108 protein-coding genes and 1 pseudogene (2 of these 109 cut by a window edge) are annotated in these 115343 nt (G+C 66.6%); 49 read left to right on the top strand and 60 right to left on the bottom strand.

Annotated features, from left to right (window positions below; translation table 11 throughout):
* Positions 1–633 carry the 3' portion of an NAD-binding protein gene (locus F7O44_RS02605; RefSeq protein WP_162449288.1) on the top strand. 30 nt of this gene lie to the left of the window's left edge, so 633 of the gene's 663 nt are visible here — the last part of the coding sequence; its start codon lies beyond the left edge, outside the window; it ends in the stop codon at positions 631–633.
* A 50-nt stretch (positions 634–683) separates the two neighbouring features.
* Here the strand turns inward: F7O44_RS02605 and F7O44_RS02600 are convergent, their stop codons facing one another.
* The 3 genes from F7O44_RS02600 to dut are packed head-to-tail and all read right to left on the bottom strand — an operon-like array spanning position 684 to position 2767.
* Positions 684–1517 (bottom strand): DUF3159 domain-containing protein, encoded by an 834-nt coding sequence (locus F7O44_RS02600; RefSeq protein ID WP_162448609.1) that lies wholly within the window; start codon positions 1515–1517, stop codon positions 684–686.
* A complete protein-coding gene (locus F7O44_RS02595) occupies positions 1514–2263 on the bottom strand; it encodes a DUF3710 domain-containing protein (protein ID WP_162448608.1) in 750 nt (249 codons plus the stop codon). Before F7O44_RS02595 ends, F7O44_RS02600 begins: the two co-directional genes overlap by 4 nt.
* 48 nt (positions 2264–2311) lie before the next feature.
* Positions 2312–2767, bottom strand: coding sequence for a dUTP diphosphatase (gene dut / locus F7O44_RS29960; RefSeq protein ID WP_343073800.1), 456 nt, complete (start codon positions 2765–2767; stop codon positions 2312–2314).
* A 54-nt stretch (positions 2768–2821) separates the two neighbouring features.
* On the opposite strand from dut, the gene F7O44_RS29955 reads away from it, so the two are divergent.
* Positions 2822–3319 carry a DUF3093 domain-containing protein gene (locus tag F7O44_RS29955; protein ID WP_162448606.1) on the top strand — a complete coding sequence of 166 codons (498 nt, stop codon included), beginning with the start codon at positions 2822–2824 and terminating at the stop codon, positions 3317–3319.
* Here F7O44_RS29955 and F7O44_RS02580 read toward each other — a convergent pair.
* Both F7O44_RS02580 and F7O44_RS02575 read right to left on the bottom strand, forming a co-directional pair.
* Positions 3316–3615: a DUF4193 domain-containing protein gene (locus F7O44_RS02580; protein WP_162448605.1), complete on the bottom strand. Its 300-nt coding sequence runs from the start codon at positions 3613–3615 to the stop codon at positions 3316–3318. The two genes, F7O44_RS29955 and F7O44_RS02580, sit on opposite strands and share 4 nt — an antisense overlap.
* A 512-nt stretch (positions 3616–4127) precedes the next feature.
* Positions 4128–5024 carry an NAD-dependent epimerase/dehydratase family protein gene (locus tag F7O44_RS02575; protein ID WP_162448604.1) on the bottom strand — a complete coding sequence of 299 codons (897 nt, stop codon included), beginning with the start codon at positions 5022–5024 and terminating at the stop codon, positions 4128–4130.
* Between the two features lie 224 nt (positions 5025–5248).
* Between F7O44_RS02575 and metG the strand changes: the two genes are divergently transcribed.
* The 4 genes from metG (at position 5249) to F7O44_RS02555 (ending at position 11199) form a co-directional block, all read left to right on the top strand.
* Entirely contained in the window at positions 5249–6787 is a 1539-nt protein-coding gene (gene metG, locus F7O44_RS02570) for a methionine--tRNA ligase (protein WP_162448603.1), read from the top strand.
* Positions 6788–6879: 92 nt separating this feature from the next.
* Entirely contained in the window at positions 6880–8313 is a 1434-nt protein-coding gene (locus tag F7O44_RS02565; protein ID WP_162448602.1) for an HAD-IG family 5'-nucleotidase, read from the top strand.
* Between the two features lie 643 nt (positions 8314–8956).
* Positions 8957–10312 carry a serine hydrolase gene (locus tag F7O44_RS02560; protein ID WP_162448601.1) on the top strand — a complete coding sequence of 452 codons (1356 nt, stop codon included), beginning with the start codon at positions 8957–8959 and terminating at the stop codon, positions 10310–10312.
* 323 nt (positions 10313–10635) lie between these two features.
* The gene (locus F7O44_RS02555) at positions 10636–11199 is read left to right on the top strand and encodes a superoxide dismutase family protein (protein ID WP_222850973.1); all 564 of its coding nucleotides are present in this window, start codon (positions 10636–10638) and stop codon (positions 11197–11199) included.
* A 26-nt stretch (positions 11200–11225) separates the two neighbouring features.
* On the opposite strand, the gene F7O44_RS02550 is transcribed toward F7O44_RS02555, so the two are convergent.
* Together F7O44_RS02550 and murQ are read right to left on the bottom strand one after the other, a co-directional pair.
* A complete protein-coding gene (locus tag F7O44_RS02550) occupies positions 11226–12524 on the bottom strand; it encodes an anhydro-N-acetylmuramic acid kinase (protein WP_222850972.1) in 1299 nt (432 codons plus the stop codon).
* A 2-nt stretch (positions 12525–12526) separates the two neighbouring features.
* Positions 12527–13426: an N-acetylmuramic acid 6-phosphate etherase gene (gene murQ, locus F7O44_RS02545; RefSeq protein WP_162448600.1), complete on the bottom strand. Its 900-nt coding sequence runs from the start codon at positions 13424–13426 to the stop codon at positions 12527–12529.
* Between the two features lie 109 nt (positions 13427–13535).
* Between murQ and F7O44_RS02540 the strand changes: the two genes are divergently transcribed.
* On the top strand, positions 13536–14642 hold the full coding sequence (locus F7O44_RS02540; protein ID WP_162448599.1) for a serine hydrolase domain-containing protein: 1107 nt from the start codon (positions 13536–13538) through the stop codon (positions 14640–14642).
* Positions 14639–15553: a MurR/RpiR family transcriptional regulator gene (locus tag F7O44_RS02535; protein ID WP_162448598.1), complete on the top strand. Its 915-nt coding sequence runs from the start codon at positions 14639–14641 to the stop codon at positions 15551–15553. The genes F7O44_RS02540 and F7O44_RS02535 overlap by 4 nt, the downstream gene beginning before the upstream one ends.
* 156 nt (positions 15554–15709) lie before the next feature.
* Here F7O44_RS02535 and F7O44_RS02530 read toward each other — a convergent pair whose 3' ends face one another.
* From F7O44_RS02530 to F7O44_RS02520, 3 genes are all read right to left on the bottom strand, one after another.
* Positions 15710–16639: an LLM class flavin-dependent oxidoreductase gene (locus tag F7O44_RS02530; RefSeq protein ID WP_162448597.1), complete on the bottom strand. Its 930-nt coding sequence runs from the start codon at positions 16637–16639 to the stop codon at positions 15710–15712.
* Between the two features lie 62 nt (positions 16640–16701).
* Positions 16702–17589 (bottom strand): NAD(P)-dependent oxidoreductase, encoded by an 888-nt coding sequence (locus tag F7O44_RS02525; RefSeq protein ID WP_162448596.1) that lies wholly within the window; start codon positions 17587–17589, stop codon positions 16702–16704.
* A 24-nt stretch (positions 17590–17613) separates the two neighbouring features.
* Positions 17614–18489, bottom strand: a complete 876-nt coding sequence (locus F7O44_RS02520) for an NAD(P)-dependent oxidoreductase (RefSeq protein WP_162448595.1) — start codon at positions 18487–18489, stop codon at positions 17614–17616.
* 143 nt (positions 18490–18632) lie between these two features.
* Between F7O44_RS02520 and F7O44_RS02515 the strand changes: the two genes are divergently transcribed.
* The 6 genes from F7O44_RS02515 to F7O44_RS02490 all read left to right on the top strand — a co-directional run bounded on the left by F7O44_RS02515 (position 18633) and on the right by F7O44_RS02490 (position 28139).
* Positions 18633–21941, top strand: a complete 3309-nt coding sequence (locus F7O44_RS02515; RefSeq protein WP_162448594.1) for an AfsR/SARP family transcriptional regulator — start codon at positions 18633–18635, stop codon at positions 21939–21941.
* Positions 21942–22019: 78 nt separating this feature from the next.
* A complete protein-coding gene (locus F7O44_RS02510; RefSeq protein WP_162448593.1) occupies positions 22020–23186 on the top strand; it encodes an ROK family protein in 1167 nt (388 codons plus the stop codon).
* Between the two features lie 171 nt (positions 23187–23357).
* The gene (locus F7O44_RS02505; RefSeq protein WP_162448592.1) at positions 23358–24680 is read left to right on the top strand and encodes an extracellular solute-binding protein; all 1323 of its coding nucleotides are present in this window, start codon (positions 23358–23360) and stop codon (positions 24678–24680) included.
* Positions 24681–24733: 53 nt separating this feature from the next.
* Complete coding sequence (locus F7O44_RS31535; RefSeq protein ID WP_162448591.1) at positions 24734–25705, top strand: ABC transporter permease subunit; 972 nt, start codon at positions 24734–24736, stop codon at positions 25703–25705.
* Complete coding sequence (locus F7O44_RS02495) at positions 25705–26613, top strand: carbohydrate ABC transporter permease (protein WP_174255867.1); 909 nt, start codon at positions 25705–25707, stop codon at positions 26611–26613. The genes F7O44_RS31535 and F7O44_RS02495 overlap by 1 nt, the downstream gene beginning before the upstream one ends.
* A gap of 44 nt (positions 26614–26657) precedes the next feature.
* Positions 26658–28139, top strand: a complete 1482-nt coding sequence (locus F7O44_RS02490; RefSeq protein WP_162448590.1) for a glycoside hydrolase family 3 protein — start codon at positions 26658–26660, stop codon at positions 28137–28139.
* Here F7O44_RS02490 and F7O44_RS02485 read toward each other — a convergent pair.
* Positions 28123–28806, bottom strand: coding sequence for a hypothetical protein (locus F7O44_RS02485; RefSeq protein ID WP_162448589.1), 684 nt, complete (start codon positions 28804–28806; stop codon positions 28123–28125). The two genes, F7O44_RS02490 and F7O44_RS02485, sit on opposite strands and share 17 nt — an antisense overlap.
* 687 nt (positions 28807–29493) lie before the next feature.
* A complete protein-coding gene (locus tag F7O44_RS02480) occupies positions 29494–30471 on the bottom strand; it encodes a helix-turn-helix transcriptional regulator (protein WP_162448588.1) in 978 nt (325 codons plus the stop codon).
* Between the two features lie 96 nt (positions 30472–30567).
* Between F7O44_RS02480 and F7O44_RS02475 the strand changes: the two genes are divergently transcribed.
* The 4 genes from F7O44_RS02475 to F7O44_RS02460 all read left to right on the top strand — a co-directional run bounded on the left by F7O44_RS02475 (position 30568) and on the right by F7O44_RS02460 (position 35395).
* A complete protein-coding gene (locus tag F7O44_RS02475; protein WP_162448587.1) occupies positions 30568–31713 on the top strand; it encodes an epoxide hydrolase family protein in 1146 nt (381 codons plus the stop codon).
* 176 nt (positions 31714–31889) lie between these two features.
* Entirely contained in the window at positions 31890–34091 is a 2202-nt protein-coding gene (locus F7O44_RS02470; protein ID WP_162448586.1) for an MMPL family transporter, read from the top strand.
* A gap of 107 nt (positions 34092–34198) precedes the next feature.
* Positions 34199–34804, top strand: a complete 606-nt coding sequence (locus F7O44_RS02465; protein ID WP_162448585.1) for a TetR/AcrR family transcriptional regulator — start codon at positions 34199–34201, stop codon at positions 34802–34804.
* A gap of 195 nt (positions 34805–34999) precedes the next feature.
* The gene (locus F7O44_RS02460; protein ID WP_162448584.1) at positions 35000–35395 is read left to right on the top strand and encodes a VOC family protein; all 396 of its coding nucleotides are present in this window, start codon (positions 35000–35002) and stop codon (positions 35393–35395) included.
* A gap of 189 nt (positions 35396–35584) precedes the next feature.
* On the opposite strand, the gene F7O44_RS02455 is transcribed toward F7O44_RS02460, so the two are convergent.
* The 8 genes from F7O44_RS02455 to F7O44_RS02420 all read right to left on the bottom strand — a co-directional run bounded on the left by F7O44_RS02455 (position 35585) and on the right by F7O44_RS02420 (position 44429).
* Complete coding sequence (locus tag F7O44_RS02455) at positions 35585–37159, bottom strand: endonuclease/exonuclease/phosphatase family protein (protein ID WP_162448583.1); 1575 nt, start codon at positions 37157–37159, stop codon at positions 35585–35587.
* 87 nt (positions 37160–37246) lie between these two features.
* Entirely contained in the window at positions 37247–38122 is an 876-nt protein-coding gene (locus F7O44_RS02450; protein WP_162448582.1) for an SMR family transporter, read from the bottom strand.
* A gap of 22 nt (positions 38123–38144) precedes the next feature.
* Positions 38145–39077, bottom strand: a complete 933-nt coding sequence (locus F7O44_RS02445) for a carbohydrate ABC transporter permease (RefSeq protein WP_222850971.1) — start codon at positions 39075–39077, stop codon at positions 38145–38147.
* A gap of 9 nt (positions 39078–39086) precedes the next feature.
* Positions 39087–40028: a carbohydrate ABC transporter permease gene (locus F7O44_RS02440; RefSeq protein ID WP_162448581.1), complete on the bottom strand. Its 942-nt coding sequence runs from the start codon at positions 40026–40028 to the stop codon at positions 39087–39089.
* Entirely contained in the window at positions 40025–41155 is a 1131-nt protein-coding gene (locus tag F7O44_RS02435) for an ABC transporter ATP-binding protein (protein WP_162448580.1), read from the bottom strand. Before F7O44_RS02435 ends, F7O44_RS02440 begins: the two co-directional genes overlap by 4 nt.
* A 76-nt stretch (positions 41156–41231) precedes the next feature.
* Entirely contained in the window at positions 41232–41993 is a 762-nt protein-coding gene (locus F7O44_RS02430; RefSeq protein WP_162448579.1) for an HAD family hydrolase, read from the bottom strand.
* Between the two features lie 73 nt (positions 41994–42066).
* A complete protein-coding gene (locus F7O44_RS02425; RefSeq protein ID WP_162448578.1) occupies positions 42067–43398 on the bottom strand; it encodes an ABC transporter substrate-binding protein in 1332 nt (443 codons plus the stop codon).
* Between the two features lie 149 nt (positions 43399–43547).
* Positions 43548–44429: an endonuclease/exonuclease/phosphatase family protein gene (locus F7O44_RS02420; protein WP_162448577.1), complete on the bottom strand. Its 882-nt coding sequence runs from the start codon at positions 44427–44429 to the stop codon at positions 43548–43550.
* 188 nt (positions 44430–44617) lie between these two features.
* Between F7O44_RS02420 and F7O44_RS02415 the strand changes: the two genes are divergently transcribed.
* Together F7O44_RS02415 and F7O44_RS02410 are read left to right on the top strand one after the other, a co-directional pair.
* Entirely contained in the window at positions 44618–45499 is an 882-nt protein-coding gene (locus tag F7O44_RS02415; RefSeq protein WP_162448576.1) for a LysR substrate-binding domain-containing protein, read from the top strand.
* Positions 45500–45907: 408 nt separating this feature from the next.
* Positions 45908–46780, top strand: coding sequence for a DUF3592 domain-containing protein (locus tag F7O44_RS02410; protein ID WP_162448575.1), 873 nt, complete (start codon positions 45908–45910; stop codon positions 46778–46780).
* Between the two features lie 65 nt (positions 46781–46845).
* Here F7O44_RS02410 and F7O44_RS02405 read toward each other — a convergent pair whose 3' ends face one another.
* Entirely contained in the window at positions 46846–47403 is a 558-nt protein-coding gene (locus F7O44_RS02405; RefSeq protein ID WP_162448574.1) for an NUDIX hydrolase, read from the bottom strand.
* Between the two features lie 87 nt (positions 47404–47490).
* Positions 47491–48213: an RDD family protein gene (locus F7O44_RS02400; protein ID WP_162448573.1), complete on the bottom strand. Its 723-nt coding sequence runs from the start codon at positions 48211–48213 to the stop codon at positions 47491–47493.
* A 177-nt stretch (positions 48214–48390) separates the two neighbouring features.
* Between F7O44_RS02400 and F7O44_RS02395 the strand changes: the two genes are divergently transcribed.
* Positions 48391–48705 (top strand): hypothetical protein, encoded by a 315-nt coding sequence (locus F7O44_RS02395; RefSeq protein ID WP_162448167.1) that lies wholly within the window; start codon positions 48391–48393, stop codon positions 48703–48705.
* 7 nt (positions 48706–48712) lie between these two features.
* Here the strand turns inward: F7O44_RS02395 and F7O44_RS02390 are convergent, their stop codons facing one another.
* The 5 genes from F7O44_RS02390 to F7O44_RS02370 form a co-directional block, all read right to left on the bottom strand.
* Positions 48713–49102, bottom strand: coding sequence for a hypothetical protein (locus tag F7O44_RS02390; RefSeq protein WP_162448572.1), 390 nt, complete (start codon positions 49100–49102; stop codon positions 48713–48715).
* A complete protein-coding gene (locus F7O44_RS02385; RefSeq protein WP_162448571.1) occupies positions 49099–49269 on the bottom strand; it encodes a hypothetical protein in 171 nt (56 codons plus the stop codon). Before F7O44_RS02385 ends, F7O44_RS02390 begins: the two co-directional genes overlap by 4 nt.
* 162 nt (positions 49270–49431) lie before the next feature.
* Positions 49432–50871 carry a hypothetical protein gene (locus tag F7O44_RS02380; RefSeq protein ID WP_187361005.1) on the bottom strand — a complete coding sequence of 480 codons (1440 nt, stop codon included), beginning with the start codon at positions 50869–50871 and terminating at the stop codon, positions 49432–49434.
* The gene (locus F7O44_RS02375; protein ID WP_343073822.1) at positions 50871–51608 is read right to left on the bottom strand and encodes an alpha/beta fold hydrolase; all 738 of its coding nucleotides are present in this window, start codon (positions 51606–51608) and stop codon (positions 50871–50873) included. The genes F7O44_RS02380 and F7O44_RS02375 overlap by 1 nt, the downstream gene beginning before the upstream one ends.
* Positions 51609–51649: 41 nt before the next feature.
* A complete protein-coding gene (locus F7O44_RS02370) occupies positions 51650–52669 on the bottom strand; it encodes an SDR family oxidoreductase (protein ID WP_162448569.1) in 1020 nt (339 codons plus the stop codon).
* 168 nt (positions 52670–52837) lie between these two features.
* Between F7O44_RS02370 and F7O44_RS02365 the strand changes: the two genes are divergently transcribed.
* Positions 52838–53164, top strand: coding sequence for a plasmid stabilization protein (locus F7O44_RS02365; RefSeq protein WP_162448568.1), 327 nt, complete (start codon positions 52838–52840; stop codon positions 53162–53164).
* Positions 53165–53392: 228 nt separating this feature from the next.
* Here the strand turns inward: F7O44_RS02365 and F7O44_RS02360 are convergent, their stop codons facing one another.
* From F7O44_RS02360 to F7O44_RS02350, 3 genes are all read right to left on the bottom strand, one after another.
* Positions 53393–53851, bottom strand: a complete 459-nt coding sequence (locus F7O44_RS02360; RefSeq protein WP_162448567.1) for an SRPBCC family protein — start codon at positions 53849–53851, stop codon at positions 53393–53395.
* Positions 53838–54269 (bottom strand): Ku protein, encoded by a 432-nt coding sequence (locus tag F7O44_RS02355; RefSeq protein WP_162448566.1) that lies wholly within the window; start codon positions 54267–54269, stop codon positions 53838–53840. Before F7O44_RS02355 ends, F7O44_RS02360 begins: the two co-directional genes overlap by 14 nt.
* Before the next feature lie 175 nt (positions 54270–54444).
* Positions 54445–54807, bottom strand: a complete 363-nt coding sequence (locus F7O44_RS02350; RefSeq protein ID WP_162448565.1) for a hypothetical protein — start codon at positions 54805–54807, stop codon at positions 54445–54447.
* Here F7O44_RS02350 and F7O44_RS02345 point away from each other — a divergent pair.
* Positions 54785–55864: an FUSC family protein gene (locus F7O44_RS02345; protein ID WP_162448564.1), complete on the top strand. Its 1080-nt coding sequence runs from the start codon at positions 54785–54787 to the stop codon at positions 55862–55864. The two genes, F7O44_RS02350 and F7O44_RS02345, sit on opposite strands and share 23 nt — an antisense overlap.
* Positions 55865–55881: 17 nt before the next feature.
* Here F7O44_RS02345 and F7O44_RS02340 read toward each other — a convergent pair whose 3' ends face one another.
* Both F7O44_RS02340 and F7O44_RS02335 read right to left on the bottom strand, forming a co-directional pair.
* Complete coding sequence (locus F7O44_RS02340) at positions 55882–56775, bottom strand: SDR family oxidoreductase (RefSeq protein WP_162448563.1); 894 nt, start codon at positions 56773–56775, stop codon at positions 55882–55884.
* Between the two features lie 52 nt (positions 56776–56827).
* Complete coding sequence (locus tag F7O44_RS02335) at positions 56828–57523, bottom strand: DUF1028 domain-containing protein (protein ID WP_162448562.1); 696 nt, start codon at positions 57521–57523, stop codon at positions 56828–56830.
* A gap of 117 nt (positions 57524–57640) precedes the next feature.
* On the opposite strand from F7O44_RS02335, the gene F7O44_RS02330 reads away from it, so the two are divergent.
* Complete coding sequence (locus F7O44_RS02330; RefSeq protein WP_162448561.1) at positions 57641–57964, top strand: DUF6343 family protein; 324 nt, start codon at positions 57641–57643, stop codon at positions 57962–57964.
* Between the two features lie 127 nt (positions 57965–58091).
* Complete coding sequence (locus F7O44_RS29395) at positions 58092–58799, top strand: GAF and ANTAR domain-containing protein (RefSeq protein ID WP_162448560.1); 708 nt, start codon at positions 58092–58094, stop codon at positions 58797–58799.
* On the opposite strand, the gene F7O44_RS02320 is transcribed toward F7O44_RS29395, so the two are convergent.
* On the bottom strand, positions 58714–59676 hold the full coding sequence (locus F7O44_RS02320) for a LysR family transcriptional regulator (protein WP_162448559.1): 963 nt from the start codon (positions 59674–59676) through the stop codon (positions 58714–58716). The two genes, F7O44_RS29395 and F7O44_RS02320, sit on opposite strands and share 86 nt — an antisense overlap.
* An 83-nt stretch (positions 59677–59759) precedes the next feature.
* Between F7O44_RS02320 and F7O44_RS02315 the strand changes: the two genes are divergently transcribed.
* Positions 59760–60713 (top strand): EamA family transporter, encoded by a 954-nt coding sequence (locus F7O44_RS02315; protein ID WP_162448558.1) that lies wholly within the window; start codon positions 59760–59762, stop codon positions 60711–60713.
* Between the two features lie 78 nt (positions 60714–60791).
* On the opposite strand, the gene F7O44_RS02310 is transcribed toward F7O44_RS02315, so the two are convergent.
* Positions 60792–61922, bottom strand: a complete 1131-nt coding sequence (locus F7O44_RS02310) for a cytochrome P450 (protein ID WP_162449283.1) — start codon at positions 61920–61922, stop codon at positions 60792–60794.
* Positions 61923–62054: 132 nt separating this feature from the next.
* Here F7O44_RS02310 and F7O44_RS02305 point away from each other — a divergent pair, with 132 nt between their 5' ends.
* Positions 62055–62669, top strand: a complete 615-nt coding sequence (locus tag F7O44_RS02305) for a TetR/AcrR family transcriptional regulator (protein ID WP_162448557.1) — start codon at positions 62055–62057, stop codon at positions 62667–62669.
* A 20-nt stretch (positions 62670–62689) separates the two neighbouring features.
* Here the strand turns inward: F7O44_RS02305 and F7O44_RS02300 are convergent, their stop codons facing one another.
* A complete protein-coding gene (locus F7O44_RS02300; RefSeq protein WP_162448556.1) occupies positions 62690–63367 on the bottom strand; it encodes a pyridoxamine 5'-phosphate oxidase family protein in 678 nt (225 codons plus the stop codon).
* Positions 63368–63673: 306 nt separating this feature from the next.
* On the opposite strand from F7O44_RS02300, the gene F7O44_RS02295 reads away from it, so the two are divergent.
* Together F7O44_RS02295 and F7O44_RS02290 are read left to right on the top strand one after the other, a co-directional pair.
* Positions 63674–64990 carry a dicarboxylate/amino acid:cation symporter gene (locus tag F7O44_RS02295; RefSeq protein ID WP_162448555.1) on the top strand — a complete coding sequence of 439 codons (1317 nt, stop codon included), beginning with the start codon at positions 63674–63676 and terminating at the stop codon, positions 64988–64990.
* A gap of 12 nt (positions 64991–65002) precedes the next feature.
* Positions 65003–66163, top strand: a complete 1161-nt coding sequence (locus tag F7O44_RS02290; protein WP_425501356.1) for a P1 family peptidase — start codon at positions 65003–65005, stop codon at positions 66161–66163.
* A 46-nt stretch (positions 66164–66209) separates the two neighbouring features.
* Here F7O44_RS02290 and F7O44_RS02285 read toward each other — a convergent pair whose 3' ends face one another.
* From F7O44_RS02285 to F7O44_RS02275, 3 genes are all read right to left on the bottom strand, one after another.
* Positions 66210–67286, bottom strand: coding sequence for an SDR family oxidoreductase (locus tag F7O44_RS02285; protein WP_162448554.1), 1077 nt, complete (start codon positions 67284–67286; stop codon positions 66210–66212).
* Positions 67287–67439: 153 nt separating this feature from the next.
* Positions 67440–67583: a hypothetical protein gene (locus F7O44_RS02280; protein ID WP_162448553.1), complete on the bottom strand. Its 144-nt coding sequence runs from the start codon at positions 67581–67583 to the stop codon at positions 67440–67442.
* A 48-nt stretch (positions 67584–67631) separates the two neighbouring features.
* Complete coding sequence (locus tag F7O44_RS02275; protein ID WP_162448552.1) at positions 67632–68396, bottom strand: maleylpyruvate isomerase family mycothiol-dependent enzyme; 765 nt, start codon at positions 68394–68396, stop codon at positions 67632–67634.
* A 171-nt stretch (positions 68397–68567) separates the two neighbouring features.
* Here F7O44_RS02275 and F7O44_RS02270 point away from each other — a divergent pair, with 171 nt between their 5' ends.
* Positions 68568–69086: a GNAT family N-acetyltransferase gene (locus F7O44_RS02270; protein WP_162448551.1), complete on the top strand. Its 519-nt coding sequence runs from the start codon at positions 68568–68570 to the stop codon at positions 69084–69086.
* 94 nt (positions 69087–69180) lie between these two features.
* Here F7O44_RS02270 and F7O44_RS02265 read toward each other — a convergent pair whose 3' ends face one another.
* The 4 genes from F7O44_RS02265 to F7O44_RS02250 all read right to left on the bottom strand — a co-directional run bounded on the left by F7O44_RS02265 (position 69181) and on the right by F7O44_RS02250 (position 73046).
* Complete coding sequence (locus F7O44_RS02265; protein WP_162448550.1) at positions 69181–70344, bottom strand: RtcB family protein; 1164 nt, start codon at positions 70342–70344, stop codon at positions 69181–69183.
* 116 nt (positions 70345–70460) lie between these two features.
* A complete protein-coding gene (locus F7O44_RS02260) occupies positions 70461–70916 on the bottom strand; it encodes a MerR family transcriptional regulator (protein WP_222850968.1) in 456 nt (151 codons plus the stop codon).
* Positions 70913–71287, bottom strand: a complete 375-nt coding sequence (locus F7O44_RS02255) for a hypothetical protein (RefSeq protein ID WP_162448549.1) — start codon at positions 71285–71287, stop codon at positions 70913–70915. Before F7O44_RS02255 ends, F7O44_RS02260 begins: the two co-directional genes overlap by 4 nt.
* Positions 71288–72806: 1519 nt before the next feature.
* Positions 72807–73046 (bottom strand): hypothetical protein, encoded by a 240-nt coding sequence (locus F7O44_RS02250; RefSeq protein WP_162448548.1) that lies wholly within the window; start codon positions 73044–73046, stop codon positions 72807–72809.
* A gap of 244 nt (positions 73047–73290) precedes the next feature.
* Here F7O44_RS02250 and F7O44_RS02245 point away from each other — a divergent pair, with 244 nt between their 5' ends.
* Both F7O44_RS02245 and F7O44_RS31530 read left to right on the top strand, forming a co-directional pair.
* Positions 73291–74124, top strand: coding sequence for a hypothetical protein (locus tag F7O44_RS02245; protein ID WP_162448547.1), 834 nt, complete (start codon positions 73291–73293; stop codon positions 74122–74124).
* Positions 74125–74975: 851 nt separating this feature from the next.
* A pseudogene (locus F7O44_RS31530) lies at positions 74976–75730 on the top strand (class I SAM-dependent methyltransferase).
* On the opposite strand, the gene F7O44_RS02235 reads toward F7O44_RS31530, so the two are convergent.
* Together F7O44_RS02235 and F7O44_RS31525 are read right to left on the bottom strand one after the other, a co-directional pair.
* Positions 75703–75963 (bottom strand): hypothetical protein, encoded by a 261-nt coding sequence (locus tag F7O44_RS02235; protein WP_162448546.1) that lies wholly within the window; start codon positions 75961–75963, stop codon positions 75703–75705. The pseudogene F7O44_RS31530 and the gene F7O44_RS02235 sit on opposite strands and share 28 nt — an antisense overlap.
* Positions 75964–76142: 179 nt before the next feature.
* Positions 76143–76277: a transposase gene (locus F7O44_RS31525; protein ID WP_162448545.1), complete on the bottom strand. Its 135-nt coding sequence runs from the start codon at positions 76275–76277 to the stop codon at positions 76143–76145.
* A gap of 381 nt (positions 76278–76658) precedes the next feature.
* On the opposite strand from F7O44_RS31525, the gene F7O44_RS02225 reads away from it, so the two are divergent.
* The 3 genes from F7O44_RS02225 to F7O44_RS02215 all read left to right on the top strand — a co-directional run bounded on the left by F7O44_RS02225 (position 76659) and on the right by F7O44_RS02215 (position 78532).
* On the top strand, positions 76659–76823 hold the full coding sequence (locus tag F7O44_RS02225; RefSeq protein WP_162448544.1) for a hypothetical protein: 165 nt from the start codon (positions 76659–76661) through the stop codon (positions 76821–76823).
* Entirely contained in the window at positions 76823–77449 is a 627-nt protein-coding gene (locus F7O44_RS02220; protein WP_162448543.1) for a Fic family protein, read from the top strand. Before F7O44_RS02225 ends, F7O44_RS02220 begins: the two co-directional genes overlap by 1 nt.
* Before the next feature lie 393 nt (positions 77450–77842).
* Positions 77843–78532, top strand: a complete 690-nt coding sequence (locus F7O44_RS02215; RefSeq protein ID WP_162448542.1) for a GAF and ANTAR domain-containing protein — start codon at positions 77843–77845, stop codon at positions 78530–78532.
* Positions 78533–78606: 74 nt separating this feature from the next.
* Here the strand turns inward: F7O44_RS02215 and F7O44_RS02210 are convergent, their stop codons facing one another.
* The gene (locus F7O44_RS02210; RefSeq protein ID WP_162448541.1) at positions 78607–79149 is read right to left on the bottom strand and encodes an MOSC domain-containing protein; all 543 of its coding nucleotides are present in this window, start codon (positions 79147–79149) and stop codon (positions 78607–78609) included.
* A gap of 200 nt (positions 79150–79349) precedes the next feature.
* On the opposite strand from F7O44_RS02210, the gene F7O44_RS02205 reads away from it, so the two are divergent.
* Entirely contained in the window at positions 79350–80150 is an 801-nt protein-coding gene (locus F7O44_RS02205) for a hypothetical protein (protein ID WP_162448540.1), read from the top strand.
* A 35-nt stretch (positions 80151–80185) separates the two neighbouring features.
* Here the strand turns inward: F7O44_RS02205 and F7O44_RS02200 are convergent, their stop codons facing one another.
* The 4 genes from F7O44_RS02200 to F7O44_RS02185 all read right to left on the bottom strand — a co-directional run bounded on the left by F7O44_RS02200 (position 80186) and on the right by F7O44_RS02185 (position 85598).
* A complete protein-coding gene (locus F7O44_RS02200; protein ID WP_162448539.1) occupies positions 80186–82234 on the bottom strand; it encodes a beta-galactosidase in 2049 nt (682 codons plus the stop codon).
* 45 nt (positions 82235–82279) lie between these two features.
* Positions 82280–83650 (bottom strand): ABC transporter substrate-binding protein, encoded by a 1371-nt coding sequence (locus F7O44_RS02195; protein ID WP_162448538.1) that lies wholly within the window; start codon positions 83648–83650, stop codon positions 82280–82282.
* Between the two features lie 76 nt (positions 83651–83726).
* Entirely contained in the window at positions 83727–84668 is a 942-nt protein-coding gene (locus F7O44_RS02190; protein ID WP_162448537.1) for a carbohydrate ABC transporter permease, read from the bottom strand.
* A 3-nt stretch (positions 84669–84671) separates the two neighbouring features.
* A complete protein-coding gene (locus F7O44_RS02185; protein ID WP_162448536.1) occupies positions 84672–85598 on the bottom strand; it encodes a carbohydrate ABC transporter permease in 927 nt (308 codons plus the stop codon).
* 314 nt (positions 85599–85912) lie between these two features.
* Between F7O44_RS02185 and F7O44_RS02180 the strand changes: the two genes are divergently transcribed.
* Complete coding sequence (locus tag F7O44_RS02180) at positions 85913–86905, top strand: LacI family DNA-binding transcriptional regulator (protein WP_222850965.1); 993 nt, start codon at positions 85913–85915, stop codon at positions 86903–86905.
* Positions 86906–86935: 30 nt separating this feature from the next.
* On the opposite strand, the gene F7O44_RS02175 is transcribed toward F7O44_RS02180, so the two are convergent.
* From F7O44_RS02175 to F7O44_RS02160, 4 genes are all read right to left on the bottom strand, one after another.
* Entirely contained in the window at positions 86936–87853 is a 918-nt protein-coding gene (locus F7O44_RS02175) for a class I SAM-dependent methyltransferase (protein WP_162448534.1), read from the bottom strand.
* 86 nt (positions 87854–87939) lie between these two features.
* Entirely contained in the window at positions 87940–89268 is a 1329-nt protein-coding gene (locus F7O44_RS02170) for a glycoside hydrolase domain-containing protein (RefSeq protein WP_162448533.1), read from the bottom strand.
* Between the two features lie 216 nt (positions 89269–89484).
* Complete coding sequence (locus F7O44_RS02165) at positions 89485–89901, bottom strand: type II toxin-antitoxin system VapC family toxin (protein WP_162448532.1); 417 nt, start codon at positions 89899–89901, stop codon at positions 89485–89487.
* Complete coding sequence (locus tag F7O44_RS02160) at positions 89898–90203, bottom strand: type II toxin-antitoxin system Phd/YefM family antitoxin (protein ID WP_222850964.1); 306 nt, start codon at positions 90201–90203, stop codon at positions 89898–89900. The genes F7O44_RS02165 and F7O44_RS02160 overlap by 4 nt, the downstream gene beginning before the upstream one ends.
* A 78-nt stretch (positions 90204–90281) precedes the next feature.
* Between F7O44_RS02160 and F7O44_RS31520 the strand changes: the two genes are divergently transcribed.
* The gene (locus tag F7O44_RS31520; protein ID WP_162448531.1) at positions 90282–93185 is read left to right on the top strand and encodes a DEAD/DEAH box helicase family protein; all 2904 of its coding nucleotides are present in this window, start codon (positions 90282–90284) and stop codon (positions 93183–93185) included.
* Between the two features lie 22 nt (positions 93186–93207).
* Positions 93208–93990, top strand: a complete 783-nt coding sequence (locus F7O44_RS02150; protein ID WP_162449279.1) for an alpha/beta hydrolase — start codon at positions 93208–93210, stop codon at positions 93988–93990.
* 123 nt (positions 93991–94113) lie between these two features.
* Here the strand turns inward: F7O44_RS02150 and F7O44_RS02145 are convergent, their stop codons facing one another.
* A complete protein-coding gene (locus F7O44_RS02145; protein WP_162448530.1) occupies positions 94114–95034 on the bottom strand; it encodes an aminoglycoside phosphotransferase family protein in 921 nt (306 codons plus the stop codon).
* A gap of 217 nt (positions 95035–95251) precedes the next feature.
* On the opposite strand from F7O44_RS02145, the gene F7O44_RS02140 reads away from it, so the two are divergent.
* Together F7O44_RS02140 and F7O44_RS02135 are read left to right on the top strand one after the other, a co-directional pair.
* On the top strand, positions 95252–95992 hold the full coding sequence (locus tag F7O44_RS02140; RefSeq protein ID WP_162448529.1) for a PIG-L deacetylase family protein: 741 nt from the start codon (positions 95252–95254) through the stop codon (positions 95990–95992).
* Between the two features lie 7 nt (positions 95993–95999).
* Positions 96000–96854, top strand: a complete 855-nt coding sequence (locus tag F7O44_RS02135) for a methyltransferase domain-containing protein (protein WP_162448528.1) — start codon at positions 96000–96002, stop codon at positions 96852–96854.
* Positions 96855–96953: 99 nt separating this feature from the next.
* Here the strand turns inward: F7O44_RS02135 and F7O44_RS02130 are convergent, their stop codons facing one another.
* The gene (locus F7O44_RS02130) at positions 96954–97394 is read right to left on the bottom strand and encodes an STAS domain-containing protein (protein ID WP_162448527.1); all 441 of its coding nucleotides are present in this window, start codon (positions 97392–97394) and stop codon (positions 96954–96956) included.
* Between the two features lie 228 nt (positions 97395–97622).
* On the opposite strand from F7O44_RS02130, the gene F7O44_RS02125 reads away from it, so the two are divergent.
* A complete protein-coding gene (locus tag F7O44_RS02125) occupies positions 97623–98996 on the top strand; it encodes a phosphoribosyltransferase family protein (protein WP_162448526.1) in 1374 nt (457 codons plus the stop codon).
* A 19-nt stretch (positions 98997–99015) separates the two neighbouring features.
* Here the strand turns inward: F7O44_RS02125 and F7O44_RS02120 are convergent, their stop codons facing one another.
* Complete coding sequence (locus F7O44_RS02120) at positions 99016–100698, bottom strand: DEAD/DEAH box helicase (RefSeq protein ID WP_162449278.1); 1683 nt, start codon at positions 100696–100698, stop codon at positions 99016–99018.
* Between the two features lie 96 nt (positions 100699–100794).
* Complete coding sequence (locus F7O44_RS02115) at positions 100795–101961, bottom strand: MFS transporter (RefSeq protein WP_162448525.1); 1167 nt, start codon at positions 101959–101961, stop codon at positions 100795–100797.
* Positions 101962–102015: 54 nt separating this feature from the next.
* Between F7O44_RS02115 and F7O44_RS02110 the strand changes: the two genes are divergently transcribed.
* The 7 genes from F7O44_RS02110 (at position 102016) to F7O44_RS02080 (ending at position 109235) form a co-directional block, all read left to right on the top strand.
* Entirely contained in the window at positions 102016–102768 is a 753-nt protein-coding gene (locus tag F7O44_RS02110) for a helix-turn-helix transcriptional regulator (protein WP_162448524.1), read from the top strand.
* Positions 102769–102826: 58 nt separating this feature from the next.
* Positions 102827–103387, top strand: a complete 561-nt coding sequence (locus F7O44_RS02105) for a GNAT family N-acetyltransferase (RefSeq protein WP_162448523.1) — start codon at positions 102827–102829, stop codon at positions 103385–103387.
* A 136-nt stretch (positions 103388–103523) separates the two neighbouring features.
* The gene (locus F7O44_RS02100) at positions 103524–103823 is read left to right on the top strand and encodes a type II toxin-antitoxin system Phd/YefM family antitoxin (protein WP_174255866.1); all 300 of its coding nucleotides are present in this window, start codon (positions 103524–103526) and stop codon (positions 103821–103823) included.
* A 3-nt stretch (positions 103824–103826) separates the two neighbouring features.
* Entirely contained in the window at positions 103827–104216 is a 390-nt protein-coding gene (locus tag F7O44_RS02095; protein WP_162448522.1) for a PIN domain-containing protein, read from the top strand.
* Positions 104217–104302: 86 nt separating this feature from the next.
* Positions 104303–107770 carry a lamin tail domain-containing metallophosphoesterase family protein gene (locus F7O44_RS02090; protein WP_162448521.1) on the top strand — a complete coding sequence of 1156 codons (3468 nt, stop codon included), beginning with the start codon at positions 104303–104305 and terminating at the stop codon, positions 107768–107770.
* Entirely contained in the window at positions 107767–108447 is a 681-nt protein-coding gene (locus F7O44_RS02085) for a hypothetical protein (protein ID WP_162448520.1), read from the top strand. The genes F7O44_RS02090 and F7O44_RS02085 overlap by 4 nt, the downstream gene beginning before the upstream one ends.
* Positions 108444–109235, top strand: coding sequence for a HoxN/HupN/NixA family nickel/cobalt transporter (locus F7O44_RS02080; RefSeq protein ID WP_162448519.1), 792 nt, complete (start codon positions 108444–108446; stop codon positions 109233–109235). The genes F7O44_RS02085 and F7O44_RS02080 overlap by 4 nt, the downstream gene beginning before the upstream one ends.
* Positions 109236–109247: 12 nt before the next feature.
* Here the strand turns inward: F7O44_RS02080 and F7O44_RS02075 are convergent, their stop codons facing one another.
* From F7O44_RS02075 to F7O44_RS02065, 3 genes are all read right to left on the bottom strand, one after another.
* Positions 109248–111239, bottom strand: coding sequence for a DUF2264 domain-containing protein (locus tag F7O44_RS02075; RefSeq protein ID WP_222850961.1), 1992 nt, complete (start codon positions 111237–111239; stop codon positions 109248–109250).
* A 127-nt stretch (positions 111240–111366) separates the two neighbouring features.
* A complete protein-coding gene (locus F7O44_RS02070) occupies positions 111367–114096 on the bottom strand; it encodes an exo-rhamnogalacturonan lyase family protein (RefSeq protein ID WP_162448517.1) in 2730 nt (909 codons plus the stop codon).
* Positions 114097–114433: 337 nt separating this feature from the next.
* Positions 114434–115343, bottom strand: the 3' portion of a protein-coding gene (locus F7O44_RS02065; RefSeq protein WP_162448516.1) for a substrate-binding domain-containing protein. Its footprint extends 170 nt past the window's final position; 910 of the gene's 1080 nt are visible here — the last part of the coding sequence; its start codon lies off the right edge, out of view; its stop codon occupies positions 114434–114436.

The following is a 115343-nucleotide window of genomic DNA, read 5'->3' as shown; positions in this document are numbered from 1 at the left end:
GTCGGTCGGTCCATCGCCACCGAACTGCTGGGCAACGGCCATGAAGTGCTGCTCATCGATCGCGATCCGGGCGCCATCAAGGCAGCGTCGGTCCCCGAGGCCGAATGGCTCCTCGCCGACGCCTGCGAGCTGTCCACCCTCGAAGAAGCGGCGCTTCAACGTTGTGAAGTGGTCATCGCCGCCACGGGTGACGACAAAGTGAACCTCGTGGTGTCCCTGCTCGCGAAGACCGAATTCAGTGTCAAACGAGTCGTGGCGCGAGTGAACCATCCGGACAACGAATGGCTCTTCACCGAGGGCTGGGGGGTCGACGTATCGGTGTCCACTCCGCGCATCATGAGCGCGCTGGTCGAGGAAGCCGTCAGCGTGGGCGACCTGGTGCGCCTGTTCACTTTCCGGCAGGGCGAGGCCAACCTCGTCGAGCTCACGCTGCCAACCGACTCGCCGATCACCGGCACCGAGGTGGGCGACGTCAGCTGGCCACACGACACGTCGCTGGTATCGGTCATCCGTGGCCGGCATGTGCACACCCCCCGCCCCGACTTGTCGCTGCAGGCAGGCGACGAGCTACTGTTCGTGGCCGCGCCGGACCGCGAGCAGCAGCTCGAGGAATTGCTCTCGCCGAGGGGCTGACGCGGGTGATCCGGGTCGGAGAGCCGGTGGCCCGATCGCTGTTCGGCGGCCTACTCCGTTACCCGGTCCCCCTCGGCCTGCCGCAGCTGCTGGGCGCGATAGGCCGGTCTGACGATCAGCCACGAGAGGTACGCCACGAGCAGGAAGAGCGGCCAGCTCATCACCAGCCGGGCGCCGGCCAGCCATCCCAGCTGGTCCTCTCCGGCGAAATACAGCGGCGCCTGCACTGAGAGCCGGAAGGCGAACATGGCCACCCAGAGCGCGGTCGCCAGGGTATAGGCACGCAGCAGCGCGGGATCGCGCCGCCAGGCCATACCCTGGCCGGTGGTCAGGCCCACCAGCACGCCGAGCAACGGCCAGCGAGCGATGATCGACACCACGAACGCGATGCCGTAGCCCAGGTTGATCAGCAGGCCGGGCAGGAAGACGTCTTCGGCACGGCCGGTGCGGCTGGCGACGAACACCGCCAGCCCCAGGCCGATGAACCCGGCTATGACGTTCTGCATCGGGTCTCGCCGGATCAACCTGATCACGGCCAGCACGACGCCGGCTCCCAGAGCCGACCACAGCGACATCGTCAGGTCGCGGCCGGCGGCGGTGTAGACCACGGTGAACAGCGCCAGCGGCAAACCCGCGTCGAGCAACGCGCTCGGCGTCAGCGCATTGGTGGCTTTGAAGCGCTCATCGGCGGCGAGGCTGGTCATCCACCCGGAAGGCGCCGTGGGTAGATGCTGCCGGGTATCGCTGCCGCCCGGTTCGGCGTGCTCGTCAGCCTCGTGCCGTTCCACCGCTGGGGTGTCTGCCGCGGGCTCGTGATTGGGGCCCGGGTTGGTGGCGGCCGAGGGCCGACCCCCACCCTCGGGTGGCTGCTGGCCGGCCGTCACGTGTCTTGCTCCGTCGGCTCGACTTCGGAGGCCTGGCTGTCGGTGATGGTCGGCACTTCGTCCTGATCCGTCTCCGGCGTTTCGCGGGACGGTGGGGTCAGCGAGATGACCTCACCCGGAGGCATGGGAGTGTCGCCACGGACCACCACAACCTGTCGGGTGACCTCGACGAGACGCTGGAACGCCGACGCATCACTGATCGCCTTGCCGAGGAACGTGGCCCGCAGCATCCAGCGCGGGCCGTCGATGCCGGAGATCCGCGACGGCTGGTGCCCCTGCTTGCCGTCCTTCGTGGTGACCGGTATCACCACCCGGACCTCTGTGCCGAACGGCCCCGTGCCCTCCTGCGCGCTGCCGCCGCGCCGTTTGGCGTCCTCGGCGATCTGCAGCCGCGTCTGTTCCCAGAGTCCCGAGCTCCTGGGCGCCGCTACCGCAACCAGCTGGACCGCGGCCTCCCCGACGGCGAGCAGGGCGCTTGTGCCGCGTCCGCTGCGTTTGTCGACCTGAAGCTGGATCTTCATGCCGTCGACGCCTCTGATCAGCAGACCGCCCAGATCGATCCGGCCTTCGCGGGCCTGGTCGAGGTCTACTTCCGAGGAGTCGTACGGCCCACTCGTACGATCTACGCCGGCTGCTTCCGCCGCGCCCTCGTCAGCAGGCTGTTCTTGGTCAGCGTCGTGCTCGCCGCTCTGGTGCGGCTGCTCTTGGTGCGGCGCTTCGTCGTCTCGTCGCCGGCGTCGGAACACCTGTGTTTACTCCCTATATGTCGACAGAGATCGGGTGACCCCTTCAGGTCAACGGCCCGTTGACCCGTACCCACCATCGCCCCGTGCCGAACCCGGCAGCCGTTCCACTTCGTGGAACGTGGCGTGCTCGACCCGCTGGACCACGAGTTGCGCGATGCGGTCACCACGCTCGAATACCGCCGGTTCACGGAGGTCATGGTTCACGAGCAGAACCTTGACCTCGCCCCGATAACCAGCGTCCACCGTGCCAGGCGTATTGACAATGCTGACACCCAGCCGATGCCCGAGTCCGGAGCGCGGGTGGATAAAAGCAGCGTAGCCCGTGGGCAGCGCAATCGCGATGCCTGTGCCAACCAGCGCGCGTTCGCCCGGGGCGATCGTCACAGCCTCGGTGGTCACGAGATCCGCGCCCGCGTCGCCGGGATGGGCGTACGACGGCATGGGAACGTCCTGGTCAAGCCGTGCGATCAGCACGTCGACCCGGGATTCTGTCACATCGCTCACGTCCGCAGACCCTACCTGTGCACCGAAGCGGCCGGACGTGGCACCCTGCTCGATATGGACAACAGGCAGACCGGCAACAGTTCCCGCCGATCCACCCGCTACCACGAGCGACTGTTCGCGCCGCTGAGCTGGTGGCTGCTCTTGCTGGGCCTGGTGTTCTCCGTCTGGCTGATCTATCAGCATGCCTATGGCCCCCGGGTTTCCGTTCCGGCCGGAGCCGGACTGCTCCTGCTGGGCGGCTTCGTACTCGTCATGTATGGCCGACCGCGGATCGCGGTCGAGTCCGGCGCGCTGATCGCCGGCTCTGCCCGGTTGCCGCTCAGCGCCGTCGGCAGCGTCGAGACCTTCCACGGCGACGCCGCCCGTGCTGCCCGCGGACGTGACCTGAGTCCCGCTGCCTATTGGATCGTCCGCGGCTATATCACCCCCGTGATCCGGATCGAGGTCGTGGACGCCCAAGATCCGACGCCGTACTGGCTGCTGTCCAGCCGCCGCCCCGATGAACTCAAGGCGGTCATCGGGGCGGCGCGCGAGGAGGCTGGGAGCACTTAGGCAGCGCAGTCGCGGCAGACCAGCTGCCCGGCCTCCTCCTTTGCCAACTGGCTCCGGTGGTGGACGAGGAAGCATCGTCCACAGGTGAACTCATCGGCCTGCCGCGGAAGAACCCGCACCGCGAGTTCCTCGTTGGACAGGTCGGCGCCAGGTAGCTCGAGCGACTCGGCGAGTTCAGACTCGTCCACGTCGACGATGCCGGACGACTTGTCGATCCGTCGGTTTTTCAGTTCTTCAATCGAGTCCTCGGATATTTCATCCTCGGTCTTGCGTGGTGCGTCGTAATCGGTTGCCATTGGGCTGTCCCCCTCGCTGGGCACATAGCAGTCAGTGTTCTTTGCGGTGTGGCACCAGGCAGCACCACTCCCGTCGTGCCCTTCGTAACGCACGAGAGGTCGCGGTTGTGCCCGGTCCAGCGCCGAGATTGTGCCTGATTTCTTACTCCATCTGCACATCGGCTCGCCGATGTGATGCAGATCATCCGGCCTCCACCTGCGCCGGGCGTCCATTCCCGCGAACTGATGCCGGATAGATGCCACTGGTGTCACTATCGTTTGCGGAGCGCAAGGGTACCCCACCTCACCGCTGCTTTGCCGCCGGCGCATGGCCTTTTCTCAGCAATGTGGCTAATTCCCGTTGTCCTGGAGCACCGCGCACCACCCAGCTACCGGGGAGTAACGGCCCCACCAGGACGAATGTTCACCCTGAGCGAAGACGGGCTTTCTCTGGAGTAGAAGACCCCGCACGTGTGGCGAGGCACACAGAGTGCTGTGGCCGATGCGCCGCTCTCACGATCCTGGCCGCGTTGTCAATGGCGGCTGATTTCCGTGGGCAGGTCCACACACGGCATTTCCACGACGTGCTCCGCGGTGAAACCGAGGAGATCACGCGCGACCGTGAGATCGGCGGGAACCTCGCGGCCGGGGAATTGTGCCCGTCGCGGGACTCCGGGGTGAAATGCATCGAGTAACTGTTCGGTGGGATACGGGGCGGAGGTCAGGGGTGCGGCCACCGTCACCACATGAGCACCAGGAGCGCTCACCCTCAGGCCAGCTTCAACCGCACGAGCCGCATCGCGGACCTCGAGGTACATCCAAAGATCCGGAGCCCCGTGTTCAGGGTCGGCGGCGATCATCTTCAAAAAACCAGGCAGCCGGTCGTCCGTTCCAGGGCCGTTGCCGAGCCCCGCGACCATCGGAAAGCGCAACGCCACGACCGTTGCGTTGTGCCGCCGCGCCATCGCCGCAGCTGTCGCCTCGTCGACGTACTTGGACAACGAGTACGGATCCGCTGCCTCGGTCGGCAGGTGCTCGTCGAACGGCAGGTATGCGGGATGAACCGGATGCGGACCGAATTTGAGGCCGACTGCGTTGATGCTGCTGGCGATCACCATGCGCCGGATGCCGCGCTCCCCCGCCGCGTCCAGCACCGTGAACGTCGCCGCGGTGTTGCCGCTGAAGACGCGATCCGCGGTACCGAATTTCGGTGACGGTATCGCCGCGAGGTGCACCACCGCGTCCACGTCCTTCAACGCGTCGGTGACCACGCTCCGGTCGCCCGCATCACCGACGACCACACGGCTGGCCTGCAGGTCGCCCGGATCCTCGAGCACCAAGGCTGTGACCGGCACATCGAGCTCGGTGAAGTGCCGCAATACCGTGCGGCCGATCAGCCCGGCGGCACCCGTGACCAGAATCCGTTTCATCAGTCCTATCTTGTCAGCCCTACGTCTCTTGTCATCTTCGACGTCGCGCACCGCGTATCATTGCCGGCATGCTGCGCCGCGCCTCTTGCCTCTTCATGATGCGCCCCCACAGGGGGCTGTTCGGCGTGCGGTTGTAACCCACTCACTTCCAAACCACGGGCCCCTGCCACGCAGGGGCCCAGTCTTGGTGTGGCCCTGCTGGGCAGCGGCGAAAGGGACACACCATGAGCAACGGACGCTACTACGTCACCACCGCCATTCCTTACGTCAACGGGGACCCGCATCTCGGGCATGCCCTCGAGGTGGTCCAGGCCGACGTGCTGGCACGTCATCGGCGCCTGCGCGGGCAGCAGGTCCGGTTTCTGACGGGCACCGACGACAACGCGCTGAAGAATGTCACGGCGGCCCGCGAGGCAGGCGTCGAGGTCGGTGCCTTCGTGAAAGCGAACTCCGAGAAATTCGCCGCCCTGCGCTCGCCGCTGAATCTGTCCAACGACGATTTTCTCCGCACCAGTGTCGACCCACGCCATGCCCGCGCGGTGTTGCGGCTCTGGGAACGCTGCGATCGCAGGGGCGACTTCTACCGGCACTCCTACGAAGGTCTGTATTGCACGGGCTGTGAGCAGTTCTACTCCCCTGGCGAACTCGAGGACGGGCGATGCGCCGAGCATCAGCGAGAACCCGAAAGTGTCGTCGAGGAGAACTGGTTCTTCCGGTTGTCGCGCTACGCCGGCGAACTCCTCGACGTCATCGAATCCGGCCGGGTACGCGTCGAGCCGGTCCAGCGGCGGCACGAGGTACTGGCGTTCATCCGATCCGGGCTGAACGACTTCAGCGTCTCGAGACCTGCCGAGCGATCCGGTGGATGGGGCATCCCGGTCCCCGGCGATCCGGCCCAGACCATCTACGTGTGGTGGGATGCGCTGGCCAACTACGTCAGCGCTCTGGACTACGCCTCCGCGACCGATGCCGGCGAACACGGCCCGGCCTACCGGGATTGGTGGCTTGAATCCGCCCGCCGCGTCCATGTCATCGGCAAGGGCGTGGTCCGCTTCCACGCGGTGTATTGGCTGGCGCTGTTGCTCTCCGCCGGTGAGCCGCTGCCCTCCGACATCTTCATCCACGACTACCTGAGCGCCAACGGCGGCAAGCTCTCGAAGAGCGCCGGCAGCACTGTGGACCCCGTCGAGCTGGTTGACCGCTACGGTTCGGACGCGCTGCGCTGGTGGCTGGCGCACGGAGTCGCGCGGGTCGGCGACACCGACTTCAGCGAGCACCGGCTGGTGGCCAGCCACGATCTCGACCTCGCCAATGGACTCGGAAACCTGGTGAACCGCACCGTGACCCTCGTCCACAAGTTCCGCGCCGGCCGGCTGGGCACCACGCAAGCCCATTCCCTGCTGCCGGCATCGGCCGATGAGCTGCCGCGGACGATTGACCAGTGCCTCGACACCTTCAACATCCGCGCGGCCACGGACGCCCTGTGCGTGGTCATCGCCGATGGCAACCGGCTGGTCGAGACAGAGCGGCCGTGGCATCTGGCTGCCCTCGAGTACGCCGGTGACGACCACGCCGCCCAGCGGCTCGACACGGTTCTGGCCACATTGGTCCAGGTCTGCAGGGTGCTGGCGACGGAGGCGGCGCCGTTCATTCCAGCCGGGGCGCAACAGCTGCGCACCCAGCTGGGCACCGGCGCACAGGTGGGCCGCCCGGGCCCGGTGTTCCCGCGGCTAGCCCGCGTCGCGAGCGGTGCTCGCCATTGACATCCCCACACGTGCTCATAGATGAGAAGGTGGGGAGGCACCATTGCGCGATCGTGGAATCTCGACACGCATGTCCATGGGAGAACGAAGACATGACACTTGCCGCCGACCCGGAACGCGGAATTTACGCGAACCGGACGCTGAACCTGCGTTCTGTCGAAGCTATCGGCTACGACATGGACTACACGCTCATCCACTACCGGATCGAGGAGTGGGAGGGCGCCGCGTTCCAGCATGCCGTCCGGCTGCTGGGCGAGCGCGGGTTCCCCGTTGACGACGTCGTGTTCGACGCCGACCGCTACCTCCAGGGCCTGGTCATCGATCTCGACCTCGGAAACCTGGTCAAAGCCTCTCGGTTCGGCTACGTCATCCAGGCGCAGCACGGTACCCGGCAGCTGTCTTTCGACGAGCTCCGGCGCACTTACAACGGCGTCTTCGTGGATCTGGGTGAGCGGCGTTTCCGGTTTCTGAACACCATGTTCTCCATCTCCGAGGCGGCGCTTTACGCGCAGCTGGTGGACCGGCTCGATGCCGGGGTGATCGCGGGTCCGATGGGCTACGACGAGCTCTACCACCAGGTGTCGTCCGCACTGGACCAGTCGCATGCCATCGGCACTCTCAAGAAGGAGATCGCCGCGGATCCGGACCGGTTCTGCGACCTCGACCACGAGACCGCCCAGACTCTGCTCGATCAGCGCCTTGCCGGCAAGGCGCTGATGCTCATCACCAACAGCGAGTGGTCGTACACCCGCGACATGATGAGCTACGCCTTCGACCGGCACGTGCCCTCGGGCTCGTGGCGCGACCTGTTCGACCTCGTGGTCGTTTCCGCCGCGAAGCCGCGGTTCTTTGCCGAGGACGGCCAGGCATTCCGGATCGTCGAACCGGATAGCGGCCTGATGCACCCGCACCGGGGTCTTCTCGAGGCCGGGCAGGTGTACCACGGAGCCAGCGCCCGGCTCGTGGAACAGAGCCTTGGCCTCGACGGCGCCCAGATCCTCTACGCGGGCGACCACCTGTTCGGCGATGTCCACGTGACGAAGTCGGTGCTGCGTTGGAGAACGGCGCTGATCATGCGCGAGCTGGAGGCGGAGATCGCCGACGCCGCCCGATTCGTCGGCGACGAACAGGAGCTCAGGGAGCTGATGGCCGCCAAGGTGCTTCTCGAGGACGAGGTAGCCCAGACTCGCCTCGCCCAAGCGAAACACGGCGCGCAGAACAACGGCGATGCCACCGCGCTGGAACATACCCGTTCTATCGGATCAATCCTCGAAGAACTACGCGAGTTGGATCTGCGTATCGTCCCACTCGCCAAGGCGGCTGCCGAACTGGGGAACTCGACCTGGGGCCCGCTGATGCGCGCCGGAAACGACAAGAGTCTGTTCGCTCGGCAGGTCGAGAGGTACGCAGACGTCTATACGTCCCGAGTGGCCAATTTCCGCCTACGTACGCCCTTCGCATACCTTCGGGCGACGCGGACGAGTTTGCCCCACGACCCGGTGCCGCACGAGCAGTCCCACGTGTGAATTCATTTGAATTGTGATGGAACAAAAATGATCCGCGTGTGTCAATTGACCACTTTGACACACGCGGACCATACCCCCGTGCAATTCGGTTCGTCTTCGCCGGCCCCCGTCGTCGCTGCGTTCCCCCGCACCGCTGGCCTGACACGACGCCGACCTGCATTTCAGGATCTCATCGGAGGAGACCCACTGGGCAACTAGAGAAGGTTCAGTAGCAAATTGAGCACGTCGTCGACCAAGTCGCCGATCGTGTCAAGCAGCGAATCCAAGAGTCCCATGAGCCGCCTCCCTCCGAGTGTCTCTCGCGGATTTAACCCTACCGAACCTAGCTATCTAATCCGGATGATCCGGTAGGTCATGAGCATGACTATATACATGACAGTTCGACGCGTAAAGAGTTTTGGCAAACTGACTTGCCGTCAGCCTCAGTGCATTTCAAAGCTCGATCGAGCTCCGAAGACATCATGACTAACTTGTCACGGCTCGCAAGGTCGCTTGTCAGTACCGTCCGTCTTGTGCCCTGCCCGGCAGCCGCTCGCGCATCGGCTAGTGTCGTGTCGGCGCAGCGTTCAGCGTCGGCACCACTAGAACCCTCTTCGGAGAACCTGTGTATCCACGCCGTCTTCCCATCCTCAGCCTCAGCATGGTGAGCGCTCTGCTCGTCGTCACGGCTTGCACTGAGCAAGACCCGTCCGACGACTCCAGCGCGACTCCCCCAGCCACGGAGACTGCCCAGGCGGGCACGGCCGATCTGGAAGAGCTGAGCATCGATACCCCCGTAGCCGAACAGGCTCAGTGGGTCCTCGAACAGTTGCGGGCCGGATCCGGTCCGGATGCGGACGTCGCGGCCGGGCGCTTCTCGGACACCTTCCTCGCCCATGTGCCGGCCGAGGATGTCGCCGACACGTTCGATTCACTCCGCAGTCTGGGCACCTTCGTGATCGACGACTACGACGGCACCGAGCACCAGGCACAAATCGATCTGACCACCGAGGACGGATCTTCATGGCAGATGCATGTCGAACTGGACAACGACGGCCTGATCGACACGTTGTTCGTACAAGCGGCCTCCGAGGTTCCGGACATCAGCAGCTGGGAAGACCTCGATGAAGCGCTGACCGACACTGGTGCGGACTTCGGCCTCTACGCCGTTCGGGACGACGACGGCACCTGGGAGGTGATCCATGAGCACCAGAGCGCCCAGGCCCGGCCCATTGGATCGATATTCAAGCTGTACGTCCTCGGCGCGGTCCAGCAAAGTGTGCTCGGCGGGGATCTCTCCTGGGACGACGACGTCACCGTGACCGACGACGTCCGCAGCCTTCCCACGGGCGAGTTGCAGGACGCTGAGCCCGGGACCTCCGTCAGCGTCGCCGAGGCCGCCGAGAAGATGATCTCGATCAGCGACAACACCGCCACCGACATCCTGATCGATCTGGTGGGCCGGGAATCCGTGGAAGCCGCGGTGTCCGACATGGGACACGACGAACCGGCGCTCCTCACACCGTTCATCACCACCCGCGAGCTTTTCCAGCTCGGATGGTCCGATCCCGAGTTGCCGCGCGCCTGGCAGGGTGCGGACACCGACGAACGCCGCAGGATGCTCGAGGAGCTTCCCGGCGGAGTGCTCGACGTCGATCCGGGCGGGATCACCGAGGCTGTCTGGCCCTACGGCGTCGGCTGGTTCGCCAGCGGCCCCGATCTGGCCGCGGCCCACCATGCGCTGCACGACATGGCCGCCGACGACGACTCAGGCACCGTACGCGCGATCATGGCGGTCAACCCTGGAGTACCTGTCGATCCCGACGCTTGGCCCTACGCCGGCTTCAAGGGCGGCGGGGCGCCTGGGGTCTATGCGTTGTCCTGGCTGCTCGAGGACCCCGACGGCGTCCGGCACGTCTTCGTGATGCAATTGGCCACCGACGAGCCCGGCGCACTGGCCGACGAACGGCGCCTAGCCGCGATCGCAGCTCAGGGCCTCGAACTGCTGAGCGATGGGTGAGCGGCTTGCTCGATCAAGGAATGGCGAAGCGCTCTCCGACAGCGGTTGGCTGACCGGCTGACGAAGCTCGCGCCGCTCACGGGCGCGGCAGCCCACGCGGCGCCGAAAGTTGGCGTTTCTCGGACGGGAGCCGGGCCGCGTCGGTAGCGTGACGAGCTGATTCTCGATCGTCACGTTTCTGGAGCATCGCTGTGTCGCTCATCCGCCTGCCTCTTCCCCGCCCGCCTCGTACCGGCCCACGGTTACTCCGCGTCGCTCGCCGATCGGGTGCCGGCCCTGCTTCGGGCCGCCGCGGCCGAGCCCGAACCGGTGCCCTGGCAGTTGTGCTGAGCGCCGTCGTCGTCTCAGGATGTGGCGGTGACGACGCGACGAACTCGGCCCCGGCCGATGTTCCCGCCACCGCCGACATCAACGACGTGCGCACAGTGACCGCGACCTTCAGCAACGATGCAGGCCCAGCCGAGGCGTTCACTTACGACGACGCCCTCCCCATCGGAGGATACGCCGAGGTGACGATTGGGCCGGCCGGCGAGGGGACCGAGTTCACACTCACCCTCGATGGTGTCGAAGCCGACCGGGAGTTCGGAGCGCATCTGCACACCAATCCCTGCGGGCCAGATCCGGGCGACTCTGGTCCGCACTACCAGGACGTGCTCGATCCTGTGCAGCCGTCGACCGACCCTGAGTACGCCAACCCCGAGAACGAGGTTTGGTTGGACCTCACGACGGACGGCACCGGCCATGGCCACTCCGAGACCTCCGTGGGGTGGACGCCCCGTACCGGGGAGGCCAACTCCGTGGTCATCCACGAGAAGCACACCATGACCGGGCCCGGCGAGGCCGGCATGGCCGGTGACCGCTTGGGCTGTGTCGACGTCCTCCCGTGATGCGGCTGTGGCTTCGCTGTCGCTCTTCAGTTGCCCGCGTCGAGTACCAGGGCCGACGGCGCGGCCTGGAGCGCTGCCGGCAGTCGCAGCGGACCGGCACCGGGCGTCACGGTGCCGAGCACACTAGCCCGGCCGGCGCCGGTGCACGACGGCACGCTCCCGGGGAGTCCGTGCCACGTGTGCCACCCGATCAGCGCGAACGCGATCGCCTCCTTGGCGCCGACGGGGGCTCCGAGCTCCGCCGAGGATCGGAGCGCCACCTCCGGCATTTCGGCAGCCAGCATGGCGCGAAGCGTCGGGTTGAGCCAGCCTCCGCCGGAGACCACCAGCGTGTCGATGTTGTGCGAGCGGACCTCGGCGGCCACGGTGCGGGCGGTCAGGGCGGTGAGCGTCGCGACGACGTCTGCATGATCGGCGCCGGTCGCATCGATACCCGGGTGCCGGGACAACACCTCGGCCAGGTAACCGGCGTGGAACAGTTCCTTGCCCGTAGTCTTCGGTGCGGTGAGTGCGTAGTACGGCTCCCCCAGCAACTCCGCGAGCAGATCGCCTCGAACCGTTCCGGTGGCGGCGATCCGTCCGTCTACGTCATACCCGGGCCCATCTGGATCAGCAGCCAGCACGGCCGCATCGATCAGGGCGTTCGCCGGGCCGACGTCGTAGGCGACCGGCGCGTGGCGACCGGCCTGCTGTAGCACGGTGATGTTCGATATCCCGCCCAAGTTCAACGCAGCGGCCCGCCCCGTCAACCCGGCCAGGAGAAGCAGGTCCAGCAGCGAAACCAGGGGCGCGCCCTGCCCGCCGGAGACGATGTCGCGGATGCGCACGTCGGAGATCACCGGGACGCCGAGCCGGTCGGCGATCCAGGCCGGCTGCCCGATCTGCAGCGTGCCGAGCGCCCGGTTGCGATCCACCCAGTGATAGACGGTCTGCCCATGAGAACAGCCGAGGTCAACCCCTCCGACGGCGGCCGCCGCGCTGGCGGCGGCGCCAGCGAACGCCTGCCCGATGAGCGTGTCCAGCTCGCACACGTCGGCGTAGCGAATCTCTGCCGGCGGCAGTGTGCTGCGTAACCGGGCGCGCAGCGCGGCGTCGTAAGCCGGACTCGCCGTATGCCGGACGGTTCCGTGCAGCACGTTGCCCTCGTCCAGGGTGAAGTCGACCACCGCGACATCGATCCCGTCATGACTCGTCCCGGAGATCATCCCGAGCACAGTCAGAGGTTCCGGGTGCGGGGGATTCGACGGGGTGCGGTCGGACGCGCGTAGCCCGAGGAACGCGGGCGGAGGGGGTTCCCCTGCCTCTCCGCCGGACCGGGTACTCATGGCTACTCCTCGAGGGCGAGGCGCAACCGGCCTTCGGCGCGTTGCAACCGCGCCCGCGCTTCTGGCACGTCGACGCCGCTGCGAATCAGCAGGATGGCGGGTTTTACCTCCATGTCGGCCGCGTGCAGCGCGGCCAGCGCCTCGTCGCGCCCGGCGTCGGTGACGAGCCGCACCATCCGGATAGCTCGTTCCCTGAGCTTCTCGTTGGTGGCGCGCATGTCCACCATGAGGTTGCCGTAGGTCTTGCCGAGCTGAACCATGGAGATGGTCGAGATCATGTTGAGCACCATCTTCTGCGCGGTGCCGGCTTTCAGGCGGGTGGAGCCCGCTACCACCTCGGGGCCGACAAGCACCTCGATCGGCAGGTCCGCGGCCAGGCCGATGTCGCTATCGGCATTGCAGGCGAGAGCGATCGTCAGCGCACCGAGATCCCTGGCCGCGCGCAAGGCGCCGAGCACGTAGGGAGTCCGTCCGCTCGAGGCGATGCCGACGACGGCGTCACCAGACCCGACGCCGTGGGAGATGACGTCAGCGGCACCGGCCTGTTCGTCGTCCTCGGCGCCTTCCTGGGCGGCGACGAGCGCTTCCATGCCGCCGGCCAGGATGCCGTAAACCTGGCCGGGCGCGGTGTTGAATGTCGGAGGGCACTCCGACGCGTCGAGCACACCGAGCCGGCCGGCGGTTCCAGCGCCGACGTAGAACAGCCGCCCGCCTGCCTTCAGCCGCGCCACGACACCTTCGACGGCTGGCACGATCTGTCCTAACGCGGCATTCACAGCCGCGGGCACCGTGGCGTCCGCCTCGTTCATGATCCCGGCCAGCTCCGCCACCGAGGCGGTGTCGATGCTGTTGTACTGCTCGTCCACCTGCTCGGTCATCAGCTGCTCTAACGGAGTTGTCATCGGTTCCTTTCGTGCCGCAGGTCCAGCACGCGTGTCAATTATCAACCCACCGCGGATGGAATGGGTCAATAAACTACACGATGATCGTGGATCTCGTAGTCTGTCCCCCATGAGCAGACTGCGGCAGCTACTCGAGGCCGGCCTCCGCACAGACACTTCGCAACACACCCATCCGCGCTACCCGGGAGCCGTGGCGCTCGTGATGCGCAATGGCGAGCTTATCGAGAAAGCAGCCGTCGGGGACGCGGTCCGATACGGGCCCGGACCAGAACTGCTGTCGCCCGACGAGCGTGAGGCAATGACGCCGGACACGGTCTTCGACATCGCTTCGTTGAGCAAACTCTTCACCGCGGCGACCACGCTCGCACTCAGCGACGAGGGCCTGCTCACCCTCGACACGCCCGCGGCGTCGCAGTTTCCGGAATGGGCCGACGACATCCGCGGCGAGATCACGGTGCGGCACCTGCTCACGCACACGTCGGGCCTCCCAGCCGTGCGGCGGCTGTGGGAGATCCCCACCCAGGCCCAGCGCGTCGCCGCGGTTCTGCAAGCCCCACTCACACACACCCCGGGCAGCCACTTCGAGTACTCGTGCGTCGGATATATCGCCCTTGGACTTTTCCTCGAACGGCTCACCGGCAGCCGCCTGCCCCGTCTCGTGGAACATGCGGTGCTTACCCCCCTGGGCCTCGCCGATACGAGCTACCGCCCTCATCGTGGTCTGGTCGCCCGCACCGCCGCCACCGAGTATCAGCCCTATGTCGGCCGAGGCATGGTCCGCGGCGAGGTCCACGACGAGAACAACTGGGCGCTCGGCGGCACGGCGGGCAACGCCGGGCTCTTCAGCACCGCTCATGACCTCGCCCGATTCGGCGAGATGTTGCGGCTCGGCGGTGAGGTAGACGGCGCTCGTGTACTAGATCCCGACACCGCCCGGGCAATGATCACCGACCAGCTGCCCTCGCGGCTCAAGCCGGGCTACCGGCATGGTCTCGGCCCCCGCATCGGCGACAGGTCGTTCATGGGAAGCCTGGCCGCGCACGGCGCGATCGGGCACACTGGCTTCACCGGCACCTCGCTTGTGGTGACCCCCAGCCTGGGAACGGTGACGATCCTCCTCACCAACCGAGTCCATCCGTCTCGGGAATGGTCGGAGATCTCCACGATCCGGCAGCAAGTGGCCGATCTGACACTGACGGAGGCAGGCCGGACATGACCACCCACACGCCGACGACGGCACCGCCGCCGTCTCCACATAACGCGCTTGTGCACATCCGCGCCGCGCTGCCCACCTTGCGCCCGGCCGAGCAACGCGTGGCAGCGGCCGTCATCGAAGATCCTGCCGGCGTTTCCGAGAGTTCGATCAGTAAACTCGCTGAACAATGCATGACGTCCGAGGCGACGGTGCTCCGATTCTGCCGGGCCGTGGGCTTCCGGGGCTACCCGGATCTACGGATGGCCCTGACGCGTGATGTGACGCTTCAGGAAGCGACCTCACATCACGGCCCGATCGACGGCACTATCAACGCCACGGACGACCTCCGGACCATCGTGGCCAAGATCACCGCCAACGATGCCCAAGCGATCGAAGACACCGTCGCCGCACTCGATCTGAACACCCTCGAGCTGGCTGTGGACGCCGTGACCACCGCACGCAAGATCGACATCTACGGCGCCGGAGCCTCGGGCGTCGTCGCTGAAGACTTGCATCAGAAGCTGCGCCGCATCGGGCTGTTCGCCTCCGGTGTGTCCGACCCCCACGTCGCGCTCACTTCCGCATCGTTGCTCACCACCGAGGACGTCGCCGTCGCCATCTCGCATGCCGGAACCACGGCGGACACAGTCGACATGCTGCACGTCGCCAAACAGAACGGTGCCACCACCATCGCCGTCACCAACGTCCCCCGATCTCCGCTGGGCGGGCACGCCGACTACGTCCTCATGACGGCCGCGCGGGAGACCACATTCCGCTCCGGGGCGATGGCCAGCCGCATCGCCCAGCTCGCGGTGGTCGACTGCCTGTTCGTCGGCGTGGCACATCGCCGCTACGAGGAGACGCTCGCCGCCCTCGACAAGACCCGCAGCACGTTGCAGACCCGCAGGGTTCAGCCCCGCCGCCGCCAGTGATCCAGGGGCTTCGATTCCGGCTCGTGGAGTCTCTCCTCGCCCGGTGATCGTCAGTACGCTGTGGTCCCTATGAGGTGATCGTCAGTACGTTGTGGTCGCGGGATCACGACCACAACGTACTGACGATCACCGGTGCTGGCGGTCATCGCGCCTTGCTTAGTCGCGCAGGGCCGGCAAGGTCTTCGCGATGCGTTCGAGCTCGCCCACGTGCGCGTCGTCGGGCCAGGTGAAGAAGAACTCGTCGAAGCCGACCGCCGCGAAGCGCTCCACCTGCTCCTCGAAACCTTCGGGGGCCGTGAACGGGTCGATCGCGACGGAGCGGCGCAACGATTTCGGATCGCGCCCGATCTCTTCGGTGAGCTCGTCGAGCCTTCGGTTCTGCTCCCGGGTCAGCTCGATGTTCTCCGCGACCGTCGCGTCCATCCGGCCGATCGTGTTCCAGATGTCCGCGCGCTCAGCCGCGACCCGCAAGATGGTGGGCGCCTGCCCGCCGACGATGATCGGCGGCCGGGGGCGCTGCATCGGTCCGGGATTCGTCGGCAGGCCGCTCACCCGGAGCCACTTGCCGTGGAAGTCGTACACGTCACCATCCGCACGCAACAACTCATCGACAATCTGGGCGTACTCCACGAAACGCCCGACGCGCTCCCCGACCGTCCACGGCTCGGTGCCCGTGGCGTGGTGATCTAGTTCGATAATGCCTGCGCCGATGCCCAACTCCAGCCGGCCACCGGAGAGGTGATCCACAGTGACGGCCTCCCGTGCCAGCAGCGCCGGTGGCCGCAGGATCGGGTTGCTCACCATCGTGCCGATCCGGATCCGCTCGGTGCGCATGGCCGCGGCGCCCAGCAGGCTGCCGTAGTCGAACCAGGTGGTGCCCGGCGCGAACGGGTGGGCCAGGTGGTCGGCCAGGAATAGCTGGTCGAAGCCGAGCTCCTCGGTCCTGCTGATCCGATCCATGAGCTGCGGCATCGGCGCGTCGGCCATCACCATGACACCCACCCGCATCGGACCGGCATAACTGAGGTCGGCGTACGTCCGGTTGGCAACTGTCTGGCTCCTACTGGCAGCCGTCGGGCTATTCATGTGGTCCTCCTCATGAGTTGGTCGATCAGGTCGGTGGTGCCGTGGCCTGCCGCCGTCCGCCGTCATCGGTCCGACGGCTTGGCGATCAGCTCGACGACGCTGGACAGATCGTCGTCACCGTGGCCGTCGGCGACCCGCTGTTTCATCAGCCGCTCCAGCGGAGCCATGAGCTCGCCGCTGACCCCGAGGGACTCGCTGAACGCGACGAAACCCACGCCCGATGTCTGCATAGCCAGGCTCGAACCCGTGGACGAGTAGTCACCAGCGGCGATTTGCCGAGCCATCTCCGGCAACGCGCCGGTCATCGCCTGGAGCCACGGAATCAGCAACGAGGTCGTGAACTCCTCGGGTTCGACCCGTTCTGTCCCGATGAAGGCCATCGCCTGCAGGAAGCCACCGAACATGCCGTACATCCCGGCCAGCATGGCCAGATCCAGCAGCGGCGCGAGTCCGGCGTCGTCACCGACGAACGTCGCAGCGCCCATCGCGCCCAGAGTCTCTTCGTGGGCCTCGAAGGCCGCCCGGGATCCGCTGTAGAGGACCAGAGCGCCCGGTCCGCCGATCATGGACGGAATCGCCATGATGCCCCCATCGAGGAACCCCTTGACGTTCTGGCCGGCCGCCCACCCGGCCAGCTCGCGGGCCTCGTCCGGGCTCCCGGAGGTGACATTGACCAGAACCCGGCCAGCCAGTCCGTCAGCGGCTGGGTCGAGCACGGCGTGCACGCTGGCGTGGTCGAGCAGGCAGACAAGCACCAGCGGACTGGCGCTGATCGCGTCGGCCACGGTGGAGCCTCGCGCCGCGCCCTTGGCCACGAGCGGATCCGCCTTGGCCTGCGAGCGATTCCACACCGTGACGGGGTGGCCGTTCTCCAGCAGTGCGTTCGCCAATGCCGCGCCCATATCGCCCAGTCCCAGCACGGTCACCGGTTTCTTCGTCGTTTCTTTCATTTGTTCTTCCTTTCGTGTTGACTCTCAGCGGCTGAAAGCTTCGACCATCCGCGAGAAGCTGTCTCCACCGTGACCTGCCTGGATGACCTGATCGACGAGCCCTACGACGCTTCGCAGGACGCTGGCGTCGACGTTGCGCGCTTGCGCGGCGTGGATGATGTGCGTCAATCCGGCCGCTGTGGAAATGAGGTTCGAGTCGTCGCCCGGATATTCGCCGAGTTCGGCGTGTTTGGCGATCTCTGGGGCTATGTCGCGCACCAGTTCGACGATTCCCTGAGCGAAGGGCAGGAATTCGGTCGGCGTGATCCCTTCCGCCCGGGCCAGCGCGAAAGAGTGCGCCACTCCCGTCATGCCGGTCCAGAAGATGTCGAGCAGCGCGACGTCGAAGCTCGCCGCTCGTCCAGGGTCACTCCCCAGATAGGACGCCGTGCCACCGAGAGTGGACAACGTGTCCCGATGCTTCTCGTACAGCTCTTCCGAGCCGCTGTAGAGGAAGACGGCCTCCGGGCGTCCGATCGATTCGGTGGGCGTCATGATCGAGCCGTCGAGGTAGTCGAACCCATGATCGTTGGCCCACCGCGCCATCGCGCGAGCCCGGTCCGGCGAATCGTTCGTGAGATTGACCACCGTCATGCCAGTCAACTCATGGGCCACCGGGCCGAGAATGGCGTCGACGGCGTCGTAATCGATGACGTTAACGATCACCAGGGGGCTTGCGTGCACCGCCTCGTCGACGGTGGCGGCTGCGGTGGCGCCCATGGCCACGAGAGGCTCGGCCTTGCTGGCGGTCCGGTTCCAGACCGTCGTGGGGTGCCCATTCTCGACCAATGTACTGGCCAGGGCGCTGCCCATCGGTCCGAGGCCGAGGACGGTGACGGGGGCTTTCGGCAGTGAGTTCATGATGTCTTCTCCATGGCTGGTGCCCAGTGCGTTCGACGTGTTATCGACCATGCGCGGTGGCGCTCACGAACGGCTGGGGTTTCGCTGGGGGTCTACGCACGACGTGGCCCGTTGCTGTCGGTGCGCTGGGTTAACGTGGGCGAATGCGGTTCAGCGTTCTCGGGCCACTCGCGGTGTGGACGGCGGAGGGTGAGCCAGTCGCCGTACCCGAAGCAAAGGTGCGTGCCCTCCTGGCCAGCCTGCTGGTCAACCTCGGCCAGCCCGTTTCCGCCGACCGCCTGATCGACCACCTGTGGGGTGCCGCGCCTCCGGCCCGGGCCATCAACACGCTGCAGACCAAGGTCTCGCAGTTGCGCAGAGTGCTCGAATCAGCGGCACCGGACGGCCGCCGTGTGCTCGTACATCAACCGGCCGGCTATGTTCTGAAAGTGCAGCCCGACGCCCTGGACGCGCACCGCTTCCACACCCTGACAGCGCGGGCCCGGGAAGCCCGCGAGCCCCAGGATCGCGCGGAGGGTCTTGCCGCGGCGCTGTCGCTCTGGCGGGGTGCCGCGCTCGCCGACTTCCGCGACGAACCGTTCGCTCAGGCCGCCATCACGCGCCTCGAGGAGGACCGCCTGGTCGCGCTGGAAGAACAGGCCGAGGCCCGCCTCGAGCTCGGTGAGCATGCCCAGCTGGCCGTCGAACTCGCCGACCTCGTGGCGTTGCACCCGCTTCGCGAGCGGCTTCGGGCGGCCCACATCCGGGCGCTGTACGGTGGCGGCCGCCCCAGCGAAGCGCTGGCCAGCTACCACAACCTACGTGAACGTCTCGCCGACGAGCTCGGCCTGGATCCAGGCGCTGAGCTGGTTGCGCTCCAGCAATCGATCCTCCGACAAGACCCTGCCCTCACGCCCGGCGCGGGCACCACAGGGTCACCCGTATCCGCTCCGGCGAGCGAGTCAGCAGCTCCTGCCCCAGGTGTGCCGCAGGCGCCCGAACTATCCCAAAACAGCGTGCCGGCTCCGTTGACCACCATCGTGGGCCGTGCCCAAGCCATCGATGAGATCCACGACCTGCTCCGGGGCCGCCGGCTGATCACGCTGACCGGACCGGGCGGCGTCGGCAAAACCCGGCTCGCGCTGGCCGTGGCTGCCCGGCTGGCCGGGCCCGGCATCGGCTCCTCCGTCGCGTCTGGCGGTATCTGGTTCGCTGAGCTCGCCGCCGTCCCCAGGCCGGCCGCCCGAGCTGGCCACGACACCGTTGCCGACATCGCCGACCTGATCGCATCCACACTCGGCATCCGGGACGACTCCGGGAACGCCGCGAGCGCGACCCTCCCGGGCGCGAGCACCCTGGATCGACTAGCTCGCTCACTTCACGGCCGCGACGCCGTACTGGTGCTGGACAATTGCGAGCACCTCATCGAACCCGTGGCTGAGCTCGCCGGACGTCTCCTCGGCAGTGCCCCCGGGCTGCGTATCCTCACCACGAGCCGGGAACCTCTCGGCGTCGCCGGGGAACACGTCCAGCGAGTGCCGCCCCTGGAGCTTCCTGCCGCGGCAGCCACCGATCCAGAGATCCTAGAGTCGTTCAGTGCGATGCAGTTGTTCGTCGCCCGTGCGGCGGCTGCCGCGCCCGGCTTTGCGCTCACCGCCGAAAACGCCGCCGAGGCCGCCGCTATCTGCCGCCGGCTCGACGGCATACCACTGGCCATAGAACTCGCGGCCAGTCGAGTTCCCGGTCTCGGAGTCTCCGAGCTCGCAGCCCGCATGGACGACCGATTCCAGTTGCTGACGGCCGGAAAGCGAGGCGTTCCCGCACGTCAGCGCACCCTCCGGGCCATGATCGACTGGAGCTGGGAGCTCTTGGAGCCCACCGAACGCACGGTGCTGCGCCGGCTGGCCGCACATTCCGGCGGCGCGACGCTGGCTTCAGCGGAGGCCGTCTGCGCCGACACCGTCGTGCCCATACAGGAGGTCGCCCCGGCACTGGCCCGGCTGGTCGACCAGTCTTTGGTGGTCGCTACTCAGCACGACTCCGAGACGAGGTACGGGCTGCTGGAGTCGGTCGCGACCTATTGCCAGGAACGCCTGGCCGAAGCGGGCGAGGCGATGGCCGCCGCCGGCCGGCAACGTCGGTATTACCTGGAGCTCGCCGAACATGCCGAGGCGCACCTGCGCGACAACGAACAGTGCCGGTGGCTGCGCCGGCTCACCCTGGAGACAGCCAACCTACGCCTGGCCATCGACACAGCCATCACCGAGAACGCCGTCGACGACGCGCTCAGGCTGGTGAACGCGCTGGCATGGGGGTGGTATCTGCGGGGACGCAGACGCGAAGCCATCCGGACGCTGGGGCGGGTCCTCGACATGGACGCAACCGCCTCGGCAGCATTAACCGCGCGGGCCCGCAGCTGGTACGCCGGCCTGAACGCGCTGGACCGCGGCCAACGCAGCGAGCCCGCGGATGCCGTGCTCAAACTGTTCGACGACACCAGTGATCCCGAGGGTCGAGCGTACGCGCACTGGCTGCTCGGCTATGCCGAGTACGGATTCGGCAACCTCGCACTCAGCGAGCGACTCGCCGACGAAGCCCTCGCCAGCTTCGAACGCTCCGGTCACCGCTGGGGCACGGCGGCCTCGTTGGTGCTCAAGGCCGCCCAGGCCGTCTTCCACGGCGATCTCCCGGCCGTCTTACGCTACGGCGAGCAGGCTGCGGCGATCTTCACCCAACTCGGCGACGGGTGGGGCCGGCTGGAGGCCATCGATGTGCTAGGCACACACGCTGAGATCACCGGCGATTACGAGGCGGCCCAGGCGCTTTACGAGGAAGGCCGCGGCATCGCCGAATATCTGGAGATGTGGTCGGAGTACTCGAGCATGCTCTCTCGCATGGGACGCATCGCGCTCCTGCTCGGCGATTACGCCCGGGCTGACCACTTGCACCAGCAAGCAGCCGACCTGGCCGCGCGGCACGACGATCTACCGAACGAGGAAATGGCCGGCCTGGGGCTGGCACTCAGTGCCCGGCGGCAAGGCCACCTCGACACCGCCGAGCGGCACCTCCTTCGCTGGCTCGAGTGGAACCACCAGCTCGAAGCCCATTACGGAACGTCCCTCATACGTGCCGAGCTGGGCTTCGTGGCCGAGCTCCGCGGCGATGCCGAGGCTGCCCGGATCCATCACACGCAGAGTCTCGCCGGTGCCAGATCCACCGGCGACCCCCGGGCCGTCGCACTGGCACTGGAAGGCCTGGCTGGAGCTGCCTCCCTGGACGGTCACCACACCTGGGCCGCTCGGTTGCTGGGCGCATCCACCACGTTGCGTGAGCGGGTCGGAGCTCCCCTGCCCCCCGCCGAACGCACCGACGTCGATCGCATCACCGCTAGGGTCCGGCACTCGCTCGGCGAGCCAGTATTCTCGGAGGAGTTCGCGACGGGCACGGAACTCACCCCGGACGACCTCGTTTGAACAGTCGTCAGGGATCTAGACGATGTAACCTGACGACAAAGACAATATTGGAAAGTTTATTTCCAACGGGGAGATGATGTGTCGCAGCGACCTGCCACGCCCAGCCTGCTCCGGTCCCTGAACAACCGCAGCGCACTCGAGCTGCTCCTTCAGGAAGGTCCCCTCACGCGTGTTGGCCTGGGCAAGAAGATCGGCCTTTCCAAGGTCACGGCGTCACAACTGCTCGCCCGCCTGCAAGAACGCAACCTCGTTGAGGTGATTGGCACGCAGTCCGCCGGCCGCGGGCCCAATGCCGAGCTCTACGCCATCCGGCCCAACTGCTCGCACAGCATCGGCATCGAGCTCAACCCCGACCGCGTGCGAGCGGCGCTGGCGGACATCACCGGCACGGTGATCGCCCGCACCGAGCGCTCCATATCCGACACGGCCGATCCGAAACAGCTCATCCATGATGTCGCCGTCGATGCCGCCAGCACGGGGAAGGTGGACGTCTCCACCGTGGACGACGTCGTCATCGGCATGCCCGGCGTCGTCGATCCAGTCAGCGGCGACATCCAGCTCTCCTTCGATCTTCCCGGCTGGCACGCCGGCCTGCGCCAGACCCTTGCCGCCGATCTGGGCTGCGATGTCACCTTCGAGAACGACGTGAACCTCGCGGCTACCGCCGAACGCGCCGAAGGCGCCGGGCGCGATGTCGACAACATGGTGCTGCTGTGGGTCGGCCGGGGCGTCGGGCTCGCGGTGATCCTGAGTGGTCACCTCCATCGCGGCGCCACCGGAGCCGCTGGAGAGGTCGGCTACCTCCCCATGCCAGGCGTGCCGTCGCCGGCCCGGGTCGACCGCCCGGCCCAAGGCGCTTTCCAGGCGCTCGTCGGCGCCGGGGCGGTAGCTGAATTGGCCCGCGAACACGGCATCGCCGCCGGCAGCCCGGCCGAAGCGGTCCGGGCCGCGCTCGCGGCCGGCGCCCCTGCCGAGGAGTTCCTTCGCACCTTCGCCGACCGCCTTGCCTTGGGCATGGCCGCGGTCTGCGCCGTCGTCGACCCCGCATTGGTGGTTGTTGCCGGCGAGGTCGGCGCTGCCGGCGGCGAGATCCTCTGCCAGATGGTCGCAGAAGCAGTGCGCAGCATCGCGCCGGTACACCCGTCTGTGGTCCCCACCCAGATCGGCGAGGCACCTGTCCTTCGTGGGGCAGTGCTGACCGCCGTCGACCACGCCCGCCAGACGCTGTTCGACTCGACCAGCTAGCGCCCACCGGCACCCGGGCCCAGGCCGGCAACTCCCCCTGACACAGCTCACTCCAACCCGTTACTGAACCGTGACGCGCATTATTGGAAATAAACCTTACAGTAGGTACGACTACTGATAAGACTCCTTCCAGTCATCAGTTCCATGCCCGCGTCAAGGGGAGGAAACACCATGAGGAGAACCCGCGTCCTGGGCGCCGGGGTGGCCGCTATCGCCCTCGTGCTGGCCGCTTGCGGCAGCGACGACGGCAACGGCGAGGACGGTGAACCTACCGCCGAGAACACCGAACCCGCCGCATCCGACGCAGAACCGGACGGTCCCGAGGCCGCCGAGATCCGGCTTTGGCTCAACGGCCCCGACACTCCGGACTCGATGCGTGAATGGCTCGTCGAGGCCTTCGAAGAGCAGAATCCCGGCTCCACCCTCGCTATCGAGGAGCAGCAGTGGGAGGGCCTGATCGACCGGCTCACCACCTCGCTGGGCAGCACATCCGAGACTCCCGACGTCGTCGAGATCGGCAACACGCAGGCGTCGACATTCACCACCGTGGGAGCATTCAGCGATATCACCGACATGCTGCCCGACCTGGGCGGCGATGATCTCCTGGACGGCTTCGTCGAGGCCGGCAGCGTCGACGGAAACACGTATGCGGTGCCGCTGTACGCCGGCTCGGCATACGTGTTCTATCGCACGGACCTCTTCGCCGAGTCCGGCCTCGACGTCCCGACCACCATGGACGAGTTCGTCGACGCCGCGATCACGCTCAAGGAAGACAACTCCGACGTCGCCAACTTCTCCGGCTTCTGGTTGCCCGGCCAGGACTGGCGAGACGGCGCGGCGTTCCTGTGGGACGCCGGCGGGGAATTCGCCGTCGAGGAGGACGGCCAGTGGGTCGGTGCGCTGTCGACTCCGGAGTCGCAGGCCGGGCTCGAACTGGTCCAGACCTTGTTCGAGGAGGCGTCAGGAGCTCCCGCCGATGGTAACGAGGCCGAGCCCGAGGTCCCCTTCTGCGCTGGTGAAATCGGCATGATGCTCCGTCCGGGCTGGGTGCGCTGGAGTATCGACAACGAAGAGATCGGTTGCCCGGAGATGATGGAGAACGTGGGCGTATTCGCCCTGCCCGGATCGGACGGCGAACCCGCTCCTGTCCTGCTGGGCGGCTCCAACATCGCCGTCGCCGCCAACTCCGCGAACCAGGAACTCGCGCGCAACCTGGTCAGCCTCATCCTCAGTGACGAATTCCAGAGCCAGTACGCCGAGAACGGCCTCACACCGGCGAAGGTGTCACTCGCCAGCGGCCTCGGCGACGACGAGTACGCCGTGGCCACCGTCGAAGCGGTCAGCAACGCCAAGCTCACGCCCGCGGCCGCCAACTGGGCGACGGTCGAAGGCGCGCGAATCCTCGAGGATCTCTTCGTCTCCATCGCAGGCGGCGGCGACATCGAGCAACTCGCCCATGATGCCGACGCAGCCATCACCGGCCAGCTCAACTGATCTGGCTCACTGATCTATCACATGGTTCACGACGTGTGTCTGGAGGTGGCAGGGTGACTCGCCCGGCAAGCACATCCGCTGTCGCGAAGCAGGCCACCCCGCCGCCTCCGGTACCGGGGCATGTCCGGCCGCCGCGTAGGCGGCGCGGTCAGGTACTCCCCTACGTTCTACTCATTCCGGCGATCGGCATCCTGATCGCCGCCCTTGGCTATCCACTGACCCGCCAAGCGGTCATGTCGTTCCAGGAATACGGCCTGGCACAGCAGTTCGGGCAGCCACCGGAGTGGGTCGGATTCGACAACTACATCCAGCTGTTCACCGACTCCTATCTGTGGTCGGTGATCGCCAAGTCGATCGCCTTCTGCCTCACGGTCGCGGCCACCACGATGATCATCGCCACCGCCCTCGCGGTGCTCATGACCGTCATCAGCACCGGCCCCCGGCTGATCTTGCAGATCGCGCTCCTACTGGCCTGGGCCATGCCGCACCTGGCATCGCTGACCGTATGGCAGTGGATCTTCGACTCTCAGTACGGCATCGTCAACTGGCTGCTGGTCAATCTCGGCTTCGACCAGTTCGCCGGCCAGTCCTGGCTGCTCAATCCGCTCTCCTTCTTCGTTGTCGCGGGCATCGTCGTGACGTGGATGAGCGTGCCCTTCGTGACCTTCGCCGTCTACGCCGGGCTGACCCAGGTGCCGGGTGAGCTGCACGAGGCCGCCTCCATCGACGGAGCCTCGGAACGGCAGCGATTCCAGATGATCACTGTCCCGTTGATCAAGCCGGTTCTGCTCATCGTCGGGCTTCTGCAGATCATCTGGGATCTGAAGGTCTTCACCCAGATATTCGTCCTCCAGGACGTCGGCGGGATCACCCGAGATACCAACCTCATCGGCACCTACATCTACCGGCTCGGCATCGGCGAAGGGCAATTCGGCCTTGCGGCGGCCGCGTCGTGGTTCATGTTGCTGCTGACTGTCACCCTCAGCCTCTACTACGTCCGCATTCTGCTCCGCGAGGAGGACTGATGAGCGCCACGACATCCTCCATGCCGAAGCCGTCGAGCACGCGCGAGCCCGCGGTCGCCCCACGGTCCGCATCGCGACGCTCTCCCGCGCGGATCCGCCGGCGAGTCCTCGGAATCGTGGCCGTGCTGATCGCGCTGGTCTGGGCGTTCCCGGTCTACTGGATGCTCAACAGTTCCTTCCTGCCGTACAACCGCATCCGCAGCACCGAACCCACGTTCTTCCCCATCGGCGGCAGCTTGGACGCCTATAACCGGGTGTTCGACAGCAACTTCCTCAGCTCGTTGCGGATGAGCATGGCCGTCACGCTCATCACCGTGGCGGCGGCGCTGCTTTTCGCCTTCCTCGCAGCACTCGCGCTCTCCCGGTTCCGGTTCCGCGGCCGCAAGAGCTTCATTCTGGCGGTGTTGATCATCCAGATGATCCCCGCCGAAGGGCTGTTCATCTCCCACTTCAAGATGCTCGAGGGCTGGCACTTGCTGAACAGCGTGGTCGGCCTGTCGTTGCTCTATGTCGCGGCGGTCGTGCCGTTCACGATCTGGATGCTGAGAGGCTTCGTCGCCGGAGTCCCCCGGGATCTCGAAGAAGCGGCTCAGGTGGACGGCTGCAGCCGCAGCCAGGCCTTCTTCCGGATCACGCTGCCACTGCTCGCGCCTGGGCTCGTCGCAAGCGGCGTGTACGCGTTCCTTCAGGCGTGGAATGAGTTCACCCTCGCCTTGGTGATCATGAACCGGCCCGACAGCATGACGTTGCCCTTGTGGCTGCGCACCTTTGCCGATGCCAACCGGGCCAGCGACTGGGCCGGCATCATGGCCGGCTCGGTGCTGATCGCCGTGCCGGTGATCATCTTCTTCCTATTCGTGCAGCATCGGATGACGTCGGGCTTGGTCACCGGCGCAGTGAAGGGCTGATCTCATTGACGATCGTCGACTACGGTCCGGAGCAGCTCCGACGCATGGCTCTGACCACGATCTTCGCCGGATTCGACGGAACTGCCACGCCGCCGTCGTGGGTCGGCCGACTGGCCGCGGCAGGGCTCGGAGGGGTAGTCCTGTTCGGTCGCAACGTGGACCCGGCCCGCGGTGACTCCGGCGTCGCGGAGCTGACCAGCGCGCTCCGCGACGCCGGGCCCCACCTCCTCGTCGGAGTCGACGAAGAAGGCGGCGATCTCACCCGCCTCGATACCGCGCGAGGTTCATCCTTACCGGGTAACGCGGCTCTCGGAGCGCTCGATGATCCGGTCCGGACCGAACGGGTCGGTGTCGAACTCGGTATCAGGCTGCGCGGTTGCGGCATCGACCTCAACTTCGCCCCTGTGGCTGACGTCGACACCCAGACCCACAACCCGGTGATCGGTGTACGCGCCTTCGGGTCGTGCCCCGACCTCGTCTCGCGCCATGTGGCGGCGTTCGTCGCAGGCCAGCAGGGCGTCGGCGTCGCCGCGGCGGCCAAACACTTTCCCGGGCACGGTGGCACCCGGGACGACAGCCATTTCACGGTACCGGTACTGGACCAGCCGCTCGATGAACTGCACCGGCTGGACCTGCCACCATTCCGGGCCGCGATCAAGGCCGACGTGAAGATCGTCATGACGGCCCACGTCGTCGTACCGTCGATCGACCGGCATTCGCCGGCCACCCTGTCTTCAGCGGCTGTCACCGGGCTGCTCCGCCAAGAGCTGGGTTTCAGCGGCATCGTGATGACCGACGGGCTCGACATGCACGCCATCAGCCGAGGAGTCGGGCATGCCGAGGCCGGTGTGCAGGCGCTGCTGGCAGGGGTGGACGCCCTCTGCGTCGGCGGAGACTCCACCGACCCGGAGCTGGTGGAGAGCATGGCCGGTGCCTTGGTCGAGGCCGTCCGCGCCGGCCGGCTACCAGCGCAGCGCCTCGCCGAGGCCAGTTCCCGGATCGAGGATCTGCGTCGGTGGTGCCGGAAACCGAGCTCGCTCCTGGTGCCGCCTGCCACGCCGGGCGACACGGCCACTGCCGCGGCCGACGTCGCGCGCCGCATCGTGACGCCGCACGGTCGGGTGAAGCTCGACGCCGCTCCGGTGATCCTCGAACTCCACGACGAGCCCTCCCCAGCCACCGGCGATGTGCCCTGGGGCGTCGGTGCTCCTGTCGCGTCCCGAATGCCCGGGACCGTCGTCGTTCGATTGCGAGAGGCCGGACAAGATGTGGAGCGAGTACTGGCCGGCTTGCCGGACCGGCCGGTCGTCCTCAGCGTCCGCGCCAGCCGGCGCCGGCAATGGCAGGAACGGCTGGTGCACACCGTCCGGGCGCTGCGCCCGGATGTGATCGTCGTCGATCACGACACCGGGACCTCCGAGAGTGTTCTCGGCGAGCACTACATCCTGACCCATGGCGCGGCCAGGATCACCGCGGAGGTCGCCGCGGATCTCCTGACCGGCACATTCATCACCGGGCAGGGTTGAGGTGAGCCGCGACGTGGATCCGGCCGACGATCGGAGTCAGGAACCACAATCCGGCGGCGGCGAAAAGGTGCCAGATCCCGTGGCCCTGGATCAGGCTGTCCGGGTCGCACCATGGTCCGCCGGTGCGCGACAGCGCGCCGATCAACGCGCCCGCCCCCAGGACGACGCCTGCGATCAGGATGGTGCGGCGCGTCGTACTCCTCCGCCAGAACCGGAGCAGTACGGCAGCCCCGGCCGCGGCCCCCACGAGCACCTGTGCGACGGTGCCGCCGGGTCCGGCGAATCCGGTCAGAAGTACGGTCGCCGCCGTCGGGAGCAGCCACCATAGCGCCGACAGCCGTCGACCCAGCACATCCGCGGCCGCATCGGTCGCAACATAAGCAAGCAACGCCACCAGCGGCGCGTCGTGAACCAATTCCGACCACTGCGGTGCCGGTCCGTGAAAGATGAATGAGCCGGCGCCGGTCGCGGCCGTCAGGAGCGCGTATGTCGCGACCCCGCGACCACCTGATCGGTATGCGACCAGAATGGCGGCGCCAACGGCGACGAAAGCGAGGCTGGTCACCGAATTGACCGGCTGACCCCAGAAGCCGCCGGTGAAGGCTTCGCAGTCGGAACTGGCCGGGAGCGACGGCGCCGTGGCCGGCCCCCACATGGCACCCACCATGTCCCGACCATACCCGCGTCCGGGCGTTGGATTCCCGTGTGCGGTGTTGGGTGGCGCGGATACCGCACTTCACCCAGGACTTCTCGTGCGTCGACATGTCTGGAGCCATGGTGATGGGCGGGAAAACCCACCAAACATGATCATTTGGGGCGCTTCTGTCGTGTCCGTGGGTGGAAGCGCCTTGGCGGATGGTGTGCCCGTGGGCGGTTGGGTGTGTCGTGGCGCATGCCCGGGCCCTTTGGGGCTAGGTGGCGTGCCTGCTCGAACCGCCCGCGCCCACTGGGCCGCCGGCGTGGTTCACACGACGATCTTCACGACTGGTGTGTGCCCAGTCGTGTGAATCCCGACGGCTCCCAGCGGCATTGGCTGGCACGACGATCTCCACGACATCGAATACCGCCCCGCCGGCCCGGCGTGGTTCACACGACGATCTTCACGACGGGTGTGTGCCCAGTCGTGTGAATCCCGACGGCGCACAGCGGCATTGGCTGGCACGACGATCTTCACGACCCCGCATCCGCTCCGCCGGCCCGTCGTGATTCACACAACGATCTTCACAACCAGCGGCAACCACCCGACGAACGCGACACACCACAACTGGACCCCGCCGAAAGCCCCCCTCCCCCCGGGGAAACGACGCGCGACAGCGGCCCCCATGAACTCACCCACGGAAAGGTCACAAGAGCCTCATCTGGTGGAGTCGTGAGCGCTGGTCGCTCGGGCGGCGCGCGCGCTGATGGCGCGTAGCGCTTCGGCCAGCTCGGGCGGGCCGTGCACGTCGAACTCGCAGCCCAGCGTCAGCATCCGGGAGGCCAGCCAGTCGATGGAGTCGTCCCTGTCGCCCGCCAGGCGGCATCGGTCTTCTCCCAGGGCTTCGATCTCGCCGGGGGCGTCGCCGAGTCGCCCCGCCACAGAAGCCGCCGGCGCCTGGAAAGTGACCGCGACGTGATATATCGGCGTGCCCCAGTCGGTGCGGCGACCGGCGACGTAGTCGGCCGCGCTGGCGGCCGGGAGCTCGCGGCGCACAGTCCGGGCACCGACCGCGCGCGGCCAATGGATCCGGTCGACCCGGAAGGAGCGCCAGCCGTCGCGATGATTGTCGAAGGCGACCAGGTACCACCGGCGCCCGGACGAGACCAGCCGCAGTGGTTCCACTAGTCGCGAACTCTCGCTCGAGTCACGGGCCCGATAAGTGAACCGGACCTTCTCGCGGTTGGCGACCGCGGCCGCGAGCACCGTGAGCGCGTCGGCGTCGATGGCGGGTTCGTCTCCCGTCATCGGCATGGTGGCAGCGCCAAGGGTGCGGACGCGGTAGCGCAGCCGGGACGGAAGCACCTGCTCCAGCTTCGCCAGTGCCCGAGCCGACGACTCCTCGATGCCTTCGACGGCGTTCCCGGCCGCTGTGCGCAGCCCGACGGCGATGGCCACGGCTTCGTCGTCGTCGAGCAGGAGCGGCGGCATGGCGGTGCCGGCTACCAGCGTGTAACCTCCGGCCGCGCCTACTGTCGCCTCGACCGGGTAGCCGAGATCACGCAGCCGGCTGATGTCACGGCGGACTGTGCGCGGGCTCACGCCGAGCCGCTCCGCAAGTTCGCTGCCCGGCCACTCTCGCGGCGTCTGCAGCAGAGAAAGCAACCTCAACAGCCGGCCAGGGGTGTCGGTCATGAAGAAAAGTGTGCCACCGAACTAGGCCATGAACTGACCTAGTTGCCCTCTAGCGTCTGGAGGTGTACCGGTCAGACGCTGACGAGAGGCACCGAAATGACAACCGAAATCCGCCCGTTCAGAATCAACATCGACCAGGCCGCCATCGATGACCTCCACACACGGCTGACCCGCACGCGCTGGGCTGACCAACTCCCCGGCGGCGGGTGGAGCCGCGGCGTCCCCGCCGGCTACCTCCGTGACTGGGCCGGGTACTGGCGCACGGGCTACAACTGGCGGACCCACGAGGCGGCGCTGAACTCGTTCCCGCAATACCTGACCGAGATCGACGGGCACGACGTCCACTTCCTCCACGTCCCCTCCCCCGAGCCGGACGCACTGCCGTTGATTCTCACCCATGGCTGGCCGGCGTCGGTCGTCGAGTTCACCAAGCTCATCGGGCCGCTGAGCGATCCCCGGGCGCATGGCGCCGAAGGGGCTCAGGCCTTCCACGTCGTCGTCCCCTCGGTGCCCGGATTCGGTTTCTCCGATCCGCCGCGGGAAGCGGGCTGGACCGTGCGGCGGGTGGCCGGCATGTGGGCCGAGCTGATGGACCGGCTCGGCTACGAACGTTTCGGTACACAAGGCGGGGACCTCGGTGCGTACATCGCACCCGAGGTCGTCCTGGCGGCTCCAGAGCGCGTCGTCGGCGTGCATCTCGACGGTGGGCTCGGTTTCCCCACCGAAGCCGACGTTCCCGGCATGAACGACGACGAACGCGCCGAGTACGCAGAGATCCTCACGTGGATGGAGGGCGGCGTGGACCACCACAGCCTCCTCCGGGCGGCGCCCCAGACATTCGCCTACGGCTGGCACGACTCTCCCGTGGCACTGCTGGCCTGGATGCTGGAGAAGTTCCAGGAATTCACTCCGATGGCCGAGGTGCCCGAGGACGTCATGGACCGCGATCACATTCTCACCAACGTGAGCCTGTACTGGTTCACGGGCACCTCCGGATCCTCGTCCTGGCCGATGTACAACGGGCTGAGCAACGGCGGTTTCGACTGGCCGACCGGCCAGGACAAAGTGCCCACGGGCGTCTACAGCGGCGGACCAGCGCTCTTCCGCAGGCTCGCTGAGCGTCACAACACCATCGTTCATTGGCCCGAAGGCAATCCTGGCAACCATTTCGTCGCCATGGAGGAGCCCGATGCTCACGTTTCCGACATCCGCGCGTTCTTCGGCGGCCTCGTGGCGGGCTGAGGATGCCGGGTGCTGTCCGTGATCCGGCCGGGAAAACACCAGGACTTCTCGTGCATCACCATGCCTGCAGCCATGGTGATGCACGAGAAAACCCACCAAACATGATCATTTAGGCGGAGAAGGGGAATGTGTGCGTTCGGGCGGCGTGTGGACCTGATCGGATCTACCTTCGTGTCGTGGCCACATTTCTCTACCGGCTGGGCCGGCTCGCTTACCGGCGCCGATGGTTCGTCGCCAGCACGTGGGTGCTGCTGCTGATCCTCACCGGAGTCGGATCGGCCACCCTCGCCGGCGAGCACGTCGAATCCTTCGAAATTCCCGGCACCGAGTCCCAGGAGACCATGGACCTGCTGGGCGAACGCTTCCCCGGCATCGCCGCCGACGGCGCGAGCGGCCGCGTGGTCTTCGCTGCTCCGGAGGGCGAAACGCTCGACGAGCCCGCCAACCGAGCCGTCGTGGACGCGGTGGTCGCGGAGATACAGACGACTCCCGGGCTGGTCAATGTGGTCAACCCGTTCGACGCCGGGACGGTGTCGGCCGACGCCACCGTCGCCTATGCCGAGGCGAACTACACCGCGCAGGTCCTGAGCGAGGAGTCTCGCGACGCGTTGTTCGCAGCAGTGCAAGCCGGGCGTGATGCCGGGCACATCGTCGAGGTCGGCGGCGACATCGCCTTCACTGGCGAGGAGTTCGAGGGCGGCAGCGAGATGGTCGGGCTGGCGATCGCGTTCGTCGTGTTGATCGTCACCTTCGGCTCGTTCGTGGCTGCCGGGATGCCGCTACTCAACGCGATCATCGGGGTCGGCGTCACGATCTCCACCATCACCATCGCCAGCCGGTTCTTCGAGATGTCCGAAGACTCGTCGATCCTGGCGATGATGCTCGGTATCGCCTTGGCGATCGACTACTCGCTGTTCATCGCCTCGCGATACCGGCATGAACTGGCACACGGCCGCGGCGGCGAGGAAGCCGCCGGACGTGCCATCGGTACCGCCGGGAATGCCGTGGTGTTCGCCGGGCTGACGGTCATGATCGCCCTCGTCGGGCTCACCGTCGTCGGAATCCCGCTGCTCACCGAGATGGGCCTGTCCGCCGCCTTCGCGGTGGCGATGGCCGTCGTCATCGCGCTGACCATGTTGCCCGCCCTCTTCGGCTTCGCCAAGCGGCGTATTCTCGGCGGCCGGATACCCGGCTTGAAGGTCCGTGATCCAGAAGCCGAGGAGCCCACGATCGGCCTCAGCTGGATCACCATGGTCACCAACCATCCGCTGCGGGTGCTGGCGGTCGCCCTGGTCGGGGTCGGCGCACTCGCGCTCCCGGCCACCAGCCTGCAGCTGGGGTTGCCCGACGAAGGCAGCTACGGAACCGACGACACCCGGCGTCAAGCCTACGACCTGCTGGCCGAGGGGTTCGGTCCTGGATTCAACGGACCGCTGACGGTGGTGGTCGACGCCGTCGACAGCCCTGACCCGGAGGCGGCACTATCCACGGTGGTCGCCGCGGTGGAGCGACTCGACGGGGTCGTGATGGTCACGCCTGCCGGTTTCAACGACACGGGTGACACCGGCCTGGTGATCGCGGTTCCGGGCACCGGCCCAGGTGCAGCCGGCACCGAGGAAGTGGTGCACGGCATCCGGGACCTCTCCGCGGATATCGAGTCAGGCACGGGAGCGGTGGTGCGGGTCACCGGGCCGACAGCCGTGGTCATCGATTTCAACGAGATGATGGCCGCTGCGCTGGCGCCGTATCTCGCCGTTGTCGTGGGGCTGTCCTTTCTGATCCTGGTCCTGGTCTTCCGCTCGATCCTGGTTCCGCTCAAGGCGGCCCTCGGGTTCCTCGTGACGATGGCCGCGACCTTCGGGGCCACCGTCGCGGTGTTCCAGTGGGGCTGGCTCGCGGACCTGATCGGGCTGCAGCAGACCGGGCCGATCATGAGCATGCTGCCGATCATCCTGATCGGCCTCGTGTTCGGCCTTGCGATGGACTACCAGGTCTTCCTCGTCACCCGCATGCGAGAGGAACACGTACACGGCCTGGCCGCCACACCGGCGGTGATCATCGGATTTCAGCACGGCGCTCGAGTGGTCGCGGCCGCCGCGGTGATCATGATCAGCGTCTTCGGCGCCTTTGTGCTCGGTGACGACTTCATCAAGCAGGTCGGCTTCGCCTTGGCCTTCGCCGTGTTCATCGATGCCTTCGTGGTGCGGATGACGATCGTGCCGGCGGTCCTGAGGCTGCTCGGTGAACGGGCCTGGTGGATTCCGCGCTGGCTGGACCGTGTACTGCCTGACGTCGACGTCGAGGGCGAAAGGCTGCGCCGGCACCTCCAAGCCGAAGACGCCGCGAGGAACCAGCCGGCGCCGGCACCGACCTCGTGATCCTTGGATTCAGACCCTGTGATGCTGCGCCTTTCAGCCAATGATCACGGGACGCGCCGTGGTGTGGCGACTTGCGCGCTTTTGTTCCAGCAGTCATGTTGATGCACATGACATCCGACGTTCGGCCCGAGACACCCCGCAAACAACGCGTCGCCGATGCCGCGATCGAGGTCATCGCAGCTGAGGGTTTACGCGGTCTCACTCACCGCGCCGCCGACGCCTGGGCACAGCTCCCCCCGGGAAGTGCCAGCAGTTGCTTCCGGACGAGGCTTGCGCTGCTATCAGCTGTGCTGCAGCGGATCGTCGAACTAGACGAACAGATGCTCAGTCAGTTCTCGATGAACGGCTGGAACGTCGACACCCATGAAGGCCGGGAGCGGATCGTCGACACCTTTACCGAACTGCTTGAATACTGGCTCGGTCCGGGGCGCGTCCGGGCCCGCGCCCGGTTGGAGATCTACCTCGACGCAGCGCGGCGGCCTGAACTGCAGCCCGACCTCCGGACGGCAACCCGGCGATTCGTCGAACGTGCGGCAGCCGGTATGCGCTCCGGCGGGCTTCCGCTGGAAGACGAATCCGCACGCATTCTCCTGGCCCAAATAGACGGGCTGCTGTACGACGCCATGGCCCGGCCGTTCTACCATCAAACCGAACACGCTGTGCTCCGCCGTGAGGTGGAGGTGGTCATCGCGGGCCATCTCGCCACCATATAAGGTGCGTGCTACATATGTAGGACGCCCTCGGGAGCAAGCAGGTCCACCACTCCAGGCAGCCTCGATACGCCCCACCAGTTTCGCGGCGATGCGCCCGCGTCATGGTTTGCGCGTGCACGTCACCGCCGCCACCGCGCGCTGACACACAGCTTCGCACTGACGTAAGAACAGCGCGGGGCACTAGGCTGGCCTGTCATGCCCTTCCTCCACTTGGTGACCATCGTGGTCGACGACTATGATCCCGCGATCGACTTCTTCGTCGACGTGCTTGGCTTCGAACTCGCCGAGGACTCACCGTCGCTCACCAATGACGGCCGGGCCAAGCGGTGGGTGGTTGTCCGGCCGCCGGGTGCCGAAACTGGAATCCTGCTGGCCCGGGCCGACGGCGCCGATCAGAAGGCCGCGGTGGGGAGCCAGGTAGCCGGCCGGGTCGGGTTCTTCCTCCGGGTGGAGGATTTCGACGGCACGTATGCCCGGCTGGCCGCCGCGGGTGTCGCCTTCGTCACCGAGCCCCGCACTGAGGAGTACGGACGCGTAGTGGTATTCCTCGACATCGCGGGCAACCGGTGGGATCTCGTCGGCCCGGCCTGATGCCGGTCTCGCGCCTTCTTCCCCGAGTTCGTTCCGCACGCAACCTTTCCGGGCACCCGCGCGTCTTTCTTAGTACCGAGGCAGTCGGTCGACGCGCCGCCGACGCTCGGTGTGCACGTCGGGCACCCGCTACGGGACGTTGGGGGCAGCGGGTGCCCGGCAACATCTTCACCATCCGCGTCCGGGACGCTACTCTGACTTGGCGGACGATGCCACGTCAGGCGCCACCACGGTGAATCCGGCCTCCGCCAGAATCCGATACCCGTCCGCCTCGAGCAGGTAGGCCACGTATTCACCTGGCTCTGGGGGCCACGCGGCCGAGCCTTCCGCAGGTTGCTCAGCCGAGAACGTCACTGAGCCGTCCAGGACCGGGACGGTCGCTGTCTGGCCGCCGCCCACGTACTGCCAGAACCGAGAGCCGACGCTGCCCGGAGTGTCGCCGACGTGGTAGATGCCGACCCAGTCCGTTGCGTTTCCAGGAGTGTTGGTGAAGATGGCCGTGATCGGGTCGCCGGAAGCGTAGACGTCGGCGTCGAGTTCCAGAGACGGCAGCATCGACGCGTCGCGGACCACGAAGCTGGTGGACGCGGTCACACCGCCGCGGCTGCGCAGGTTCACCACGTATTCACCGGGTTCGAGCGGCCAGCTCCGGCCCGCTTCGGTTCCGTCGAAGACGATCGTTCCAGCCTCACCCGGGGTCCGGGCCAGCCGCTCGGGAGCCTTCGAGCCAGCCTTTTCGACCGTGATCCGGTCACCGTCGGCGGCTCCGAGAAAGTCGACTGCGATCGGCTCACCCGGGTCATACACCGGCGCGTCGGTGACGAGCGTCGGCGTGAGCTCCCGGACGGGCTTCGGGACGACGTCGAACTCCGAGACGACGGCCCGGTGATCCGACGGCCACGGTTCGACGACGATCTGGCTCAGTTCGGATTCTTCCCCCACCACAGCGCTGTCGAGGGTGGTCGACGGACCGGCGGCATACACGTAGTCGATCCGGTCGTGGACCTCGTCGTCGGTCATCTCCGGCGGTGGATACCCAGGGGTCCATGTGTATCCGGGAACGGCGACCTCGTCAGTGTGGACCTCGCGGAAGGTGTCCCGGAAACCCAGTTCTTCCAGCTTCACCGACACCGGCCAGGCGATCTCCGAGCGGAACGGCTCGTCCGAGGCGTCTGCCGCGGCCTGCGTCCAGTCGAGGTGGCTCGGCACGTTGAGATCGCCCACGAAGAACACCGGGATGTCGTCCGCCGCCAGTTCAGGCAGTACCTCGAAGTGCCGGGCTAGCTCATCCAGATGCCGCTGTTCGTTCGCCAGCACTTCATCCACCGAAGCGCCGTCGCGCAGGTCGTACGGACCGTATGGGTATGCACTCAGATGCACGTCCGACACGGCGACGACGTGTGCGTCCCCGACCAGCGCGTACACGTAGATGTCGGGGTGTTCGCCGCGGACCAATGGATACCGGCTGATGATCTGCTGATGCCGCCCGTGCTCGGGGAGGTGATACCACCCGAGTGCGTCGGCCAGGCGCTCGAGGTTGCCGAAGGATTCCTGGACGCCGACGATGTCCGCCTCGGCTACCTCTATGGCCTCTACTACCTTGTCGAAGCTCACTTGATCACCGCCGACCCAGATGTTGAAGGTCATGACCCGCAGCGTGATCTCTTCGTCGGCATGGGCGTGGGCAGCGATCGTTCCCGACCCGGCCAGCGCGACAACCGCGGCGAGCAGGAGTGTTGCTACCCGGCGGATGGTCCTGAACATGACAGCCTCCTCTTCTTGATCGGTGCTCCGTGGCGTGCGTATCTCGGGTATGTGGCCGACATGGTCATCTCGTGTGCTGGCGTCGCTCTACATCGCCACCCCCACCATGGCCAGCCCGGATACGATCCCGAGGGCGGCCGGAATCCGGCGGGCGGCATGACGCTCACCAAGCACGACGATGCCGAATACGACGGCATAGACAACGGCGACTTCCCGCAGGGGCGCGACGTATGAGGCGTAACTATGTGACAGGGCGATCAACGCCAGGGCATAGCTGCCGATGACCATGGCCGCGGCCGCGAGAAGCTGCCAGGGATACGAGACCAGCACCCGGCCGAGTTCTCCCGCGCGGCCGCGGTACGTCACCGCCGCGCCCAGCACCAGGAAGGTGCCGAATTCGACGAACGCCAGGTAAGTGACCGGATCGATCACGGCGACGGCGGCCTTGTCCAGCGCCGTGTAGCAACCGATGGTCACCCCGGTCAGGATCGGCCAGCGCACTGCCGGACCCGGCGCCATGGCCGGCTGGGGCACCGCTGCCTTCGGATTCGCACCCGCCATGGACACGATGGCCGCGCTCACGATCAAGACGCCGACCACGCCGATCAGGTCCGGCCGCTCCCCCAGCAGCGAAACGGCCAGGATCGTCGCTACCAGTGGGCCGCTGCCGCGCGCGATCGGATATGCCACGGACAGGTCGAGCACGCGATACGAGCGGGACAGCGTGACCAGGTAGATGGCGTTCAGGACCACCCGGACAGCCACGAAGCCCGCGACGGGCGCCCAGTGCTCGGGAGCCGGCAGGTGAGTAAGTGCCCAGGGCAACGTGAGGACCACCCCGATCGGTGAGAGCGCGATGAGGAACAGGGTGCGATCGGCGCGCAGTCTTTTGGCGGCCAGATTCCACCCCGCATGCATGAGCCCAGCGATCAGCATCAGGCCGATCACCGCTGCCGTGCTCATCCGCTGCCGATCCGCGCGCCGGCTACTTCTGTCCGCTGGTCAGGCTTACCGCACGCACCAGCCACTTCTGCACGAACAGGAACCCGATCAGCAGCGGCAGCACGATGAATGTCGCCGCTGCCATGATCAGCGGCCATTGGATGCCGTACGCGCCCGCCTCGATGAAGAACTGCCGGAGCCCGACGCTGACCAGTCGCATCTCATCCGAGCGGGTGATCAGCCGCGGCCAGAAGTAGTTGTTGTATTGGACGATGAAGTTCAAGATTCCCACGGTGATGAACACCGGCTTGGCCAGCGGGAAGCAGATCTGCCAGAGCACTTTCCAATGACTCGCCCCGTCCATCCGCGCGGCCTCGATGTAGTCGCGTGGGACCTGCAAGAACGCCTGCCGTACGAGAAAAATCGCCAGCACTGAGACCGAGTTCGACACGATCAGGCCCTGATAGCTGTCCAGCCAGCCGAGCCGGGACAAGATGATGAAGCTGACCACGTAGGTGGCCGGCACCGGCAGCATGTAGGTGACCAGGACCAGCCCGAACAGCATGTCCCGGCCCCAGAACCGCATCTGGGTGATCGCATAGGCCAGCATCGCGGTGTTCACGGTCTGAATCGCCACGATCGCGGCGGCCACGAAGAACGAGTTGAACATGTACCGGCCGAAGCGTGCCGCGGACCAGGCGTCCGGGAAGTTCGACCACACAGCCTCCGCCGGCCACCACACCGGCGGCCAGGCCCACATCTCGTCCGTGGTCTTGATGGAGTTCGTCACCATCCACAGAAACGGCAACGCAATCAGGCCGGTCATGACGATGAGCCCGACGTGGCGCCCGGTGGTTCCGACGAGATCGCGCAGCCGGCGCGGGCCGGTGTGCACCGGCGGCGGTCCTAGTTCCGGCGGGCTGACAGCTTCGTCCAGCGAAGCGTCCAGAGGTTCGGATGTCCTCGAGGTAGCCATCGGAATCCCCTATTGGTAGTGGACGAATCGGCGTCCGACGACGAACTGCGCAAGCGCGATCATCCCGGTGAGCACGACCAGGAAGACCGCCACGGCCGCTGCCTCGCCCACCTGGAATCGCTCGAATGCGGCCTGGTAGTAGAAGTAGAGAAGCGTGCGCGTCGAACCTGCTGGCCCGCCCTGGGTGATCACGTCGATCTGGTCGAAGGCCTGCAGTGCCTCGATCGTCATGATGATGACCAAGAAGAATGTGGTCGGGGAGATCATCGGCAGGGTGATGTCCTTGAACTTCGCCCACGACGACGATCCATCCATCTCGGCGGCTTCGTACAGGTCGGCCGGAACCCGCCCCAGCGCCACCGTGTAAAAGATCATCGCCCAGCCGAGCTGACGCCACACAGTGACGATGATGATGACCACCATCGCCCAGTCGCTCGACGACGCCCAGGGCAGCGCCGGCAGCCCGACACTCGTCATCACGTAGTTGGCCAGGCCGACCCGCGGCTCGAAGATCCAGGTGAACACGATCGACATCGCCACCATCGGGGTGACCCACGGGCTGAAGATGATAGTGCGGTACAGACTCGAGCCACGGAGGCGTTTGTGGAGGAGCAGCGCCAGCAGCAGGCCACCGACGACCGTGGGCACCACCGTCCCCACAGTGAAATAGGTGGTGTTCCAGAGAACCTGGCCGAGGGCGCCGCGGGTGATCAGGAGTTCGTAGTTCTCCAGGCCCACGATGTCGTATTCGGGCGCCATCATGTCCCAGTTGGTGAAGCTCCACCAGAACACCAGGATCATCGGGACGATCCAGAAGACGGTCAACGGCACCATCGCGGGCAGCAGGAAGCCGATGGTGGCCAGCGGGCTGCGCTGCCCTGGCGGTTCGTCCGGACGCCCGCGGCTGCCGGTGCGGGTGCGGCGGCCCGGCCGCTCGACGACGGCGGTCATGACGGCACCGGCGCTAGGTCGCCCGCGGAGTCGAACCAGCGGATGTCCTCAGGCTTGATGGCCAGGTGGGCGACATCCGGTACTCGCATGTCGTCGAGCGTGATGGTCAGTTCCTGACCGCCGATGTCGACCGTCGCGTAGGCGATATCACCGTGCAACTCGCTACGAGACACCGGTCCGCTGAGCGTGATCTGGTGCCGGCTGGCTTCGGCGAGCTCGCCCGGAGACACGAGCGCGGTCGCGCCGGGCCGCACTCCGAGCCACACGTGGGCTCCATCGTTGTCGCTGCCCGCTGCCCGCACCACTTCCGGAACCGGAGCCGAGGACGGCACCTCCAGTGCACGGGCCTCGCCGGGCATCGTGAAATGCGTGCCGGCTCCGGTGCGAGCGAGCCTTCCCCGGATCAGGTTCATCGGCGGGGTCCCCAGGAACCCGGCCACAAACACGTTCGCCGGCTGATCGAACAGTTCCAGCGGGCGGCCGAACTGCTGCAAACGGCCCGCATGCATGATCGCGATGCGGTCCCCCATCGTCATGGCTTCCACCTGGTCGTGGGTGACGTAGAGGGTGGTGACGCCCAGGCGGCGCTGCAGTTTACTGATCTCGGAGCGGGTCTCGGCCCGGAGTTTCGCGTCGAGATTCGACAGCGGCTCGTCCATCAGGAACGCCTGGGGCTCTCGGACAATTGCCCGGCCGAGGGCCACTCGCTGCCGCTGACCTCCGGAGAGCTGCCCTGGTTTCCGGTCCAGCAGGTCGGCGATCTCCAGCGATTCCGCCACCTGCCGAACCCTTTCCCGAGCGTACGTCTTGGGGACACGTCGCTGTTTGAGCGGGTAGCCGATGTTGCGCTCGACCGTCATGTGCGGGTAGAGGGCATAGCTCTGGAACACCATCGCGATGTCGCGCCGCGACGACGCCAGGTTCGAGATCGGCGCGCCGTCCAGGCGGACTTCCCCGGACGTCATCTGGTCCAGTCCGGCGACGATGCGCAGCAGCGTGGTCTTGCCGCAGCCGGACGGCCCGACGATCACCACCAGTTCTCCGTCACCGACGTCGAAGGTCACGTCGCTCAATGCGACAGTCTTGCCAAAACGCTTGTGAACCTGCTCGATTTCGAGGGCTCCCATCAGTGTCCCTCCTGATCGATCGGCGAGGCCGTCGTCGTTGTTGACGGCCCCTGTGCTGGCTGGGCGTCTCGTGCTCTCATGGCGTGATACTCACCTCTTCGAATCGTTCGACCCGGTGCAGAGGTATGGACCCGTTGCCAGAGAACAGGAGCTCGTCGTCCGGCCCCGCTCCACCAAGCCGGATCCCGGTCGCCAGGCCGGCCGCGGTCGCCGCAGCCATGTCGCTCGAGGTGTCCCCGACCAGCAGTGTGCGCTCCGGCGCGACGCCGAGGCGCCGGCACGCCAGGAGCACCCCTTCCGGGTCGGGTTTGCCGCTGCTCACGGTGTCGGCGCCGATCACCACCTCGATGCTGTCCTGAAGGCCCAGCAGGTGCAGGTGACGCAGCGTCCGGTCCTGGTCGTCGGCGGTGACGACGCCCATCCGCACGCCGAGCTCTCTGGCCTGGCCAATGAAGTCCAGAACTCCGGCCGCAGGATCGATGAGCGCCTCCTCGCTCAGCCACGTGTCCACAATCCGGCTCGCTGACTCGACCGCTGCGCACGCCTGTTCCCACCGCAGTCCGGACATGTACAGGCGCTGGGCCAGCACGAGCCGGACCTCGCTGTTCGATCCGACCGCGAGCGGCCCTCCGGCATCGTGGGTCCGGCTGATGAGGTCAGCGCCGACGGCCGAGGCCAGGTCCGAGCGCTGGATCGGCACCGCCACCGTCTCACCGAGCGTGTCCAGTAGAGCGTCGAGCCATGCCAGCCACAAGGACGCGAAGTCAATCAGCGTCCCGTCCTTGTCGAACAAGATCGCATCGATCAGATACTTCCGGTCATGGACAGTCACGGTCACCAAAACCCGTCCCACCCCTCGGTTGCGGTGCCGGCGCCGTGTGCACGCGCCGGCACCTCAGTCAGCTGTCGAGTCACCCGAGCCGGTCCAGGGCCTCTTGTGCTTCCTGCGCCGCCTCAGCCAAGGCTTGCGCAGCGGGCACGTTCTCGATCTGAACCCGGTCTGCAGCGATCGTCAGCGCGTCGTTGATCTCACCTCCGGTCGGATCGACGAACGCCGGCGATGCGATCAGCACCTGCTCGAGGGGCACCATGGCATGTGGGTTTTCTTCCGCATGTGCCTGGAAGTCGGGATCCTCGGCAGCGGACTCACGCACCGGGATGTATCCGGTCTTGATCGAGTACTCCGCCGTGTTCTCGGTCAAGGTGAAGAACTTCAGCCATTCCCAGGCGGCGGCCTTCTCTTCGTCGGAGGCGTCGGCGAGGATCGCACCGGAGTTCCCTCCTGCAACCGGGGCTGGATCGGAACCTTCCCATCCGGGTTGTATGTGCGCACTCACCAGGTCGAAATCGAGATCGCCCTGGTCGCCGCTCGATCCCGTGTACCCGGCGGCGCGGTCCTGGAGAACGTCGTCGATGGTCCGGTACCAATACTCCCAGCCGGTGCCGCCGTGGTGGATCCGCATGATCTCGTCCTCGTGGATCCACTCCCGGAACGCATCCCAGGTCTCCACCCATACGTCGTCATCGATGAGCACCTCGGTGCCGTCGTCGGAGATGATCTGCCCGCCGCGGCTCAAGACCGCGTCGATCATGTTCGCCTCGCCGTACATCGGCTCCCAGCCGTAGCGGGTCACATTGCCGTTGTCCCGCTCCGTCAGCTGTTCTGCGGCCTCGGCCAGGTTCTCCCACGTGGACAACGCCTCTGCCGGGTCGATGCCCGCATCGTCGAAGAAGTCGTGCCGGTAATACATGACCTGAGTAGTACCGAACATCGGCAATTCATAAAGCTGTTCATCGAAGATTCCAGGCTCGACGAATGCGTCCACGAAATCGTCCAGGTCGACGTCCGGGTCGGCCTCGATGTACGGGTCCAGGGCAGCCAATAGCCCACGTTCGGCGAATCCCGCCGGTGCGTTCAACGCCACCGCTGGCGGGTCTCCGGCCGCCACAGCAGCTTGCAGAGCTTGGCCGGTTTCCTCGTACGAGCCCTGTGTCACACCGGTGACGACGACGTTGTCCTGTGATTCGTTGAAGCGGTCGATGAATTCTTCGACAACTTCACCGAGATAACCTCCAAGGCCGTAATAGAACTCGATCGCGACGGCTTCGTCGATCTCGTCGAGATCGACGGCCTCAACAGCTTCGGGGTCGTCTACGCCGTTTCCGGCGCAACCGGCCGCAATAAGTGTGGTAGCGGCAATCAGGGCAATATTCCGGCCCCGGCCACTGTACGGGAGTCTCATCTAAGACACTTCCTCTCGTATGTCGAGTGACTGCCCACCGGGCGGCATCTGAATCGGCGACCCAACAACAGAAGGCTTGGCGGCGGAGTTCTGCCGAGGTGTTCACCTTGCGGATCCGCGACGTGCTGGCAACAGCACGCTCGGGTGGCTCACAACGCGTGTGGCACCGGCGCCGGCACGATCGTGAATTCCGAAACCACGGCCCGATGGTCCGAGGGCCACGAGTCCACCGCGATGTCACTCTGCGGGCCCGGCTCTCCGACCACCTGACTGCTCACCGTCGTGGCCGGGCCGGCCGCGTACACATAGTCGATCCGGTCGCAGACCTCGTCGTCGTCGATGGCCGGCGGTGGATACCCGGGACTCCAGGTGATACCTGGTTTGGCGGCCGCATCCGGATGTGCCTCGCGGAAGCTGTCCCGGAACCCAACCCCCTGCAGGCGCATCGACAGGGGCCACGCGAACGGCGTGCGGAAGGATTCCTCCGACGCCGCCGCGGCTGGTCCGGTCCAGTCCAGGTGACTAGGGACGTTGTGATCGCCGGTCAAGAACACCGGAATGCCGGCCGCCGCCAGTTTTGGCAACGTGTCGAAATGTGCGGCGAGTTCTTCGAGATGGTGCGCTTCCAGACCCAGTACGTGATCGGAAGTGGCGCCGTCTCTCAGTTCGTGCGGACCGTATGGATACGCACGCAGATGGACGTTCGAGATGGCGAATCCAGTGGAATTCTCGGTCAGCGCGTAGACAAAAGTGTCCGGGTCTTGGCCGGGCAACAGCCGAAAACGGCTGACGATCTGCTGGTGACGCTCGTTACCAGGCGCGAAGTGCCAGCCGAGTGCGTCGGCGATTCGCTTGAGATTGGGGCCTGCCTCCTGAATTCCGACCACATCCGCCTCGGCGGCTTTGATCGCCTCCGCCACCTGGCCGAATTCGATTTGCTCACCGCCGAGCCAGATATTGAATGACATCACCCGTACCGTGACGGGGCTTCGGCCATTCGGGTCGCGGTGCCGTTGCTCACCCTCGCCCATATTGATCTCCTCGCGTCGGTTTTCACGTACCGCGGTGAGCCCGCTCTACTGATTAACGTCCGCCTAGGTGACGGTACGGAGTTTAATTGTCGACATGAGATTAGCCTAGTCGAATATTTCTATTGAACAGATCGGCCATACCTATGGTTCACTGAAGTCGTGCCTGTTCTTCGAAGGAGCACGAGCGAATGACCATGAACCTGACCTACCTCCGCGCCTTCGACGCGGTTGCTGAAGCTGGCAGCTTCGTGGGCGCCGCGGCTGCTCTGCACGTCACCCAGCCCACACTGTCCGAGCAGGTCAAAGCACTCGAGCGGAAGTACGGCGTCGCACTCTTCGACCGGCGCGGGCGCGGCGTGGTGCTCACGCCGCTCGGGCACGAGTTGCGTGCGATCAGCCGCCGGCTTTTCGATCTCGAGTCCGAGGCCCATCAATGCCTGGCCGATGCCGGTCAATTGCGCAGCGGACTGCTGCGCCTGGGTACCGACGGACCGGTCCACATCATGCCCTTGCTGGCGGCCTTCCGTGAACGGTACCCAGGGGTCGATGTCGCGCTCTCGACCGGCAACGGCGAGAGCATTCGGGCGGCGTTGCTCGCCAACGAGATCGATCTGGCGGTCATCGCCAACGTGGAGGCGGATCCCCGGCTGGTCACGGCGCCGCTGCGGGAGGGGCGAGTCGTCGCGATCGTGGCGCACGATCATCCGCTGGCGGAACAGGACAGTGTGTCGCCGGCCGAACTCGCGGCCGAGCGCCTGGTGACCCGCGAGTATGGTTCTGTCACTCAGCGCATCTTCCACGAAGCCTGGTGCGAGACCGAGCACATATTGGACGACATCTTCCAGGTAGACAGCCGGGAGGCGTTACACGCCGCAGTGGCCGCGGGTTTGGGCATCGGAGTGGTGGACGAAGTGGAGCTGCCCGGTGATCCGAGAGTTGTCCGGCTGCCCATCGACGGCCTCGACCTGCGGGTCATCGAGTCAGTGGTCTGTTGGGCAGACCGGTTCGACATCCGCGTGGTACGCGCCGGCTGGGAGCTCGCGCTCGAGATTGCTGCCCGGGATCATTAGTTTCGCCGGACCGATTTGCTGACCGGATGCAACCCCGCGCCCCCCTCACGCGTCGTCCAATGTGGCACCGCCCATACGTCGGGCGCCCGTCATGCGATTCATTGGGGGGCGACGGGCGCCCGGCCACCCCACCGCAGCAGGACCGCAACTCGTGGCAATCGGTTGCCACCCTTGCGAACCACTGCTGACCTGCTCATCTGTGGTGTCGCACGGCTTCCCACGCCGCGGCGGCGCACTTTCCCCGTCCTCGTTGCCAACACAGCCGCCCGCGACACCCCACTCGCCCATCGCCGCGTCGCGATCACGTGTCCGTCGGATCGACCCGGCCCGGCTCAACGCCTGAGATCAGGTGCTGAAGTCGGATCGCAAGAATCCACATGTACCCCGACACAACAGAGGTGACAGTCCATGGCAGTGCCGTGGGAAGCCGTTCTGGTCACGGCTTTGATCGGTGTTGCATTCACCGCCGGCGCCGGATTCCGGCTATGGAGAGAACGGGCGCTGCGCGCCGGCGGAGTCAAGACCCATGCACTCGTGGTTGACCAGGATGAGCACTACGACGTGGCCGGCGGTGGCTTCGGCGCACACAACAGATCCCCAGACCCGGGCCGGCGCACCAAGAAGCCGTGGTCGGTATCCACCGCGAACCGGCGCCGCGGCTTGGTTCAGGCTCCGATCGTCGAGTTCACCACCGCGGCCGGGCAGACCGTCCGGACCAGGCCGAAGGTCAGCTCAAATGCGTCCTCGGTCGTGCCGGGCCGCACCGTCACCGTCTTCTACGATCCCGCCCAGCCGCAAGAGGTGGCGATCGCAGGATATGGCCGTGGCGTGCTGTTCCTCTTTTTCGGCATCGGCGTGCTGGTCCTCGCCCTCACCGTGGTGCTGCTGGTCGCCAAGGAAGAGACATTGGCGAGTGCGGCCCCGTTCGCCGCGCCGATCGTCCTCGGCAGCGCCTGCCTCGGTGTCGGCGGTTTCGGCATCGGGCGGGTGTGGACGCTGCGCCGCCGGGGCATCGTGGCCGAGGGGCTCGTCGTCGGTGAGAGCACGTCGAGCACCCGGGAGGGTCTGACGCTTCGTCGTCCGGTTGTCCGATTCACCCTTCAGACCGGCCATGAGGTGCAAACGGCGTCCGAGCGCGGTTCGTTGCACCGGCGCGCGCCGAACCCGGCCAGCAAGTCCAGCTGCGCTACCACCCCGACGATCCCTATCGCATGCTGCTGGTCGGCGACGGCGCCCGGCCGCTCTTCTGGCTCTTCGCCGTGGTGGGAATCGCCGTGCTGACCGGCACCGGGGTAATCACGGTCCTGATCCTCAGCAGCTGAGTCTTCTCATCGGCGTTCCAACTCCTATCCCGCGAGCACCTTCTCGGTGCGGGAGAGGGTCTCGAGGAGGTTCGTCTCCTGGACGACGTCGCGCGCCTCGGCGATGCTCAGCCAGCGCAGCGGCGCCGACGGGCGCTCGGGCCGGGCGGTTTCCGGCGACGACGTCGCGAGAACGAAGCGCAGATCGGCGTGCTCATGGGCGGGGTCGTCGCCACGCGCGGCGACCGGAACGATCACCGCGTGGACCAGCTCCGCGTCCGGCCATGGTGTCAGGTCGCCCAGGCTGGTCTCTTCCTTGCCTTCCCGCAACGCGACCTGCACGGGGTCACTCTCCCCCGGATCGCCGTGGCCACCAACTTGCAGCCACCCCTGCTGGCGTTCGTGCCAGCGCAGAAGCACCTGCCGGCTGTCCGGATGCACGATGAGTGCCGATGCCGTGACATGCAACGGAAGCGACTGTGACCACGGGTCTTGCGCCGTTTGTACGAGGTCACGCATCCGCTCGACGTCGGCGGCTTCGACCGGGCCTTCAGGACGGTAGCTGGCCAGTATGTCGATCAGTGGTCGAGGCTCGTCACTCATGGTGCTCAACACTAGTGCCCGGGGCAGGGAGCGTCGCGCGACTTTCGCGCGCACCGGCCTTCCGCGACTGCGGGATGCGCAACCGGCTCACACCGCGCCTGGGGGGCGCTCGGGCGATCCAGGCTGTGCCGGAGGTGCTGGTGGCAGGGTCTGTCCACCGGTGGGAGGTGCCGGTGGTGGGGTCTGTGCGCCAGCCGGCGGTGCCGGCGGCGGCTCCGGCGGTGGAGGCGCACCGAATTGCGGCTGCCAGCCCGCGCCCGGCGCTGGCTGGCCCGCCGGCACGGTGCCCGGGACCGGCTGCCCGACGGCGTCCGCATGTACCACCCATGTCTTGGCGACGCGGTCTCCCACTCGCTGACGGTCCTGGGAAGCAGCAGCCGTGATGAACCCGACCAGCATCGGGATGATGAACGGGAAGGCATCCACTGCCAGGAAGATCCACCGCACGGCGGCCCGGCCTATTCCGCAGGGCCGGCCGGCGGCGTTTACCGTCCGGATCGCCATCACACTCTTACCGATGGTGCGTCCGGTGAGCCCTTGCCACACCACCAACACCAGCACCCAGTAGGCCAGCCCGATCAGGCTGACCAGCGTGGCCTCGCCGCCCTCGAGGTGGTAGAGGGTGCCGAAAAGCTCGGCCGTCACCTGGCCGTTCACCACCTCGAAGCGCATGGTGATGTTCGTTCCGCTGCGCTGGCCGATCTCGGTTCCGAGCGCGATCACCAGGGACCAGAAGAGGACGAAGCCGGGAATGACGTCGATGACGAACGCCGCGATACGACGCGGCAGAGCTTTGCGTGGGTCCAACACGGGCGCTGAGCCTAGCAGCGATGGCCACCGCCAGGTAGGAATTCGCGCCGTCGGCTGTGCCTTTTCCGTCCAGCTCCACCGCGCGTCGGCCAGGATGGGACCTTCGCGACGTGGCCGCGTGCGCTTCCGTGGAACTGCGTACGCTCGAACGGCGTGTCCGGTAGAGGACCCGGCACAATGGCCCGAACCAGAAGAGGCTCGAACCATGTCCAGCCCTGCACCAATCTACTCGTGGACTTCAGCTGCGGGATCCGCCCAGGCCTGCGCGAGCAGGGATTCCCTGGCTGCGCCGTGTTCGACTGCTTCGGTGCCGGACAGCAAGTCACCCAGGTGACCCCGGAAGGGCCGCTGCGCGCCGAACTCGACGGCGCAATCTTCCTGACCCAGCCACAACTAGCAGCCGCCCAGGGTGACGCCACCACCACGATCCCGGCGTCGTTGGCGCGACCGGCGCACTGGGCTTGGCCTTCTCGCCGCCGCACACGCCAATAGTTGCCGGTTAGGGGACCGTACTGTCGTCCTCGACGTGCAGAGCCGACTCCTCCGGCGAGCCCGTGCGGTCGTCGGGGTGCGGCTCGTCGTCGTCGAAGTCTGCCCCGGGGCCATGGTCCGGCAGGTGTTCGGGCTCTTCAGCGGCGAGGTGACCCTCAATGCCGCGGGGCGCGTGCTCCGGCCCTTGCCCCATCTCCCTCGCGGTGCGCACGGTGGGAGTCTCACCAGGTGCGATCGGCTCCTCTGGCTCGGGCACCTCGCCCTTGCCGGTGGTAGATTCGTCGGCCACTTCGGGGACACCCTCGGCTTCCAGATCCGCACCCGGATCACGGTGTGCATCCTGGACCTCGGGCATCTCCTCACCTGCTGCCAGCGGGCGCTCGTCCGACATACTCATTCATCTTCCTTCGCGCGCATCAGCTGGAGCCGATCGTCCAGCAGCCGGTCGATGCTCTCGCTCGCCAGCAGCACGTCCAATGGATCTGTGCAGTGACGCCGTTGTTCGAGCAACGTGTCGATAGCGTGATCAACTTCGTCAATCTTGGAACCGACGAGCAAGCTCATGATCTTCCTCCCAGCCGACGGATGGCTATACAACCCTCGGTAGCCATTACTGCTGGCTTGAAACCCTTCGCGGCCGGATTCTTCCGCCTCTCGCAAACGGCCAGCTGTCAGTGAGCCCGTCAGAACCCGAGGAACTGGAGGCGCCGGCCAGCCGTTCGTCGATCACGGTGCGGACGGCTGCAGCGTGCCCTCCCTTGCCTGCCCGGCTCCCGGCGGGCCTGTATCGTCCCAGGTCAGGTCATAACGATCGCCGTGCTCGTCCAGGAAGCGGGTGAAATCGTTCAGCGGCAACGGCGGGGGCAGCGGGTACCGGCTGGCGATCTCCCGTTGGATCACGCCGTCATATCGGGCGAAATGGGCGAAGTCGCGGGGAAAGTCATCGAGGTCCGCTCCCAACGTGGTTCCCCGCCGGCTCGCGTGACGCAGCACCCGCTGCCAGTCTCTCTTGCTGGGCAAACCCGGCGACTCCACGCCGTGCTGGAACAGCATGAGGTAGATCTCGTCGTACGGTGGAGCCTCACGCAGGTATTCGTCCAGCTCCCGCAACGACGGCTCGCTGTTGAACTTCATCCAGAACGGCACCGCGCCGGTGCGCATCGTCCAGTACGGCTCCATCACCACGAAGCTCGAGACCATCAGCCGGTTGGCCGGCACGCGCCTGGCGGCGTTTCGCCACCGGTACAGGTCGGCAACCATCGGGCTGGTGTCCGACGGCCGCTCGTAAGTGATGCGCAGGATCCGGTACCCGTTCTCACGTGCGAAGCGTTCGATGTCGTCCAGCAGCGCACGCTCGAAACCCCACTCCGCTTCCGGTGTCTCGTCATCGAGTTCCGGGCCGTGCCAGCGTCGTACCGGTGAGTCGTGGCGTGCCAGGTAATCCGCCACTCGGCGGCTGCCGTGGTGGTATTCCTCTTCGGTCAGCCCGTCCGGGGCGCCGTGCTGAAAGACGTACCGCTCCCCCATCCGGGTGGTGCGCCAGGTCAGCCGGCAGTCCGGAACGATGATCGTGCCGCCCGGCTGCAGCCGCTCGCGCAGGAACCGTTCGTAGTCCGCTCCGAGTACCCGGCGTTTGACCCGGAAGTACGTCAGGGCACGCACCATCAGCCGGTCCTGGCTCGCGTCATGCATATGGTGCAGCTGCAGGTCCGGCAGGTGCTCCATCATCTTGTGGCCATATCGCCGGGCCTTCTCCATGGCGTCGGCGGGGTCGTCCGGGTGCACCCGCTGGCGGACCGGCACCAGCATGGTCTGTGGGAGCCAAGGAATCCCGAGCGCGGTGTACAGGTGGGTCAACGCGCCGTTCGATGCGCCCACCGCCACCGCAGGGTACGGTCCGGGTGGATAAATCTCGGACAGCCACTCGCCGACCTCGGTGAAATCGATCCGGTGCACCCGCCGTGGGGTGATCGTCTCGAAGGCCCCACTGGTGATGAAGACCTTCTCTTTGGCGCGGCTGGGCAACCATCCGGTCGCCTTGACGGGTGGTTTCAACGGCGCTGGCTGCCCGAGAGCGTCGAAACTCTGGCCATCGAGATACCGCGCGTTGGCTAGCGCCATGGCCGCGGCGGAGTCGAAGTTGGCGATAAAGCTCGGCGCGGACATCATAAGCCTCCGTTCTGGTCGGCGAAATGAGTGATAGCTCGGGCGAACGGCAACGGACTGTCGTGGCTGAGCGCATGTCTTGCCCCTGGGAGCACCGCGAGCCGCCCGTCGCGTGCTCGTCCGGCCAGCTCCGCCACCCACGCCCTCGTCATCAGCGGATCCCGCGTGCCCCAGCACACCAGCAACGGCTGCGAGAGCCGGGCGACACGGTCCTCGATACGGTCGTGCAACGCAGCGGAGAAGGTCCGGATGACGCGCGGGAGACCGGCCCGGGCGAAGTCCTCCACGATCAGTCTCTGAAGTTGCATCGACTGTCTTTCCCGCGGCCATCGGGCCAGCTGCTGGCGCCACGTTCGCCTGTCGGCCTGCACGATCGGCGCACCGAGCACGACGGCGCGGCACGCGTCGGGATGACGCTCGGCGGCGGCCGCGACGACCTGACACCCGAATGACGTGCCCACGATCGTCGGTGACCGGAGCCGATTGGCCTCGACCCAGGCAGCCAGTAAGTCCGCGTGCTCCTCGACGCCCAGCACGCCGGTGTGCGGGCTCATTCCGAAACCTGGCAGATCGGGCGCCCACACGCGGGACCTCTCACTGAGCAGGCGACCGAGCGGCGCGCACATCCGGCTGGCCACGCCCAATCCGTGGACGAGTACCACGTCCGCGCGCGCATTCGGCGCCGGCCAATGCAGAGAATGTATCCAGATGCTACGGATCCGGGCATGGGCCGACACAGCCGAGGGAGACTCGGCCGTGTCGGTCTCTAGGCGGACCTTCAAGCGCGACGCCTCCGGACGATTTCGGCGACACCGGCGCCGGCGGCGAGCACCGCCCCGACTGTCAGCAGCCGCCTAGCCGGTCCACGGCCGTCCGCCGACGCGGAGCGCGGGTCACGTGGACCGACGTGGTCGGCGGTGGGTGTCCATCCCCCACTCACGGTTGCGTCGCCCGAGCTGGGTTCGAAGATGTTCCCGCTGCTGGGCGGCACCGGTGTTGTCCCGAAGTGATCTTTGCCGACCTGGCGCGCGCTGATCCGTTCGGCTAAACCCGGCGCGACTCTGCTGCCCAGCAGCGCCAGGGCGGTGGACTTCCCGACGACGACTTCGCTGCGAGGCCGGCGCGCGCATGAGAGGACCGCCGAGGCCACCCGATCCGCGGAGACAACTGGCGCCAACGGCTTGACCCGCAAACCCATGTAGTTCCCGCCGGAGGCGAACAGCGGCGTGTCGACTGGTCCCGGCAGCACCACGCAGACATGGATGCCCGGCACATCGAGCACTTCCTGCCGGACCGATTCCGACAAGGCCCGTACGGCCTGCTTGCTGACCACATAGCTGCTCATGAAGGGCGAACTCACCTTGCCGAGCAGCGACGACACATTGACGATCACGCCTTGGCCCTGTTCTCTCATCCACGGCAGGGCCGCGCGAATGCCGTGGTACGTGCCGAAGACGTTGGTTTCGACCACCCGGTGCCACGCCTCGACCGGCGAGTCGTCGAGCCGCCCGAAGAGATTGACGCCGGCGTTGTTGACCCACACGTCCAGCCGTCCGTAACGTCCGGCGACTTCGCGAGCGATCTCATCTACGGCGTCGGCATCGGTGACATCGGCCGCAAAAACATCCGCGTCCGCGCCGCGGCGCCGGCATTCGTCGGCGACCTCTTCCAGAGCAGCCGACCGCCGGGCATTGAGTGCGACGGTGGCACCCTTCTCCGCGAAAGCGTTCGCGGTGGCCCGGCCGATGCCGCTCGACGCACCCGTCACCACGACGACCTTGTCCTTGAGCCTGCTCACGTCGTTCGCACCCTCTTTCGGCTCACTGGCAGCTGATGTGTGGCACGTACCCACGCGGCTGCCCGATATGCGGCGCGAAGGCGCCTCGTGCAAGCGGCCACGGCGATTCGCGGCCTGTTAGCAAGCACCTGCGAGGGGTAAGGCTGCTGGGCAGGAGGTGAGCCAGCAATGCCCCAACAACAATGGAACAAGAAGGAAGAACGCCAGTACGAGCACGTCAAGTCCAGTCTGAAAGACCGTGACTACAAAGAGGACACCGCCGAGGAGATCGCGGCACGTACCGTCAACAAGGAACGTGCGCGCTCCGGCTCAGCGAAGCAGAAGAGCAAATCCTCCACCGACGACATCTCCTCCGGGCGCCGGGGCGGTTTACGGTCCGGCAAAGGGCCCGGCGGGCGCACCAAGGATCAGCTCTACGAAGAGGCCAAGAAGAAGAACATCAAAGGCCGCTCCAAGATGTCCAAGCGTGAACTCGAGAAGGCGGTCGGTCGCTGACACATCTGCTCCCCATCCCTGGCGTAAGGCGTGCTCAGCCCTAGGCCGTCCCACCCACCCCGGTGATCGTCAGTGGGTTGTGGTCGTCAAGGCGGCGCCACACCCCACTGACGATCACCCTGGAGCCGCCACATCCCACTGACGATCACCGGGGGTGGGCCGTGGGATGCGGCGGCGGGCCAGGCCCGGTTGGGGCGGGGCGGGTTGGGGTGGGTGGGGCAAACGGAATCAGTTATCTCGCGGGATGTCGCCGCGCCACGCGCCGGTCTCTACCCGGCGTGATTCGATGAACTCCTTGAAGTTCTTGATATCCCGGTCCACCATCCGGGAGACCAGACCGGTCTTCTCGCCGACGTTCTCGACGAAACCCTCCGGCTCCATTTCCATCTGGAGCGTGACCCGGGTGGAATTGTCGTCGAGTTTGTGGAATGTCACGACCCCGGACTGGCTCGTGCCCGCTGTAGAACGCCAGGCGATTCGTTCCTCCGGATGCTGCTCGGTGATCTCCGCATCGAACGTACGGCGGACACCTGCGATGTCGACCACCCAGTGCAGATGCCGGTCGTCGGTCTGGGTCACCGATTCGACGTCGGCCATGAACTCAGGGAAGTCCTCGAACTGTGTCCATTGGTTGTACGCGGTTCTGATGGGAACATCTACATCGACCGACTTTTCAGCCGTAGCCATCATTCCTCCTCGTTCTCGTCTTGCTTTCCTTACCTTGCCGGTACCCGTGACCCTCGGCTTTAACGCCTGAATCAGGATGCTTTTCTCCGGTGAAATACATGGTGCTCAGGATCAGCACCTCGTCCCTGGCGCGGATCGCGGCCAGGTACTCCTTGTTCCGCATGACGAGTGCGGCGATGCCCGCCAGGCCGGCCTCCTTCATCGCCTCGCGGAGCAACCCATAGGCGTGCTCATGTTCCTCGCCACGCGGCGCCAGGTAGTAGCTGCGCTGATAGTGAATCGGATCGATCTCTGCCAGTTCGACGAAATCCTCGACAGCGAGGGTCCACGCGGCATGAGCGGGAGGCCGAAGAAGCTCGGCACGCTGAGCACGTCCACGCCGCCGGCAACGGCTGGGCCAGGGTTTCTGCGATGGCATCCGGTCGGCTCCGGCCTCGTCCCCTGACGGCCGGGTACCGCCACAGGCGTGTCACGCCGATGCCGTACGTATCGAAAAGCAGGATCACCGCGTACGCAGTGATCCCGAACACGTAGCCGCCGTCGACGTCCCACAAGCTGTAGGCACGCTGGTCGAGGGCTGTGTCCAGAGACCGTTAGTCCACGATGAACAGCAACGTCATCATGATGCCGACAAAGACGATGAGCATTCCGGCCACACTGATGAAGAACCGGGACCGCCACGGCTGGCGGGATCCCTGACGCCCGGAGCTGTATTGTCCGTTGCCTTGTTCAGCCATACCCGAACCCCTACCCCACGCTCCCTGCGACAAACCGGTGCGCCTGGCGAGCATGGCTTCCCACCGACGGGGTATCCGCTCTGCCAACCGCGTCGCGCGCGGAGTGAACACCGAGCATACGGGGACGAAGTTGAACACAGCAATCTGGAAGGCCATGGCCCGTGCCTGGTCCAGGCGCGGGCACGAACGCAGCTCCATGGTGCAGGTGATCAAGGGCATCGCCGCCACCATCGGCTCGTACGCGCTGGCGGTCTACGTCCTTGATTCGCAGATACCGAGCTTCGCGCCGTTTGCCGCCTTGCTGGTCGTGCAGGTGACCGTGTACCAGTCCGTGTTGCACGCCGTCCGCTACGTGGCGGCCGTGGTGGTCGGCCTGGTGTGCGCGGGCGCCATCGGGCTCACCCTCGGTGAGCATATGCTGGCGCTGGCTGTCCTGGTCAGCATCACGTTGATCATCGGACAGTGGCCCAGGCTGCGCGGCCTCGGCCCCCAGGTGGCTATCGTCGGCATCTTCACCTTCGCCGCCGGCGGTGGCGACGACCCCGGCTACCTGCTCAGCCTGTTCACCACGGTACTCTGCGGCGCCTTGCTCGGCGCCGCGACCAACCTGCTCCTCGCACCACCGATCCGATTCCACGACGCCGCGGTGGCCGTGGAGGACGTCAGCTCGTCCGCCGCCGATCTGCTCGACGAAATCGCCGGCGAACTCCGCTCGGACACACCCCTCGACGACGTGGACGCATGGCGCGAACACGCCGAACGCCTCTCCGACACCGTGCAACGCTCGAGGAACGAAATCGACTACAGCGCGGAGAACAGCCGGTTGAACCCACGTCGGCTCGCACACCGGCAGCGCCCGGTGTTCACCGACTATCGCGACGCGGCAGACACCTTGGGACGGGTAGTCGGCGAGATGCAGGGAATCACTCTCGCCCTCAACTACGCGAGGAGATACGGCGAGGCGGGCACAGACGGCCACCTGCTCGGCGATTTCCTCCCCCGCTACGCCGACCTGATCGACGAGTCCGCCAACGCGCTGCGTTCCTTCGGCGCCTACCACACCGGCGCCGGGCTGCCCGAGCGCAGCCTCTCCGACCAGATCGACTCAGCTCTCCAGATGCACGACGATCTCACCGACCAGCTACGCGAGGCCCAACCCCGCGACGCACGCAGCATCGCCGACTGCGGCGCGCTGCTGGTCGAGGCCGAGCGGCTGCTGAGCCATCTACGTGATTCGGACTCGAGCCTCGCCCAAGAGACACACGCCTCCGAATAGCCGTCGGGGGCGGCCTATCAGAACACCGGCTTGCCACCGGTCACACCGAGCACTGTGCCCGAGACATAGCTGGCCTCGGACGGCGAAGCGAGGAAGACGAACGCCGGCGCCACCTCGGCCGGCTGGCCGGCGCGGCCCAGCGGGGTGTCCTGGCCGAATTTCTCCACCTTCTCCTCCGGTTGAGTAGCCGGCTGGAGCGGCGTCCAGATCGGGCCCGGTGCCACGGCGTTGACCCGGATACCCTTCGGCCCCAGCTCGGCGGCGAGGTTGACGGTGAAGTTGTTGATGGCCGCCTTGGTCGCTGCATAGTCCAGCAGCGAGACCGATGGGTCATACGCCTGGATCGAGGAGTTGTTGATGATGCAGGCCCCACGCGCGAGATGGGGAATCACAGCTTGGGTGAGCCAGAAGAGGGCATAGAAATTGGTCCGCACGGTGCGGTCCAGCTGCCCGGGACTGACGTCACCGATACCCGGTGAGCGTGCCATCTGGAAGCCGGCGTTGTTGACCAGGATGTCCAGCCCGCCCAGCTCAGAGGCCGCCCGCTCGGCCAGCTCGAGGCACGCCTCGTGGGAGGTCAGATCTCCCGGCACGGTGACCACCCGGCGGCCGGTGGCAGCGACGACGGCCACGGTTTCATCCGCGTCGGACTGTTCCTCCGGCAGATAGGCCAGCACGACGTCAGCCCCTTCGCGGGCGTAGGCGATGGCAACAGCCCGGCCGATCCCGGAGTCACCGCCGGTGATCAGCGCACGCAGGCCACTCAGCCGTCCGGATCCGACATAGCTCTGCTCGCCATGGTCCGGCACGGGGTTCATCACGTGTGTCCAGCCCGGTGGTTCCTGTTGCTGGCCTGGGAATTCGCTGGGGTACTGATCCGGTCCGGAACCGGCGAGAGACTGGGTGGACATAGCCTTCCTTTCGGTGCATCGATCTAGGTGAACCGCGTTTGCTGCCATACCCTCAGGGCGCCGCGTCATGCTCGGCCAGCGCCTGACGAGTTGCCTCGCCGAGCGGATCCGCACGCGTGGGCAGTGCCTTCACCTGAGGTATGAGGAGTTCCAACGACTCGGAAAAGAGCCGCCGGAGTTCCTTGGCGGGGTCGTCGGCGTGGTCCACCCGCAGGTCCCACAACGGGTACTCCTCGGTATCCACCACGTACACCGTGCCGGAAAGCGCACCCTTCTTGTCCGCACCGGTAGCTTCCCCGGCCTCCAGGGCGACGAGCAGGCGCTCGGCCAGGTCTAGTTCTGAGTGCTCCCTGAACGCCCTGAGCGTTTCCTCGAGCGTCTCCCGTCCCACCAGCCGGTTTCCCTGGGTGGCGACGTCCTTCTGACAGATGTGCCCGGACCAGCCAGGCGTCTTGTCACCCGTCCATGCCGCCGAGTGGCCATGCCGGTCTACGAAGCCGGCCTGACGTACGTCCCGGCCAGGATCTTCCCGGATGAGCCGGCGCAGCGCTTCGTCTGCGCCAAGCCCGCTACTCACCAGCCGCAGGCCGTCGATCCCCAGGTAGGGGTTCATCGTGGCCTGGGACGCAACCGCACCCACACCCGGTTGGGCGTACGTGGCCAGCTTGCCGACGCCCATCATCGCCGTCACCGCGCCGACGCCTAGCTGCCCGGTCCGTGCGCAACGGGCCACCAGGGAAAAGGTCATACCTGCTCCTCCCGTGTCGGTACCCACGCTGTACCCACTATTCGCCTGGGCACCCGTGCCCTCGCGGTCGCACGTACCGCTGGTTTGCGCGCTCCGGAGCCCGGGTAGGTAGAACACATGAACGAGCAGCGTGCCCGGACTTGGCTGCGCCGGCCGCTGCCGTCGGGTGCCGAACCCCGCAAGGCGAGGTCGGTCTACCGCACCCGCCTTGGGCTGGCTGGGTTCGGGCTGCTGCTGGCCACCGCTGCCGCCACGTATCTCGGTGTCAGAGCCGCGGGTGACGCTCCGGCAGGCTATCTCGCGGCCGCTGTGTTCTTCGGGATGATCGCCGTCGTGGCCGCGGTCAATGTCGTCGTGGTGGGACTGCGGTGGCGAGCCACCCGGCGTGACGGCCACGACGGGGATGAGAATGCCGGCATCGGCGAGTACGGGCAGTGGTAACATTCGGGGCTATGTAACGTTTGAATAACGAACTGGAAGCGTTCCGGGCCAGTTGGTCAGGATGATGGGTGTGGGGCTTCGGGCCACGTGTTCACCACGTGGCTCGGTTTTGAGAGCGGAGGAACATATGGGTTCGCCAGATGCGTCTGAGTTCGCCGATGCCGCGCGCGATCTCAACGACGAGCCCCGGCTCGATCACACCATTGAGAAGGTTGTTGAGTACGCGACGCGGATGACCGATGCGGAAGCCGGCGGGTTGGTACTGCTCCGTTCCCAGCGGCAGCTGGAGGTCGCCGCCGCCACTGGAGCCGAGGTCGAAGAAGCGGAGGCGCTCCAGGATTCTCTGCGCGAAGGCCCGAGTGTCAGCGCGGCCCGTGAACAATCCACCTGCCTGGTCCGCAACACCGCTGACGACACTCGCTGGCCCACGTGGGGGCCCAAAGTCGCTGAACTCGGCCTCCACAGCGCCATCAGCGCCTGCCTCTACACGGGCCGGCGAACCATCGGCACCATCGACATCTATGCGCCGCAAGCCGGTCAGCTCGACGAGGACGACGCCGCCCGGGCCCAGGTCCTGGCCAGCCACGCCGCCATCGCGCTGGACTGCCGGCACGAGGAGGATGGGCTGCGCCAGGCCGTCGAAACCCGTAACGTCATCGGCCAGGCCCAGGGCCTGCTGATGGAGCGCTACGGACTCGATGCTCGCCGCGCATTCGACGTACTGCGCCGCTACTCGCAGGATGCCAATGTCAAGTTGCGAGATGTCGCCGAGCAACTGGTGGCTTCCGGGAATCTGCCCGACGAGAAGAAGCCGTCGGAGCCGCCCCGGTCTTGACCGCAGTCTCCAGTAGCTCGAGCACCCGCAGCACCGCGGGGTGTTCGGCGGCAGACTTCTTCACCGCTACGTTGATGTGCCGCACCGGAGTCGGCGCCACCACGGACACGGTGGTCAGCCCGTCAGGAAGCTCGTTGATGCCCAGCCCGGGCACCACGGTGATCCCGATACCGGTGGCGACGAAGCGGATAGCCGTCTGGTAGTCGTGAGTCTCGACGGCGAACTCCGGGGCGAACCCTGCCTCCATACAAGCGGCCATCAGCACCTGTCGGCAGGCGCCGTCGTTGAGGTCGTTGTCGACCCAGCGTTCACTCGCAAGTGCGGACATCGGCACCTCGTGTAGCCCGGCGATCCGGTGGTCGGCACGGACCACTGCGACGTAGGGGTCGTCTACCAGCCTGCGGATCTGAACCGAGCCCGCGGCCGGTTCTGCTTCCGCACGGCTCACGAAGATGTCGACGTCCGGAGCGGTCATCTCGGCGCCCCTCGCCTCGGTCATACGAAGGTCGAGCCGGAGTTCGGGGAATTCCTCGTGCACCGCGGCCACCACGGCGGGGAGCCAGACCGCTCCCGCCGAGGCGAAGTACCCGATCGACAAGCTGCCCATGCGTCCCGCGCGCAGATCCTCCACGACACCCTCAACCCTGCTCAGGGCTTCGAACAGCGATCCCGCTTCGGCCGCCAGCGTGCGCCCGGCGGCGGTCGGTTCGATCCCCCTACCCACCCGCTCGAGCAGCCGAAGGCCGGTTTCCCGCTGCAGAAGCCCCAGTTGCTGGCTGATCGCGGACGGGGTGTACCCGAGAGTCGAAGCGCTGGCTCGAATCGACCCGGTGGCGACAACGGTACGCAGAAGCCGAAGACGGGAGACATCAAGCATGCGCTAGATTGTACACTTGACCTTAACGTTCGTGCAGAAACATTCGCTTGTGCTTTAGTGTTTAGCGTCTGACCATAGACCTCGTGCCCCAGACGCTTCAGGCCCTTCGAGCCGGCCCGGCCCCACCCGCCGACCACACCAAAGCAGTGGCCGCCGCCGCGGTCACCGTGGTGCTGTGGGCCTCCGCCTTCGTCGCCATCCGCGCCGTCGGCCACACCCTCTCACCGGCACCGATGGCGCTGGCAAGGCTTGCGGTGGCAACCGCGGCGCTCACCGTGATGGTGGCGGTGATGCGGGTCCGCGCGCAGGCCGTGCCGACCCCACGAAGATCATTGCCGCTGATCGCCGGATACGGGGTGTTGTGGCTGGCCGGCTACACCGTCGTCCTCAATGCGGCGGAGCGCCACGTCGACGCCGGCACCGCAGCGCTCCTGGTCAACATCGCACCGCTGCTCATCGCCCTCGGCGCTGGAGCGCTTCTGGGTGAGGGATACCCGCGCCCGCTCATCGTGGGCTCTCTCATCGCGATGGGCGGGCTCGCCGTCATCGCCATGGGCTCGTCCGGGAAGGGCGATCGGATCGGCGTAGCGCTGTGCCTGCTGGCCGCGGTGCTCTATGCCGCGGGCGTGCTCATCCAGAAGGTCGCCCTGCGCCGGGTCGATACCTTGACGGCAATCTGGCTCGGATGCGTCGTCGGGACTCTTGTGCTGCTCCCCTGGTCCGCACCGCTTCTGGATGAGGTGCGGGGCGCGTCCGTGGGCGCTGTTCTCGGTGTGATCTACCTAGGACTGTTCCCGACGGCGATTGGCTTCACCCTTTGGGCTTATGCCCTGAGGCGAATGGACGCCGGGCGGCTCAGCGCCACCACATACGCCGTTCCTGCCGTTTCGGTCCTGCTCTCCTTGGTCCTGCTCGCGGAGAGTCCGACGGTGTACGCCATGGTGGGCGGCGTGATCTGTCTCGCCGGCGTCGCGGTGTCGCGTCGTCCAGGACGTCGCGCCCTGGCCCCTGGCACGCGCCCCACCAACCCCCCGTGATCGTGAGCGGATTGTGGTCGTTAAGTGGCCGCCTGCGGGGGCAAATGTCCGAGTTTTACCGCCACAATCCGCTCACGATCACCACGTGACGGGGAGCTCGACCAGGCCGCCGGTGAGGACATCGTCGCGGAACACCAGATCTTCGGGCGGCACGGCCAGCCGCATCGCCGGAAACCGGGGAATCAGCTGAGCGAACACGGCCTGGAGCTCGATGCGAGCCAGCGGAGCGCCGAGACAATAGCGCGCGCCGTGGCCGAAAGTCAGGTGAGCACTCGCGCCTTGCCGTTGCGGATCGAAGCGGTCCGGATCATCGAAGACCCGCGGATCGTGATTGGCGGCGCCGTTGTCCAGCATGACCAGCTCACCCGCGCGGATCACGACACCACCGATCTCGATATCGGCGTGGGCGTATCGCGGAATGCCGCCGCCACCCTTGCCTGGCGCGCGCAGAAGCTCCTCAACCGCACCCGGGATCAGTTCGGGCTCGTCGAGCACCGTCTGCCAGTGCGTGGGATTGCTAAGCAAGAGCAAGGCGCCCATGCCGATCTGGACGACGGTCGTCTCATGGCCGGCGAACAGCAGCGACATCGACAGCATCGCGATTTCGTTGTCGTCTACTCCGTCGGTCGCACATAGACGCGAGATCACGTCGTCGCCCGGATCGCGGCGTTTGCGCGCCACGAGCCGCTGGCCGTAGGCGAACAGCTCCCCGAGACCCTGCTCGGAGCGAGCCTGGTCAGTCACGTCCGCGGCCGCCTGCGTCCAGGTCCGGAATTGCGTGCGGTCTTCGTACGGCACGCCCAGGAGCTCGCAGATCACGAGGATCGGCAGCGGGAGAGCGAGTACGGCATTGAGATCTGCCGGCTGGCTTTGCTGGGTAAGGTCGTCGAGAAGCTGGGACGTCAACGTCTCCACTCGCGGACGGAACGCCCGCATCACCTTGGGCGAGAAATGCGGCTGCAGCAACGACCGCATCCGCGCATGGTCCGCCTTCTCAGTCTCGTAGCTGCCCAACGGGCCACCGAACAGTGCAGAGGATCCGGAGCGGGCGGCGTTGGCCGGATCGGGATGTGATCGGCCGAGCCGGTGGTCGTCGAGAAGTCGACGGACGTCGTCGTACCTGGTGACCAGCCACGCATGGTCGCCGACCCGGGTACGGATCTTGTGAACGCTGCCTCGAGCCTGCAGCTTGCGGAGCGCAGGCGGCATCTGCAATGGGCCGGCCTGCTCAAATGGCAGCTGAACGGTCATCAAGCCTCCAGGTAAACTCACGTTTGTATACTTGCCCTTTAACAAGTTACATATTTACTCTGCAGTAAACAAGCGAGCGCCGGAGAGAAGATGACCGCAGCCGACCAGTCCGAAGTCGCCGGCCCGAGCTCCGGCCCGCACAGGCGGATGCGCCGCGCCGAGCGGCGGGCCCAGATTCTCGACGCCGCGACCAAAGCGTTCGCCCGCTCAGGCTTTGCCGCGACGAGCCTGGACCACATCGTCACTGAGGCCGGCATCACCCGAGTCCTGCTTTACCGCCACTTCGACTCGAAGGCCGACATGTACCGGGCGGTTCTGGAGCGCGCGTGTGAGCGGCTGGTCTCGGAGGTCGGCGACGACAACTACGACGCCGACGCCATCCCGGCTCTGCTTCGTGCGGCCTCAGCCGACCCGGAGGGTTTCCGCTTGCTGTTTCATCACGCTGCCCGGGAGCCGGAGTTCCGCGGCATGATTGACGATCTCAACTCGGCATCGGCCGAAGTGGCGCGACGCAACCTCGCCAAACTGATTCCGGCCGGTCCCTGGCTGGACTGGGCAGCACAGGTCGTCCCGGCGGTGACCATCGAGTCGGTGATTGGCTGGCTGGACGCGGGCCAGCCCGACCCTGACTCGGCCGCGGACCGGGTCGCTCAGGTTGTGGGCGGCGTGATCCGGGCGGCCGCGCCACCCGCGGGCGAGTCCTGACCACCGAACCCGACGACCTCTCAGCCCGCGCTCGGTGAACCACCCCGCGCGGCGGAACGCTGGCGTGGAGCCAAACCGCGCTCAGCCGCCACCCCGAATGCGTCGCCGCCCTTCTTTTTCTGGTCGTCGGTCCCCCACTGCCGGGTTCGCGGCACCGGCACCATCCGGGGAACATGCTTCGAGCAGTGAATATATGCCTCGTGGATCTCGACGACGACCCACCGTTCGGGCCGGCGCCCCGGGATGTCGTTCTCGACAATCTGCTCCGGATGACGCGCCCGGAACTCGTCGGGGCTCATCAGCGACGACGCTCCGTTCACGTGCAGCCCGACAAGGTCGTTGACGAAATCCATGAACAGCAGGCCGACGTGCGGGTTCTCCGACATGTTTCCCGCACTGGCGAGCACGCCGTTTCCTCTGTACTCCGGCCACGCGACGGTCTTCTGATCAAGCACCCGGACGAATCCAGCCGGCCCGGCGCGGAATGTCACATCGCACTCGCCGCCGCCATCGGCGGTTCCGACGAACATCATCTCCATCCGCGAGATGAACTCAGACATCTGGGTGTTGAGCCGGTCCGACATCTGTTCGCGGTAGAAGCGATCAGCCCGCTCGCGACTTCCGGATACCTCCTGAAGTGCGTGCTCGCCCATCGACCCTGGGCGTACACCATTGGGACTTGCGTGTTCGTGTGTCATACAAGGACCTCCAAGCGCCCCACCGAAGCAACCCACCGTCCATGGCAAATCGTAGCCATGATCACGCAGTGTGCCGGAAAATGACTCACAGTGCACGAATCGGGACGCCGTGGGGCCACATATGACCCCGACGGCACCGTCGGTCCGGACTTCTCCCTTTGCCCAAGGCACGTCCATTGACACCGTTGACGACCACGGCACAGAATTCCGCGTGACATCACGTGCTCATCCGAGTAACGCTGCCGCCCGTCCACCGGTGCGTGCTGCCGGCTCGACGACACCATGGGTTCCCCGAGGAGGAAGCCGATGACCTCCGAATCACCCGAGTTGGCCGAGCCGTCGTTGTGGCGTCGGTACCTCGACTTCCCGTTGTACTGGAAATTGCTGATCGCGCTGGTCGCCGGCGCCGTTGTGGGGTTGGCAGCCGGTCCCGACGCCGAGGTTCTGCAGCCGCTCGGCGACCTGTTCCTCAACCTGCTGATGATGATCGTCTTCCCGCTGATCGTGGCGACGTTGATCGTCGGGGTCTCGTCGGTCAGCCCGGCCCGGCTCGGGCGGATCGGCGGCAAGGTTGTCGCGTTCTACCTGGTCACATCTGCCTTCGCGATCACCATCGGGCTGACGCTCGCCTTCATCGTCAACCCGGGCAGCGGCCTGAACATGCCAGCGGACGGAGACGAGGCCGCGGAGGCACCCTCCATCGTCGACACACTCGTCAACATCGTGCCTCCGAATCCGGTAGCGGCAATCGTCGAAGGGCAAGTGCTCCCGATCGTCTTCCTGGCGATCGTCGCCGGACTCGCCATCGGTGCCATGCGGCACAACCCGCAGGAACGTATCCGCGACCTCGGTGAGTTGCTCCGCCGCGTCGCCGAGGGCACCAGCGAGGTCATGTTCCGGATCATTCGCGGGGTCCTGGAGTACGCACCGGTGGGTGTCTTCGCACTGATCGCCGTCACGCTGGGCGAAACCGGAGCCGACGCCCTCTCCGACCTCGCGCAGCTCACCGCGGTGGTCTATGGCGGCGTTGCCCTCCAGATCGTGATCTACGCGATCATCCTGACTCTGTTCGGGATCGGCCTGCGGAACTTCTTCGCCTACGCCCGCACGCCGATGATCACCGCCTTTGTCACGCGTTCCAGCAACGGGACGTTGCCGGTCAGCACCCGAGCAGCCCAGAACATGGGTGTCAACGAGGGCGTCTACGGCTTCAGCCTGCCCTTCGGGGCCACCGTGAACATGGACGGCACCGCCCTCTACGTCGGCGCATCGGTCATCTTCGTCGCCAACGTGTCGGGCGTCGACCTGTCCGTCGGTGAGATTCTGGGCGTGCTGCTGGTTGGCGTGCTGGCATCGATCGGTACCGCCGGTGTTCCCGGTGCCGGGCTCATCTTGCTGTCGATGGCCATCACCCAGGCGGGTCTGCCGTTCGCAGCCGTCGCACTCGTCGCCGGTATCGACGCTGTGCTGGACATGGTCCGCACCATGTGCAACGTCACCGGAGACCTCACCGCCACCAGGGTCGTCGCCCAAACCGAACCCGGCATGGTGGACGAGCACGCCGCGGACGAGACAGTTGTCGACCCGGCTGAGGAACCCGGCGCCGCTGATCGAGAAGGGTAGGTTCAGATGACCATGACGCGACGCACAGCGATCACGACCGGTGCCGCCATGATCGGTGCCACCCTCGGCGGCCCGTTCACCGCTGCCTCGGCTGAGCCGGGTGCGTCGTCGTCGGGCCGCAATCCCGACCGGGTCCGTGCCCGGGATCTCGGCGTCGCTCCTGGTGATCTCGAGCCAGGTGAGCACAACGCCATCACCGACGTCGACGGCGTCCGGGTCGGCCAGGTGACACTCGTCGACGGTGATTCCGTGCGCACCGGGGTCACCGCCGTGGTCCCCCACCCTGGCAACGTCTTCGCCGACAAAGTGCCCGGCGGGGTCTACGTAGGCAACGCGTTCGGCAAGCTGGCCGGCTCCACCCAGGTGGATGAACTCGGCACCATCGAGACGCCGATCATCCTCACCAATACCCTGAGTGTGGCCCGTGGCCTGGACGGTGCGGTCGCATGGACGTTGCGCCAGCCCGGCAACGAGTCAGTCCGGTCGGTCAACGCACTGGTCGGTGAGACCAACGACGGCGCGCTGAACGACATACGGGGCCGCCACGTCACCGAAGAGCACGTCATCGAGGCGATTGAGCAGGCGGCCGGCGGACCGGTCGCGGAAGGCGCCGTCGGCGCTGGAACGGGAACCACCTGTTTCGGCTGGAAGGGCGGCATCGGCACGTCATCGCGGATCACGGGCGACTATAGGGTTGGCGTCCTTGTTCAGACCAACTACGGCGGCAGTTTGCGCATCGACGGCGTGCCGATCGGTGAAGAGTTGGAGGCCGGCTCCGACGCGGCCGGCACCGGGGACGGCTCGTGCATGATCGTCGTCGCTACGGATGCCCCACTCACCAGCCGAAACTTGGGAAGACTCGGCGCTCGGGCCGTATTCGCCATGGCCCGCACCGGATCGGCGTTCACCAATGGGAGCGGCGACTACGCGATCGCGTTCTCGACCTCATCGGACGTCCGGGAGCCGGCGGGATCAGACGTACGTGATCAACGCATCCTGCCGAGCGCGGGAACGTCTCCCCTCTTCCAAGCCGCACTCGATGCGACCGAGGAGGCCATCTACAACTCGCTGTTCATGGCCACCACCGTCACCGGCGACGGCGGCACCACCCGGCACGCGATCCCACTCGACGACGTGCGCCGGCTTCTGCGCAAGTACGGTCGCGGCCGGTAATGGCCGCGCGTCAGCATCGGCCACCATGGACGCCGCGGGCTCATCCCTAGGAGCGGTTTCTCCATGCCTTTCCGATGAGGCTTCCGCCGAGAACTAAGAGACCGGCTGCGGCGGCTGACACCGCGCCCCGCCGTTGTGACAGCCACAGCTGAGGACTCCGGTCTTTCGCATCGGACGAGAACGGCCCGTGCGCACCGAAGTCTGAACCAGCTTCGTGATCTGCCGGCTCCCACAGGTTGACCGGGCGTTCCGGCCCGACGCGATGGCCGGTCTGCTGGGAGTCATAGGCGGTGCGGGCCAGATACCGGTCGAGCAGTCCGGGCGCGATCTTGTTGGCGGTCATCGTGGCAACAGCGCTGAAGCCGGTGCCGTACTCGCGCCGGTGCGGATGATCCGCCGCATGGACCACTGCTTGAGCGGCCACCCGTGGCGAATAGATCGGTGGCACCGGCTGGGGCGCGTACTCCATACGCGACAGCGCCCACTCGAACTGCGGAGTGTTCACCCCGGGGAGCTGGACCATCGTCACTCGGACCCGGCGGCGCTCGTGGAGCAGTTCACAGCGCAGCGACTCCGTGAAACCTTGCATCGCGTGTTTGGCTCCGCAGTACGCCGACTGCAAGGGAATCCCCCGGTACGCCAATGCGGACCCGACCTGGACGATGGTGCCGTGGTCACGCGGCAGCATGCGATCCAGCGCCGCGCGGGTGCCGTGTACATACCCGTGATACGTCACGTCGGTGACCCGTCGGAACTCATCGGGGTCGATGTCGGTGAACGGCGCGAAGATGGCGACGAACGCATTGTTCACCCACACGTCGATCGGACCGAATTCGGACTCCACCTCGGTTGCGGCGTTGTCCACGGCTTCGTAGTCCGTGACATCCACTTCGATCGGAAGAGCTTTGCCGCCGGCGGCGACCACATCGTCAGCGGCTGCCCGCAGCCCGCCACGGCCTCGGGCCAGCAAAGCCACCCGGTCGCCACGTGCTCCGAAGAGGTGAGCCGTGGCCCGGCCGATCCCGGCGCTCGCGCCGGTCACCACGACGGTCTTGGGGCTGCCGTTCCGTGATCGGCCCAACACACGTTCTGGACTGGCCAAGAGCTTCCGCGCTGCACTCATGAACAGCGATTACCCAAGAGCCCGGAAGGAATTCGTGGCATCCAGCCGAGGCGGCGAATCCGCGCGCGCCAACCGGGTGGCCGCTGACGCACACCGCCGAGGGCCACCCTGGCTTTCGACGCGCTTCAGATCCGGACCAACCCGGACCGCGGATCACACCGGCACGACGATGTGTCTCTCGGAGACCCGGTTCAACCCGCTTTGCAGATAGGCCGCCAGGAAGAGATTCGCGATCGGAACGATCCCCAAGAGCAAGGCGACCACGCCGCTTTTGTAAAGCCACCATGTCGCCGCCATCGAGGGACCCGGGGACGCGAGGGGAATCCGCCCGGATCTCGGGAGTTCTCATGCGTACGTGCGCACCACCTCGAGGACTTCGCCGGCCCGAGTCCCCTCCAGGACCAACGCGTCGGCCTCCTGTGGCGCGAGCCGCTTGGCCGCGACCCGGCAGAACTGGCTCGCCGGTCCGGCGATGACGACGTCTGCGTCCGCTGCCCCGATGACCCATCGGCCGTTCTGCGGCGCTTCGAGTTCCAGCCGGACCGCCGGGGCGTCTCCCCTGGCCTCGAACGCGTAGGCGAACGGCAGCGTCCGGTGGGCGAGCCAGGCGATGTGCTCTAGACGGTTGGTGTCCGGATACTCGATGCCCAGCGGCTCGGCGATGTCGAGCCCGTGTGCCCAGTGCTCAGCCAGCCGGGTGGTGGCCAGCGTCAGCGGCTTGAGCGGTATGGCGACCCACGGGACTTTCCGGTCCGGAGCAGCGTCGCGCAGTGCGGCAAGCGCCCGTCGGCGAGCGGTTGTCCACCGGTCGAAAATCTCCTCGGGCGATTGGCCATGCTCGGCCCGCACCCATCGCTGCATCGCTTCATCGGCTGACGAGGACCCGGGCAGGTACGGCACGTCGTCGGTCTCGCCGGCGATCAGCGAGGACACTGCTTCCTCGGTCTGGGCGAGATGCAGGACGACGTCCGCCACACTCCAGCCCTCACACCCGGAGTCGTGGTTCCACTGGGGCTCCCCCAGCCCGCGCAACATCTGTTCGAGTCGCGCTTCCTCAGCCTCGAGCGCCTCGAGGACAACACGCTTGGTATCCGGGGCAACACCAGCCATCTCGCCTTCTCCTTCACCGGTCTCGCCGAAGTGCACCTGATCGGCAACTGCTAGAATGATCTCAGTAATTTGCCTTCCCGCCCCTTCCGGGCCGGAAGGTTTTTTTATGCCTTTTCGCCGTCCGGCGCCCACCCGCACAGACGGACACCATCCACCTGATGAAGGAAGAGTATGTCCACTCTTGACTTACGCCGCGCGACTGCCGCAGACCGGCCAGCACTTGAACGGCTGTGGCTGATGTTCAGCCATGATTTGTCCGAATATCGCGGCATCTTGCCCAATCCCGACAGTACGTTCCGCAGCGAGCGACTCGCCGCGGCCTTCGACGATCCGGACCGAGCGGCCTATGTATTGATGAGCGACGAGCATCCGATCGGTTTCGCCATCGTCCGCGATCTCAGCCAGCCGGTACGGGTTCTCAACAGCTTCTTCGTGGTGCGTGGCGCGCGGCGCAACGGCTTCGGGCTCCGTGCGGTTCGCGATCTCGTCGCTGTGTATCCCGGGAAGTGGGAAGTGGCGTTCCAACCCGACAACGTGACCGCCGTGAACTTCTGGCGGCGCGCAGCGGCCAGGCTCGCGGGTGACGCATGGACGGAAGAGCATCGCGCGGTCCCCGGACGGGCAGACTTGCCACCCGACACGTGGATCTCCTTCGACACCCGGACACGGCGCAAGAGAATCCTGACCTAGTGCCCCGTATCCCGGCCCGCGTCGCCGCCTCTAGTGCCGATGGTCACTGATGCGGGGAGGCTCAAGGCACCAGCGACACTGAGCCGACGGTCCGTCAGTCGCCTTTGACGTTGACGATCTGGCGGAGCGTGTGCCGGATCTCGACCAGGTCGGCGGCGTCCGCCATCACCACGTCGATGTCCTTGTACGCCTCCGGGATCTCGTCCAGGAACGCGGCGGTGTCGCGCCACTCGATGCCGGCCATTGCCTTGCGCAGCTGTTCGTGCGTGAACGTCCTCCGCGCCCGGCTGCGCGAATAGTTCCGCCCGGCACCGTGCGGCGCGGAGTTCAGCGCGTCCCGGTTGCCTTTCCCGACGACGACGTACGACGCCGTCCCCATCGAGCCCGGGATCAGCCCGGCCACACCCTCGGCCGCGTTGATGGCACCCTTGCGGCTCAGCCACACGTCCTTGCCGAAATGGTGCTCACGCACTGAGTAGTTGTGATGGCAGTTGATTCGCTCCAGCTCCGCCACCGGCTCCCCCACCCATGTGCCGAAGCATTCCGCGAGCCGGTCCATCATCTCCTCGCGGTTGAGCAATGCGAACCGCTGCGCCCAGGTGAGGTCACGGATGTAGGCGTCGAACTGATGTGTGCCTTCCTCGAGGTAGGCCAGGTCGCGGTCGGCGAGCCTGATCTCGCGCCGCTGGCACTCGTCGCGGGCGATCTTGATATGCCGCTGAGCGATCTGGTTGCCGACGCCCCGGGAGCCGGAGTGCAGGAACAGCCAGATCCGGTCCAGCTCATCGGCGCTCACCTCGATGAAGTGGTTGCCGGAACCCAGCGAGCCGAGCTGTAGCCGCCACTTGGGTGCTATCCCCTCCGCGGTGCCGACGCCGGGTATGTCTTCGAGCTCAGCCGAGCGACGCCGCGCCGACGCGGTCAGCTCCCGGTTGTAGTTTCCCGCCGACAGCGGGATCGCCTTCTCGATCGCCTTGCGCAGGCGGGCACGGTTCAGGCCCTTGATGTCCGCGAGCGTGTACTGGCTGCGCAGAGCGATCATGCCGCAGCCGATGTCGACGCCGACCGCTGCCGGGACGATCGCCCCGAGCGTGGGGATCACGCTGCCGACCGTCGCGCCCTTACCGAGATGCGCATCCGGCATGAGCGCCAGGTGCGGATAGATGAACGGCATCTTCGCTGTCCGCTCGGCCTGGGCCAGCGTCTCCGGTTCGATGATGGACGCCCAGTTCAGGAGCCGCTCGCTCACGTGCTGCATGAAGGTTCCTTTCCCGTCAGCAGCGACCGTATGTGAGCATCCGGGGTGCACGCACCTGAGATTCCGGACTCACCGAGCGATCCCAGCACAGGCAGCCTGAGAGGCGGCCCCTGGGATCAACCCGGCCCTGCCTTGGTGTCGGCGAGCACCGTGAACGGCAACGGGCACTCGGGACTCTCAGCGCAAGACGCCAGGTCGTCACATCCCGCGTCGAGCGCCTGCCGAAGGGTGTCCCGGATGACCGTCAGGTCGGTGATACGTGCTTCGACCTCCGCTAGCTTCGCTGCCGCACGCTCATGTAAGCCGGCCGAGGAGTGGCGGTGACCGCCGACGTCGATGAGTTCGGAGATCTCATCCAAGGTGAATCCCAGGCGTTGAGCCGCCTTGATGACCCTGACCACCGTGACCGCCTCAGCCGGATACATGCGGTGCCCACCGAGAGTGCGGTCCGGCCGGGCAAGCAACCCGCGACGTTCGTAATACCGCAGCGTCTGCAGATTGACACCCGCTGCCGCGGCCAGCGCGCCACTTCGGAGGCCCGGCGGCGTAACAGGCGGCATCTCCCGTGTCATACAGCCCCGTCTCTCCCCATTGACCGTGCCGCCAGCTGCTGGACGCCGTCGAGAACGGCGGCACGCCCGTCAGGCACAGTGATGGCCATCTCCAGCAGATCCTGCGTGCTCGCTCGAGCATCTCTGCGGTGTCTGAAGGTAAAGGTGAAGAACGAACAGCACTGCCCCTCCCGCGCGGCCAGATCGCGTGCGGTCTCCTCCGTCGGCGGATCACCATCCAGTACGAGCGTCAGGCTAGTGGCCGACGACCGCTGGATCTCCCGCACAGCAGAGCCGAAAAGACTGCGGAACTCCGCTTCCCGAAGCAGCTGTTCCGCCGTCGGCAGAGTGCAGGCGTCGGGCACAAACGACAAGCCCTTCTCAGCGTTCATACTGCCACCCTAAACCTGTACCTGAGTACCGAATTCAAGGCCGACCAACTCCTGGACGCTACCGAGCCGGCGAGACCTGCGATCAGGGCTTCTGCGCTAGTAAGCGCGAACGCGTCGGGTAGACGTCCTTGCCGTGCGGCAGCCGAGACATGATCGGCTCGGCAGAACGGCTCGGCGGACTCGGCCACCTGTCGCAGCCCGAGCCCAGCGCAGACCACCGCATTGATCATCTCCGCGCGGCTCGCGTGCCGCTCAAGCTTCGGCGATGAGGGCGAGGTCGTCGAGACCATGCCCGCTCTGCGGATGCACAACAGCCGACGACGACCTCGCAGTGGGCACAGAAGGTCCGATTCACCCGGAAGAAGCGAAAACTGAGCCCATGCCTGGGTCCAAAGTGCCTGTTGCTCATTCACGTACTTCGGTGACGCAACTTCCCACGCGGCTTCGTTGTGCCTGACGCCCGATCCCGTCGGAACATTATGAAGGTCAACCCGAATAGCTCCACGCATAGCATTTGGGCTCAGCACCCTCAGCGACCAGACATGCTCTACTCAGCGACGACCACAACTCGCATCTTTGCGCCCAGAATGCAGTGAAGCGCCCTCAGCGTCCCGTTACATGCCCCCCCAACGGACGCGATGTCCGGCCACGCTGCCGGGTGAAGCTCCGCCGGTTGTCCCACAGGAGGCGGTCGAGGAGTAAGGTCAGCTAATGATTGGGTTCTCAAGCGATGCTGTCCGTGAGCACGCACTAAATCCGGGGGCGATGGACGCTCGGCGTGTGGTCCTTGAAGCCCTACCTGTCCAAATGGGCGAACTGGGCGATCTTCTTCACGAAGCCGGAGCGAAATCTCGAAGCCCGTGGCGCCATAGAAATGGGTCCCAAGGGCGGAGATGAAGGGATCGTAGCCTTGGGCTACGTACTCAAGGTCGCATGCGAGCTCCTCTCAGGAATCGCAGTCCTAGCCCGCGCCAACGGCTGTTACTCGGCAGCCGCCCTGGTACGACAACTAGTGGAGGCGGATTACTTGGCATGGGCATGCTGCGAGGACCTTGATGAGGCCGCAAGCTGGTTGCGGTCCAGCGACTCGGAGCGTCGTGCTCGTTGGCAGCCAAGGCATCTCCGGGAGCGCTCCGGCGGACGCTATCTCTCTGCGGACTACGGGATGCATTGCGAGCTCGGCGGACACCCGACACCTCGTGGTATTCGCACACTCGTTGTGGACCTCCCGCATGAGATAGCCCACGAACTCATAATTGTCGAGGCGCTGACACACGGTAGCCGGATATGGGACTGGGCCATTACAGTCGTCGCTCCCATTCAGACGAACCATCCGATCGATAGCTTCGTTGTCCTTGGTGACCTCCTCAACGATTGGCGCCGACTCGAACGGCCCAACACGCAGCCAACCTCGTGGCCTCTGAAAGACCCATGACGCGTCCGTCGGCGCGTTGTGGACCGAGGCAGGTGCATCCCGCCGCTTAGGGACGACGCGGGACTAGTGACCGTTGCGCCACGACTAGGAACCGTGTCGAAGCGCATCGGCGTTCGTGCGTAGATCCCGGAAGTCAGTCACTGCGAGGCGAGCGGCAGAGATGAGGCGTGCGAGGTCGCCATCGGAGACCACCCAGATGTCATCGATGATCTGCTCCGACGGGCTCAGGTCGCCGTAACAGTCGTGCCACGCCAGTTCTAGAAGTTCGAGAGCATCCAACGCCGCGCTTGCTTGTGACCCGAACAGTTCGGTTGCCCGCTCCATTCGCGACCTTCTTCGATCGGCCCTGCTCATCACCATGCGGCCAAAGTTTAAGTGGCGGAAGGCTATGACTAGCGCCGGGTTTGAGAATCTCCTAGTGGGCACCCCGGCTTCGGGCCTCATCCATACCGCGTGGAGTGGCTCGCCCTTCTGAATCTGGGCGAGAATCCTGGCTTCGCCTGGATAAAACGGGCGACGCATCGGCGTCGGCGCGACACTACGTACCCGCGTAGGCGACTATCGCAATATGGCTGCCGACATCCCCGACGAGATCCGCGCGCGTCACCTTGACCGGATCGCCGCATTCGTCCTACGCGCACGTCGTGTCGAGGCGCACTCACTGCTCCGAGACCTACGGCTCTTCAACAGGTGGGCCCAGGGCACGACAACCATCGGCCCCGTCGACGGTGTGATGTGCATGACCCAGGATGTCCCTCCCGAGGAGGCGTTCGAGTCCCTCGCGTCACGCTGCCGTCCGTTTCTGCTCACAAGAGACCCGATCCACTGGCGGGCTGTCTTCGGTTCGCTTCGCGCCTTCCTGAAGGGGGATTCCCGGTTTGGTCCAGCAGTCGAGTCGCTTCGAGATTCCTGGGCGAAGGCCGAGGCGCCTGACTCCGAGGCTGGCTTCGCGGTCACTCGACCCGAGGAGGTAGCGAGTCAGGCGGTCTGGTTCGCCACGCTCGCCGACTCGTGGCTCTACGGCGACCTGGTCCATGCAGACCCTGCTGCGCGTGAGAAGGCCGCCGGTCACACGCTCAGCAGTCGCTACAGCGCAGCGGTGCTTCTCTACGGACAGGTCGCGATCCATGTCGTAGCCACGTTGAACCTGATCCGCCAAGCCCGTACGGCCGAACTCCTGCTGGTAAAGGAAGAGACGTTCTCCGAGCCCGTCACAGCCAAGGTCCCGATGCGCTTCCCAATGGTCGGTTTCGTCCAGGCTGACATCGGCACGCCGACACAGGTGATGTTCGACGCGCTCGACGCTGTGCAGGCGGCCTCGACGACCGCGACCCAGGCGGAGTCAGCGGCGGAGGCAGAGCCACCGGGGACTACGACCACTGACGAAGCCGCGGACGACTGACCGGCTGGAGTAGGTGTAGATGCCGGACGGCGACGTCGCCAACGTCCGGCCTAACCGTCTCCGTTCCCGATCATTTGACGCCTTTGCACGGTGTTCATCAGAAGATCGTCATGTCCCACTCCGGACCTACCTGAGCGGAACCCAACCCAACTCGCTTCCAGAAATGTGTCTCAGGCCGGAGAGCCTGGAGCCACGTAATGGATAGCGTTCCCGCTCGCTCATCTCGCATTCATGGCGCGTGAGCAGGTGTGTCATTCCGCCGCGATTGGGCCAACCGTAACCATTGGCGCTCGTGGGCCGTTGGTTGGCGCGGAATGAGCGGAAGAGCCCATCGTGGCCGACGCTCTCCTAGGGAACGGGTCTATCCCCATCCGTGTGGGCGAACGAAACGACGAGTTGCCTGCGCAATAACATCATGGCTGATGGCGACGTAGTCCTGTGGGATGCTGTGGCACTGTTCGCGGAAGCTGATGCAAACGACAGCGAGTACATCACCGATGTGTTCCGCAGAGGGGAGCCGCCGTCTCGAGCGATTGCCGTGGCAATCGGTGAGTCAGGCGACGAGACCGTCCCCGAATTCTCTGCACTTGTTAAGGGGTCGTGGCCAATGCGAGTGGGCAACTCGCTTCCTTCACAGTCCCGATACGGGATCCCCCTGTGGGAGCGCGGATCGCGGTCGGCGCCCGGCGCCGAGCGCCGTCGCCCCCAGGCCAAGTCGAGTTGAGGACATCGGCAGCCGGCAACGGCGTGAGCGGACGGGTTGCCACTCGCTAAAGCATTAGCGAATCGACTTGCTCCGCTGATGTACTGATGTGCCAGCGTGAGTCTGCCGCGTGACGGAGGTAGTAGTTGTGACGGGCTATGACGTGCTTGCCGAGGTGTACGAGTGGCTTATCTCGGACGCGAAGTTGGCGCCCCCCGAGTTCGCCGCGGCGTTCGCTGACGTCACCTGTCTCCTTCCGTCAAACGCTCAAGTCCTCGATTGTTCGTGCGGTACCGGGCAACTCGCGGTTGGCCTCGCTGGTCTTGGCATGCAGGTTGTCGCGACTGACGCCAGCGAAGCGATGGTTCGTCGGACTGCGGAGTTGTCTGAGGAGTTCAGGGCATCTGTCCGGACAGTGCGAGCGGACTGGCAAGAGCTGCCCGACCATTTCAATGACGCCACCTTCGACATGGTGTTCTGCGTGGGCAACTCGCTGCACCATGCCGTGGGCGCGAGAGGCAGGCTTGCTGCCCTGGAGTCGATGTCACGGCTTCTGCGCCGTGGCGGACGCTTGGTACTCACCTCCCGCACTTGGGAACTCGTGAGGCCAGAGGTTCCCGGCTAGACATCAGTGATCGACTCGTCCGCCGGAACGGTCGCGATGCCGTCGTCGTCTACCGCTGGGAGATTGCGCCGGACTGGGAGGAGGAGCACCACATCGAGATTGCGGTCGCGCAAGTTGATGCGGCCGGGTCGGTTCTTATCCGCTCGGAACTGCTGTCGTGCTGGCCCTACCGACACGACGAACTCGAAGTCGAGTTGCACCGGGTCGGACTCCGCGCGGAAAGGAGCACGTTCAACCCGGAGGCCGAGAACTACATGGTGGTGGCGAGCAAGATATAGACAACGGCCTGCTCCCCGTCATCGCGCAGATCGGCCAGAATCCGCGGTGCCCCGTACACGTGGTCAGAGGCGGCATGGAATCGTTTGATCTTCTCCGTCAGCACCGCCCGTCGCTGCTGCCGCGGTGACGCCCCGGCGCTTTGGCGGGCCTGCCAGTCGTAGAACCCTGACCGCGACACCCCCAGCAGCCGGGCCATGCGCACGACCTCGTAGGTGGCCTTCTCCGCTTCCATGAGCCGGTAACAGCTCACCGGTTCTGGTTCTGCGTCGCGAAGAAGGCCGCGGCCTTTTTCAAGAACTCCCGGTCCATCCGCAGCTCGCCGTTCTCCGCGCGCAGCCGTTCCAGCTCGGCCCGCTCATCGGCGTCGAACGCCGCAGGTGGAGCGTCCTCGCGAGCCCGCTCGATCGCGACTCAGCGGCCCAGCAACTGCTCACCAACCCCAATCTCGCGAGCCACATGAGCAATCGGACGACCGGTATCAATCACCAACCGAGCCGCCTCACGCCGATACGCCGGCGTGTAGGACTTCCGCTTCTTCGAAGCCATAACAGACATCCTCCCCGGCGGACCCACAGGCCCGCCATCAAGGTGTCCGCCAAACGGGGGCAACCCCACGCACAGTCGCGAAAGTGCGTCGGCCGTTTGCGTGGGAGACGACGGCGCTGCGGTCGCCACACCCGATTCCTCAAGTAGTGCCTTGATCGCCGCGGCGGGCGCCAGGCGAAGGGGCACGCCACTCTTGAGCCACACCACGAACGAGTGGGCAGCCACGAAGCGAGCGTTCCGCCGAGCACCTGGACCGAGTCTGGCCGGACGTCGGTCCTAAGGGAATCGTCTAGTAGCCGCGACTGGACGCTGTCAGGACGCGACCGGTGTGCCGCCCGCGTGCCCTAGACTAGATAGTGCTGGTCGATCACAGGAGGGCTGATGGCGATGCGCAGGGTTGACGAGACTGCGATCCGGCGGTGGGCTCTCAGGGCCGCCGCGGCCTCGGCGCGTCTCGAGCGTCGCGAGGTTCCCGACGGTCACGTCCGCTCCCGCGAGGTCGAGGAGTTCTTGGAGTCGACCCAGTCGACAGCGTCCAAGGCCTGATGTCCTTCGACCCTGAGTACGGCGAGACGCTGGTCGCCGAGGAGGACCTGGAGTCCCTGACGGAGCAGGCCCGTGCGGTGGTCGGTGATCCAGTTCGCAAGGCCGACGTCTACGACTTGGAGCAGGCGATCTGGGCGCAGGTCGCCGCCGATCGGCTGACTGCGGTGTTAGACGGGTCGCTCACGGCGGAGGAGATCCTCACCGACCACTTTGTCCGCCAGTTGCACACAGACCTGTACGTCCGGATCTGGACGTGGGCAGGTCGTCATCGACGCTTGGAGACCAACGTCGGGGTCGCGCCCGAGCAGATCGCGGTCCGGTTGCGTACCGATGTCGACGACCTGCGTTGGCGATGGCTACACACGGCGGATCTAACCCCCCGCGTCCTCGGTGTTACCTTCCACGCGATTGTGGTGCACATCCATCCGTTCATCGACGGCAACGGACGCACCACAAGGCTGCTGGCCGACCTGGCGTTTGCGGCTACCCAGGAAGGCGAAGAGCTTCTCGAGTACGACTGGAACGTCGATCGAAGCGAGTACATCCGCCTGCTCGGCCATTTCGACCTGACCCGGGACACCCAGCCGCTCGTCGACCTCGTCGGGGTACGTCCCGTCAGCGACTAAACTCCGTCGCGCCGTTCTAGCGTCGAGACAAGTGCCTCGTTTTCTGTGCGGCGAGCGGTGGTGGGGCTTGGACCACTTCGGCCGGTGACCGCCATGACCACCACAAGGTAGTGAGTCTTTCCGCCGGCGTCAGGAGCGCGTACCGGGGCCGGGCAAGGCGACGTGCCGGCCCTTGGCTCGAGCCGACACGCCTAACCGGAGCTCCGTCGCGCGCCGAAACGGCGGCTCGCTGTAACATACCCGCTCGACGAAATAACATGTGCCCGGCTGCGTGATCAACAGACGGGATCAACAAATATAGGGTGACGTACGACATGGTCGTCCCGCGTTTCCGGAGTGAATCGTCGGGAATCGCCAGCATGTTGAGGGCTATGGAGGAGGCTCACCGAGGTGATGAACCGTTATCAGTTCAACCGACTCTTGGCCGAGGCAGCGCGCGCCATGGCGGACGAGCCGGGCACGCAGCTCACATTGGAGCGGGCTGTTCTGATGGCCACCGACATCATCGAGAACTGCGACCTGGCCGGAGTCTCCCTCGTCCACCGGAGCGGAATCGACACCCACGCCGCCAGCCACAAAACACTCCGGCAGATCGACGAGTTGCAGTTCGAGCTGAACGAAGGCCCCTGCCTCGATGCTCTGAACCAGACCGACGTGTTGTCCGTCACCAACCTGGCCGCCGACCCGCGCTGGCCGAACTGGGGGCCCCGCATCGCCGCCGAGCTCGACATCCACTCCTCGATGAGCTTCCGACTCTTCACGAGCGGCGAGAACCTGGGCGCGCTCAACCTCTACGCCACCAAGATCGACGCCTTCAGTCACGAGGACCTCCTCGACGGGCTCGCATTGGCCGCCCACGCAGCAGTGGCGCTGGCGGGGACCATCGAGGAGGAACAACTGCACCGAGCACTGGATACCCGCCGCATGATCGGCGAGGCGACCGGCATTCTCCGCGAACGCTTCGGCCTCACCACTGACCAGGCATGGGACGTCCTCCGCCGAATCTCCTCCCAGCACAACATCAAGCTCCACCGGGTGGCCCAGCAACTCGTCGACGTCGGTACTCTGCCCGACAACGCCTGACAACCGGATCGCTGGACGCGTACGCCGCCGACACTCGATAGCCGGGCCCGCGGGTTGTCGACTCCCGGGCCTACCTAAACGCGTTCGAGCGGCTGGTGTGGCGGTTCAGGTAGTGCTGCCCGGACCTGGTCGCCGGGGCGTATCGCGCCTCCCGTCGCGACGATCCCCATGATCCCGGCCTTGCGGATGATGGTGCCCTCGTTGTCCCGATGGGCCACCTGCTTGAGCAACCCCGGCTGAAAGTCGTCGATCTGGGTGCACGGATTGCGCAGTCCGGTGACCTCGACGACCGCGTGGTCGCCGATGTGCAGCAGCGTGCCCCTGGGGAGGCCGAGCAGATCGATGCCGCTGGTTGTGATGTTCTCCCCGAGTTCGCCCGGCTGGACGGTGTGACCCGTGGCAGCAAGCTCATCGAACAGCTCATGGTGGATCAGGTGAACTTGCCGAAGGTTCGGCTGGCTTGGGTCACGGGCGACGCGGGATCGGTGTTTCACCGTGACACCCAGGTGCGCATCGCCCTCCACGCCAAGGCCGGCGAGAAGTGTGATGCTCTCGTGCTGCGGCTTGCTGAACTCGTGCTCACCATTCCGGCAGACCGCTGCCACCGTGCCGTTCATATCGCGGTGTCTCCTTCTCGCTCTCCCGACACGTCACTCTAGACCGGATTTCCCGCCCTTCACAGAACCGGCGCCGCCGGGCAACACGTCCAGCACGACGTCCGTCCGACCATGCCTTGACATCAAGTTTAGTTAAGGTCCTAGCGTGGGCGACATCGCTGTTCAACAGCGAGACGTACCGCACGAGGAGGAATCAAACCATGGCATCGACGCGTGTGCGCGTTCTGACGATCGACGACGCACCCAGCTGGCTCCAGCTCGACGGACACAATGTGTCCGCTGGACCGGTGGTAGACGGCGACGGTGACCACCAGCTCGGCGTGATGTATGCCCGCTTCGGCGCCGGCACGGTCATCGACGAACGCGAGAGCCCCATTCCCTACGACGAGGTCTATGTCGTCCTCGAGGGGACACTCGACGTACGCACCGCGCAGGAGCAGGCGAGCGCGCAAGCCGGCGAGGTCATCTTCCTCCCCAGAGGAACCGCGGCCGTCTACGAGGCGAAGGACGACGTCGAGCTGATCTCCGTGACCCATCCGCCACAAGACCGGGCGTGGCAAGAACACGGCGCCTCCGCACGGTCCATCACGCCGGATCCACGGGGCCGCCTGCTCGGACGCGGCGTCGCGGACGTGCGGACGTGGACCGTCGGCGATGACGACGCCGTCTACTTCGGTGAGGTGGTGGACGAGACCCACGGATCGGCCCTGGGCCTGACGTTCGAGAGGTGGGATGCCCACGAGGACGCCGAGTTCCCGCCGCTTCCCTACGACGAGGTTCTGGTGGTGATCGAGGGCTCGTTCACCGTCCGCACCGAGACGGGCTCGGTAACCGCCGGTCCTGGCGAGCTCATCTATCTTCCCGCGAAGAGCACCGGGGCGTACGTGTTTCCGGCGCAGGGCGGAACGATGGTTGCGATCACCGTTCCGCCCTACAGAAAGGCTCTCCGGGACGCCGGGTACGGCGAGCTCCTGGACGAGATGCGCGTGGTCCAGCGTTAAGGCCGGGCCGGATACGCGCCGCACCGTGGTCGGAACTATTCGACCGGACGACGAACGACGGCGACGCCGCGGGCTTCGAGGGCCATGCTGCCGTCCGCGGCGATCTCCGGACCGATCACCGGCTCTCCGGCTAGGCCGGACAGCTCCACCCGATGGGCGGCGCGGTTGATCAGGAACCAGAACTCATCCGTCTCTGTGGTCCGGATGACGAGTTCCACCGCTCCCCCGGCATTGTCCGCGAGGTCGCCACTGATTCCAGCCGCGCCCAATGCCGCGTCGAGTACGGGCCGCAGGCCGTCGGCGCCGAGCCGGGTGGAGACGTAAGTGGCCGACCCCTCGCCCGCGGTCCTTCTCGTGATCGCCGGACGCCCGGCGTGGTCACCGGAGGCGTAGCTGGCGAGCACCTGAACCGACGCGTCGGTCACGTCCATCTTGTCCGTCCAGAGCGAACCCGTCGTGCCGTTGTCCAGCTCGACGGTCTCGTCAGGCAGCAACGGCGCGAACTCCTCCACCCGGATACCCAGGACATCCCGCAGCGCCCCGGGGTACCCTCCGAGCCAGGCGTGGTCGTTCTCGTCGACGATCCCGGAGAAGTACGTCGTCACCAGATGCCCGCCGGAGTCCACGTAGGCGGCCAGTTCCTTGGCCAACTGCTGAGGCACGACGTACAGGATCGGCGCGACCACCAGGTCGTAGGCCGCCAGCTCGGCGCCGGCGGGCACCACGTCGACACGCACGCCCAGCTCCCGGAAGGCCGAATACCAGTTCAGCGCCTCCGGGTGATAGCGCAGGTGTGAGGTCGGGTGCGAGTCTTGCTCGCTGGCCCACCACGAATCCCAGTCGAACATGATCGCCGCCCGGGCCGGCTTGCGGACCGAACCCACCACCGGAGCGAGCTGGTCCAGGACATCGCCGAGCTGGACGACCGACCGGAACACGTCGCTGTCGGCGCCGGCATGCGGAACCATCGCGGAGTGGTACTTCTCCGCGCCCGCGGCCGACTGCCGCCACTGGAAGAAGCACACCGCGTCGGCGCCGTGCGCGACATGCGTCAGCGAGTCGCTGATCGTCTCGCCCGGCTTCTTCACCAGATTCACCGGTTGCCAGTTGACCGCACTGGTCGAATGCTCCATCAGGAACCACGGCTGCCCGCCCGCGATGTTGCCGGTGAGGTTGGCCGAGAAGGACAGCTCGTCCCGGCTCTGCGGCCCCGGAATGACGTAGTGATCGTTGGAGACGAAGTCGACCTCCCGCGCCCAATCCGCATAGTCCATGCCCTTGGTTCCGCCCATGACCATGAAGTTCGTGGTCACCGGCACATCGGGGGTCAGCCGACGGAGGATGTCACGCTCGGCCCGCAAGTACTCTTTCAGCGCATCGGACGAGAACCGTTTGAAGTCCAGCTGCTGGGTCGGATTCGGGTGCGACGCCGCCAGCCGGGGCGGGAGCACCTGGTCCCACGCCGAGTATCGCTGCGACCAGAAGGCGGTCCCCCAGGCGTGATTCAGCGTGTCGAGGCTGCCGTACCGGTCGCGCAGCCACACCCGGAAGGCCTGTGCCGCGTCGTCCGAGTAGTCGTACACGTTGTGACAGCCCAGCTCGTTCGACACATGCCAGGCCGTCAGCGCGGGGTGCTCCGCGTAGCGCCCGGCGAGCTCTTCCACCAGGAGCAAAGCGTACTTCCGGAACACCGGCGACGTCGGTCGCCAGTGCTGGCGAGCACCCGGCCACAAGGTCTCCCCGCTCTGCGTCACCGGCAGGATCTCGGGATGGGCCGCCGTCAGCCACGGCGGCGGGGATGCCGTCGCCGTGGCCAGGTCGACGGCGATGCCGTTCGCGTGCAGCAGGTCCATCGCGTCGTCGAGCCACGCGAAGTCCCAGGTATCCTCCTCGGGTTGGATCCGCGCCCAAGAGAAGATCGCCAGCGACACGATGTTGACGCCGGCCTCACGCATGAGGCGCACGTCCTCATCCCAGACGTCTCGAGGCCATTGCTCCGGGTTGTAGTCCGCGCCGTATCCCATGCGCGGCCCGGACACCCCTCCCGGCCAGCGCAGCCAGCGGTGCGGATTGCGAATCGTCATGTATTCCTGCTCCTCAGCGGGGCCTCGATGGCCCGCGCGTGGTTGTTACTGGTTGACGCTGAAACCTTGGTCGTTACCGAAGGTCACCAGGGCGTCCTGCCACGCCTGCAGGCCCTCACTCAGCGTGGTGCCGGAGACGTAGGCCTGCCCGACCGTGTCGTTGAAGATGGAGTTCGCATATGCCTGGAACGGCAGGTAGCTCCAACCTTCGGGGACAGCACCCGCCGACTCCGCGAAGACCTGGTTCGCCTGCTGGCCGTCGAAGTACTCGAACTCGGCGTTGAGGAACTCCTCATCCGCCAGGTGCTCCGATGTACCCGGGAAGAGCCCCTGATCGATCTTGGTCTGCACCCCGTCGCCGGCGTTGGCGTACTCGAGGAAGGCGTAGGCGAGAGCTTCGTTGGAGTTCTCGCCGTTCGCCATGATCGCCAGCGCGCTGCCGCCGTTCTCGGCGCTCGACGACGCGCCGTTCTCCCACTGCGGCAACGGCGCGGCACGCCAGTCCCCGGCTGCGCCCGGCACGCCGGACTCGAAGTTGGCGGGCATCCAGGCGCCGGCGGCCAGGGTGGCGATGGTGCCATCGGCCAGGCCCTGATACCACTCATCGGTCCAGCCGGTGATCGGTGCGAGAAGATCCTCGTCGATGAGCTGCTGCCAGGTCTCGGCGACGACGGTAGAGCCCTCGTCGGAGAAGTCGATCGACACCTCAGTGCCCTCCACCTGGAACGGCTGCCCGCCGGCTTGCCAGATCAGGCTGGTGATGAAGCCGGCCTCACCAGTGTCGTTGGCGATGTAGACGTCGGAGTCAGCAGCCTGCAGGTCGCGGGCGGCCTCGACGTACTCGTCCCACGTGGTGGGCACGTCAATACCGTGCTCGTCGAAGACGGTCTGGTTATAGAACAGCGCCATCGGTCCCGAGTCCATCGGCAGCCCATAGATCGCGCCGTCCTGGTTGACCGCGTTCCACGGGCCGGGCGTGTACGTTCCGTCGAACTCGGCCGCACCGAACTGGGAAATGTCAGTCAGCGCGTCGGCAAGGGCGAACTGGGACAGGGCGAAGTACTCGATGTGGGCCAGGTCCGGAATCCCGGAGCCCGCGCTGATCGCGTTCTGCAGCGCCGTGTACTGGTCGTTGCCGCTACCAGCGTTGATCAGGTCGATGTCGACCTGCGGGTATTCGGCCTCGAAGTCCTCCACGACCTGGGCGAGGGTGGTCTCCCATGACCAGATGGTCAGGCTGCCGCCCTCTTCCAGGGCGGCCTCGACAGCGTCGGCATTGTTCGCGTCGCCGGTTCCGGCGTCACTGGCGCCCGCGTCGTCGGAGCCGGCGTCATCGGAGCCGCACGCGGCCAGGGTCAGGGCCGCGGTTGCGGCCAGGGCGAGCGCGCTGGATGCGTGGCCTCGTTTCATACTCATGGTCTTCCTCTCGTTGGTTCGGCGACGAATGGTCCGTTTCATGCGAGCGCGCCGGAGCGGAGCGGCCGGGCGAAGCTCATTTGACGCTTCCGGCGGTCAGACCGGATCGCCAGTAACGCTGGAGCAACAGGAACGCGGTGATCAGCGGCACGATCGTCAGCAACGAGCCGGTGATCACCAGATTGAAGATCGCCTCACCGCCCACCGTGGAAGCCTGGGAGTTCCACGCGTTGAGGCCGAGGGTCAGCGGGTACCAGGACGAGTCCCGCAGCATGATCAGGGGCAGGAAGTAGTTGTTCCAGCTCTGAACCATGGTGAAGAGCAGGACGGTGACGATGCCCGGGCCGAGCAGCGGCAGGCTGACCCGGAAGAAGGTACTGAACTCTCCTGCCCCGTCCACCCGGGCGGCTTCGAGCAGCTCGGTCGGGATGGCCTCGGACGAGTACACCCACATGAGGTACAGCCCGAACGGGGAGATCAAGGTCGGGATGATCACCGCCCACGGGGTATTGGTCAGGCCCATCTCGCTGAACATCAGGAATGTGGGCACCGCGAGGGCTGTGCCGGGCACCGCCACGGCGCCGATGACGATGGCGAACACCGCCCGCTTGCCGGGAAAGTTGAACAGGGCCAGCGCATAGCCACCCAGAACTGCCAGGAAGGTGGCCCCGCCCGCACCGAGTACGACATACAGGACGGTATTCAGCAACCAGCGAACGAAGATCCCGTCGTTGTAGGTCAGCGTGTCGACGACGTTGTCCCATAGGGCGAAGTCACTGTGGAACCAGAGCCCGAACGAACCGAAGAGTCCTTCCTGGGTCTTCGTGGAGTTGATGAACAGCCAGAGCAGCGGCACCAGGCTGTAGATCAGCACCAGCCCGGTCAATGCGGTGAGCAACGGGCTGCGGCGGGGCCGCTCCACCGTGTGGTGGCGTCGCGGGTGCCGGCGGGCCGAGGACAGGGTGATCAATGGTCGGCCCGATCCCTTGCGCGCGCCGGGCGTGGTCGATGTCGACATGACTCAGGCCGCCTTTCGCATGCCGCGCAGTTGTACGGCGTAGGCGATCACCATGGTGATCAGTCCCATGACGATGGCGACCGTGGCGGCGTAGTTGTGCTGCTGGCCGGAGAAGGACAGCGAGAACGCGTACATGTTCGGGGTGAAGTACGTGGTGATCGCGTTGGGCGCCAGATTTTGCAGGATGCTGGGCTCGTTGAAGAGCTGGAAGCTGCCGATGATCGAGAAGATCGTGGCGATGACCAGGGCGCCACGGATAGCCGGCAGTTTGATGGCGGTGATCACCCGCCGCTGGCTGGCGCCGTCGATCTCGGCCGCCTCGTAGAGCGACGGGTCGATCACCCTCAGTGCCGCGTAGAAGATCAGCATGTTGTAGCCGACGAACTCCCACGTGACGATGTTGGCGATCGAGGCCAGGATCAGCTCCGGTGAGAGTGGATTGGGCAACGAGATGCCGAAGGCGTCGTTGATGTTCCCGACCAGCCCGAACCGGGTCCCGTACATGAACCCCCACATCAGGGTGGCCACCACGGCGGGTACGGCGTACGGGAGGAAGATGGAGATCCGGAAGAAACTCTTGCCGTAAAGGCGCCCGCTGTCGATAGCCAGCGCGACCAGCAAGGCGATGAAGAGCATGATCGGAACCTGGACGGCGAGAAAGATCGAGACCCGCCCGAGCGCGGACCAGAACTGACTGTCGCTGAACGCGTTCTGATAGTTCTCCAGACCGACGAAGGTGTTGCCGCCGATCATCTGCTCGCGGAACAGGCTCAGGTAGATCGAGTAGGCGATAGGCGCCAGGAACACGAGCGCGAAGACCACCATAAAGGGGCCCATGAAGCCCCAGCCGATCCACCTGCGCTTCTTCGGCGGGCGCCGGCCGGGCGTGGTGGTACCCGGAGGTTCCGCGATTGCGGACGCTGTTGCCATCAGCCCTTCCTTGCCTGCGAGGCGGTGCGGATGAGCGCGCGGTTTCGGCGCTCTCCGAGAAATGGTTGCGTAACCATCTGTGACCGTGAGGAGTCGATGTTTACGTAACCATGGATTAGGCTGATACTGGCACCGGTCGTCGAGAGGCGTCAAGACACAAGCGCGTAACGTCTGCACCCGGGCCGCAACACAAGACTCGCGCTACGGGCGGAAGGGTGTTGATGAGCACAGACGCGCTGAACCCGAGACCAGGTGAGGATGCCGCTCAACCGACCACTTCAGGAAACGGGCAAGACCGTCGGCGGCGGGCTTCCATGGCCGACGTCGCGCGGCTGGCCGGCGTCTCGCCGCAAACCGTCTCCCGGGTGTCCAACGGCTATCCGGGCGTCGTCGACGCGACTCGCCAACGCGTGCGCGCGGCGATGGCCGAGCTCGGCTATCGACCCAACAGCGCGGCCCGCGCACTGAAGAGCGGCCAGTTCCGCACCATCGGCGTGATCTTGTTCAACCTCACCTCCACCGGCAACGTCCGCACGCTGGAGGCGATCTCGGCGTCAGCCGCCGCCGAAGGCTACGCGGTCACTCTCATTCCGGTCGACGCTCCCACACAGGACAGCGTCCACGGCGCGTTCACCCGGCTGGGCGAGCTCGCCGTCGATGCGGTGATCGTCATCATGGAGGTCCACCTGCTCGACGCGGCCACTGTCACGTTGCCGCCAGGGGTGCCGACCATCATCGTCAACTCCGACGCCGACGATCTCTACAGTGTCGTCGACACCGACCAGGTCAACGGCACGTGGCAGGCGGTACGCCATCTGCTCTCACTCGGGCATCGGACGGTCTGGCACGTCGCCGGTCCGGAAGACTCCTACTCCGCGCGCAGCAGAACGGACGCATGGCGCGCCACCCTCGAGGGTGCGGGCCGGCCCGTCCCGGAGGTGATCATGGGCGATTGGTCGTCGGAATCCGGATACCAGGCCGGACTCGAGCTACTGCGCCAGCCGGAGTGTACGGCCGTGTTCGCGGCAAACGATCAGATGGCCTTGGGCATCTTGCGCGCGCTGCACGAGGGCGGCAAGCGGGTGCCGGCTGACATCAGCGTCGTCGGGTTCGACGACATACCGGAGGCCGCGACGTTCATTCCGCCGCTCACCACCGTGCATCAAGACTTCACCGCTCTCGGACATCGGTGCCTCGAACGTGTCTTGCAACAGGTGGAAGGCAACGTGCCGGAGGGCGGCCGGACTCTGGTGCCCACCTGGCTGATCCAGCGCGCCAGCACAGCTCCCCCGCAGCCCGCCCAGTGACGCGTTCGCCCCGCTCCGGGTGGATGCGCGTCAGACGCCGGTCAGTTCGAAGTGCCAGATGATGGTGCGCGGTGTTCCGGTGCCGACGGCTCTGGCCGCTTCGGGCACCAGGCCCACCAGCGCCCACGGCCATTCGTGCCACGGCGGAAGCTCGTTCGACGCGTCGAGGGGATCGTCGTCGCCCTCGGCGTCTCGCTCTGGCTCAGCGCTCTCCGGCAGCCGCGGCTCCTCGCAGCGTCGTACCTGCAACCCCACCGGCAAGGCGGCCCGCAGGTAGTCGCCGCCCAGATGCTGGTAGGCCGACAACCGCCCGCGCTCACCGTTGGGCCCGATCACCGGAGGTATCGCCCCGCGGGAGACCGAGTCGCGGTGCATGTCGGAGGTGATCAGATGCCCGCCCGGTCGCAGGACTCTGGCGAACTCGGCCATCGCCGGACCAAGATCGGCCACGTGGGTGAGTGCCAGCGCGCACACGACGACATCGACGGTGTTGTCGGCCAGCGGCAGCATTCCTAGGTCGCCGAGCTGGAACCGCGCACCCGGAACTCGTTCGCGAGCCTTGGCCAGCATGTCGGGCGAACTGTCGACGCCGATCACCTGGTGACCGCCTTTCACCAGGTACTCCGCGTAGCGGCCGGTGCCGCAAGCGGCATCGAGCGCAACACCCGGCCGAAGCTGATCGAGGATCTCGCGCACGATCGGCTCCTCGAGATCGAACGCCGCGTTGCGTCCGTCGTCATAGGTTCTGGACCACAAGCGGTAACCCTCGACAGAGTCGACCCGCTCGACCTCGACGCCGGCGTCGGCCAGCCTCTCGTCGTCGATCAAACGCCGGACCTCGGCGATACGCGCCTCGACGAACTCCCGGTCGTGTCCGCCGACGAACGCCCGCATCAGGGCGGTGCCTTCGAGTCCTAGCAAGTAAGCCAGCGGGTGCTCGTAGATCATCCCGGGACCATAGCCCGCCCCACAAGCAACAGTCGACTGGTTTTCTCCCCGCTCTGTCGACACCCCACCCGGGGTGGAGGTGGGGTTCAGGGGCAGCGCGGGACGGGTGCGCTCCAGCTGGTGTTCGAGCGGTTGGAGACATAGTGGTCGCTCACCCACCGGCCGTCACGGAGCTTGTTCCACACGGTCGTGTTCCCCACCTTGCTACCCGGCGCCTGGCAGACGACGTAGGCCAGCGAGCCGCGAGGAAGTGGGTTGCCCTTGATGGAGTACGACGTTCCGGGTCCGGTCCGCGCGTTCAGCGCCACCGATGCGGTCACCTGGCCCGGATACGTGCACCGTGGCACCGCCGTGGAGAAGCCGGTGCTCGACGGGGTGGAGACGTAGTAGTCGCTCACCCACGACCCACTCGTCAGTCTGTTCCACACCGACGTCGTACCGACCTTCTGCCCACTTGTCTGGCACACCACCGGCAATGAGCTGCCGGGCGCGTAGGTGCGCACGACGGGATAGGACGAGCCCGGCCCGGTGCGTGCGTTCAGCGCCGTGCTGCTGGTCACCTTGTACGTGCGCGCCACCGTGGCGACCGGCGCCTTGATCGAGTTGCTGTCGATGTTGATCGTGACGCCGCCCCACGTCTCATTGTGGTCGCCGCGATACTGCTTGGCGCGCTGCCAGATCGACCAGTGCGAGTTCGGGGCGGTGGGCCAGCCGGTCAATGACGGATTGCCGTCCCACCGGGCCATCCAGACCGCATCCGGGCGGGCGTAGGTCGTGGAGTTGTAACTGTTGGACAGGTCCCGGAGCCCCGAGTTCTGGTGAACGTACACGCCGGCGAGGTACCCGGAGCTGTGCAGGGTTTTGGTCCATGCGGACACGTACCGGCGCACGCCGGTACGGCAGGAGGTGTCCGTGCGGTCGTAGTGCTCGACGTCGGCGTACAACGCGCTCCCCGGCAGCAGCCCCAGGTCCTTGGCCCGCGCGACCGCGTCGTTCGCGTCCGACGTTCCTCGTGCGGTGGCGTTCGACGCGGTGTACCGGTTGGGCTTGTCGCCGAACATGCAGGACGGCTGATAGCCGAAGTAGGTCGGCAAGATGCGCCATCCCATGGCGGTGGCGTCACGGACCCACCCCTTGGTCAGGTTCGGCTGGGCACAGCCGCGGTTGTTGCCGCCGAAGTAGATGTTCACCGCGCGGTAGGGCGATGTGCCCCGCCACGCTCGCAACGCATCCAGCGACGGCGCCGTGCAGGTGTCGAAGCCCAGCCGGTCCGCGCGCGTCGCCGACGACCCCGACGGGTAACGCACCGGAGTGTCCGGTTCACCCATCACCGGCACCGAAATCAACCCGGACAGCAGCAGCGCCCCGGCTCCCGCGACAGCGATTCTTCGCCTGAATGTACGTCGGTTGAACATCGCGCACCCCCGGGTGCTCCGTGACCTGGGCAAAGTGTCAGGTCTGACGGGCGCCGTGACCAGTGCCGAAGGTCACCGGTTCGCCGGGCCGAACGTCACATCGACCCTCAGGTGATTGCGCAGGTGGGGAAGGCATCCGGTCGCAACAAGGAAGCTTGTGGTTGCCCCAACAACAATGAGCTTCCTTATTGCGTCGGCTAAGAACCCGCGCGGGTTCTAAGCGTTGTCGAACGGATTGACCAGCTGGATCCCCACGCCGTCGAAATCCGCCGTATTGCGGGTGACGAGCGTGAGGCTGTAGACGGCCGCCGTCGCCGCGATCAATGCGTCGGCAGTAGGCATCGTGCGTGAAACCGGCTGGGCGGACCATCCGCGGACGACACGCGAGTCGACACTCAGCACACGTGACCCGAAACCGTCGATGAGGTCGTCCAGCCAGCGTTCGAACATGTCTGCTTGCTCCTGGTCGCCCCGCTGCCGCAACCGCGCGACCCCGCGTCCGAGCTCACCCACGGTGATGACGCTGACGTGTAGCCGTTCCGGATCGATGCCGGAGATCCATCGACGCACCCCAGCGTTGCACTGGCGCTTGCGCGTCTCCGACAGCACATTCGTGTCGAGCAAGTAGCTCATTCATCCGCCTCGAGCGCGATCGCGCGCGGGAAGTCCCGCTTGCGTTCACCCTCGAATTCGCCCAGGACCTGAACCGCGTCGTCATCTAGGTACGGCGGCCCCTTCAGCAGCTCGGTCAGATTCATCCGGGGCTGAGTCAGACGGTGGAATTCGGCTATATCGATGATCACGGCTATCGCCTCTCCGTGCCGGGTGATGGTCTGCGGGCCGTCCTCGGCGACTGCGCGCAGCACCTCGCTGAACCGTTGCTTCGCCTCGTACACCTGCCAGTCCACTGAGACCGCCCCCATCTTGACGTGCACGCCGTTCTGTCCAATCTAGACAGGACAGAATTCTAGCCGCCGGATGCGGCCGTCACAACTGGCTGGGATGATGAGCCGGTGCCAGCGCCCCCGAAATCTCCCGCGTCGCCAGCCGACTGGGAATCGGTCAGCTATCCGGACTCTTTCCGGACTCACCAGCGATTCGCTCTCGATGCCATCGCCGATGCCAACGCCTCGGGTTCCACGCGAGCGTGGGTCGTGTTGCCGCCTGGCACCGGTAAGACACTCGTCGGACTCGAAGCGGGGCGACGATTGGGGCAGCCCATCGTGGTCTTCGGCCCGAACACCGCGATACAGGCGCAGTGGCTCGCCGAATGGAACAGGTTCACCCCGGCACAGATACCGTCCGGCACGAGCCGTGATCTGTCCGCACCGGTCACCGCCTTGACCTACCAATCGCTGGCCACGTTCGACCCCGACGCAGAGGTCGACGAGGAAGGCCACACCCACATCGCCCGGATAGGCAGCTCACGCAAAGGCAGCAGCAGCCTGCTCGATCGCCTGCACCCCAACGGCCGGGCTCTCGTCACCGCGCTCGAATCCGGCGGTCCCATCACGCTCGTGCTCGACGAATGCCATCATCTGCTGGAAGTCTGGGGCCGGCTGCTCGCCGAGCTGCTCGACGACCTTCCCAACGCTCACGTCATCGGGCTCACCGGCACCCCGCCGGATTCGTTGAGCTCCGAGCAGGCCGCACTGGTCGACCAGCTCTTCGGCACCCCGCTGTATAGCACCTCGATTCCTTCGGTGGTCAAGGAAGGCCACCTGGCGCCGTTCGCCGAACTGGCCTGGTTCACCACACCGACGCCCACCGAGACGGATTGGCTGGCTGCCGAGGCCGAACGCTTCGCCGAGCTTCAGGGCGACCTCCTGCAGCCCGGCACCGCGAGCACCGGATTCCTCAGCTGGCTCGACCAGCGCTTCGTCGACCGCCACGTCGGCACATCCGGCGACAGCGACGGCGGCAGCGCATCCGAGGTCGAGACCCTCGCGTTGGACTGGTCCCGGCTGGAGCGCAACGACGCCGAGCTCGCCGCCGCCGCGTTGCGCTTCCACCACGCCGGGCTGTTGGAGCTGCCGCCCGGAGCGGTCGTGCGGGAGGAGCACCGGCACAAGCCAACCGCCGAGGACTGGGTGGCGGTACTCAATGATTACCTGAAGAACTGCCTGCTCCCGTCCGGCGATCCACGCGACGAGGAGCTTCTCCAAGAGATCCGGGCGGCACTGCCCGCGGTCGGTTTTCAGCTCACCAAACGTGGTGTCCGCCGGGGCCGCTCCCCCGTCGACCGGGTGCTGGCCCGCAGTGAGGCCAAGACCACCGCCACGGTCGACATCCTCGCCGCCGAGGCCGACGGCCTCGGACACCGGCTGCGCGCCCTGGTGCTGTGCGACCATGAACGGGCGACGGCCACCCTTCCCGCCCGCCTCCAAGGGGTGCTCGACGCCCAGGCCGGCTCGGCTCGCCTCGTCCTCGCCAATCTGCTCGCCGACCATCGAACGGCCGCTCTCGAACCGGTATTGATCACCGGGCGTACCGTGGCCACCAGCGCGCACACCGCACGCAAGCTCGTGGCGTTCGTGGCCGAACACGCACCCGGCATCGATCTCGACGAGATCCCGCCCGGTTCCACCGGAACCGTCGAGATCACCGGCCGGTGGCGCTCCCGGCAATGGGTTGGCCTGGTCACCCGCTTCTTCGAGACCGGCGAAGCGCGTGTCCTGGTCGGAACGCGCGCGTTGCTCGGTGAGGGCTGGGATGCCAAAGGAGTCAACACGCTCGTCGACCTCACGACGGCCACCACCCCCACCTCCGTGGTGCAGACCCGCGGACGGGCGCTGCGGGTGGATCCCACCTGGCCCGAGAAGGTGGCCAACACGTGGACCGTCGTGTGTGTCTCCGAGGAACATCCCGGCGGCACGAGCGACTGGGAGCGGTTCGTCCGCAAGCACCACGGATACTTCGGCGTCACCGACTCCGGCGAAATCGCCTCCGGTGTCGGTCACGTGGATCCCGGGCTCTCGCCGTATGAGCCGCCCGCCGTGGCCGACTTCGATGGCTGGAACGCCGCGATGCTCGACCGGGCGCGAGACCGGCCGCGGGTGCACGCGCTCTGGAACGTCGGCGCCGCCTACCGCGACGAGCTCGTGCACACCATCCGGGTAAGACCGCTACGACGACACCACGATTCCGGAGCCGCCTCGCTCGCCGCGCCCGCACCGCCGGCGCTCGTTCCGGGCCCGCGTGCCGCCAGCCGTCCGGAGTGGCTGAAGCTGCCCGGAAAACAGTTGCCGGCTGCTGTCACGATTGTCGTCCTGGCTCTCGTCGCCGTCGTCACCGGGCTGTGGTGGCTGGCGCCGCTGGCGGGGGTTGCGACGGCCGGCGCTTGGTGGGATTGGACTCGTCGCCGCGACCGCGTCCTACTGGCCGGTGGGCGCGCGCTGAATGAGTTGGGCGGTGAACCCGACCCGTTCGTGTTCGCCTGCGCCGTGGCCGATGCCTTGAAGAAGGCCGGCCTGTCAGAGCGCGGCTCGGCCGGACTCAGCGCTGCCGTGGAAAAGGACGGCTCGTACCGCATCGCCCTGGACGGCGTGGACACGGCGACATCGCAACTGTTCACTGCCGCGCTGGACGACGTGCTGGCGCCGCTGGCCGCACCACGCTACGTCGTTCCCCGCTACGTCGCCCCAGAGCTGCCCGCCGACGACGCGTCTCTGCGGCAAGCCGGGCAGGCATGGCTGGACGGCCAACGGCCGGCCAACACCGTCGTTTACCACGCGGTGCCTTCGGTCCTGGGGGTCAACGCGGCGAGGGTCGAATGCTTCGTCACGTCGTGGCGGCTCTGGGTGAGTGCCGGCGATGCGATACGCACGGCGACGCCGGAGGGGGAAGGTATCCTCGTCACCCATCGCGGCCAGGACCCGTTTGCGGCGACGACGCGCTTGCGGGTGGCGTGGAGCTGATGCCGTACCGTCAGGCGCAGTGATGGACATCCAACGCCCAGCCCGGCCGGCGGTCAGCCGCCGGCAGCGACTTCTCACCGACGACGCCACCGTGGTCCAGGCCGAGCATCTACCCGCCAGATCGGGCAGCCGGGAACTGGCGGTCGTCGTCGCCCACGGTTTCATGCTCCACTCCCGGCACCCACGGCTCCGGCGGATCGCCGGCTGGCTCCGTGAGAAGGCCGGAGTCGTGCTGATCGATCTGCGCGGCCACGGTGGCTCGAGCGGCGCGAGCACCCTTGGCTGGCACGAGGTACACGACGTCGAGGCCGCCGTGAGCTGGGCGCGGTGGCTGGGCTACCGCCGGGTGGTCACGCTTGGTTTCTCGCTCGGGGCGGCAGTAGCGCTCAGACATGGTGCGCTGTACGGCGGCGTGGACCGGATCGCCGCCGTGAGCGGGCCCGGGCAGTGGTACTACCGTGGCACTGCCCGCATGCGGCTGCTCCACCGGCTGGTGCTCAGCCGCCGGGGGCGCCTCGCGATCCGGATGCTCCGGCGCACCAATGTCACGCATGTTCCCTGGCCAGAGCCCTATCCGCTGGACCCGGTAGCAGCCGCGGCGCAGCTCGACGTCCCACTGCTCGTGGTCCATGGCGACCAGGACGACCTGTTCCCGGTGGAGCACGCCCGGCGAGTCTGCCAGGCAGCTGGCGAACACGGCACCTTGTGGTTGGAACCCGGGTACGGTCATGCCGAGATCGCCGTGCGCCCCGACCTCGCTCGACGTCTCACCGACTGGCTCATCTGCGACGCCGACGGCAGGTAGATCGTCCCACAACGCCCTCGGCACGCGAGGTTCGTGGCCTCACGTAACGCTTTGAGTCTCCAAACCCGCCCTGACCGTTACGTCAGGCCACGAAGCTCCTCCCCTGGCTCGACCTGCACGACGCTACAGGGCGGCATCGGCCAGTACCTCGTCGATCACATGACGCTGCTCCTCCGCGACTGCGGCCTCGGCGGTGCCGGACGCGGCATCGACATTCGCCGCCAGCACGATCAGCGCCTTCCACAGCGCCCAGCCGCGGGCCCGCGCCCAGGTGCCCGGGTCCTGGCCTACTGCCGCCCGAAACGCCTCTCGGCTCCGGCCGGAGAACATGGTCCACGCGATCACCAGGTCACAGGCCGGATCGCCAACGCCGGAGGTCCCGAAGTCGATCACCGCGACCAGCCGGCCGTCACGTACTAGAAGGTTTCCGTGAGCGATGTCGCCGTGGAACCACACCGGAGTTCCTGTCCAGGACGCGTCCAGCGCGGCTTTCCACACGGCGCCGGCTCGTGCGGTGTCGACCCGGCCGTCCAGGGCGAACAGCGCACGGCGGGTCTCGGCGTCGTAGTGCTCCGGCGGCGCCCCCCGGTAGAAGCTGTGTGCGCCCGCTCTGGGTCCGCCCACGGCGTCGGCCCGTTGCAGCGCCAGAATGAACTCGGCCACCGACTCGGCGAATGCCGGCAGGTCGGCGATGCGGTCCGGGCGAGCGGTATCACCGTCCAGCCAGCGTCGCACCGACCATGGATACGGGTACCCCTCGCCTGGAGATCCCTTGGCCAGTGATTCAGGGATGCTCACCGGCAGGACCGGCGCCAGTCTGGGCAACCACCGGTGTTCCTTGTCGACTGCCGCGACGTACGCCTCGTGCGTGGGCAGCCGCGCGGTCAACCGGTCGCCGAGTCGGTAGGTCCGGTTGTCCCAGCCATCCTTTTCGACCGGTGTGACGGGCAGGCCGCTCCACTGCGGGAACTGTGCGGCGATCAAGCGCCGCACCAAGCCGGCATCGATCCCGGCGCGGCCGTCGGCGTATTGACTCCCGATCATCCCGCGATTGTCCGGACTACACCACGCACGCGGCAACTGAATAACAGACGACTGGTCCTCCCGGGTATGGGGAACCGCGATGCCGGGTCATCCAGCGTGCCGACCCGGCCTTGACCCGGTCTTGACCGGCCTCCTCCACACTTCCAATGCTGAGATGGCCCGCATCCACCCGGATGCCCGGGCCATAGAACGATGCCTATCAGACCCAGGACGCCTCATGACTCTGAATCCCCAACAGCTCGGCTCCATACTCGGGGTGTGGGCCCATCCTGATGACGAGGCGTACCTGTCCGGTGCGCTCATGGCCGCTGCGATCGACGACCACCGCCGGGTCGTGTGTATCACCGCGACCAAGGGCGAGGCGGGCTTCCCGGACGACGATCCCCGAACCCGCGCCGAACGGCGGGCGCTGCGTGCCTCCGAGTGCGCCGCCTGCTTGGACATCTTGCGCGTCACGGAACATCACTGGCTCCACTATCCCGACGGCGGTTGCCACCTGGTCGATCCCGCCGAGCCGGTCGCCAAGCTAGCAGCGCTGATCGACGAGGTCAGGCCGGACACCATCCTCACCTTCGGCCCCGACGGCATGACCGGCCATGCCGACCACATGGCGGTGAGCCGCTGGACCACTCTGGCCACCCGGCAAGCGACCGGGGCGCGAGCGGGAAGCAGACTGCTGTACGCGACGAAGACGCCCGACTGGAACCGTCGCTTCAGCAACTACATCGATCTTGACGCCATCATGATGGTCGAAGGAATGGACCCGCCCGCGGTCGATCCGGCTGATCTCGCCGTCTCGTTCCGGCCCGAAGGCTCACTGCTCGAACGGAAGTTGACCGCATTGCGGGCCCAGGCCAGCCAGATAGACCCCCTCTACGAGGCAGTCGGCGAGAACGCGTTCCGGGACCTGGCCGCCGAGGAGTTCTTCCGCGATGCCCGCACCGACGACTGGCGATAGGAGTGTCATGGCCGATTCGAACGCCACCGGGCTGGATGCGAAGTCGGGCTACTCGCGCGTCGACAGCCAGCCAGACGTCGCCATGGTGCTGGCCGGTATGGACGCAACCGCTACCTGGCCCTCCGTCCGTTACCTTCGCGCCTGGGAGCACGAGCGGCTGACGCCGGGCCCCGGCGCGGAGGTGCTCGACGTCGGCTCCGGGCTTGGCGACATCGCCATCGCGCTGGCCAAGGAGGTGACACCCGGCGGGCGTGTTGTCGGCTTGGACGCCAGCGCGGCCATGATCGAGGTAGCTGAAAGGCGCGCGGCTGGCGCCGGAGTCGAGGTGGGCTTCCGGATAGCCGACGCGATGAACCTGCCTGAGGCGGATTCGTCGTTCGATGTCTGCCGTTCGGAGCGAGTGTTGCAGTGGCTGCCCGATCCGGCCCGCGCCGTGGCCGAGATGGTGCGTGTCCTACGTCCCGGCGGTCGGCTGTGCCTGACCGACACCGATTGGTTCACGCTCACCATCGATCTGCCGGATGTTGGCGCGATCTCGGCATTCCGCGAGGCCATCTGGCAGCTGCGGGGTGCTCCGGCCGCTGTCGGCAGCCGGCTGCTCAACCTCTGCCGCGACGCGGGAGTCGTCGAGCTCGAAGCCACCGCGGCCACACATATCTGGACGGATTGGAAACCCGACACCGAGTACGCCCCAGCGGGCATCTTTCCCATTGCGCCGATCGTGCGGCAGATGATCGCGGCGGATGTGCTGGACCCTGTTCTGGGTGAACGATTCATCGAACAGCTTCTTCAGGCCGCGCGTGACGATCGCTTCTTCATGTCGGTCGGCATGTTCGCGGTATTCGGACGACGACCCGGCTGACCGTTGCCGCACGCCCGCGTCGGTGACGGCTCGGGCGGCACGCCGGCACGGCATATGACCGGCTGGCGGTGCGCGGGCAGTTCCCGGGTGACTCGCATCTCACGCCGGCCGGTTGTCCGGTGTGGCTTGCCCATGACGTTTGCGGGCGGCGAGTGCCGACTCCACCGCGTCGGCGACATCCGGATAGTACTCCAGGTCACCGTCGGCCTCGGCTTGCTCCAACAGCCCTTCGACGACGTCTCGTGGTCCTGCGACACACATGACGCGCCCGTGCAGCCGCGCGCGCTGCCCGGCCACTCTCAATGCCCGGGCAAGCGCGGTATCGAAGCGCGCAGGATTGGAGTCCACGACGACATAATCGAGATCGGCGAGACCACACAGCCGCTCTTGCACCCGCGACACGCTGAAGATGTCGATCTCACCCTCGAGACGGACGACGAAACACCCGCCCAATTGCTGGACCCGCATCTCACACGCAGGGCCGGCGAACGCGGCCCTCGTGACGGTGGAACGATCCCGCAGACTCCGCAGCCTCTGCATGTGATGTCCGTTCTCGAGCGCCGACGTGGTCACACAGGCCCCATATCTACTTGAACTCACCTGGAAGGACTTGTCCACCGCTTTCGCTGTCTCCGTCGGAGCGGACGATGCCGCCGGGCCGCATCACCCCGCATATGACCGGCCCGTTCCCCTCCGGCTTCACCGAACGATTGCGTTGGCCGCACCGCGGAACGGGTATCGGGAACGCAAGAGACAGGAGGCGGATCGATGACGTTTCGAGACCGAGACGACGCCGGTCGCAGGCTCGCGGCCCAGCTGAAAGACGAGAAGTTCGAGGATCCTGTGGTCCTGGCGCTGCCCCGTGGCGGTGTTCCGGTGGCAAGGCACGTGGCATCGATGCTGGGAGCGCCTTTGGAGGTGTTCGTGGCGCGCAAGATCGGCGCACCTGGGCAACCCGAACTCGGCATCGGCGCCATCGCCGAAGGCGGCGACGAAGTGGTGGTACGCAGCGCGGCCGAACAGCTCGGCGTCCGCGGTGCGCAGATGCAGCGGCTCGTGGACGACGAGCGGAGCGAACTGGCCAGAAGGGTCAGCGCCTACCGCGGCGATGCCGACCTGCTGCCGCTGGAGTCGCGTGACGTCATTGTCGTCGACGACGGCCTCGCCACCGGCATCACCGCCGAAGCGGCCTTGCGCACACTCCGCGATCACGGTCCTCGAACCCTGATGCTGGCTGTTCCTGTGTGCCCACCGGAGACCCTGCGGCGGCTTTCACGCATCGCGGACACCGTCATCGCGATCGAGACGCCCGCCGACCTCGGCGGCATCAGCGCTTACTACCAGGACTTCAGCCAGACCACGGACGACGAGGTTCTCGACATCCTCGACCAGTTCCGTACAGGCGCGGTGAGCGCACACCACCGCCCGGGTTCCCCGCCCGCCGGCCCGAACCCGGACCAGGATCCGAACCGGAGCAATCCCAGCGAACGTACCGTCGCCGTGGACCTCGACGCCGGACAACAGATCCACGGTGACTTGGTGGTGCCGGAGCACGCAGGCGGCATAGTGCTGTTCGCACATGGCAGCGGGAGCAGCCGGCACAGCCCACGTAATCGATGGGTGGCTCAATCGCTGCACGGATACGGCTTCGCGACCATGCTGATAGACCTGCTGACTGAGGCCGAGGAACGCGAAGACCAGACAACCGGGCAGTTGCGCTTTGACGTCGGACTGCTCGCGGAGCGCCTGGAGCGGGCTGCCGGCTGGCTCGCCGGCGAACCCTCCACGGCACAGCTCCCACTAGGCTACTTCGGCGCCAGCACCGGTGCGGCCGCCGCGCTGGTCGCCGCTGCCCGGCGACCCGGTCACGTCGACGCGGTCGTCTCCCGGGGTGGCCGTCCTGATCTTGCCGGCGAGGCCCTCGGGAAGGTACAGGCACCGACCCTGCTGATCGTCGGCGGACGAGACGAGCACGTCCTGCACCTCAACCAACAGGCACGCGAGCAGATCTCCGGCACCTGCGAGGTGCACGTCGTCAACGACGCCTCACACCTGTTCGAGGAAGCTGGAGCGCTGGAGGAGGTATCCGGGGTGGCCCGCGACTGGTTCCAGAAGCATCTGGTGTCCAGTGCCAGCCACTAGTGCCTCGTGTGGGAACTAGTCACTTTCCGCGGCGCTGATGCCCCTCCCGGCGCGCTCCCTTCTTCACGTCGTCGCGCTCGCGGCGGATCGTCGTCTTCTTCCCCTTGATGGCGGTGCGCCGCAGCGCGGTGATGACGTCGTCGGCCGCCGACTCAGGCACCTCGACGAGTGAGAACCGCTCCGCGATCTCGATCGCGCCGATGTCGCGGCCACGTAGATGGGACTCACCGGCGATCGCTCCGACCAGATCCTGAGGCCGCACACCACCCGCGCGCCCCACGCCGAAGTACAGCCGCGTGGTGCCGGCTGTGCGGTCCCGGGCACGTTTGCCATCGCGCCGGGCGGGATCGGTCCCTTTGCTCCGGGCCGGCTGGGCAACCTCTGGAATCTCTTCATCATCGGTGGTGCCACCAGTGGCCTCGTGCGCCAGCTTCACCCCGGCGAGGGCGATGTGCATGAGGTCGAACTCGTCCGAGAGGGTCTCGACGACGACGCGATAGTGTTCCACGTCGTCGGAGATGAGAATCTCCCGCAGCGCCGCGCGGGTCAGGTCGAGACGGCGCGCGCGCATGTCGGCGATAGTGGGGACCTTCTCGATGGCAATACGCTGATTGATCAGGCGCTCGATCGCCTTGAGCATGCGATGTTCGCGCGGCTCGGCGAGCGTGATCGCCACGCCCTCGCGCCCGGCCCTGCCGACCCTGCCGATGCGGTGCACATACGACTCGGGGGCCGACGGCACGTTGTAGTTGACGACGTGCGTCAGCTGCTGGATATCGAGCCCGCGGGCTGCCACGTCAGTGGCCACCACCAGATCCACCGTGCCGGCCCGGAGCCGGGCCATGACGCGGTCACGCTGCGCCTGGTCCATTCCGCCGTGTAGTGCCTCGGCCCGGTAGCCGCGCCCGTTCAGCGTCTCGGTGACCTCATCGACGTCCTGCCTGGTCCGGCAGAAGACGATGGCGGCGGTGGGAGCTTCGATGTCGAGTACCCGGCCCAGCGCGGCTGGTTTGTGCGCGCGGGTCACCACATAGGCGCTCTGGCGCACCAGGGGCGTCTCCTCGTCACCCGATGCGTCGCGGCCCAACTCGATACGCACCGGATCCTGCAGATGCCGGCGGGCGATCTGGCCCAGCCGCGAAGGCATGGTCGCCGAGAAGAGCACCGTCTGCCGCTCGCGGGGAGTCTGCTCCAGGATGGCCTCGATGTCTTCGGCGAAACCCATGTCGAGCATCTCGTCGGCTTCATCCAAAATCACTGTCCGCACGTCGTCCAGCACGAGCGTCCCGCGGCCGATGTGGTCCAGCGCCCGGCCGGGGGTGGCGACCACCACGTCGACACCTCGCCCGAGCACCTGCAGTTGCCTGCCGATGGGTTGCCCGCCGTAGATCGGCAGCACGCGAATACCCAGCGCCCGCCCGTACCGGTGGAACGCTTGTGATACCTGCTCGGCCAATTCCCGGGTGGGCACGAGCACCAACGACGTCGGGGCGCTCCCCCGGCCGTCGTCCGGCATCATCTGCAAGACCGGAAGCGCGAACGCGGCCGTCTTGCCGGTGCCGGTGGCGGCCTGCCCCAGTAGATCGCGTCCCTGCAACAGCGGTGGAACGGCCGCGCGCTGGATCGGTGTGGGCTCCTCATAGCCGAGCCCGGACAAAGCGTCCAGCAGCTCTGGTCTCAACGCCAGCTCGGCGAAACCCATGCCGTCTTCGTCGGCCACGTTCACTCCCCGCAATCTTCTGTCTGGATACAACCGTCGGCCACCATTCTGCGCCAATGTCGTGCACGCGTGCGGCCGTCATCCATCGTTCGCACGTATCAGCGCCGTCGGTTCCGGCAACGTCCGGAAGAGTAGCCAGCTCAGAGCCGGCATCGCGATCAGCGGTACCAGCGCCGCCTGCAGGGACACGGCATCTGCCACCCGGCCGATGAGCGAGCTCACGAGGCCGCCGACGCTGACGGTCAGGCCGAGGGTGATACCGCTGGCGGTGCCCACGCGCGCCGGCCAGTAGTCCTGGCCGAGGGTGAGCTGCAACGAGAACGGAATGTAGAGCCCAGCAGAGGTCAGGGCTACGAACAGGTAGAGCGCCGGACCGGGCACGAACACGATCCCCGCAACCGCGGCCACGGCCATCAGGTAGGCCCGGCGCACGACCACTACCCGGTCCCAGCGATTGGCCAGTCTGCCACCCAGCACCGTGCCGACCGCGCCGCCCAGATAGAGCACGAACAGCGCCGCGGTGCCCGATGACGTGCCGCCCGAGGTTCGCTCCTGGGCATACACGGCGATGAACGTGCTCAGGCCGACGAAGACGACCGACCGGCACACCACCGCCAAGGACAACCGCACAAACGACCTCGTATCGTCAGCCCCCGCGGTCCGCTCGACAACGGCCGAACCGCTACGAACGGGAGCCGCGGCGGACAACGCGCGCAGAACGGGCAGGCAAAGCACGCGCCCAACCAGCGCCGGAACCACCAGCAGGGGCGAGAGCTGCAGGCCTCCGAGACCGACAACCACGGCCACCATGATGGGCGCGGCGGCGAAGCCGAGATTGCCGCCGAGTGCGAACCAGCCCATTGCGGCGTGGTCCCCCGTGCTGGCCATCCGAGCCAGGCGCGCGGACTCCGGGTGATAGGCAGCGACGCCGATCCCGGACAGCGCGACGAACGCCAGCGTCATCGGGTAAGAACCGCTCAGACCGCTCAGCGCTATCCCTAACCCGCCGAGGATCGAACTCACCGGGAGCAACCAGGGCAGCGCCCGGCGGTCGGTCAGCACACCGAACAACGGCTGCGCCACGGAGGACAGCAGTGACGCCGCGAGCACGACCCCCGAAACCGCCGCATACGTGTACGCGCGCTCGGCGACGAAGAAGGGCACGAGCGATGCGACAGCGCCCTGGTAGATGTCCACGCATGCATGCCCGACCGACATCAGGATGATCGATCTGTTCGTTGCCACCACGCCATGTTCACCGGCGGCCATTCTGTCGCGCTTCCGATAAACTGCCGATTTATGCCGGAAATCCGCCACCAGCCGGTCGCACCCACCCGCGAGCAGCGGCTGGAACCCGGAGCGGGCATCGACCCACACCGCCATGACGATCACCAGATCGCATACGCGGCGTGCGGCGCGCTGGCCATCACCACCCACGCGGGCACCTGGGTGGCTCCCGCCACCCGCGCCATCTGGATACCAGCCGGGTCCATGCATATGCACCAGGCACACGGCGAGCTCGAACTGCATCTCGTGGGGCTGCCCGCCATGGACAACCCGCTCGGACTGGACGAGCCCACCGTGTTGAGCGTCAGCCCGCTGTTCCGGGAGCTGATCCTCGCCTATACCCGCACCAGCACCGAGGACAGCCCCGAGCGTGAGCGGCTGCGGGCCGTCCTGCTCGACCAGCTGAAGGCCTCGCCCCAGCAGCCGGTGCACCTTCCCGCCCCCACCGATCCCCGGCTTGCGGCGCTGTGTGCGATCCTGAGCGCCGACCCGGCTGAGAACCGTACCCTGACGGCCCTTGGCAAAGAGGTCGGCGCAAGCGATCGGACTCTGGCCCGGCTCTTCAGGAACGAGCTGGGTATGACCTTTCCGCAGTGGCGCACCCAGCTGCGCCTCTATCGCGCCCTGGTTCTGCTGGCCGAGAACACGCCGGTGACGGTCGTGGCACACACCTGCGGATGGTCTTCCACGAGCGCGTTCATCGACGTCTTCCGGCGCGCCTTCGGACACACACCCGGAGCACGTCAGCCCCGGCCACCAGGGTGATCCGGCCTCGCCGGCAGCTTGCATAGACTCGTAGCGGATCCGACATCGGGAGTTCACGATGATCACGGTGCATCCGGCTACCGGCGAACGGTGGGACGACGTCGTCGCCGTCATGGGAACCCGCGGGGATCCGTCGCGCTGCTGGTGCCAGTTCTTCATGTTCCGGCAGCGGGACTGGCACTCGACCACGACAGAATCACGGCGGGCAGCCCTACAGGATCAGGTGCGCGGAAGCGATGCGTCGCCCGGCGTACTCGCCTACGCCGACAACCAGCCGGTGGGGTGGTGTGCGGTCGCACCGAAGGCGGCATACCCACGGCTGTTGCATTCACCGAACACCGGACCAGCCGTCGACGGCGTGTGGTCGGTGACGTGTTTCGTCGTCAAGGTCGGCCACCGGCGCCAGGGAGTCGCCACGGCTCTGCTGGCGGGCGCGGTCGACCACGCACGGTCGTACGGCGCCGAAGCCGTCGAGGGGTACCCCGTCGAGCCCTCCGCACGTGCGTCGGTCGCGGCGGCCGACCTCTACCACGGAACGGCCTCGCTGTTCGCTGACGCCGGATTCGTCGAGATCAACCGCCCATCTCCAGCACGGGCAGTAGTGCGCCTCGACCTCTGAGCACAACATCTCTCCGGCGAATGGGACCTCTCCATGGCGTGGCAGACATCAGCGCCGGCGTGCGTCCGGCTCGTCTACGACGTGCCGACCTTGCCCGCACGACGTTTGTCCCACACTTTTGTGGTACGTTGAGCGCATGGCTGCCGTATCGATCCGCGAACTCTCGCACGAGACCTCGCGCACTCTGCGCCGGGTGAAGGCCGGCGAGACCATCGAGATCACCGAGCGAGGAACCGTGATCGGCCGCATTGTGCCGGCTGAGCCCCACGATGGGGCCCGGGCCCGGCTGATCGCCCAGGGTCGTTTGAAGCCTGCGACCGGCGGCCGCGATGCTTTGCTGGCATCCCTCGACCGACGGCTGGCCACCGAACCAGTCGATGATGACGACGCCGGCACGGCTGCACTTCTCGCGATGCGCGACGACGAGAGGTACTGATCTTTGCTGTATATGGACACCTCCACCTTGGTGAAGTTGTGCCGGGTGGAAAGCGAGACAAGAGCGCTTCGTGACTGGTTGGCGGAGACTGGCGTCGACTGGGTGACCTCAACATTGACTGAGGTCGAGTTGCCACGCGCTGTCGCACGAGTCGATGCCGCCGCCCTGGCCCACGTGCCGGGCGTGCTGGCCCGATGTGATCGGTTCGACATCGACGAGCGCGTCCGCGCTGACGCCGCGGTACTGCTACCGCCTGAGCTACGGACGCTGGATGCCATTCATCTGGCAACGGCGCTAGAACTCGCCGACGAGTTGGTCGCATTCCTCGCGTACGACATGAGATTGATTGAGGCCGCCAGGGCGAACGGGTTGCCCGTGGAGTCACCATTCTGATCAGGTGCACAACGTTGCGCCACACGTCGGCCGCCGGCCCAGGACTTGTCACCGTCGGTTAACCGATCTTGTAGAGTCTGCCCGTCATGGGCCATTTCTCCGTAAGTGACCGACGTCTGCTCACCGGCACTGCCACTGTGGTGGTGGCCGCTGCGATTGTCACGTCCAGCCTCCTCGTCGCGTCCGGTTCGCCGTCCGATGCCTCCGCCGGCCCGGACGTGCGCATCAGCGAACTCACCAACACGGGGCCGGCAGGAAGCTCGGACAACTTCATCGAGATCGCGAACTTCGGAGACGAACCCGCGGATCTGGACGGCTGGAGCATCTACCGGTGTGCCGCCACGGGGAGCCGGGTCTACGACGCCCAGGTACCGAAACTGGACGGCGTTGAGCTGGCCCCCGGGGAAACGTTCGTCATCGCCCATGAGAACTCCACGGTGGAGCACGCCGACGTCCGCTATGACGTCAGCCTCGCCAATGCCGGCTTCGGTGCGTGGATCGAAGACGCCGAGCGCAACCTGATCGACTCCGTCGCGGTCTACGCGGCGCCCACCGACAGCGAATGCGCACTGGACAGCACTCCCCTGCCGAATGTCCTCGACGCGGGTCGTGCCCAGAGCTATCAGCGTGTCGACGTCACGGGCGATCCTGCGGCCGACTTCATCCGTGCCGAGCGGACCCCCGGCTCGCCCAATGCCTCCGTGCCAGATCCCGGTGTGCAGGCAAGCGACGTCCTCATCAGTGAACTCACCAATGGCGGGCCAGGAGGCAGCTCGGACAACTTCGTCGAATTCGCCAACTTCGGCGACGAACCGGTGGACATCAGCGCGTGGCGGCTCTACCGGTGCGCCGCCGACGGCCGCCGCTTCCCCGGCACGCTGCAGGCGGAGATTCCCGCCGGAACGGTTCTGGCCTCCGGCGAGGTGTTTGTGGCCGCGCACGACGTCGTCGATGTCCCGGACGACGTGCCGCACGTGCGCTACGACGCGAGCCTGGCCAATGCCGGGTTCGGCGCTCTGCTGGCCGATGCCGAAGGCAATGTCATGGACTCCGTGGGCGTCTACGAGGCAGACGGTGTCCATCAGCCCGCCGTCGGCAGCCCGTGTATCCATGGCGCGGCGTTGCCGAACCGGCTCGACTACGGGTTCGACCAGACTTACCAGCGGTTCCGGAACACCGGCGACAACTCCGCGGATTTCGTCAAGGCAACGCGGAGCCTGGGCGAACTCGTCACCCCCGATCCGGGCCAGGACGCCGATCCGGAGCCGGTAGACACCGGGGTGCGGATCAGCGAACTCGTCCACAGTGGTCCAGCCGGGCGGTCGGACAACTTCTTCGAGCTGGCGAACTTCGGGGACGAGCCGGTCTCGCTGGAAGGCTGGACCGTCCACCGCTGCCAGGCCGACGGCCGCCGCAACCCGTCACCGCAGATCCCGGTGATCGACGACGTGACGCTGGACCCCGGTGACACCTACCTCGCGGTGCGCTCCGGTTCCCCGCTGCACGATGCCGGCATCTACGATGCGGTTTACAGCACCAGCTTCAGCGACGACGGTTTCGGCGTCATCGTGTACGACGCCGACGGCCGCGTCGCCGACAGCGCCGGCGTCTACGACGCCATATACAGCCCTTGCACCCAGGAGCTGTCGGCGATGAACATTCTGGACTTCGCCGGCGGCGACAGCATCCAACGGCTCCAGCAGACCGGCAACAACTCGCAGGACTTCGTCGTGGCGCCGCGGACGCCGGGTGAGCTGCCGGCTGATCTGCGCCACCCGGGCGACTTCACCGACGACGAGCTGGCACCGGTGCACGTCGATCCCGCGCCTCGCCCGTTCCCTGCGCAGCTCGGCGACGCAGCCGCCGATCCCGAAAGCGGTAGCGCCGAACTCAGCGCCGTCGCCGCGCACACGAGCGATGACAACGTGGAGGTGACCTTCACCGGCGCCCGCCGGGTCCCGGTGAACGAGCGCGCCGCACGCATCTACAGCGGTGTCACCGATCACGCGCCGCCGGCGTCACGACGGATCGACGGCGAGGAGTTGCTACGCAGCGCACAGGTGCCAGACGTCGGCCGCGACACCGTGGTGTCCGAGGCGGTCGACGGGTTCCCGTTCCAGCGCTACGAGCTGACCACGTCAGCGGATATGGGCGAGGACGTGGAGATCGCCTGGAGTGGGCGGTCGACGGGCACAAACGAGTTGCAGATGTATGCGTGGAACCACCGCTCGCACGTGTGGGATCTGCTCGCCGCGGACGGCGGCGTCGTCGGTGGTGAGATCACGCTGGTCGGTGCGGCGGACCGCGCCGACCACGTGCGCGGCCGCCGGGTCGACGTCTTGGTGATGGATGGCCCGGCGGTGCGGGAGGCATTCTCCGACGACGACGCCGAACCCAACCTCGCGTTCAAAGACCCGGACGAGTACGACTTCGCCTTCGGGTACATGACCGACACGCAGTTCCTCAGCGAGGGTTACCGTTCACCGTTCGCGGAGATGAACCGTTGGATCGTGACCAACCAGGACGCTCGCAACATCGCCTACACCTTCCACACCGGTGACATCATCCAGCGTTGGATGAACGGCACCCACAGCGAGGCTCGAGCCCGCAACGAATACGAGTTCGCCTCGCGGGTCATGAACATCTTCGAACGCACCGGACACCCCTACGGCGTCACGCCGGGCAACCACGACGACAAATGGGGCCGCGAAAAGGAAATGTTCAACGAGTACTTCCCGGCCAGCCGGTTCGAGGACCAGCCATGGTTCGGCGGTGCCTGGCGAGACAACGACGCGCAGAACCACTATGACGTCATGGAGATCGCCGGAGCGAAGTTCCTGATGGTCTATCTGGGGTACTTCGCCGGCGACGACGCGATCGACTGGGCCGCCGACGTCATCGCCGAGTATCCCGACCACAACGTCATCTTCGCCACGCACGAGTACATCCACGCCGACGGCACACTCTCCAGCCCGGACACCTACCGGTGGACATCGCTCGGACAACGGTATTGGGACGAGCTCATCCTGCCGAACGAGAACGTCTTCATGGTCCTGGCCGGGCATTTTCACGGCGTCGCGCTCAACATCAAGCGGAACGTGGACGGCGTCGACGGCCGCGTCGTCGTGGAGATGATGGCGAACTACCAGAACTTCGAGCGCGACGGCCTGCGCAATGCCGGCTTCCTGCGACTGCTACAGGTGGACCTCGACGCCAAACGGATGGCGGTGAACACCTACGCCCCGTTGCACGACGAGCACAACGCGTGGGAGTACGACCCGCTGGATCGATACGGCGACGCGGACGACGAGTTCACCATCGAGGTCGATCTCAACGACAGCTACGACAAGCGAGTCGAGACCGACCTGATCGCCGTGCAGGAAGAGTCGGTGGAGCTGGGGACCGTGACTGCCGTCGCGGGCGAACCTGCCACGGTGAGCTGGACCGGGCTGGAGTCCGACGTCCCGTACACCTGGTACGCGCGCTCGGAGGATGCCGGGGGACGCACCGCCGTCTCCCCGGTCGCGGCGTTCACGATGCAGGCGCCGTCGTGACGAGATGGGTGGGCCGGGCTGCTGTGACAGCGGCCGTGCTCGCCATGTCGGCCGGCGCTTCTTCGGCCGCTGCCCATCCGTTCGGCGATCCGCAGACGGTCCAGCTGACGGCGGAGGAGTCGACCGTCGTTGTGCGCTGGTCGGCACCCGCTGACGACCTGCTCGTTCTCGGCGGACTGGTGGGCGCGCTGCCGGACCGCCGGGAGATCGTGTTCGACGTGAGCCCGGACGCACCACCGGAGCCGGTCGGCGACACCGATGCCGATCGGCTGATCGCGTCCCCCGACGTCGCGGCCTACCTCGCCGAGAACGTGGTGGTCCGGCAAGCAGGCACGCCCTGCCCGGCGGACGTTCGGCTCGACGGCCTGATCGACGACGGCGCCGAACTCGTCTTCACCTGCCGTTCCCACGTCGAAGACGTGGAGATCGAGGTCACCACCCTGACCGATGTGCACGAGGCGTACCGCACGGCGGCGCTCGGCGATGGGTCCACAACGCCGGGCCGCGCGCTGTACACCGTCGACGACACCACGGTGACCTGGACATTCGGGACCGAGCAGGACGGAGCGCCCGGTGCCCCGGTCGCGCTCTGGGGCGCCGTCGGGGTGGCTGCGCTGGCCGGCGCACTCGGCACTGCCCGGACCCTGCGCGCCCGGAGCCGGCGGAGCGACTCTTGAGCGGCATCGAAGCGGACATGGTTCGTGCCTTCGACACGGTCCTGCCACCGCTGGCCCTGGTGATCGCGCTGATCGTGGGTGCCGTCCACGGTTTGCGCCCGGGGCACGGCAAGACGATGGTCGCGGCGTATCTCATCGGTGAACACGGCCGTCGCCGTCACGCATTGGTGCTCGCCGCCGTAGTCGCCGCCATGCACACGGCGTCGGTTCTGGTCCTCGGCTTGCTGTGGTGGTACACCGCCGGCGGCTCCGCCATCTCGATCGAGGCGATGACACGCTGGGGACAGCTTCTCGTCGCCGCCGTGGTCTTGCTGGTGGGCGGCGCGGTGTTCCGGAAGCGGTGGCGAGCGCTCGAACGCGACCGCGTCCTGGTCGGCCACGGGCACGGTCATAGCCACGGGCACGGTCATAGCTACGGACACGGACACGGCCACGGACCGCCGCCAGGCGCCGCTCCATGGTCCCGTGCCGGATTGGCCGGTATCGCCTCTGTGGGCGCCCTCGTGCCGTCGCCGTCGGCGTTTCTCGTCCTGATCAGCGGCCTGCTCACGGGCCGTAGCGCGCTTGCGCTCGGCATGGTGATCGCCTTCGGCGTGGGTTTGGCCGGTACGGTCCTGGCCGCCGGGATGGCCGTCCTCGCCGGCCGGGACTGGCTGCGGGAACGCTCCCTACGGCATCCGAAACTCGGGCGGTTCGGCCGCTATCTCCCATTGCTGGGAGCAACCGGTGTTCTCGTGGGCGGCTGCGTGCTGACGGTGACCGCCATCAGCAACATGATCACTACGTAGCTGACTGTCGATTCATCCCGGGATGGTGTCCTCGTGACCGTCCGGCCAGCGCACGATCAGCTGGCCCTCCTCCGGTTGCGTCTCCACCTCAGGCAACGCCGGCCAACCCTCCCCTTCGGGCGGCATGCCCGACAGCGACACAAGTGCGGCCGTCACCTGCCCAGCGGCGACAGGGCCGCGGGAACGAATCCATGGCGTCACCGAAGCCGCACCGAGCGGATCCGCGCCTTCCAGGCGGAGCGCCCCGGTGTCGGACAGGCCTTGAACACCCTGGACCAGCGAGGTGAATCCGTCCGAACGGCACACTCGGATGCGGGGGCCGCCGTCTTCCCATGCGGTCGTCTCGACCACGAGCTCCTCATGCTCGGCCGCCAGCGGCCAGCCACCGATGTGTACACGCCACGGCCCAGGGTCGGATAACCATGGGCTCTCTTCGCTCGCCAGCCCTGCAGCACCTCCACTGCCCTGGTCGTCGGTGTCGATCCAGACCAGGCGCAGCTCCCTGCTGCCACGCACGACGGACGCGATCGTCAGCATCGGACCGTGCCGCAACCCGGACCACGATGCACTGTCGCCAGCGGGACCGATCCCGCCGTGGTCGAGCCAGTAGGGCCGGCTCCGCGAAACCGCGACGGTGGCGCTGAGGTGCACTCGCTCGATCCGGCCGCGGTGCGACGGCAAGCCGGCCGCATCCAGCAGAGCGGTGTGCGAATCCACCGGCCCGGCGATCGTCTCCGGCAGCAGTTGCGGTGAGCTGTGGGTCGAGTAAGACTGCCGATGGTAGAACGGGTCGTCAGCGCTCGGCATCAGCTTCAGGTGAGCCTGGCGATCGGTGCCGTGATTCACCACCCGCACCACCCCGTCGCCGGCCGTCGACTGCACCAGCCAGCCAGGTGCGCTCAGCAAGGTGATCGAATCCCGCTCCCAGTGCTGTGGCGGCACGGGATCATCGGTCCAGATCGGGTCGTCGGGCGACAGCAACAGCCCGGCGAAAGCCTTGCTGGCCCAGTACGGCGAAGCAGCGCCGGTGTAGAGCTGGCGGATGCGCGGGAACTCGCGGTACCACCCCACCGGTAGCAAACCGTTGTTGTCTACGGCGCCATGGTCGAGGAAGTGTCGCATGACCGCGGAGGTGATGGCTCGGGTCTCGCCCGGCTCAAGAGGCGTGGCGTCAGCCAGCGCACCTGCCCAAAAGGGGGCCAGCATGGCGAACCGGTACGTCAACGACCTGCCCTGCAGCACCGGAGCACCGTCGGCGCCCACCAACGACGGGGCTTGCTCGAGGAAGGCGCGCAGCCTGTTGCGGTGGACGTCGTCGGGCGCCGCCCCGCGGATCCGGGCCTCGAGCACGGGATACAGGTGCCATGCCCACCCAGTGTAGTAGTCGAAGTTCTGCAGCTCGCCGCCCGGACCGGCACCATCGGAGTACCAGCCATCGCCGACGTAGAGGCGTTCTTGAAGCTCGGCGTTGCGATCCAGATCGCGTTGACTCCACGGTCCTCCGACCGAGGCGAGAAAGGACTCGACGACGTTCTGAAACCATATCCAGTTGTTGCCATAGTCGGTGGTCCCGACGATGTCGGCCAGCCACTGCACGGTGCGTTCGCGGACGCGCTCGTCGAGTTTGTCCCACAGCCACAGCCGGGTTTCCGACAACGCGATCGCGATCGACGCCGCCTCGACCCGCGCCTGCCGGCGTTCGGTCATCCGCGGCCACCGCTCTACCGAGTCGGGGTTCGTTCCACAGGCCAAGCCGTGCGCGTATTGCTCCAGCAACCCGTGCAGGTCCTGGCCGTGCGCACCACCGACTCGGAAGGCCGCCAGCAGAAAGGTCCGAGCGAAGCCTTCGAGCCCGTCGCTCCACCGCCCTGACACGCTGGTGGGGCCGGGCAGATTGATCAAGGCACGGCCACTGCTCGCGTGCGGTCGGACCGCCAGCAACAGCTGGTCGGCCACCTCTACCCACCGGCTGCGCGGCCAAGAATCGTTAGCATCCTCACTCACGCCGCCATTGTCAGGACATACGGCGCGCCTGCGACGCGAAATGGACAAAAAGCGACGTTGATGGTTGCCACACCCGGCAACGGGCTGGGTGGCAACCATCAACCGATCACTTCGAACGAGGCGCGACTCAAGGCGCCTGTTCTGGAGCGAGTTCGAGCAATTGGATGATGCTCATCAGGTGCTGGCCAAAGTCATTCGAGCTGGCCCCCGGGGCCCAGCTGACGGGTGTGACCACGTCCGGCCCGGTGACAGTGCGCACATCAGCAAGCCGGCGTTGACCGTCGAAGGTCTCCCACGCCCGCTGTCGATAGGAATCGTCGTCCAGCCGGTCACCGGCGAACGCCATCATCCGAGAGTAGAAGTGGCGGAACGCGCCCGCGTTGAAGTTGCGGCCGTAGAGCTCGATGCGCTCGTCGTTGGTGCCGGTCCGGGCGATGCAGAAGTTCAAGAACTCCTGGGTGAAGTCGGGCACGTCAACGATATCGATCATCTCGTAGAAGATCTGGTCGCCGCCGAAGAGAAGCGAGATGTTCGACGGAGACTGACTAATGCCGACGTCCTCCAGCTCCCCGGTCGCGGGATCGAACGCGACCGACCCGCCGCTACCGGTGAACATGCCCAGCTCCATGTCCGCGATACTCTGCAGTCCGGTCGCGATCAAGTCCCGGTAGCGCCCGTCGCCGGTGCGTTCCCATTCGGTCATCCAGTTGCTGGCCATGGCGATCCAGTCCGGTCCGATCCGCACGATGTAGCGGTCGCCCGACGGGTCCGGGAAAATCTCCCGCAACGGCGGCACGTCGTGCATGGTCTCATCGACTCGCAGGGTGGACCTCATGTAGTCGCCGGTGCGTTCGTCAGCGGTGAGGTAGTAGTAGAACCGTTTCAGCTGTGACGCGCTGATCCGGGCCTCCTTGGCGCCGTCGCCCCACTTGATCACGTTGTGCCGCGACCCCAGGCCGGCGAAACGGCCGGCGTGATGCACGGCGGCCTCGGCGATCGACAAGGTCATCGCCTCGGCCATCCGGAAATGGTCCGCCCGCCCGGTACGGAGGAACTGATACCAGATGGCCTGGTCCGGGCTGAGCTCACCCTGCGCCCAGGCGTATCCACCGATGTCGTAGCGCCAGGTGTGCCGGGTGCTGTCGTAGCTGTGCATGACGTCCCCGTACAACCAGTAGCCGTACCAGCGGCGTTCCTCGATCTGGTCGCGGAAGAAGCTGATCCAGTTCTCGATGTCGTCTTCCAGAGCCGCTCGGGCGTCGGTGCTGCGATCTGGCAACGACCAGCGGCCGAAGGGCTGGACCGAGTGAAGATACTCCGGATCAGCTACCAGTAGCGGTGGTTCACGTAACGCGTCGGCCAACTCCAGCAAGCGGGACCGTGACGGCGTCGCCGGCAGCGCCCACAGAACCACCTCGTTCGATCGGGCAACACCTTCCGGAGTAGCGACCTCGTCGTCGAGCCCTCGTCCCGGCTCCTCGTAGAGCAAGCCCAGCCCGTGGCGCTCGTCCGAGTAGTGGCGCAGGTCCATGGCCGGAGCGTCCGGCGACCAGAACCAGACCGTGGCCGTCGCCTCGTCGCTCGCCGCCCCGCGGATGTCGAGCTGGCATGGATGGCGTTGCCAGAAGTCACGCAGGCCGAAGGCGATCCCACCACCTTCGGGACCGCCCAGCCAGCCCAGACCGTACGCGCGGCGGCCATGGCCCGCGTGGTCCAGCCAGCTGCTGTGATCTCCGGTCCGCTTGGACACGTGGAAGGAGTCGGCCGACACCTGCGTGAGTTTGAAGTCACCCCACAGTGGAATCTCGTCGATGCCGTTGCGGACCTCGTTCGACCATTGATCGACCGGATCGGTGGCGACACCGTCGAACTGCTGGCGCCGGATCGCCGCACCGACCTCACGACGCAGCCCGCTGACGACCCGGACCGCCTCACCCCAGATGCCGTCATCCTCGGCGACGAACCGGACGTGCCGGTTGTGTTCGAGGTCGCGCATGGGCATCCGCCAGCGCAATCCCAGTCCTCGGATGAAGTCCTGGTCCGCGTCGCCGTCGAAGACGAAATGGTGGACCAGCCGCACCGATTCCGCGCCCGCATAGAAGTAGAGCCGGACGGTGAAGGGGAGCCAGTCCCGGCCGTCCGGGCCGTGGTATCTCCCCTCCAGTTTGACCACGGCCCGGATCGGGCCTTCTTGTTCGACGCTGGCATTCTCCACCTGGCCGACGAAGCTCTGCGTGCTGACCGTGCCCGCTCCGTACTCGGGGGCGGGCCCATCCTGGAGCAAGCACACCAGCTCGGCGCCGCGAGCAAGTTCGGAACCATCGCGCTCGATCGAGCTGATCAGCACCTGGCCGGACCGTGGCACCCGCACGGTGATGACGCCTGTGGTGACGTGGAACGAGTCAGGAATCCCACGAGGCGGATTACCGGGCCGCTCCCGCACCCGGACTCGCGATTCGGGCTGGGCCGACGGCCCTGGCTCGAGCCGCAGCCGCTCCGCTTCGCCGGTGCCAGGTGAAATGGCATGACCACTCCATTTCACCGAACCGTCCGGCCAATACGCCAACGGCCAGCTTTGTACCGGCACCGAGGTGCCGTCCGCGGTGGCCAGGGCGAGCTGTTGTTTCTCGGCCAGCGCGCCTTGTGCCCACGGAACGCCCCAGGTGGTACCGGCGCTCGCCGCGGGCACTCCCCCGCCGAGCCAGCTCAGATCGACCGGGTCCGGTGCCGCCTGCCGATTCGAGGGTGCGGCGCTGGCCGCGGCGTGCCCGGGCAGCGTGGACAGTGCCGCTGCCGTGCTCGCGGCAACTGATGTACGTAAGATCTCACGACGCGTGAACGACCGGCGAGAATTCATACACTCACCCGGCTCCGGCCAATCGTACTTCGGCGAACCGCTGCGCCGCGGTCTCGCCTCAGCGGCGTCCAGTTCATCAGGTTGGGCTTCCGCCTGCGTAGACCGCCGAGGCGGTGTGGAACGCGACCATGCATCCTCATGTAAGCCTCCTTGCTCGAGCCGACGACCTGGAAGTAGATAGGAGCCTGTTCCTGGCCTGACCACTTCGTGCCCCTCGATCGGTTCGTCTCGGGTAAAGGAAACCGGTCGCTGACTCGGCCGGGATTCAGGAACAGGCTCTGAGCGCCACATCGTGGCAGGGGCGGATCAGTGACTTACGTGCAACGGACAAAAACGGTCACATTCGAACCGCAACGCGCTTGGCCCCACAGGACTCACGGATGGTCAGACGAGGAAGCAGGCGCAAGTGGAGGGTGGGACGCTGATCCTCGCTAGCAGGTCTCAGCCGCTCCGCGAGCATGCGCAGTGCTTCGCGACCCAGCGCACGGCGTGGCGGGGTGACGGTTGTGAGCGGGACATCGGCGAACTCGGCGACCTCGTCGTCGTAGGCGACGATCGCGAAGTCCTCCGGCACCCGCAAGCGCTGCTTATGGGCGACCTCCACCATCCGTGCCGCATGGTGATCGGTATGGACCAGCGCTGCCCGCACGCCCATGCCGAGACAATCGGCCAAGAAGCGTTCCAGGACGTCCATCAGTTCCATCGGGTCGTCCTCGCCTTTCGGCAGAGAGCGGACCGGAGCCTGATCAAGCCCCAACCGGGCGATGGCATCGTCATAGCCGATATGCAGCGAGCGGGCGGTCGGCGTCCGGTCGTATACCGCGAGGCCGACGCTCTTGTGGCCGAGCTCCACGAGGTGTTCGATGGCAAGAACGGTCCCATGAACCAGGTCGGTCCGCGCATTGTCCAGATGTCTGACCAGCCGGGAGTCTTGGCCTCGCCGTTCGAGCACCACCACCGGCACCGGCAAGGACTCCAGCCACTGGGCTACCTCGACCTCGTCGTCCAGGGTCAGCGTCGGCGTGACCACGAGTCCTTGGACGCCGAGCTCGAGGAGCCGCGCCACACGCTCGCGCTCGACGTCTTGCCGGTACTGCGAAACACCCAGCGCGATCCTCATCCGCAGGCCGGTCGAGACCGACTCCATGCCCCGGATGACTTCGGGGAAGTGGGAGCTCGCGGACGGAACGACGACACCCACCAGGGTCCGCGCGGCCGCGGGTTTCGCCGCGGCTTTGGGCAGTTGC

Origin of the sequence: Phytoactinopolyspora mesophila (assembly GCF_010122465.1) — a bacterium.
Classification (GTDB): Bacteria; Actinomycetota; Actinomycetes; order Jiangellales; family Jiangellaceae; genus Phytoactinopolyspora; species Phytoactinopolyspora mesophila.
Note: the sequence above shows the minus strand (reverse complement) of the source record. Positions and strands in the feature narration are given on the sequence as shown.

Coding starts and splice junctions, on each gene's coding strand:
- F7O44_RS29955 (WP_162448606.1), top strand. CDS start 2,822: ATGGACAACAGGCAGACCGGCAACAGTTCCCGCCGATCCACCCGCTAC.
- F7O44_RS02580 (WP_162448605.1), bottom strand. CDS start 3,615: ATGGCAACCGATTACGACGCACCACGCAAGACCGAGGATGAAATATCC.
- F7O44_RS02575 (WP_162448604.1), bottom strand. CDS start 5,024: ATGAAACGGATTCTGGTCACGGGTGCCGCCGGGCTGATCGGCCGCACG.
- metG (WP_162448603.1), top strand. CDS start 5,249: ATGAGCAACGGACGCTACTACGTCACCACCGCCATTCCTTACGTCAAC.
- F7O44_RS02565 (WP_162448602.1), top strand. CDS start 6,880: ATGACACTTGCCGCCGACCCGGAACGCGGAATTTACGCGAACCGGACG.
- F7O44_RS02550 (WP_222850972.1), bottom strand. CDS start 12,524: ATGAGTACCCGGTCCGGCGGAGAGGCAGGGGAACCCCCTCCGCCCGCG.
- murQ (WP_162448600.1), bottom strand. CDS start 13,426: ATGACAACTCCGTTAGAGCAGCTGATGACCGAGCAGGTGGACGAGCAG.
- F7O44_RS02540 (WP_162448599.1), top strand. CDS start 13,536: ATGAGCAGACTGCGGCAGCTACTCGAGGCCGGCCTCCGCACAGACACT.
- F7O44_RS02535 (WP_162448598.1), top strand. CDS start 14,639: ATGACCACCCACACGCCGACGACGGCACCGCCGCCGTCTCCACATAAC.
- F7O44_RS02530 (WP_162448597.1), bottom strand. CDS start 16,639: ATGAATAGCCCGACGGCTGCCAGTAGGAGCCAGACAGTTGCCAACCGG.
- F7O44_RS02525 (WP_162448596.1), bottom strand. CDS start 17,589: ATGAAAGAAACGACGAAGAAACCGGTGACCGTGCTGGGACTGGGCGAT.
- F7O44_RS02520 (WP_162448595.1), bottom strand. CDS start 18,489: ATGAACTCACTGCCGAAAGCCCCCGTCACCGTCCTCGGCCTCGGACCG.
- F7O44_RS02515 (WP_162448594.1), top strand. CDS start 18,633: ATGCGGTTCAGCGTTCTCGGGCCACTCGCGGTGTGGACGGCGGAGGGT.
- F7O44_RS02505 (WP_162448592.1), top strand. CDS start 23,358: ATGAGGAGAACCCGCGTCCTGGGCGCCGGGGTGGCCGCTATCGCCCTC.
- F7O44_RS02495 (WP_174255867.1), top strand. CDS start 25,705: ATGAGCGCCACGACATCCTCCATGCCGAAGCCGTCGAGCACGCGCGAG.
- F7O44_RS02490 (WP_162448590.1), top strand. CDS start 26,658: ATGGCTCTGACCACGATCTTCGCCGGATTCGACGGAACTGCCACGCCG.
- F7O44_RS02485 (WP_162448589.1), bottom strand. CDS start 28,806: ATGGTGGGTGCCATGTGGGGGCCGGCCACGGCGCCGTCGCTCCCGGCC.
- F7O44_RS02480 (WP_162448588.1), bottom strand. CDS start 30,471: ATGACCGACACCCCTGGCCGGCTGTTGAGGTTGCTTTCTCTGCTGCAG.
- F7O44_RS02475 (WP_162448587.1), top strand. CDS start 30,568: ATGACAACCGAAATCCGCCCGTTCAGAATCAACATCGACCAGGCCGCC.
- F7O44_RS02465 (WP_162448585.1), top strand. CDS start 34,199: ATGACATCCGACGTTCGGCCCGAGACACCCCGCAAACAACGCGTCGCC.
- F7O44_RS02460 (WP_162448584.1), top strand. CDS start 35,000: ATGCCCTTCCTCCACTTGGTGACCATCGTGGTCGACGACTATGATCCC.
- F7O44_RS02455 (WP_162448583.1), bottom strand. CDS start 37,159: ATGTTCAGGACCATCCGCCGGGTAGCAACACTCCTGCTCGCCGCGGTT.
- F7O44_RS02450 (WP_162448582.1), bottom strand. CDS start 38,122: ATGAGCACGGCAGCGGTGATCGGCCTGATGCTGATCGCTGGGCTCATG.
- F7O44_RS02445 (WP_222850971.1), bottom strand. CDS start 39,077: ATGGCTACCTCGAGGACATCCGAACCTCTGGACGCTTCGCTGGACGAA.
- F7O44_RS02440 (WP_162448581.1), bottom strand. CDS start 40,028: ATGACCGCCGTCGTCGAGCGGCCGGGCCGCCGCACCCGCACCGGCAGC.
- F7O44_RS02435 (WP_162448580.1), bottom strand. CDS start 41,155: ATGGGAGCCCTCGAAATCGAGCAGGTTCACAAGCGTTTTGGCAAGACT.
- F7O44_RS02425 (WP_162448578.1), bottom strand. CDS start 43,398: ATGAGACTCCCGTACAGTGGCCGGGGCCGGAATATTGCCCTGATTGCC.
- F7O44_RS02420 (WP_162448577.1), bottom strand. CDS start 44,429: ATGGGCGAGGGTGAGCAACGGCACCGCGACCCGAATGGCCGAAGCCCC.
- F7O44_RS02415 (WP_162448576.1), top strand. CDS start 44,618: ATGACCATGAACCTGACCTACCTCCGCGCCTTCGACGCGGTTGCTGAA.
- F7O44_RS02410 (WP_162448575.1), top strand. CDS start 45,908: ATGGCAGTGCCGTGGGAAGCCGTTCTGGTCACGGCTTTGATCGGTGTT.
- F7O44_RS02405 (WP_162448574.1), bottom strand. CDS start 47,403: ATGAGTGACGAGCCTCGACCACTGATCGACATACTGGCCAGCTACCGT.
- F7O44_RS02395 (WP_162448167.1), top strand. CDS start 48,391: ATGGCCCGAACCAGAAGAGGCTCGAACCATGTCCAGCCCTGCACCAAT.
- F7O44_RS02390 (WP_162448572.1), bottom strand. CDS start 49,102: ATGAGTATGTCGGACGAGCGCCCGCTGGCAGCAGGTGAGGAGATGCCC.
- F7O44_RS02385 (WP_162448571.1), bottom strand. CDS start 49,269: ATGAGCTTGCTCGTCGGTTCCAAGATTGACGAAGTTGATCACGCTATC.
- F7O44_RS02380 (WP_187361005.1), bottom strand. CDS start 50,871: ATGTCCGCGCCGAGCTTTATCGCCAACTTCGACTCCGCCGCGGCCATG.
- F7O44_RS02365 (WP_162448568.1), top strand. CDS start 52,838: ATGCCCCAACAACAATGGAACAAGAAGGAAGAACGCCAGTACGAGCAC.
- F7O44_RS02360 (WP_162448567.1), bottom strand. CDS start 53,851: ATGGCTACGGCTGAAAAGTCGGTCGATGTAGATGTTCCCATCAGAACC.
- F7O44_RS02355 (WP_162448566.1), bottom strand. CDS start 54,269: ATGCCATCGCAGAAACCCTGGCCCAGCCGTTGCCGGCGGCGTGGACGT.
- F7O44_RS02345 (WP_162448564.1), top strand. CDS start 54,785: ATGGTGCAGGTGATCAAGGGCATCGCCGCCACCATCGGCTCGTACGCG.
- F7O44_RS02350 (WP_162448565.1), bottom strand. CDS start 54,807: ATGCCCTTGATCACCTGCACCATGGAGCTGCGTTCGTGCCCGCGCCTG.
- F7O44_RS02340 (WP_162448563.1), bottom strand. CDS start 56,775: ATGTCCACCCAGTCTCTCGCCGGTTCCGGACCGGATCAGTACCCCAGC.
- F7O44_RS02335 (WP_162448562.1), bottom strand. CDS start 57,523: ATGACCTTTTCCCTGGTGGCCCGTTGCGCACGGACCGGGCAGCTAGGC.
- F7O44_RS02330 (WP_162448561.1), top strand. CDS start 57,641: ATGAACGAGCAGCGTGCCCGGACTTGGCTGCGCCGGCCGCTGCCGTCG.
- F7O44_RS29395 (WP_162448560.1), top strand. CDS start 58,092: ATGGGTTCGCCAGATGCGTCTGAGTTCGCCGATGCCGCGCGCGATCTC.
- F7O44_RS02320 (WP_162448559.1), bottom strand. CDS start 59,676: ATGCTTGATGTCTCCCGTCTTCGGCTTCTGCGTACCGTTGTCGCCACC.
- F7O44_RS02310 (WP_162449283.1), bottom strand. CDS start 61,922: ATGCCGCCTGCGCTCCGCAAGCTGCAGGCTCGAGGCAGCGTTCACAAG.
- F7O44_RS02305 (WP_162448557.1), top strand. CDS start 62,055: ATGACCGCAGCCGACCAGTCCGAAGTCGCCGGCCCGAGCTCCGGCCCG.
- F7O44_RS02300 (WP_162448556.1), bottom strand. CDS start 63,367: ATGACACACGAACACGCAAGTCCCAATGGTGTACGCCCAGGGTCGATG.
- F7O44_RS02295 (WP_162448555.1), top strand. CDS start 63,674: ATGACCTCCGAATCACCCGAGTTGGCCGAGCCGTCGTTGTGGCGTCGG.
- F7O44_RS02290 (WP_425501356.1), top strand. CDS start 65,003: ATGACGCGACGCACAGCGATCACGACCGGTGCCGCCATGATCGGTGCC.
- F7O44_RS02285 (WP_162448554.1), bottom strand. CDS start 67,286: ATGAGTGCAGCGCGGAAGCTCTTGGCCAGTCCAGAACGTGTGTTGGGC.
- F7O44_RS02280 (WP_162448553.1), bottom strand. CDS start 67,583: ATGGCGGCGACATGGTGGCTTTACAAAAGCGGCGTGGTCGCCTTGCTC.
- F7O44_RS02275 (WP_162448552.1), bottom strand. CDS start 68,396: ATGGCTGGTGTTGCCCCGGATACCAAGCGTGTTGTCCTCGAGGCGCTC.
- F7O44_RS02270 (WP_162448551.1), top strand. CDS start 68,568: ATGTCCACTCTTGACTTACGCCGCGCGACTGCCGCAGACCGGCCAGCA.
- F7O44_RS02265 (WP_162448550.1), bottom strand. CDS start 70,344: ATGCAGCACGTGAGCGAGCGGCTCCTGAACTGGGCGTCCATCATCGAA.
- F7O44_RS02260 (WP_222850968.1), bottom strand. CDS start 70,916: ATGACACGGGAGATGCCGCCTGTTACGCCGCCGGGCCTCCGAAGTGGC.
- F7O44_RS02255 (WP_162448549.1), bottom strand. CDS start 71,287: ATGAACGCTGAGAAGGGCTTGTCGTTTGTGCCCGACGCCTGCACTCTG.
- F7O44_RS02250 (WP_162448548.1), bottom strand. CDS start 73,046: ATGGAGCGGGCAACCGAACTGTTCGGGTCACAAGCAAGCGCGGCGTTG.
- F7O44_RS02245 (WP_162448547.1), top strand. CDS start 73,291: ATGGCTGCCGACATCCCCGACGAGATCCGCGCGCGTCACCTTGACCGG.
- F7O44_RS02235 (WP_162448546.1), bottom strand. CDS start 75,963: ATGGAAGCGGAGAAGGCCACCTACGAGGTCGTGCGCATGGCCCGGCTG.
- F7O44_RS31525 (WP_162448545.1), bottom strand. CDS start 76,277: ATGGCTTCGAAGAAGCGGAAGTCCTACACGCCGGCGTATCGGCGTGAG.
- F7O44_RS02225 (WP_162448544.1), top strand. CDS start 76,659: ATGGCGATGCGCAGGGTTGACGAGACTGCGATCCGGCGGTGGGCTCTC.
- F7O44_RS02220 (WP_162448543.1), top strand. CDS start 76,823: ATGTCCTTCGACCCTGAGTACGGCGAGACGCTGGTCGCCGAGGAGGAC.
- F7O44_RS02215 (WP_162448542.1), top strand. CDS start 77,843: ATGAACCGTTATCAGTTCAACCGACTCTTGGCCGAGGCAGCGCGCGCC.
- F7O44_RS02210 (WP_162448541.1), bottom strand. CDS start 79,149: ATGAACGGCACGGTGGCAGCGGTCTGCCGGAATGGTGAGCACGAGTTC.
- F7O44_RS02205 (WP_162448540.1), top strand. CDS start 79,350: ATGGCATCGACGCGTGTGCGCGTTCTGACGATCGACGACGCACCCAGC.
- F7O44_RS02200 (WP_162448539.1), bottom strand. CDS start 82,234: ATGACGATTCGCAATCCGCACCGCTGGCTGCGCTGGCCGGGAGGGGTG.
- F7O44_RS02195 (WP_162448538.1), bottom strand. CDS start 83,650: ATGAGTATGAAACGAGGCCACGCATCCAGCGCGCTCGCCCTGGCCGCA.
- F7O44_RS02190 (WP_162448537.1), bottom strand. CDS start 84,668: ATGTCGACATCGACCACGCCCGGCGCGCGCAAGGGATCGGGCCGACCA.
- F7O44_RS02185 (WP_162448536.1), bottom strand. CDS start 85,598: ATGGCAACAGCGTCCGCAATCGCGGAACCTCCGGGTACCACCACGCCC.
- F7O44_RS02180 (WP_222850965.1), top strand. CDS start 85,913: ATGGCCGACGTCGCGCGGCTGGCCGGCGTCTCGCCGCAAACCGTCTCC.
- F7O44_RS02175 (WP_162448534.1), bottom strand. CDS start 87,853: ATGATCTACGAGCACCCGCTGGCTTACTTGCTAGGACTCGAAGGCACC.
- F7O44_RS02170 (WP_162448533.1), bottom strand. CDS start 89,268: ATGTTCAACCGACGTACATTCAGGCGAAGAATCGCTGTCGCGGGAGCC.
- F7O44_RS02165 (WP_162448532.1), bottom strand. CDS start 89,901: ATGAGCTACTTGCTCGACACGAATGTGCTGTCGGAGACGCGCAAGCGC.
- F7O44_RS02150 (WP_162449279.1), top strand. CDS start 93,208: ATGGACATCCAACGCCCAGCCCGGCCGGCGGTCAGCCGCCGGCAGCGA.
- F7O44_RS02145 (WP_162448530.1), bottom strand. CDS start 95,034: ATGATCGGGAGTCAATACGCCGACGGCCGCGCCGGGATCGATGCCGGC.
- F7O44_RS02140 (WP_162448529.1), top strand. CDS start 95,252: ATGACTCTGAATCCCCAACAGCTCGGCTCCATACTCGGGGTGTGGGCC.
- F7O44_RS02135 (WP_162448528.1), top strand. CDS start 96,000: ATGGCCGATTCGAACGCCACCGGGCTGGATGCGAAGTCGGGCTACTCG.
- F7O44_RS02130 (WP_162448527.1), bottom strand. CDS start 97,394: ATGCAGAGGCTGCGGAGTCTGCGGGATCGTTCCACCGTCACGAGGGCC.
- F7O44_RS02125 (WP_162448526.1), top strand. CDS start 97,623: ATGACGTTTCGAGACCGAGACGACGCCGGTCGCAGGCTCGCGGCCCAG.
- F7O44_RS02120 (WP_162449278.1), bottom strand. CDS start 100,698: ATGGGTTTCGCCGAGCTGGCGTTGAGACCAGAGCTGCTGGACGCTTTG.
- F7O44_RS02110 (WP_162448524.1), top strand. CDS start 102,016: ATGCCGGAAATCCGCCACCAGCCGGTCGCACCCACCCGCGAGCAGCGG.
- F7O44_RS02105 (WP_162448523.1), top strand. CDS start 102,827: ATGATCACGGTGCATCCGGCTACCGGCGAACGGTGGGACGACGTCGTC.
- F7O44_RS02100 (WP_174255866.1), top strand. CDS start 103,524: ATGGCTGCCGTATCGATCCGCGAACTCTCGCACGAGACCTCGCGCACT.
- F7O44_RS02090 (WP_162448521.1), top strand. CDS start 104,303: ATGGGCCATTTCTCCGTAAGTGACCGACGTCTGCTCACCGGCACTGCC.
- F7O44_RS02070 (WP_162448517.1), bottom strand. CDS start 114,096: ATGAATTCTCGCCGGTCGTTCACGCGTCGTGAGATCTTACGTACATCA.